Origin of the sequence: Bacillus sp. M6-12, assembly GCF_002860285.1 — a bacterium.
In the GTDB taxonomy this organism is placed as follows: domain Bacteria; phylum Bacillota; class Bacilli; order Bacillales; family DSM-1321; genus Peribacillus.
The window spans coordinates 157,514-265,525 of sequence record NZ_PGVF01000001.1 but is presented as its reverse complement, the minus strand read 5'-3'; the positions used below and the strand labels follow the sequence as shown (position 1 = coordinate 265,525).

Genomic DNA, 108,012 nt, shown 5'->3' with positions numbered 1-108,012 from the left:
AGATATTCTTCTTTTGCTAACCCTGTCGCCCCATGCTTTTGTTTTAACAAAATGTCTGTTGTTGTATCAATAATGACCCATTTACCAGTAGATGTTTGTACCTGGTTATAAAAATGGTCATCTGATTCAATCATTTTGACTGGAATACCACTTGCATGTGCCAATTCATAAAATAATCGTGAAAAGCCATTACAAGCCAATTTTCCATTATACGCATTTCCAATCATCATCTTTTTATAAGAAGATGCTCCATATTGAAATTGTTCGTAAATGTAGTTATATACCATATGAATCTTAACATCCTGCGGTAAATTCTTTATCCCTAAAGCAAAATCATTCGCAAATAATTGAATACCCTTTTCAATTTGTTTTGCTGAATATTTGTCATTAGAATTATCTTTTAATACATACGTATTTTTGATTCCTTTTTTTAAGGAATAAGAAGCTAACGTGTGTAAATTCGTCTGTTGAGATGGAGTTCCGATTAATTGATACTCGTCATACCATAGTTTCAATGTTTTTTCAGGAACACTTGATTCAAACGTAATTTGAGTTGGAAGTTCCTTATGCATCATATCTACCATTTTATTAAAAGTAGCTTGATTGCTTACTCCTTTGACCACACGATTATCTGCTTGTTTCTTTACTGTCTTCATGTAACTCTCCATTTTAGAGTATGGAGCTACATAAATCTCCTTTTGAACGTCTTTCACGTCATATTGAGTATTGTTTGTTAAGTCGTTATTGATAGCATTTGCACTAAGAGGTTGGAACAAACCTGTTAATAACCCCACTGATAATGCCATTCCTACTAATCTTCCTTTTTTCATAAAAAAATCTCTCCCTTTTTAAGATTAAAAACAATCGTAATCGTTATTTAGACTATAGTCAATTAATAAGTACAAAGAAAGCCTCTTATGGATAGAGGCATTTTCGTTATTTTCTTCTCCAGACATAAACATCTGCATGAGTTTTCAAAATAGGTACATATTCTCTCTTTAAATAAAATCCACGCCTTTTCAACATTCCTTGCAATATAGGACTTAATACATTTGGAAAGCGAATTTGAGCATATGCTTCTTTTAAACTGTCAATATACGCTCCTGCTGTACCATTTCCTTGTTTTTCAGAAAATAGTGTTGGGATATAAACTCCTTTATGACCAGTGTCAATCAAATGACCTTTAATTCCTGGTGCAAGTCGTTTCATTTCTCCAAATGAATAATATGGATTGTCCCAAGCTAACTTTGATACCATTGGCATAATTTTCTCTCCTTATCCTTCGATTAACTCTAATGCTTCTTTATTTGCTACTGAAAACAATTTGTACTTTTGACGAAACACAACAGAATGTGTAATCATAAAGGTACTGATTTCTTCATGCCAACCTTGTTCATTCACTCCTATTACAATCAATATGCCATCTTTATTTGGCTTTACATAAACACCTTTTGCAAAATCATCGCCACGAATAAATCCTTCCCCTTTCAAGCATTTTTCAATTGCTTCTTGAAATGTTAGTGTGTAGTTGTCCTTTTTCATCTTTCATCCTCCTAAATATAAAGAAAAATTCTTTTCCTCATTTATTCGATACCTTTTATTATATTGACTTTATTCAAACTAAATAATATCATCTACTATAAACGATATATAAAGAAGGGATAGATGTTTTTGAAAGACACTCAATATGTATTGGAAACCGCTCAAAATACTTTTATTCAAATGGATGTGACAGGAGAAAAAACATTATTGGTCTATGAAACAAACGAATATATTTATGGACAAATATTTGACTCCGAAAAAGAAGTCAATGATTATATCGAACTCTTTAATACAGGGAAATCGAGTAATCCACATCTGGCAAAAGGGTGGAATATTATCATTGAACAATATTTATTGCCTGTTAGAAGACGAACATTAATAACAGAACTTTTATAGTAAAGGAGGATTTATTTTGCTAACCTTTAAACAACGAATGTTGATATTTTTACCTATTTTCATTATCGCTCTTGCAGGGATATACCTACTTCCAACACCCTATAATCAATTTGTGAGTTTTGGTGCTCTTTGTACCTACTGGACAATCATTTTGATATTTGATAAACGATATGAAAAGAAGAAAAAAGAACAGAATCATGACCCGAAGAGATAGAGCAGGATACCATTCTTGCTCTTTTTTTCTTATAAAAAGAGGGAAACTATCTATGATGATAAAAGTAACAACAAATCAGGATAAAAATACTTTTACTTATTAAAGGAGAGATTTACATGAATCCAGCAGTAACAGATGGTGAAAAATCAATCATGGACAAAGTGTTACCGCTACAAGGTAAACACATTTTTACCAAGAATCTTGGTGATGGTGAAATCAATATGGTAACACGAAAAAATGATTTGTCAGGGATTTACGTTTACTTCCACTCCAATTTGGATGGCGAAATTAAACTTGATGGGGAAGAGTTTTTAGAAGAAATCGAAGAAGTAAAAGAAATTCAAGACTAAAGAAAAGGTGGAATCATTTATGAATATTATGACTGGTCAATACAAGGATGTAACAAAAGCATTTGGATTTATACCAAAAGAAAATTGTTCAATTGTTTTTGAGGGTGGAAGTGATAACGGAGAATCATTCAATGGTTCATTCTTGGTTAGAATTAAAAGAAAAGGTGTTTACCGCTTTGATGATGGAAAAATGATAAAGCGAGTAAAATAAGATATGGAAAATATCGTTTTAGATTTATATACTCAGGTTCTTCAAGTATTAGGGTCTGGTGAAGAATTAATCGATGAATGTGAAGCGACTACTTGCTATACCATTGCTTCTCTCTATAAGCAATATAGAGATAATCTCTATAAGGTAGAAGGAACTTTTAATGGTAACGGTCATTTCTGGTGTGAACTCAATGGAGAAATTATTGATTTGTCCGTTGAGCAATTCGATGTTGATTTTCAATATCTGCTTACGAAAGAACGAAAACATTTATATGTTTCAAACAATAAGAAACAAGTGAATCAAGAAATCATAGAAGATTCTATTCATATCGCTGAAATCAGTGGTTTTTATATAGAATGATTTATGTACGGAATAAGAGCTATCTACTATGGCTCTTATTCTTTTTTGTTTTACGCCCATTTTACAATGGAATCGCTCACGTTTAGATAAATGTCCTTTTTTAAATTATGAAATCATAGAGAACTATCTATAATCTATTAAGTGACAAAAAATAGGAATTTCTTTATGAAATATCAATAGGAGGCTAAGATATGTAGATTTGTGCAGTTCTTGTTTTTAGGTATATAGATTAACAGGTTTTTTGACATTTTTATTTAGGTGACAGGATTTTTTTTATTTAACAAACAGGTGAGAACTTATATTTAGGAGGATTTTATTTATGGAATGGATTTTAGTAATTGGACTTTTTGTAGCCTTTTTAATGACAACAAATGTAGGTACATGGATTCGTTTTACATTGCATTATGCAGTGAAGTTTAAAAAGTTAGAAGGTATTGATGTGGTTAATATGGATGGAAGTAAAGCACGTTTTATTATGCTTCTTGGTTCTTTAACACTTTTACCCGATAACGTATTAGAATTAATGAAGGAAAAGAAAGTTTTAATTCTTTACAGCAAAAGTAGAGAAGGCTTTATTGAAGGAAACTACTCAGGGTTATTTAACGGTGAAGAAAACTACATTTTTGTATGGGATGATGGTTTACGTGGCAATTGGGGTTGGCAAGTAACTACATTGATACATGAAGTAGGTCATTTTGTTGATTATTTCGTGGGTGGTCGCAATCGTTTCTTAAGTTGCATTGATGTTAGCCTTCACAATATTTATGATGGGGAGCATAAATATTATGAGCGTTACGCAAACGGAACGTATTACACAAGCAATATTCGTGAATATTTCGCACAAAGTTTTGCTGAATACTTTTTGGTAACTGGATTTAAACAACAATGTCCAGATACAGCTTCTTATATCGAAACGGTGTTAAACAAAATTTCATAACATATTTAAAAGAAGAAGATAGTTGAGGGAGCTGTCTTCTTTTTTTTCATAAATAAAAGCCAGAAATTATTTTCTGACTTTACGAAAGGTGTTGCTTCTATGTTGTATCTATATCTTTTCACTTATTTTCTAATTTCATTCAGTGGTTGTACATAAATTTTCTTTCTTTCTCATAATAGTGTAATAAGAATAAATAAAGGAGTTCTTGGTATTGAAACATTACAATTACATTTTATTTAATCAAGAAAAAATCCCTCTCTTTTCTAAACAAGCCATTTCTCAACCGTTAATTGAAAAAAGTATTGTCATGGGGATGAATGGAGTTGAAGATGAAGAGGTTATACAACGTATGCGTTAAATGAATGCAGTCTATGTAGAGACAGAAAAAGATATGTTTTATATTTTTATATATGATTCAAGCGGAAAATGCTGTCGTTTGCAAGTGTTTCCTTCTATTATCGGACATATTGTTCAACACATAAAAGAAAAAGAGGGATAAAATCATCACCCCCCTTTTTTTCGTTCTTATTTAATTTTTAACCATTTTACCAATAATGGAATCGTTGTTCCTTGAACTAATAAGGAAAACATGACATTGCTAAATGTTAAAGACAAAAGCAAGTCTCTTCCAGCAAAGTCAGGGGATATACTCAAAATTAAAGCAATAGATAAAGAACCTTTTAATCCACCCCAAGACATAATGGTTTTCCATGAATTAGGCACAGTTTTATCAAATAATAGACTGATAAATACTGCAACAAATCGGGATAACACAACAATAATGATACTTCCTGCGATAACTCCCCATTTCCCTTCAAATCCAATACGTGAAATCTCTAAACCAATCATTAAGAAAATAACCGCATTGGCGATAAATGCAATAGATTCCCAAAATGAATCTATTTTATCTAATGTGTTTTCGGACATTCCGATTTTCTTTCCATAGTTCCCTAAAATGAGACCAGCTACTACCACCGCAATTACACCTGATAAGTGATAGTGTTCTGCCGTTACATAAGCTCCATAAAAGACTACAATGGATAAGCCAATTTCAATTAAATGATGGTCAATTTTGCTGGTTAGTCGGGAAGAAAGGAATCCAAACACTACCCCAACAATTAAACCTCCTGCTACAACTTTTAAAAACTCTAATGCTCCATGAGATACACCAGAAAGAGTAACAACAGTGGTTACTAAAGCTATTTTATAGAGTACCACTGCAACTCCATCATTCGCCAAACTTTCTCCTTCAACAATAACCGATAATCGCTTATTTAATCCCATTGATTTGAAGATACTTAGAACTGATACAGGGTCAGTTGCAGACATTAATGCTCCAAAAATCAGTGCATGTTGCAATGGTAAATCAAGTACAAAATAAGTCAATGCGGAAACGAGAAGGAAAGTTAAAAATGTACCTATAAATGCTAAGAGTAGAATAGGTTTCTTGTTTTCCTTTAGTTCATGAAAAGGGAGTTTTAAGGAAGCATCACCTAATAATGCTGATAAAAATAACAAGATAATTGTATCTTTAAACACTTTATCGTTTGTGATAAACCCTTTCACTTCTTCCAATGATTCTATTGGAAGTAACCCTAACACTAATCCAGCAATAACCAATAATGTTGGGTATGGTTGCTTTACTTTTTCTGCTATAAAAGCCACTCCGACTGCTATTGCAAATAGAATAATACAAATATGAAGCATGGCTACACTCCTTTTATTTCTTTATGTTTTAATATTACCTGAATTTAATGTCTTTTTCAATTCTTTAAAGTCAATAAAATATATAATTTTGTATATTGTCAATTTAGATAAATAAAATAAGCCAGAATTTCTCCTGACTTACTTACTTTAATTATTTTTCACTTTCTTTTCCATTGTTCAATGGTAATCGTGTAATATACATATTGGACAAACTCTAATGGTTTTAACCCCATTAATTCCACTCTTAATGTTTTTTCAAGGCATGAATCCTTAAATCCTGGAAGAATCGGAGTGTGAATAAAGAAATACATTTCTTCTTTGAGTTTTTCGACTTGGGGAGAATACAATCCCTTTTGGAACAACTCGTTTACCGCTTCTTCTACTAAATGACTGGCATTATCCGCAAAAGGATTGTCCTCATAAGCATTTTCGTGAAAATATTGGTTTAAAAAATCAAACATCAATGGATATTGTTTAACGACTTGTTCCACTTTCATACCTCCTTTTATTTGGTTGCTGTATTCTATGCAAATAAAGAAAAACCACAACAAAACCAGTGTTGGAGGGGGTTTAACAACAAAAAAAGCCAGAGAGAAAAATCCCTCTGACTGAAATTTATAGTATGGCTTCATTCAAAAAATTAGGATATTTCTGTATATACGCTAAAATTATTTCCTTCACTTTATTTAACAAAAATTCATTTTGTACTTTGTTTTTAAAATCCTCTTCATGATTCCATTTCTCTTCTTCTTTTCTTACATTTCGATACAAATAATTGCAAGATATAATCTCATGTTCCTTTAATGTTGCTTGAATAATATCTTTATTTATGTAGACGTTAAAGGATAGTGTCTTTTGAAATGTATTTTTGTGCAAAAATTGAACTTGATTTTCCACAATCATCGAAACCCAATTTTGGTGACTTTCTTGATAAGAAGCAATTTTTTCATCGTACCAAGCATCAATATCGGGTTCATTTACTGTTTTATGATACCCTCTTTTCTTAACCACCTTATGTCCTTCTACTATCGAATGAAACTTTCTTTGAGGGTAATTCCATTCCGCAAACCAGTTCACTATTCCATAAGGTTTGTACCCTCTTGGAATCAGTATTTTTTTCACTAAATATTGTAACCACTCATGTCCTCTATAAGATTTTTCCTTTCTACTCCATATCAAACCCATTTTATCTTCAGTTACGACCCATATACCATATAAATCAGGCTGACCTCCTGGTGGAAAGTTAGGTTCTAATACATATTTATCTTCAAATTCATCACGTTCTTTTACATTGCTGAAAACAGGAAAGAAAAACTCCCCCTCAAAACCTATCTCTGATTTCTTTGCTACGCCATCTTTTTCTAATAATTGAGTGTTCCATATCATTCTTCTACTTTTAGCAAGGTTCATAATTAATTGATAGGTAGCATCATCAAAAGGTTTATCGACTTTCACAATTCCTTCATAAAAAATATTGTGTCCCAACTATACCTCTCCTTTTTGTTCAAATCTTTTCCTTTCTCTTGTTTTTATTTTATCATTATCTCTTCTATTAGGGCTGTCTAACACTTTAAATATATCAATTTTTGTTTTATAAAAAGACCTCTCTCTAATGCTTCAACGGTTAATCCATCCCAAAGAGAAATAAAAAAAGAATCTAACAAAAGATTCTTTTGACTTCTTATTCTTTATATAGCATTACCCTTTGTTTCTTTTTTATGTTCATACATACGCTTATCTGCTGTTTTATACAAAGATTCTATTGTTTTCCCATCGTAAGGATAAGTAGCCACTCCACCACTAACATCAATATTATGTAACTGTAGATAGTCATTTTTCAGGATAGATTGGCGACAACGATTTAAGACTAATTCAGCATCTATTTCGGTGGCATGATGTAAGAGAATAATAAATTCATCTCCACCATATCTTCCTACCTTATCTCCTACTCTAACACTTTTTTGAAGCGTTTTCGCAATTTCTTGTAATACTTCATTTGCTCCTTCGTGTCCCAACTGATTATTGACTTGTTTAAAATGATTAATGTCAATAAAGATAATCGAGAAGTGTTTATCTCTTTTACCCGAAGAATTTTTCTCTTCTATAAATAAACGGTCTATGTATCGTTTCGTAAAAGTTTGGGTTAAATGGTCAATATGGCTAAAATGCAACAGTCGTTTTATCATAAAATAAAAACCAAACAACAGAAACCCCATTCCTAAAGAATCTAATGTGGATATAATAGGATTTAAAGAGATAGAAGTAAAAAAGAAATACGAAATAATATTTAAGAGTAAACTTACAGCGTGAAAAGAAATGCCTACTCCAATTAATTTAAATTTATCTGTATAAAAATATTGATTAAAAAGGCGATAGAGAAAATAACTAACCACTACTTCTATGACCAGAAGGACACTATCTATCCATAGGCTGTACTGAAGAATTACGCTCACTAAAAACTCCTCCCGATTTCCATATTTTTCATCCTTATTATAAAGGAAAGATAAGGAAATCACAATAAAACCATTGACTTCATTCAATAGAAATAGGAGAAATTATTATTTTAAGATGATAACTAAGAACTGGATAATGGAATTATCATATAATTTTGATAAATATTATAAGTTAATTCTTCGATATGTTTCCCTCTTATTTCATCAAAAGATAAACACATTTTTTCTTGATTTTTATGACAGAAAATCCATTCTTTCTTATCTAAATCTAAAATAATCTCATAAACTTTTTCTTCTTCTGAAACTTCAGCTATATAATCACCAAAAGGCTCAAGGCAAAGAAAATCATTTAATTCTTGAATATGTTTTGGTTTGTCATGATAAAAGGCTTTTATCCATTCTCTTCCTTTTACATACTCTTTTATATGATGGTAAGCAATCCTTTCTATATCTTCAATGGCTACTTTTCGATTTTTCCCAATATAGTTTAAAACATAAATCGTTCCATCTGGAAAAGAGAACAATTCTAAGGCAAGTTCCAACTTTTCCTCTAATTCTATATCAGAATGAGTTTGTACAAATCGCAAAAGAATAGGAATATTATCAAAAAGCAATGAACTATTTTGGAGTTTGACATAATTTCCTTTTTTCACATTTCCTTTTTGAATAGAAAATTGAATCATATCCTACACACCTCTCTCTTATTCAGTATAAGACAAATAAAGAGATGATTAAACGACAAAAACAAAACCTTGCTTTTATAGCAAGGTCTGTTTGTGTTTAAGAAGCAAGTTCTGATAAAAACGTATTAAAATGTCTAAATTGACGATTTACCTCTACAGTTACTACTCGTTTTACCTCTGCCATGTTTTTAATGGTTTCTTGTGGGTGAGCAGATAAATACGTCATGTTTTTTTGAATTTGACTTGGGTGTAATCCTTTGTCTTTCAATAATTCATTTTCTAAATAACGAATTCCTTCACAAAAACTTTTAATAAACTTTTCAATCGCATAATCAGACTTACCTTTAAAATACATATCAATCAAAATTTGAACCTTCTCTTCTAAAAGAGCTTGTACTTCTTTGTCCTTTAGCATGTTTTGACACCATTGAATATGTTTCATTTAAACCTCTCCTTTTAAAAGCAGTTTGCTTTACCTTAATTATATGAAACCTTATATTCTATGCACTTATATAACTCAACACAAAACAGATGTTTTCTTTATTTAAATTATAGCCATAAAAAAATATTTTTTATCATTTTTTTATACTAAAAAGGTTTAATCTTTGAGAAAAACGGATAAAGACATATATGAATAATTTTAATATGAATATTTATAGATGAATATTCATATTTTGAATAAAAAGAAATATTCATAATATTATTCTTTATAGGTGAAGTTTGTACAAACCTTACAAAACCCTGCACAAATATTGAGCAAAGGAATGAGAATTGCAAATGATTAAAGTCTCTTTATAAAGAATATGTAAAAATTGCATAAAAATTTGTATAAAATTATTAAAAAACTCTTTTTATCTCAAAACATGTTTGATATACTTATTTTGAGACAGAATAAAATTTACCAATTATGGGAAAGTAAAAAATATCACTTTCACCGACACAAAAATCTGTTACAATATCGAATGATATGATACCTACCTTTTGTAACATATTAGTTTTACCGCAGGAAGAAATCAAGAATAAAGCAATTTTGTGAAGAGAATGACCCCCTCATTCTTTAAAAGGACACAAAAAAGAAAGGCTTGTCTGCCAACAAACCTTTCTCTGCTTATAACCTGTCTGCCAATAGGTTATTTATACTTGTATTACATTTCAAAAATGTCTTCAAGATTGTCAAATTTAAATGTTGCTTTCTTGATTTCTTCCAGTAAACTTTCCGCTAATGTATCCTTATCAGCTTGTTCGATAATGGATAGCAATGTAGAAACCGCTACAACGCCCTCTTCTATTTCTTCTCCCTGATAGAACACACAATTAATTTCCTTCTCAAATTCTTGCTCTGGTCGAACCTTTTTCATTTTCGGTGCATTTGCCCCTTTTGAATACTCCATTAAATCGTAAGGAACTTCATTTTCCACAAAAAAGGCTTCCAGTTTGTCCAAATCTGTTCTTGGCAAATCTGTATGGATTTCTCTCGTATCCATATTTGCAGGAGACGTAAAGACATTACCGTACTTTTTCACTTCGCTCAATACTTCGTTTGATTCAAAAGAAATTGGATAATAGATAGTTACTGTTGACATGGTTGTTTTCCCCCTAAAGTGTGTAATAGAGCTTCTCTCTTGTTTGTTATGTACTATTCTCTTAGCTCTATAAGTTTGATAGAATGTTATCCTTATAAAGTAATAACTCCATATCCTTATTATAGATAAGCCATAGATTAAAGTCAATAACTTTTTACAACTTTTTACGAACACTCATTCCCTCAATATCAGGAATTGCTTCCTTTTTTTGTAAAAAGATAGTTTTTAACAAACAAAAAAATAAACTCTATTTTCTTTTTCAATTTTAAATCCTGTTTTTCTTGAAGTTCTAATTCTTTGGTGATTTGTGAATATTTCACTCCTACTTTCAGACTATAATCATTTTCATTTTTTATCATATTCTTTAGCAACCTCAATAATGCCAAGGGTTAGTCTAAATTGCCCACTACCTCCAACTTCCTTATTTACTTTCCTCAAAATAGGACTTTTGAATCTGTTAATTTTCATTTATTCACCAAATTTCCCCTTTTTATTTCCTTTTTCTCCCTTTTTCACGCTCTAATTTTCTTTGACTATAGTCTATTGATTTAATTTGTTGTTTATAGTACAATATTGACAATAGTCTATAAGAGGAGAGATGTGTGTTGAAAGATTTTTGGGAAAAAGTTAAAGGGTGGTATGAAAAAAGAAAAAAAGTATTGCCTTTTATTTTGATATTGTTATTAGTTTCAGGTGTAACCTATTACGTACAGAAACCAGAAAAACCAAAGGATATTTCTTATAAAGAATTTACCCAAATGGTTGAAAAAGATAAAGTCAAGGAAGTTACAATCAATCTCAAATCTCCTACTTTTACTTTTGAAGGAAAAGACAAGGAAACCTATAAAACAGACAATCCAAAAGATGAAGAATTTAAGAAATATCTTTTGGAAAATGAAGTAAAGGTAGAAGAAGTTAGTACAGATAAACCAAATGTTTTATTGGATATGTTCCTTTTTGTATTCAGAATCATTATATTAGTAATAGTTTTTAAAATCATTATGGATATGATGTCCAACAGTAAAGGTGTTGGACATGAAGAAACAAAAGAAACCGTACCGAAAGTAAAGTTCAATGAAATTGCTGGTAATGAGGAAGCGAAAGAAGAGATGCAGTTTTTGGTAGAGTTCTTGAAGAATCCGAAAAAGTATTCGGATATGGGAGCGAAACTTCCTAAAGGTGTCGTTTTTTACGGACCACCTGGAACTGGTAAAACTCTAACTGCGAAAGCCATTGCTGGTGAAGCTGGTGTTCCCTTCTTCTCTATTAGTGGTTCTGACTTTGTAGAAATGTATGTAGGTCTTGGAGCAAAACGTGTAAGAGACCTGTTTAAGAAGGCACGTAAAAAAGCTCCTTGTATTATCTTTATTGATGAAATTGATGCAGTTGGTACAAAACGAGGAAATGATAGTAACTCTGAAAAAGACCAAACCATTAACGCCCTGTTAAACGAATTAGACGGTTTTAATGGAAGTGAAGGAGTTATCGTCATTACAGCAACTAACCGCATTGAAGACTTAGATAATGCCCTTATTCGCCCTGGTCGTTTTGATAAGCATATTGCTATTAATCTACCTGACCAACGTGATAGAGCCGAAATCTTAAAGGTTCATGCACGTAGCAAAAAGATTGCTGAAGATGTAGACTTCAATGAATTAGCCAAATTAACCATTGGCTTTGCAGGGGCAGGATTGGAAGCCCTAATCAATGAAGCAACCATTTTAGCTGTTACACGTAATCATACAGAAGTAACAAAAGAAGATGTTGACGATGCGTACTTTAAAATGGTCATGAAAGGTCATAAAAAGAAAAACCAAGAAGACCGTAAAGATGATGAATTAGAGTTAGTGGCTTGGCATGAAGCAGGACACGCCTTAGTTGCGAAATTACTCGCTCATAATGAAGTGCCAAAAGTGACGATTATTTCTTCTACAAGCGGTGCTGGTGGCGTGACCTTCATTACACCAAAGAAAATGGGTCTGTATTCTAAACAAGAAATTAAAAACAATATCAAGACGCTATATGCTGGTCGTATTGCTGAATATCTTCTACTTGGAGATGAAGAGAAAATTACTACTGGTGCTTCTAATGATATTGAACGTGCTACTGAACAAATCAAAGGGATGATTGACTACTATGGCATGAGTGAAACATTCGGAATGATTCAAGTTTCTGCTCTTGGAGGTCAAAAAGAGATTCTAAAAGAAGCCTCTTCTATATCAAAAACGCTATATGAAGAAACACTTGAATTTATGAAAAAACACCATTCTCTATTAGGGAAAATTGCTGTTGCCTTGCTTGAAAAAGAAACCCTATCAGAAGAAGAGTTAGATACGATTATTGCACAGTATCAAGAAGATTCCATGAGCTAATCATGGAATTTTCTTCTTTAAACAACACTATGATGATAAATATTTTATAGAAAAAGGAAGGGAATGAAAGGTGAATCCATTGTTATCGTATTTAATTGATATTAAATTTGCTCTACTTCAGCAGAAAGACAGTATCTTTATCTTTTTTCTGATTGTATTAGCCTCTTGGTTTATTCAGAGATTTATTGTTAAAACCATTTTTAAAAGAATGGCAACACTTTATACCAATCGTCAAATGGAGTTTAAAAAAGAAATTTGTGAAAACATAGCAAAACCAACACAGAATTTGGTTTTTGCTACGGGTTTCTTAATCGCTTGTGGTTATGCGTTAAATGTATCCATGTTTACCTATGAACCGTTATTTAAGATATTTAAAACTCTATTAATCTTCTTCTTTTTCCAAGGACTTTATTATGTGACAAATTACTTTGGACAACATCCAGATGCCTTCAAAACGAAGTTTAATCTACAAACAGGAAGTGTTCTCCTTCCATTCTTTGCACGTATTGTCAAAGTTTTTATCTTCGTATTTGGCTTTGTTATGATAACTTATGAATGGGGTTATGACATCAATGGATTTGTTGCTGGTCTTGGAATAGGAGGGTTGGCTCTCGCATTGGGAGCAAAGGATGCTCTCTCTCATATCTTTGCTGGTCTTTCAATGGCAATAGATAAACCTTTTGCCATTGGTGATTTAATTTCCACCGATAACAATTTAGAGGGTGTTGTGGAAGATATGAATTTTAGAAGCACCCGAATCCGAACATTAGACAAAGCTCTGGTTTCTGTCCCAAATGCGGTGATTGCCAATCAGTATATTTATAACTGGACAAGAAGACAAAACAGACGTGTTCGATTCGTGGTAGGCGTAACACATAAGACAACAGAGGAACAATTGAAGAAAATTACGGAGAGAATCAACGAGGTTGCCAAACAGCATGATGGTGTTTGTGATGACACTGTAACCGTTGCTTTTGATAACATTACTGCTAATAGCTTAGATGTTTTAGTTCTATATGAAACAACTACTTCTGAATTTGCGGAATTCATGAGAATTAAAGAAGAAATTAACTATGAAATTAGAAAAATTTTAGAAGAGGAAAATGTGTTAATTGCCTTCCCTTCTACCAGTATTTATTTTAAAAATAATTTATCGGTCAAACAAGAAAAAGAGAATGATTCACAAGAGTCATAAAAGAAGTAACTATACAGTTACTTCTTTTTTTCTTATGACAAAAGTCCGATATTATTAAATAGCAATGTATTATCAAAAACTTATTTTTTCCTCATTTTCCCTCTGCAACCATTGTAAAAACTGGATTTTTAACCTATTTAACTCAAAAATACTCAAAAAAATGAGTATAGGCATTTAGTTCCATTCGTTATATACTTTGTAATGTACTTACGAAAGACATTTGAAATGTACTTACGAAAGACTTTAAAACATCTTAGGGGGAAACATAGAATGAAATCATTATTTTTTTCAACAGAGGAACTAAATAAAGTTTTGGCAGAACTTTATGACACAAATACTGTGAAAGTTGGTTTTTGTGAAGATATGGGTATTGATGTAGTAGAATGGTACAACGACACATTGGCAGATGTGCAAGACGTAACATTCTTTGAAGACTTAATGGAATTATTAGGCGAACGCTATAATACAACAATTGAAAGCTATGATGTAGTAGAATTAGCCGAATTAGGCATTGGTTATCTGTTTAAATTAGCTTAATGAATGAAAATGAGCATTCTTAGAGATGATACTGGCAGGTAAACATCCCTAATAATAACAATAATATTGCAGTTAGTAAGAGCTTTAATGATATTCCTTACTTTCTGCAATTACTTCTTTTGAAGAAATAGGTAGTTGAATCGTAAAACGTGTCCAATCTTCGTCACTTGTTACCCTTATTTTCCCTTTATAACCTTCAATGATTTTTTTAGAACTGGATAATCCTAATCCATTCCCACCTCTGTCTTTTCTTGTAGTAAAACCATGAGAAAAAATCCTGTTTATATTATCAGTAGGAATAGGCTTTCCATTATTATAAATGGTAATGGTCATTAACCCTGATTGATAACGACCAGTAATCACAACTGTTCGATTCCCCTCTTCATTATCCATTACCGAATGAAAAGCATTGTCTAATATATTCCCTATAATCCGAACCAAATTGGTAACTTTCATCATATCTAATTGAAGAGATTCAAATTTTTCAAAATGATGTTGAAACGTAATTTGTTTTTCAATAGATTCTGCAATTTTAGCCTGTATCAACCCACTTAACGCTGGAATATTGATATTTACAATATCGTTCGTTTCTGTTTTCAACTCTAATAGATTATCAACATAGTCTTGTAATTCATCATACATATTCATATGAGCTAAACCTGAAATCGTAAACAAATGATGGGTAGAATCATGTTTATTCTCTCTTACCGTTCGATAAAGCGTATCAATTTGCTTAGAATAAACTTCTTGAATATTAAAAATGGTTCGCTCTTTTCTGTTTATACTCATGACTAAGTAATAAATTAAGACATATCCTAAAATCAAACAAATCAGACCTGTGAAAAAGATGTTTAAAATCTTTTTATTTAAGCTATCAAGTATTACTTTGTAGTCAGATGTCACAATTATTACCATATCATCCTTCAAATTATCAACATCTCTTCCTTTAAAGGATACTGGAATGTAGTGTCTTAACACCTTTTTATTATTGATGACCAATACTTTCCTAATTGGTTGATACTCCTCGATAGCCTTAACTGTATTTGCTTTGTCTTTATTATCTTTATAGTTATACGAACCATATACAAGCATACGGTCAGATAACCAAACTACATTCGTATCCCCATGCGTTTTTTCGCCCTCTTTGAAAACTCTACTGTTGAGAACGGAAACTTCCAATAAATAGGGATTATCTCTTAGATTTTTCTGAATGGTTCTTTCAACACCAGCAGATTTTTGAAATCCTTTAATCAATTCATCATCTACAAAGGGATTAATCATATAGTTGGTTGTTCCATCATAGTAATATCCCCATTTACTGATTAACTCAGGATTAGCGGAACTCGTGTCGATAGGTCCCGACCAGAAATTTGGCAATTTTTCCCCAAAGCCAGGTATATCTTTCACATTTTTTTCTTCCATTAGTTGAGTGAACATCATATACCATTCATTCCATGTATTTGTTGATAGACCTATTTCTTTAGGGCTACTCGACTTTTCCACTATAATATCATTGTCTTTTTTGACAAATAGTGAAATTCCTTCTAAATCTAATTCTTGTGCTAAATCAACCAATTGTTCATTTTTCACTTGGTTAATATCTGGTGGAAGAGAATTTTTTATTGCAATAGAAGATTTCTGTAATCCTCTTGCTAACAAGTAATTGAAATAGGTTTCTGCTTGATTCGTAGATTCGACAGAACTTTTAACATTATTGATAACAAGTGTTACCCTTTCTTCTTGATGATTAATCAATGTATTTTTCGTTGATACATAAAAAACAGAATTTACAACTATCAGAATCATTAGACTGACCACAATAAATGATATCTTGATTTTATTCATGTTTTATTTACCCAATTTCTATTTATATATTTTATTAAAATAACCCCATTACTTTTGCTCGTTTGGCTAACTCAACTGTAGTTAATTTTTTAAATCTCCACTTCCAACCTAAACATCTCTTAGCGATAGTTTGTTGGTGATTTCTTACTGATTGAACTTCTAATGTGAGAATGTCGGCTACCTGTTCTACACAATAACCCCTATAAAAGAGTTCCAATATTTTCAAATGTTGTGAAGTTAATTTATTCATCGTTGCTTTTAAACTTTCCTGATAATCTTTTAAAATAAAGTCAATGACTGTTCCTTCTATTGTATGGATTTCATTATAGGCATCACGAACGACTTGAGGTATTTTTTCATGGTTAGATTTAATTATATAATTACAAGCAACGCCAAGACCTATGGTGCTTCTAACAGTATCTTCATTTAACAAAGCACTTAACATAATGATTTTGATATTAGGCATAGAAATAGATAATTGAATAGCAATATCAATCCCATATTGGTCTTCTTTATTGGTTAAATTTATATCTAATAGCAGAACATCTGGATTTAATTCAGTGGCTAAATCAATCGCTTCCTCTTTCTTATCAGCATGTCCTACAACTTCTATATCCGTTTCTTTTTCAAGCATTTCCTTATGAAGTTTTAAAGTCATTGCATCATCTTCAACTATCATCACACGTATCTTTTTTGACATTTATTCCTTACACTCCTTAATTTCACCGTTAGCTCATTATTTTGACGGATACGATGTTCTTACATATTATCGACTACTAAAGTATTTATTTTAATACGTTTAAGGGTAAAAAAAAATAGGTAAATTTATGATTATTTATTCTGACATTTTCGCAACTTTTCATTTGTTCTATGAAATCCCTTTTATCTGCATATAATGTAAGAATCATATGACAATCAGGTTGTTTTTTAAACAATATTTGGAAGGTTTTTATATAAAAAGGAGAGATAAATATGTTAGATTTATTTGCAATGGAGTTTATCGTAAAAGACGCTGTATTGGTTTCTGATAAGAGCAATCAATATCACAAAGTAGAAATCAAAGAATCAACAGGAGTTTATCCTTATCAGGTATCTGTCGTAAGTGGTTCTGGTCAACAGATTCATGGCAGACAGTCCTACTCTTTCAATAAATTAGAAGAAGCAGAAGAGCGTTTTAATACCTTCCTTTCTTCTTATTGTGAAGACGGCTTCTCTGAAAAAATGGTTTCATAATAAAGAAGTCCCTTTTTAGGGGCTTTTTTTATTTTAAAATAAAGGTATATGGTTCATACTATAGAAAAACAGAGAAAGGAGAATGATACATTGTTACAGTTTCATAATTCTCTCTTTAATCCAGAATCCGTAGAACAGCGTGTGTTTTTAAATTTTGTATCCTTACAATCAAATGCTAATAAGTTTTATATTATTGAATTTCAAGAAGGGTCAGGAACTCAACCTTTCTGTATTTATACAGAATATGGTCGTATGGGAAGAACTCCACGTCAGGAATCTCGATATTTCTCTTCCAGAGAGACAGCCAATCAATTCTTCCACTCCCTTTTATCGTCTAAAAAAGCAAAGGGCTATGAATTGGTCGCTATTGAGGAAGACTTTGATGATTTATTTACACCACGCATTAATCAAATACACAATCGTTCTCTCCGAATAGAGCCTAATTCCTTATCATTACATACTCAGCTTGGTGAACTATCTGAAATCCAACTTCATAGAGGTCTGCAAATATTAGAAGAAATTGAAGAACGATTAATGAAAGATTCCTCTGACCTTCTATATTTGTCAAACAAATTTTACTCTCTTATCCCAATCGTGTTTGGTAACAAAATCAATATGAATGATTCTGTTTTGGATACACACGAAAAACTGTATCAACGAAAAGAATGGCTATTAAATAATTTAAATGCTTTAGATAATATTTCTGGTTAGTACATACATATTTGAAATCTCTCCCTTTTATTGGGGAGTTTTTTTATTGCCTTTTTCTTTTGCATATAATCTATAAAGCTGATAAATCAGGCGGTTTTTTCTTTAAAAACTATTTTTTTTGGTCAATACTTTATTTAACTAAAGGAGAGATTTTATATGGCAAAGGCAATTTCTATTAGTGCAGTAAGCAGTCCTTCTTTCTTGATTACAAATGTGGAACAACGAGCAGTTTTGAACTACGCCTCATTGGGTGAAAACTCAAATAAGTTTTATATTATTGAATTTCAAGAAGGAACAGGTGCATATCCTTTCCGTATTTACACAGAGTATGGTCGTATGGGAAAAGCACCACGACAAGAAGGTAGATATTTTAGTAGTCGTTGGAGTGCAAGAGAGGAATTTGAAAAAATCATTTCTTCTAAACGTGGGAAAGGCTATGAACATATTGAGGTGGATGATGGATTTAGCTTTGCTCCTTCTGTGACCAAAGTTCAGACCAAAACACGTAAAACTGACTTATCAAAAGTCAATGATAAAGTGTTGAAGTTGATTGGAAAACTCTATCAAGAAGCAACAAGCTATCTAATTTCTTCTATTGATACGCCACTTGGGAAACTATCTGCCACACAAGTAGCAAGAGGACTTCATGTGTTAAATGAGATTGAAGAAAAATTAAACAAAGGCTATAGAGATTTTGACTATTTATCGAATCAGTTCTATTCTATCATTCCTGTATCGTTTGGAAACAAAGTCGATTATCGAAAGTTTTTGATTGACGACTATTTTAAACTAAACGAAAAGAAAGACTTATTGGGCGTTATGAGTTCCGTTGTACAAGCCCAAGATACACTTGAAAAGACTTTGGAAGATAAGTACAAGTCTTTGAATATCCAGTTAAAAGCACTTTCTTCCAGAACGAAGGAATACAAAAGATTGGTTGATTATGTCACAAAATCTCAAAGTCGCAGTCATCATTTCAATATTGATGTTCAAGAAATTTATCAAGTGGAAGATATGGTAGGTCACAAAAACTTTAATCCCTACAAAGTCAGTACAATGGAACTCTTTCATGGTTCAAGAAATGAGAACTATTTAAGTATTTTCCAAAATGGATTAAAGATTAAACCTCAATCAGCACAGCACACTGGAAGCATGTTTGGTGCTGGTGTTTATTTTGCAGACCAGTCCAGTAAATCGGCTAATTATTGTTGGGGGTTTGGTAATGGTGCAAGCCATGATAGTTACTTCCTATTAGTATGTGATGTTGCTACTGGTAAAGTGAAGGAATATGCAGACGCACAAGGTCATCTTACTTCCGCTCCTTATGGCTATAACAGTGTTCTTGGAAAGAAAGGTCGTTCGCTTCTTCATAATGAGTACATTGTCTATAAAGAGAGCCAAGTTAAGATTAAATACATTGTGGAATTTAAAAAGGCTTAAACTATAAAAAAGGGAGAGATTCAGATGAAAAACGTGAAAAAACAAATGAAATGTATCGACAATTCTACGTATGAAGATTGCCTTACGGTTGGAAAGATATATGAAGTAGAACTTGAGCCAGTTGGCAAAGAGGATACCATGTATCACCTTATTGACGATAATGGGGATGCTTTACAAACCATGATTCACCGTTTTGTCGAAGTAACTGAATAAAAAGAAAGGCACAGGACAATAAAATCCTGTGCTTTTTCTTATGGATTATGATTTTCCATAAACTGATAAGTATTACTCTAAACCAAATTCAAATACATAGTTAGAAGTTAATATTTTCCCCATAGGGACAGCAGTACCAGCCTTTAAGGTTGGTCGGACTTCTACTTGAGATTTTGTTCGTAATACGCCAAGTTTTTTGACGTTATCAGGAGACGTACTCCATAGACCGTTGTTCTCGACACCTCTTAGCCAGTTACTTCCTTCTAATGCAGATACACCAAGAGCCACATTCGCTTCTGTTTGAACTTTGGTTAAGTTGTTCCATTGCTCTTCAGAATACGTTGTTGGAGCAGTTAAACTTGGCTTCCAAGTGGACTCATCTGCTACACCAATTGAAGATAATTTCATATAGATAGGGGCATTGGTATCGCTTGTTACAGCCATGTTTTGTGCTGTGAATTGACGGTTATTTGGATTGTATAAGAATGAGCTTGTAGCTGGTAAAGCAACATTTAACGTAGTTGCTTCAAACGTGCCAACAACTTTAGTTGTATGTTGATTAACATTTACAACAGTAAGCAACGTAATTTTTGCACTACCGTTTCCTAATTGACCTACTTGTGTACCGCCTGTTGGGGAAGGCATAGTGGAGTTACCAGCAATGGTTTGGGCGTTGGCTAATTTCCCTATAAAAGAAGAACCTCCGCCTCCCCCTTGTGTATCTGCTCCAACGGTAGTTGATGAAGTTGTACCACCACCGTAGTAACCGCCACCGCCTCCTCCACCGTCACCATTTCCAGTAGATGCACCTGCTCCTAATGTGCCATTCGTTCCAGCGGAAATTTGTGTGCCAGGATAATAATTATTTGTACCAATTATACCTCCTCCGTCACCGTATTGGTCTCCAGGGTCTTCACCAGCTCCTCCACCACCCCCTGCTACAATTAAACGACTTTGCAGGGAAGATGTGTTTAGTGGAGCATTATTAGGAACAGTACGAATGTCTGTCGCACCTCCACCACCGTTACCTGGTTCTCCTGCCTGAGATGCATAACCAGAACCGCCTCCGTTATATCCACCAGAAGCCACACCAGAATTTGAGCTTGAACCAGCACCACCCACATAAACATAGATGGTCTGTCCTGCTTGTAAAGTGATTTCTCCTGTTGCGTAACCACCTTTACCTCCTGTACCAGAGGCTGTGTTTCCACTTAGGCGAACACCTCCACCCTCTGCTCCCCAAGTTTCCAGCTTATATGTGCCAGTATAAGGAGCAGTAAAGGCTTTGTATCCTCCTGTATAATTAAATGACCATACTTGGTTTTCAATTGCATGAGCTTTATCTATATTTAAACCCAAAAAAGGTGTTGATAGAACAACTGCACTTAACATTACTTTTGTAAATTTCTTAGACTTCATATATATAGGTTCCTCCTTTTACATTTCTTCTTGTTTGCCTTTGATTCTTTCGTGTTTGCCACTATCCATATAATAGTATTATACTTTCCAAGATATTATTTTAGAATATTAATTCTGTTTGATATTGTTTGATTTAAAACTCGATTTAAAAGGCAAAAAAAAGCATAGGGTAAATTCCTATGCCTTTCTTTCCTTTTATACGACCAACGGTGCAGATACCAGAAGCAGGAAAAAGACCATGCACATTCCATTGAACCAACGTGGTTTCTTTTCAAACCAGACCAATCCAAAAATGGTAAATGCAATAAAAATTGGATACAATACCACAATAGAGACACCATTAAATCCTTTCCCTGTTTGTTGAGCGAATAGCAAAAAAGGAATGTATAGATAAATGAGTATCAAAGGAAGAGTAATGTTTGAGGTTTTGTTCATTCGGTTTGTCCTTTCGCCAACATGATAGATTCATTGATTCTTAATAACAAATCTCCATCAAGGTCTTTCTTATTAAAGGTATATTTTTCTCCATTTTTTAAATAGAGATTATACTGATAGGTTTTATCATCATTTATGCTTTCATGTTTTTTAATCTCATAAGTTTCAATTTCTTCAAACGAATAATAAATGGTTTTGCTAAATTCTTTTTCATAAAGACCTTTTTCTGTTAGACATGAACCACTATTAAAAACAAAAAAGCCTAAAGTGCCAAACACGACTATCAAAGATAGCCAATGTATTATTTTGCTATGTCCAAATTTGATAAATACCATTATCATCACAAATAATGAAGTATGATAACTCATTAATCCCAATAACCCGACTTGTTCTGAAGCTACAATTTTCTCTTGTATCCCCCAATAACTATACTTATCTGAACTTAATCCAATAACCATTCCCATTGTCATGAGAATAAATGAAAAAATCAAAGGTATTTTAATATCGACTTCTGGTTTTGTGTGCTTTATCTTGTTTTTTTCCATGTTGTCTTTCCCTTTCGTTTCCACTATCTATTAACTTTATAGTACCATTTACTTATGACTATAGTCAATGAGTTATTTTTTATTGCTTTCATTTCTTATTTTTATGACTTTTTAAACAAAAAAAAGAGAGAGTTACCTCTCTCTTTATAGCTTGAAAATCGAAGCTGATTCTTCTAATTTTTTGGATAGTTCATCGATGGTTTCAATCATACCACCTAATTGTTGAACCATAGCTGATTGTTCTTCGCTCGTTGCACTTACTTCCTCAACTGAAGCCGAAACCTCTTCACCAGATGCCGAAACATTTTGGATGAAAGCAATGACTTCATCTTTACGGACATTCATATCCTTTAGTTTATTTGTTACATCCTGAACCAAGTTGGTCATTTCGGAAACCTGACCAATCACTAATTCAAACAAGTCTTTTGTTTCTAAAATATATTGATTTTGTTCTTTTGATACGGTTTGAATAGCTTTTACACTTTCAGAGTTTTCAACTGTGAATCTTTGTGTTTCCTTGATTATCATATCAATTTGACGAACAGAATTGGAAGACTGTTCTGCTAATTTACGAATTTCTTCAGCCACGACAGAAAAACCTCTTCCTGCCTCACCCGCTCGTGCGGCCTCTATGCTGGCGTTTAACGCTAATAGATTTGTTTGTTCTGCAATTCCTTGAATCACTTTCGTAATATTACCAATATTAGAGGAGCTTTCTTCTAATAATTGAGTAGACTTGGATACTTTTCCTACTTCCATTTCATTTTTTTCGTTAATATCCATTAGATTGTTTACTACACTGATTTTTTCTTTGAACACGTTCGTTAATTGGTTCGCCTGTTGCTGTACATGTTCTGCATGTTCATTTGCTTCATTAATTTGAAAACCCAATCCAGTTATTTGATTAGCAACAGCTTCTGTATCTTGTGCCTGTGACTCCATTGCGATTGATATTTCTTGTGTTGTCGCACTCAATTCTTCAATAGATTCTGTAGTATTTTTAGAAGATTGGTCTAATTCAGTAGTGCTTTGACTTAGAATCTTTACAGAACTATTAATATCACCAATGACATACTTCATTTTTTCTGCCATTGTTGTAAAACTTTCTGCTAATGATTTGAATTCATCTTTATACGTTTCATCCATTTTCACATTCAAGTTTCCTTCTGACATTTCTTTCATACGGTTCATTAAACGTGAAAGAGGGACAGTTATCATTCTTGAGAAATACAAACCCAACAAAGTTGAAACAATAATACCAATGACAGCAATCAAAATGGTATTCATCAATATATGTTTAGATGGTGCTTGAATTTCTGAAAAGTTTTTTTCAAATCCTACTACCCAATTTGTTCCAGGGATATTCGCCATCATAACAATGGTTTTCTCATTTCCTGAACCCAATTGTTTCATTTTCACATTCACTTTGTTATCGCTTAATGGAACAGATTTAGCGAAATCATTTAATTCTGGTCTTGTTCCTGGTTTTCCTATCAATGATTTATCAGGGTGTGAAATAAGCATTCCATCAGTATCCCGAATCGTAACGCTTCCTTTTTCCCCTAATTTTATTCCTTCTAAATTACTTGTAAAAAATTCAGCATTAATGGAGTTGGCTAACACACCTTGCACTTGCCCTTTATCGTCTTTAATAGGTGTTCCAATCACGATAACTGGTTTACCGCTTGTTTTAGAGACAACCATTTTACCAATGGTCACTTTCCCTGCCATTGCTCCTTTAAAGTAATCTCTGTCTGCATACGTATTTGTTTGTTTTTCCAGTTCAGAGTCGCTATCCGCAATGTCTTTCCCCTTCTTATCTAAGACAAAAAGGTGTGCATGATTTGTGGTGTTTTCATAACTGTCTTTTAAAAACTTATCTACTGCTGATTCTAAAGAAAGTGCTTCCTTTTCGTTTCCGCTATTATTGAATGATACGAAATCCTTCACACGTTTGTTATTTGCCATAATCGAACCCATCATCAATTCACCATTTTGAAGGGAATCAATTAAATTGGCGGTTCGTTCCGCATTAGTATGTAATTCTTGTTCTGCACTTTCAAGAAGTGCTTTAGAACTTGCGTGATAGGAAATTATTCCTGTTGTGAGAAGGGAAGCTGTTACTAAACCGCTAATAAAAATAGGCAACTTTTTCTTAATCGACATGTCTATCTCCTCTGTTTCTATGAATTCGTTTACACTCTTAGAGTACCATCTTTCAAATACTATAGTCAATAATAATTTAGACCATTTTTATAGGCGATAGTTCTTTACGTTTTTTCTATTTTCCTGTACTATAATTATGGAACTTATAAATTAGATTTTGAATTAGTATGATAAAACAAACATAGAAAACAGGAATTTTACTAAATAGTTAAATAAAAAGGAGAGAAATTGGTATGGCAAAGAAAAACTTCTATGCAATTAAAAAAGGATTTAACACGCAAACAAATGAGGTAGTTGAAAATCTGATTTTAACTTCTTGGGCTGAAGCATCCCCACTTGTTCAAGGGATTAATGACAAAAAACATGGTGTTACTCCTGAATACAAAGGGTTTGTTACAAAAGAGGAAGCTGAAGAGTTCCTTGGAGCAGACGAACCATTCTTACGTAAAAGTGAAGGAACATATCCGCAAGACTGTCTTCACGTCTATGTGGATGGTAGTTACAGTAAAGATATTTTCAATTATTCTTTTGGCTTAGTATGTGTGCAAGATAACAAGGTCATTCACACTGACAGAGGCGTTGGGAAAAACCAGGAAGCCATTTCCATGCAACAAATTGGTGGAGAACTTCTTGGTTCAATGACCGCTATGTTGTTTGCTAAAAAACATGGTTTTAAGAAATTGGTTCTTTTCTTTGACTACAAAGGCGTTGCTTTACACGCTACTGGTTACTGGAAACGTGATAATAAGTTCTCCGAAGACTATTATCAGTGGATGCAAAAGTTCTTTGGTGCAAATCCTGATATCGAAATTATTTTCTGTAAAGTCGATGCTCATACAGGAGATGACTTTAACGAATTGGCTGATGGATATGCGAAATTAGCATTAGGCATTACACCTGATAATAAGTTTTACAAATTTGCAGAGAAATACGGAGTTCCTGCAGAATAATACAAAAAGAGAGGATGTTTTATCCTCTTTTTTTTATTGCTTGTTCATAATTGTGATAGATTTGTTCAGGGATATACTTTTCGCTAAACTCATGGATAGTGGCAATAAATTTAGTTGGCAATTTATTGATGGTTTTTTCGATAATTTCTGCTGGAATTTTTTTATAATAGGCTTCTGCTATACTTCCTGTAATACAAGCAAGTGTATCACTATCTCCTCCAAGAGCAATTGCATTTCTTATCGAATCTTCAAAATCAGTTGAATCTAAAAAACAGATAATGGCTTGTGGAACAGTTAAAGGACATGTTCCTCCCCCTTTATAACTTTTCTTTAGGTCATCATAAGACATGGATAAATCATATCCAAGTTTACTTTCTATAAAATACTTTATTTCTTCTTTTGAAGAGTTTTGTTTAGCCAAATAAATAGCAAGAGCAACCGCTTGAGCACCCTTTATCCCTTCTGGATGATTGTGTGTAGCAGATGCGGATTTTTCTGCAAAATAAAGGACTTCATCTACACTCTTTGCTATATATCCTATTGGACTAACCCTCATAGCACTTCCATTTCCCATGCTGTTATAAGGTTCTTTTCCATTAAATAACGCCCATAGATAAAATTTAGAACCATACCCCCTCATTTGATTAGAAATACAATATTTCCGATAATACTCCATAAAATTACCGTCATGAAGAATACAATCTGCAGTTGCAATTGTTAATACCGTATCATCTGTATATCTGCTTAAAGGTCTAAATAAGGTAAAATCTTTTCTTTTTGTATTTAATATTTCATAAGTTGAACCTAAAATGTCTCCTGCGATAGCTCCTATCAACTTTCATTCCTCCTTTATCTATTTATGTAAAAGAAAACCACCTATAAGGTGGTTTAAGCGATTGCTTCTTCAATTCCTAACTCAAGAAGTTTTGCGTTAATCTGATTCATGACAAACGCTTTATCTTCTGGATTGTTCTCAAAATCAAGATTGTCAACATTGATTGTAAGAACTGGTGAGAAGTTATATTGAGAGAAGTATTCACGATATTCTTTATTTAGATTAATCCAATATTCTGCCTCTACCACTTGTTCATAATCACGACCACGTTTTGCAATACGTCTCATTGCTTCTTCTGGAGACACTTCCAGATAAATCATTAAAGCAGGAGCTTTACAATGTTGAATCATATTATGGAACAAGTCTAAATAAATATTAAATTCTTCTTCTGACATTTCCCCATTATCTCTGAGCATTTTTGCAAAAATCAAATCGCCATATATCGAGCGGTCCAAAACTGCTTTTCCTTGTTGACTTGCTTTTTTAATATGCTTAAAACGCTCATTTAAGAAGAAAATTTGAAGAGGGAAAGAATATCTTTCTCTATCATAATAAAACTTATCTAAAATAGGGTTGTTTACAACAGGTTCTTCAAATGCCACATACCCTTTTTCCTTTGTAAAAATATCCATTAGTGTAGATTTCCCTACACCAACAACGCCATCAATTGTAATCATATCCCATACATCTCCTTTTGAATTATTTAGTCCTTTTAAATTTTCATAATAAAACAACTTAGCTCACCTTCTCACTGTAAAATTTTCTACCTCTTTCTAAGCTATTAGACAAAATCTAAACCCTATTGTATATAAAACTATTTTATTTTAGATTTTACAACAGGGTTTCATAACCAAAGTTTGGGGGATAGCACTCCCCAACTTTTAACAATTATTTATTGTTATTTTTATGGATTTGGTATTGTTCGTACATATATTTAAAACAGTCATAGAGTGTTTCTCCAAAATAATCAGGAGCACCAGCAGTATAAGAGTTCATGTAAATTGTTTGGTTCTCAACACCCTTTTGATTAGGGTTTGGCTCTGTCAAAGAACGAATATCATCTAAGATGGCTACGTTCGCATAATATTGGTCTGGATTCACTTTTTTCATGTAGGCAAATCGACCACACTCTGCACTCAATCCACTATCCTCTGGAATCGTAAAATGAGAAAACATCATATGACAAGTGGCTAATTCATCATTGTCTGCATCAAAAATCAGTTTGTTCGTAATGATTGTGTCTGCCCCTTTGTCATTGATAGACGTATTGTGCTGTGGAAGGTAATAATCTAAATGAATGGCTTCGCAAATATCCGCTAAAAGCTCTAATCCAAGTCTTCCAAATTCATTAAACATTTGACCACTGCCAAGATATACTTTAGCCTCATGTTTGAAATCAAACTCTGTTAGAATCCCCTCTACGTTATGGCGTTCTAAAAAGTCCACCATTGCTTTTTGAAAATGAAATAATCGTTTTGTATCATAAATTGGCATCTGTTTTCTCCTCTCTTTATCCTGCTATTTGAAAGTAATCAGGTAAGATAATTGTTTTTATCCCTAACACTTGTTCACTTAATAATTTTTTAGAAACCAGTTTCCCTTTGGTTTTATATCCATCAACACCTACGTCTGTTTTTAACTCGATTTCTCTAAAATCATATTTTTTATCATTTTCTAAAAACCATTGACGAGCACGTTGCAAAGGAATGATATTTAACTCTCTTGTATCTTTGAAAAAATAGAACCAAAAATCGGCTTCACTATATAGAAAACAACCAGGAGTGTCCTTTCCTTGATTGGACACTGTTTCAAAGAAGTAATTTCCAGTCGTTGAATAGCTGTCTGTCTTTACTTCTATCGTGACTATCTTCGTTTCATTATTCATTAAATACATCCAAATAAGGTCAATATCTAACTTTCGATAGCGTTTATCATTTTCCACATTTGTTACCGCTACGGTTTCAGGTTTTCTTTCCAACCAAGGAGTAATAAATTGAATACCAACATCACCAATTTCCAATCTGTCCTTCATGGTATAGTGATTCATCGTTTACCCCCTCCCTGTTTTTTGGTCAATTTTTTGATTGTTCAAGACTATAGTCAATATCTATTGTTGAACAAAAGCAGATTTAAGCATCGCACGTTGTTTAATTTCAGCAAACACATCATCATTTGTGATGACACCTTTGCTATTGGAATAAACGTACAATACATCTGCCTGATATTCTTCTTTGTATTTCTGATTCTTTGCTTCGTTGGCTTTTTTTGCCTTGATAATCTCTTTTGAAAATCCCTTTTTGTAGCTCATAGGTTTGATTTGAACTGCACAAACCAGTTCATCTTCTTCAAACAATTCATAATCAATTCCATATTGATAGTCCCTCTCTCCTTCGGTTTTCTTAAATGAGAAGGTTGGAAAGAATTGACCAATTGTTTTAATCGTATTTCTTTCTCTTGCTACGATTCCGTTCCATGTTTCTGCCATGACACGAAATTTTACGCTATATACACATTCGGCTAATGTGACCTTTTGCTTATTTCCTTGTTCTACAATTTTTTCATACATGTATTTGCCACGTTCTTCTAACTCTTCCTCTGTTCTTCCATAAGAAAAATTTAGCTCTTTTAATTCTTTAGGAAGAGATGGCGTAGCTTTCGTGAAGTCAAGAAGAGCTTCTTTTTGTTCAGGCGTACATAGTTCATCAATCTTACGTAACCGCTCTTCTCCCGAACGATAATAATGTTTCTTCCACTCTTCTTTTGTCATGAAATCCCTTGCTTCAATCAATGTCGATACATAACCAATCGACCAAGGGCTATTGAGCTTCAATTGATTCCATATATAATTTGTAGACCTAAACTTGACAGCATTAATTTGATTCTCAAAAATTTCCAAACTGAACCCCCCATGATGTATTTGTTGTTCCGATTTTAGTCAATTTATGTTAAATTGTAGCCTATAGTCAATATTTGTGTAAAAAAATAAAGACTTGCTCTTTTTTATCATTCTGCCTCATTATAACACGATATCTATTAAAAATCCATAGATTCCAGTCAATATCATGTGTTTCATTGACCATTGTCTATAAAACCCTTATAATAGTAGATATATCAATGTTTTTGAAAGGAGAAATGAATGTAAATGGAACAAAAACGAGTAAAATTAGAAGAGTTTATAGACGATTACCATAAATTAACAGAGCAAGAGCAGGATTTGCAGTTTATCCAAAAGGCTATTCAAGAAAAACAAGGGGTTGGATTAAAAGCAGAGCTTTTGATTCATGACCGAAAGATTCCTCTTCATGAGTTAGTAGAAGGTTCAACAAAGGAACTTTTTGAGTCATTTGAAGATGACCTTTCCTTATTTATTACGTATTTACTAAAAGTTAATCTAATGAAATTAGAAGAGCTTTTGTATTCGATTGAATTTAAAGGACAAGAACAAAAAACAAAAGTACCTATGGAAGAGGTAGCTGAAACAAAAGAAGAAAGAGAATCTACTCTAACGAGTGATTCAGTAAAGCAAGTTCTAAGTCAAAAGATAGAGCAGTACCAAACAGATGACGTGATTAATCCTTCGGAATTATATGATAGCCTTCCCCTTCCAGTACAAGAACAAATTTCGCTTTCGGATGTACATGAAATTTTGCGTGACGCTGTAGACGAAAACAAAATGAAACTTATTCATAACGCAACGTGTTTTAAATGTAATTCTGGTTATGAACAGGATTATGAGAAACTGCCAAGAGACGTGAAATGTGGTCATTGTGGACAAGACATTGTAAATATTGAAATCCGCTATAAAAAATTGGTATAGGAGAAATCAAATGGACTATACAATTGAAGTGTTTCAAGATTTTAAAGGGTTTGGTGGAAGATGTATCTATTATGGTTGTGATTCCATAGAGAAGGTAAAAGATATATTAAATCATTTGAAAGCAAACGAAAAAGTCCTTTCGATTGAAGAGCATCATTTGGTTTATCAACATCCTATCTATTTACCGATTTGTAATGAAACGACTATTTATTCCAGACGTGAAATTTATCGAGAATGGGTAAAAGTCCCGAAAGAACAGGTTCATACTGCCAAACAGAAGGATTATAAGCAGAACTTCCTTGAAAAAGAAGGATTTAACAATTACTGTATTAAATACGAAGTTTTAACGGAAGACAAATATGAAGAGTATATTTATAAGGTAGGAGCAACCTATGATTTACGCAATTCTGACCGACAAGCTATTATGAAGGCATTATATGACCATAGTAAAAGTAATCGAATGTTTAATCTAAGACTTTTTCAATATCGAAAGCTGTCATTAGAGGAATTTCTAAGGGAGAATAGGTAAATGGAGAAAGAACTTGATATAACCGTCTGCCCTAATTGCAGTCAGGATGAAAACACTATTAAATACGATGAATGGTTGGGAAAAGAATTATGGTATTGTGAGGATTGTGACAGCTTCTATGATGTCTTGTATGAAGTGACTGTCAAAGAAGTTAAACTACGACCAAAACAAAAAGGCAGAGGATAATTCCTCTGCCCTTTTCATTACTTATCTTTATTCCAGTAAGGAACAGACACTTCTTCTTTGATACTTTTTATCTTTTCATTTATATCCTTCTTTACGTAATCTACATCGTATCTTCCTTCTTGAGAATAATAGATTAAATCCGAAGAAAGATGGATTCTGTCATCGGGCTTTGCATTTACACGCAACCAACAATATAATTCATATCTTTTCCATTGCCATTTTGCATTATCTTCCAAGTCTAAACTATCAATACGCTCAACAGCTTGTTGTATCGTTGTTTCGGCTTGGAAAACACCCATTTCCTTTCCTAACACCCTCATTTCATCAAAGGTAAAGCAAAGAAGCCATTCAGGTAGCAAATTGTATTTACATTGTTGCATATTCTTCTCCAGTTCAAGAATATTCATTGGATACAAATTATAATAAACTTGATGATTGATTTCCTTAAAGTCAATTATCGGGAAATTCATCACATCTTCTCCGATAGAATTTAAATAATTTTCTATTGAACCACCTTCTTGCTTAATTTGATAAAGCTGGTGATACAATTCATTTTCTTCTTTATCTAATTTTCTCCAGATTGCAAATGATGCATATTCTCCCATGAATGAGCACAACCTTTCTAATTTTTCTTTCCTGTAAAAAATTAATAATAAATCACTCGTATCTCTAAATTGTGTTGAGTTGCTAAGTCAATCATGTTTTTTGTTCCACGACTTTTTCTATCCCAAAAAGCAACTAAGGCATCTGCATATTCAGCCATTTCTTGATTACGAACAACCCATGCAGTATCTCCGTATTTCTTCCAATTCGGAGGTTCAGATTGGAGTTTTAAGTGACGTTCTTTTGCATAACGCTCTCCTAACAAATCCGCTCCTTTTGCTTTTGCTGAAACAATTTCAACATCCTCTTTTTGAGATAGCAAAACATCTAACTTTTGTTTAAGCAGTTCATAATTATTGAAATTCATACTTCCTGCAACTATTACTTTAAACGTCAAAAAATCCACTCCTTTTATTACTTCGTCATTTTCCCTTTGTAAACCGCTCCGCTTTTCTTATTTACAAGTAGATATTCAATGAATTCAAACCATTTATATTGCTTATAAGAATTTGCATAGTTTTGTATCCAAGAAAGTATTTCTTTATCCGAAATACCAACTGTATATCTATTGTGATAAGGTCTAATTCCATCATTAAATACGATAGTCATACGATAAGTTTCCACGTTTAATTTCCCACCTTTTTATAAATTTGTTTCATATAAAATGTTCATTGCAATGACTTGTAGACATCGCATGATACCCTCCTAAATGTATATAAACCTATACACCTACTCTCTAAAATCTTTATATTATACATGTTCTGAAACCCTCTCATTCAACTCCATAAAGGGCAATAATAAAACCACAATGGAGAATTTCCACTGTGGCTATATTAAACATTATGATTTTCTTAAAAAACCAACTTCGGTTGCTATTTTTCTAATGGCTATCATATCTTCTTCTGGATAACCCCAATGTGAACAATATAATCCACCATATCCATTCTTTCCATTAGAATCATTTCCTGTTCGGATAAACTCACTAAAGTCCTGCAGTAAGCCCCATAGTGTACCACCATCTGAAAAGTGGTCATCTCTATGACTGTTAGAAGGGTAAGGGTTTACCTTTCCACCACGCTTATCCATAAACCATAGACGTTTTTGTTTATCTCCTGCAAGATAGAAGTGAGAAATCGTTCCACTACTATTACTACGGAAGAACTGACGACCTCTATTCGCAATCTCTACAATGATTTGATTAACTGCATCCATACGTTCTTGTTTGGTTTTTAACATGATTAGTTCCTCTTTCCCTGAAATTAATTTGAAAAACCTTCTGGCTCATTTCCTTTTATTTCAATGAGTTTTAATTCATACAATTCTTTTAGTGCATCTATCATTTCTTTCTGTAAGAATTTGCGATGATACCTTTTATAGAATTGCTCCATTTCTTCTTCAGATAATTTCCCGAAAAAGTACATATCAGAATGTTTCGTTCTTTCATAATCCTCTATTTGTGAGGTTTCTTGATTCAATACGACCAGATTGTATTCATTTGGTACAACAAAATCATGGTCAATTAAATATTGAAGGACTACATGACTTCTGCTGTAAAAATCAGCAATTTCCAACTCTTTTCCTTTTTTCCAAATCCAAAGTTCATCTTTGTGGTAGCAAATATAATTACTTGCATACAACTTGGAGAATTTGTATCCCATTGGAATTAACTTTTTAAAATCACCAGTAAATTGAATGTACATAAAGTCACTCCTACGCCAATTGTTGAACTGAACTATACCAATCTACTAATTCTTCGATACTTTTATCCATTTGGTTAATATCGAATCCAAATTGACCTGTAATTGTCCCTGAATCGTCTGTAACAGAGAAATCAATAATGCCACAAATCAGAGCATTGTAGATTCCACGCTCTTTATAAAATTGATTCTTGCAACGAATAAGTTCTAATCCTTCTTCTAATTGACGATTAGCCATTTCCCAATTTGTTGCTTTGCTCTCAAAATGAGGAATCCCTTGATGTTGATTGTGTCGAACCTGTACGATAATTTCCATATAAAAACGCCTCCTAAAATATATACAAAATGTACACCTATTTTTTAAAAATCCTTATATTATAGATTTTTTCTTCCATACCATTCTTTTATAAAAGGAAGTTTGATAGATTCTTTATTCTTAGAACACTTTACATAAAAAAAGCATAGGATACTACTCCTATGCCATTCTTTTTGCATTACTTATTAAAAGGGAACAATTTTTCCCGATGTTCGCCCAACCTTCACAATCTACAAAACGAACTTGACCAGTTTTCCACTCAACTTCTTTAATCGTTAAACGATTACTGTCCAATTGTTTCTTTTCAATAGAGTTCAAAAGGTCTTCATCGGTATGATTGTCAACGGTCAAGGAAACGGTTTTTCCTGCCTGATAAACACCTTGGATTTCCAGCAAATGTTTTACTTCTTGGGGTTCATAACCCATTTCAATAAATTGTTCCATACTCTGCATTTTATATGTCTCTCCTTTTCAGTCAAAAATAGTCGTTTGGATTTGGTCAGCTTTAATGATTTGAACCACTTTTCCTAATCCTTCAATCACTAACCCAACTTGTAGTTTAGTAGAAATATCAATGTGTAGTTCATCGTTAAACTCGAATGTTTCTAAATCTAAGAAATACCAGGCAATGCACGTATTTTCATATATCACCCAATACTTCTTCCCTGAATCCATGACAATAATATCGCCTTTTCCAAAAGAAAGGCTTCGGTTATCAATCAACTTCATACACAAATCCTCCTTCCTCACGCTTTAACTTCTTTCCTTCCGCTTCTAATCTCTTAATCGTATTTCGATAATTCCGCTCTAAGTTCAGCCAAAAGGTTCTTGATATACCCAATGCTTTTTCAAACTGAAACGCAATGTGTTCATTTATCTCTACGTCTGCAGACAAAACACCTTTTATTGTTTCTTCTGAAAGAAGTGACAGAATAGATAAGTCTTTTACAGTCCACTCTTTATCATCCATCATTTCTTTGATGGTTTCGGCTGGTGGAACAGCATAATTTGGTTTAAATTCATTATTCATAGTATCTCTAACATCCTTTCTAAGATAGAACCTATGATAAACATAGGCATTAGAATGGCATCACCATATCGACTTCTTCCCTTCAATTGAAATGATTTATACGGTTTCTAAGCATACCCCTATGTCTTGGAGAGCTTGTATTTGTTCTTCTGTAATATTTTCGTTGACCAGTATCCAACCCAATAGTGTTTTTCCGTAATACAAATCATTTAGTTCTACATTTTCATCATTCATGTCGCCCTTTAGTCGAATGATTCTTTCTTTAAATGTTTCTTCCCCAACAACATTGTATTCACTGTCATAAATCTCAAAGATTTCTCCTTCTTTTTCCGACAGTCCATAAGAATTGAAAATTTGTCTCCCATCTTTCAGTTCTTTTTCAGCCTTAATCCATTCATAAACAGCTTCATCAGATTCAGCTACCAAATACGTAAATATTCCAACTTCACTGTCATGTTGAGAGAAATGTTTCAACATCACTTGATATAAATTCATGTTGTTTTCTCCTCTCCCATTACCTTTTCTAACGCATTAAGCATATCCGTTGTAAAAGGCTCTTTAATAGGAATGGCTTTATCGGAATAGTACACGCCTCTTTTGCTAACTTCTTCTTGATACCAAGAGTTTTGGAACAACTCTGGAATTTCTTCTTTGTGTTTAACGTAATAACGGAAGTGAGAACGATAAATCTTCATGTTATTTTCTTCGTCATGGGTAATCAACAAGACTTCCAATCGGTCTTTGTATTCTTCATTAAGCCATACATCAATCTCATTTTCTGTACCATAATAAACGGAAGCTACCACCAATTTAAATGGTGTTCGATTTAATTTTTCTTCTAACGAACGTAATTCAAAAAAAGCGTATCCATGTGCTCGATAAAAATGTTGCAGTTTACATTCCAATTTCCCACAAAGATTCGTACCACAAACGAATTGCATGGTTTCTGCACAATTATGAGTAGCTTGTCCTCCACAAACAGAACATACCTCTTTTATGTGTTCTTCACAATATTCTTTTCCAGTTGCATTTTCTTCTTTACATGTTCCTATCCATGCTTTATCAAATTTACACATTATCATCTCTCCTGTTCCATGCTGGTTAAAAGTAAACCACTTTGACTACAACTGCTTTAGCATTGGCTTTTTAAGTGTTCCTTCGCATCATCAATATCTTTATCTTTTAAGCTATTATCATAAAGGTTGTAACGGATATAAAGTTCAATAGACTCTAAAATATCTTGTTCTATCCCTTTGCATTTTTCTTCCTTCTCTAAATGTCTCCATATATCTTTAAAATGTACACCTTTGTTTTTATATTGAGTAAATAGTTCTTCTGCTAATTGCATATAATTGATTATTTTTTTAGGTTGGCAGAATCCCATAAATTGTCCCTGTTGAGAGGCGTAAATACGCTCTATTTCACGAATACGCTCTTCATTGATTAATTGCTCTGCTCCAACAACAAACTCCTCTAAAGAGCCTTCTATGTCCACCATACGATAAGGAATTTCTAATAGCCCTTCTTCGACTTTTACAATTACAGTTCCTATATATTCCACATCTTCAAAAGGAACTTTGAAATACTCCAGACCTGTTTCAGCTTGAAGCTCCATTAATGTTCTTCCATTTCCACCACGTTCTAATAGAGATTTTCTCAATTCATCCTTCTTCATATTTAATTCCCCCCGACCTAATTTGTATAATTATTATATCATACTTTTACGAATTTGTAAATTATACTTTACAATAAAGGGCTTGATTTTCAACAAAAAAAGCCATACATTTCTGTATGACAGTTTGGTTATTTCTCTTTAATATTTAGAGCTATGGTCTTTCTTTAATACAGTAAAATATTGTTCAAATTCATCTTTTTCAAACATAAAGTTCTTACCATGAACAACTTTCACCTTTTCCTCTCCATATCTATTAGGAAAAGGAGATTCTACCTGAAAACGATACGTTTTTCCTTCCTCAAATGTCCATCCATCTCTTTCAAATGTTTTCTTACACTTTGCAGTTCCAAGGTTATTTATGTCACAATCACAATCGAGGCAATCCAATTCCCATAGCAAAAAAATCCCGAAGACTATTGCTGAAACCTTTTTAATGCCTGACCAGAGTTTTTTCGCTACTTTTTTCAGCATTAAACTATCCTAAACTCCTTTCTAAAACAAATTATTCTTCTTTCACTTGCAATAACCAAAGCAAACAAATAAACAAGGCATCTATCAATTCCTTATGTTTTGTTTCATATAAGGGCGTTTGACCATCCGTAGGAGACACCTTTCTTTCAAATAATTGAACATTACAATCAGTATGTATTGTGCAAATTTCAAGTTGTCCATAACCTCTAAGCACTTCGATTAGTTTTCCAACGGTTACTTTTTTATGGTGATAATTCGCCCAATCTTTTCTTGGAACAATTTCTTCAAACAAATCATAAAATTGTTGTTCCGTTAATTGTTTAGCTTGTTTCGGCACTATATGTTGCTTCAATCATTTTCCTCCGCTCTCTTTAAAAAAGGCTATAGTCGATAATGACTACAGCCTTTTATTGGTTATGATTTTATTGGTTATGCTTTTAGAGATTCTACAAGTAGAGCTTCTTTTTCTTGAAGAGCTTTAATTTCAAGAATCGTATCAAGTAATTGTCCAAGACCAGCTTCATCTACTGATTTTTCAGAACCAAGCACTTTTACCTGAATGTCCGTCTCACCAGGAACAACTTCCACTTTATTTTTCTTGCCTTCTGCGATAAGACCAAAAGCCATTGAAAGCGTAGCATCCTTTTGTTCTACCTTGTATTTAAATCCTTTTTCATTTAGTACGTTGATTGTGTTTGCTAATAGCATAATATAATTCCTCCTAAAATTTTGATTTCTGTTAATTGATTATATATCTATTATATAACCAAATATATTATATGTCAATTATTTTTTACTTAAAAAATATTCAAAGATTTAATTCACTAATATAAGATATACTCTTTTTATGTAAAAACGATAGTAATAAGCACAATATAATCATTCCTGCTTTGTTATTTGCACACTAATCAAAATATAATAACAAGAATAAGAATTCATTACTTTATTTAACTGATTCATTGAATATAGTCAATAATATATGGTAAAATGAGTGGTAAGTACGTTGTACGGATTTGAATAAAACGATGTTAATGTAAAGGAGAAGCGATAAATAAATGAAAGTTGCAGGAGTGATGGGAAAATTAGGGGACAAAATGATGGATTTTAAAACATTTAAAAGTACATTACAAGAAAGCAAAAAATCATTAAACAAAAGAAAAGGAAAAGCGGTAGTAAATGGCGTAGTAGGGTTAGCTTTATTCGTTGGTGTCGTAGCAGTTGTTACTCCGCTTGTGAAAGCACAACTACAACGTGGAGATGTTACTGAAATTGAAATGGTATCTGTTCAAAAAGAAACAGCAGACTTTGTTAAACTCAATACAATGGCTGTTAATTATGCAAACTCTACTTTAGCGGATATTTATGCTTTCGTTCAATCTGGATTCGCAGAAGAGCAACGTGAGGTCTTGTTAGCCAAGCAATATGGACTTACAGAATACAAGAATCAACTTTCCCCTTCTAATCCCTTATTCCTTGATTTAAGCGAAAATACATCGCATAAAATCAGTTTATTATTATCAGCTATTGATAATTTCTTAGACCAATCAACCAGCACTGATGAAGATATGGTGAAACTAAATCTTTACACAAATGAATATAAGGAAGCCTCTAATAAAGAACAACAATTGTTGGTATCTTTACTTGATTATGCTGGAATGACCTATGAAGTTCTTCCGAATGGACAAATTAAATATTCTTATTTGAAGGTAGAACAATAAGAGAAGGAGACCCCTTCTCTTTTTATTTGGATAACATTTTATGTATGGTTAGCAAACTTTCGCTTTTTTTCTTTAATTCTTCTAATTGAGGGATATTAGGAGACCCCATAACCTTCATAAAAGATTTTACTTCTTCACTTACTTCGGGTTTTCTTTTTAACTCCATTTCCTTTTCTATTCTGTCTATCCTTTCTTCCATTATGGGAAGACAAACGTCAATCGCATATAAAATATCTTTCACATATCGCTCTGGCAGATTTATTTCCCTTTGTTCCATTTTTTCCTCCTTGTTTACCATAATTTAATTATGTTTATATCTAAACTTTACTTACACTTACATGATTATCATAGATGATGTCATCATATTTTTACAATCCCTTTTTACACTGTTTTCTATCTATCTTTTCCATATATAAATCAGTACAAACTAATGTTGCTCGAATCACCTCAAAAAAAAGAGCCTATCTAAAAAGATAAGCCCTTTTTATAAAGATTAGTTTGCCATTTCCTCTACAATCTCTTCATCATTATCAACCGTTGTGATTTTGATTTTTGCTTTTGGAATTGCTACAACCTCTTTTTCTTTACCATTTTTCAGAATGGAAAGTTTTTTGTCTTTTACAACCTTTGTTTCAATGGTTTGAGAAGCAGTATCTTCATAAGAAGTAATAGATTCTCCATTATCCACAAAAACAGGATAGTCAAGACCAGATAGTTCACGAATCATGTGAGAAATTTCAAGTCCAGCTTTAATGGTTTCAGAAGTAGAACAAATTTTAAGCTCTTTGTCCATGTATAGAACTTCAAAACAATCTTTAATCTCTCCTGTTGATTGAACAGTTTTTTCCAATTTTAAGGAAATGTGATTTAAGTGTGTGGATAAAGTTCGGTTCATAATAACAATTTTTTGAGCATTAAAGATTTTCATGTAAGAGATTTGGTTATTGATAAGGACTTCTTTCTTATCATAGTTCGCCAACTCTACTTTTTTCTTCTCTAATTCCTTCGCATTTTCTTCTGCACGTTTCACCAAAGCTAATCGGCTTGTCTCACTTTTCACCACTGATTCTTTCTCTTTTCTTAATGTTGAAAGTGTTCCTTGTAAAGTGGCACGTTCTTTTCTTACTTCTTCATCGAAGGCTTTTTGAATTTGAGCATTTTCCTTTTCTAACTTATTTAGTTCAAGGGAATCAATTTGACGTTGCAATACACTGATTTTCGCTTTTTGTTCATTAACAAAGCGTTCCTCTTCTTTATTTAAGTTATTGAGCTTGAAGTTCACTTTATCCAATTGAGTTTGGAATGAAGCAATATTTGCTTTCTTTTGTTCTTCAAACTTTTTACGGTGTAACTCGTCTTCGTTTTTAGCTTTCGTGATTTGAGCTAACAAAGATTTGCCTTCTATTTCAAGGTCAGATAATGTCTTTTTGAATCCTTCTTGTTTTTCATGAATAACCGCTTTCGTTTCATTCACTTGCTTTTTAAGTTCCCCATTTAATACGGATACTGCTTGTGCAGTAATGGTTTGCTTACAAGAAGGGCATTGGTCTCCTTCATGGAAATGGATTTGTTTCTTATCTAAGGCTTGTCCCTCTTGCTCTAAGACCTTATGCTGAGTGGCTACACTCTTATAATCATTGCGAAGAACTGCAATGTCCGTTTCCAATTTAGAAGTATCCATAGGCTTATATTCTTTTGCCATTTCTGTTTTAATTTGTTGTTCAAGCAAGGATTTTTGGTTTAATAGTTCCAATTTCACCTTTTCACTTTCAAAGCGTGTTCCTTTAACTTCAGTGATTAACTTGTCCAACTCACTTTTCTTCATCAATAATTCTGAAAGGTTTTTCAGTTCAGGTTTACGCTGATTAAGAGCTTCTAATTGCTTTTCAACTACTTCAATTTTCTTGTCATCAAATGCAAGAGGAGCAGGAATATCAATTTTTTCTCCTAATTTCGCCATATACCCTTGAAGATGCTTTTTCTTATCTTCGATTTCTTTTAATTCTTTTCTACGGTTTTTGAGATAGTCATTTGTGTCTTTAAGCTCAAAATGCTCTCCTTCTAAAAATGCTCTTTCTTGTGCATTTAATTCCGCTAATATATCTTCCTTTTCCACCCCTGGAAGAAGAGAGTATATTGCATTTCGGGAGCTATCCATATCCAAAGACAAGAAATACATTGGATTAAAGATAAGTAAGAATAAATCGGTAGAAATTAATTCTTCTAACTGTTTTTGAGTGATACGTTTATGGTCGAATTTAAGGGTTGTTGTAGAACTTAGCTTTCGTTCTACTTCATGTGTTTCCCCATCTTCATCCATAAAGGAAATTGAGCCAACTGCAGTCGTAGAGTCTTTGTTTATAATATTTAAATCTTTTTGTTTACCAATCATGTTTTTTCCTGTTAGAATCCACACAATCAATTCACCAACACTACTCTTTCCTTTTCCGTTATCACCAATGAATGTATTCTTTCCTTCTTCAAGCACCATAACAGTCTTTTCTTGGAATCCTTTAAAACCTTCTGCCATTACTTCAGTTACTTGAACCTTTTCAAATTTAGCCATGTAAAATCTCTCCCTTTTTTAAGTAAAAAAATATTTTTCCATAAAATGTTTTTAAATAAAAAACCTGTTTTTTCAACTTTCTATATTTTAGTTTTTGAAAAGGTAATTATTCGGGAATCATGGCTATGAAGTGGAAAGTCTCTCTCCCTTCTTATGAACAGCGATAAATTTGAATAAAATATAAGGTTTAATACAAAATAGGTGTTATTTTAACACATTTAAAAAGGAGATTTTATTTATGAAACGAATTTCGATTGGCATGACAGAAGAGGAAGCAAAACAAGTAAGTGAAGAACTTGGTATGGATGTAGACCCTTTTGAAATTGTTATTGAAGAAGAGTAAATACTGTAAGGAATCAAACAGGAATAAAAAAACTTTTTAGAGGAGAGATTTTACATGGAATACGGAGCTATTATTTATGTGGACAAAAAAGAAGCAGAGGAAATGGAGCGAATTCTTTCTATTCAAGAAGGAGATTGCCCTGATTATGACCATGATGCCACTATCAAAACTTATACTGCTAAATTTGCTAATGGTTTTCAAGCAGACATAAAGGTTTGTAACGGTGACACACCATACATTGACAACGTATTGTTCGATGAACAAGGTTGTGAAGTCGATTGTCCAGAGATTTCAGAAAGTCTCCTCGGTGAATACGATTTTCAATTTGAAGGTGACAGCTATCGTGTGTTGGTAGAATCAGTAACGCTTTACGATAATCCACTAAAAGGAATTTCTATCTTTAGTGGTGAACCAGTAGAGGTCATTGGTGAAAGAACAGAAGAGAAAGATGGAAAAGTTCTTGAACAGTACCTTTATAACATTGTAAATTACACTGCAAAAAACGGTCAGCCTTTTGTATCTTTAAAAGCTAATATCTCTATAGGATAAGTTTTATAAAGGGTGCTTTTATTGGAAGCATCCTTTTCTTTTTAAAAAAGGATAACATACACTTTTACAACAAGGAAAGAGGTTTTATATATGAACGGATTAAGATACTTTAAACATATGACAGGGATAACAAATCGACAATTAGCAAAGGATATGGGGATTTCCCTTCTTCTTGCAAATTTCTGGACTTCTGGATATGAACCAATCTCTGATAATCACAAAGAGGAAATGGAACAAGTATATGGAATTCCTTTTTATTTCATGAAGAAAGAAATGAACTCCACTATTAAATTAAAAATGGATATTGCGATACTAAAATCTCTTGGTAAAATTGAATCAGAAAAAGATATGAAGCTAAATGAATCTATTTACTTTGATAAGTTTACTGCTCTTGGTTATGCTTTATTTGCAAAAGAAATGAGCCAAAAAGAGCTTTCTGAATCAATGGGTATTTCAACTTCAACAGTTCAATCTTTATTAAAGAATGATAAGAAGATTTCAAAGAAATATCGGGATTCTTTATCTCAAATAATGAATGTACCAATTGAATTATTGGAAGGAAAACTATTTATAGACACGAAATGGGCGATTGACTCACTTGTTATAAACACTACTGAACGAACAGTATTTGTTGAGAAAGTAGAAGAGTTGGAAAATCAATTGCTATTAGCGTAAATCAAGTTTAATACAAAACAGGAAAGAAATTTGGGGAGGAATTAAGATGCACGTAGATGGATATATTCGTTTTGCAGTAGACCCGACTGGTGAAAAAACATGGGTGGTTGATTACGAAACCAACGACATGACCTTGAAATGGTACTTTGATGAATTTGTTGGAGAAGATGCAAACGATTTAATTGATATGAGTGAAGTAGAGAAAATTAATTCGGATATTAAGAATTGTTTCTTGCTGGTGACATTTTCATATAGAAGTGTTCCCTCTTTCAATGGAGAAACAACTGATTATGACGATGAAACAACCGTTAGAGATGTGATTGTTTTAGACCATGATTATAAAGAAATATGGAGAAGAAATCTAACAACTATGTATGAACATAACAGTAAAGAAGAAATGGAGCATCATCGTTGTCAAGAGGATTTGGCAGAATGGGAAGAGTTTTACGATGAAGATTTTGAGTTTTTTAAACCAAAACCAGCTTCTCTTATCCAAATTGAATCTCTATTGAAATAAAAGAAAGCCCAATTTTATTTGGGCTTCTTTTTTTGTTTATTTTTGTTTATTCTCTTCTTCTTTAATTAGTTGAGTAAGGATAGTGGCAAGAGCTTTCATTTCCTGCAAATCCATTCCTTCCTTCAATCCTTTTCGATTATAAAACCATAACAATCCATCTTCATATTCAAAGCCTATATCACTGTCCTCATAGCCTTGTGCGTTGATATAAGGCAACTGATATTGGCAACCACCAATCGCTTCAAATTTAGGTTCTCCATTCGCATAATGCTTTTTCACTATCCCCACCCCCTTCTAATGTTGTTTGGTATGAATATTTATGAAACTCTTTCCTAAGAATTAGTTAGTTATTTCTACAGAAGTACCGTTTTTTTCAGGAATATTTCGGCTTGTATTCTCTTCTAAAGAAGTATCTGTTGCTAATGATTCAGGCTCATAAATGAAGTCTTGGAGTTGTTGTTTTGTATCTTCTACATCCACCTGCATATACCAACCGCTCTTTAGACTTAAAGGCTTCCAGTATCCGTCTCTTGGGAATCGGTCTTGTTCCATATCCTTCATCCCTTTTGTCAGGTATTCCATTCCCATGTCAATAATTGTGTTAGCTTCTAAACTTGTTTCAACATAAGGTAAAATCTTCATCACTAAGCCTGGTAGCTCTGCCTTATTAATTCCTTGTAGTTTTTCAAGCATTTGAGTTAAAACCTTACGTTGTCTTTCAGTTCGTTCAAAGTCACCATTTCCTACATAGCGAATACGAGCATAGGCAACCGCCTGTCTTCCGTTTAAAGTTTGAACACCACCATGCGTTAATTCCACTATGCTATCTTTTTTAATGTTAGCAACTTCCGTCATGTATTGGTTGACTAATGGATATTCCTCTTCTTTTACATCTATCTCTACCCCACCGATTTCATCAATGATTTTTTCTAATGTAAAGAAGTCTACCGTTACATAATCTCGAATATCCGTTCCGAAGGTTTGGTTAATGGTTTTAATCGTTAATGGTGCTCCACCATACGCATAGGAATGATTAAATTTCGTTTTCCCATGCCCTTCTATATCTAAATACATATCACGCATAAGAGAGGATAATTTGAGTTTTTTATGCTTAAAATCCACCGTTAATATCATCGTAGAATCTGCTCTTCCTCTATCGTTGGAATCTCGTCTATCTACACCAAATAAAGCAATATTAATGATGTCATTATTGTATTTGTTATACACAACCTCTTCTTGTTTATCTGTTTCAGGATGTGCTTCAGACTGACGTGTAATCCCTAATGCTTCATCGCTTTTATCTATTTTGACATGATTGATTTGATTGTACATATACCCTATACATCCACCGACAAGGACAACTACACCCAATATCGAACAGAGGATAATTTGCTTTTTTCTCTTTTGACTTAATTTCTTTTCTCTCATATTTACTCTTTTTTTACCCCTCTCATATTTTTTAGTCTAATTATCCCATATTTTGACTATAGTCATTTTATCACAATTTACGTTCTCTGTCTGCTTGTTTTTACATCTATACGAGTTAATAGTTGGAAGACATAAAAAAAGCCTAAAAAGGCTTTTTCAATCTTCATCAAAAACTTCTTCATCCAGTGAATTTAAGACATCTTCAATCGAACAATACTCTGTTTTATTCATTTGTCGTCTCTTCTTTTCTTCTGCATGAAATTTTGATTCTTCCTCTTCGGAATATTGGTTATATAAATATTCCCATAAAACATGAGCCATATACTCTTCTTTGCTTGTTACTTCTTCTTCCCTAACAGAAGCGTTCGCAATTTGCTCAATGTTAGCAAATTCTAAGGAGTATTTTCGTTTGTATCGTCTATATAAAGAATACGTAGCACTCCATATACATTCATTACTTCCGCAGTCCTCTGTAAACTCCACATGCAACGTCATATGGTTTTTCAAAGGTGTAAGCGGAACATTTTTTAATTGTTCTAACAATTCTTTGTAAGATTGTTGATGAAAGTCGTTCTGATGAAAATAGAACTTTCTTAGTGCGTTCTCTACACCCTCTATATTTACATCTGCTAAAATTTCTTTTAGAATCACGAGTTCTCCTCCTTTTATCTTTAGTCTTTAGTCTTTAGTCTTTATTCTTTATTTTAGTTTGAAATGAATCCGTACATAACAAAATCAAGATTTCCTTATTGACGATTAACGGTTTACAAATAAACTTTATGACGGACATTATTGATTTTTAGGAACAACAAAAAAGAGAAGAATGTTCTTCTCTTAGTCTACACGCTTTGTTAAAAAGTAAAATCTATCATTAACTGCTGTTAAGTTATATCCTTTTTTATTAAAATCATCAATAATGTCCAAAACATCCTCTGGATATTTCGTCTTTTCTTTGGTGTCTAAATCAAAAAGAATCGTTTCATTCTTCCCTGCAGTCAATCGGATAGTGTGATACATAACCATGTTCTTTCTCCTTACCTGAAACGCATTTTCTTATTTCGGTCTTTTAAGATTTCTTGTTGTAAGGCTTTTGAAACTTTCATAGATAATTTGAAATATTTTGGGTCACGATTAATCGACATGTTTTGAACTTGGAATAATTCATATCCATATTTGTTTAGTTCTGCTTTGACGACTTTGATAACTTTTTTTCCAGCCTTTACTTCTTTTCCAATGTTATCGTAATCATGTTCTTCCAAAATAAGTAATCCGTCTTGAATCATCATATTTTTTGTATCTCCTTCCTATTGCTTACGCTTCTAATGCTACTGGTTCTGGTTCTTCTTCTTCTTCAGAAGGAGTCAGAACATCTTTTAGACGTAGAACGGAAATGATACGACTATCTGCTTCTACTAAATATTCAATAAATCCTACTGCTTTCAGAGCTTCTAAGCCTTCAATTCCTTTTTTGTCAGCTTCTTCTACTGTTAAAATTTCGGATACTTGGTCTACAACCACACCAATTCTTGCTCCATCCAACACGATGATTTTCTGTTCTGTTTCAATCGCTTTTTTATCTAATCCCAAAAGGATTCTTCCGTTAATCACAGAGCAAATTTTTCCACGAAGATTGATAATCCCCTCTACATGATGTTGACTATTCGGAAGACTTGTAATCTCCTGCATACGAATAATTTCATTTACCTCTTTAATATCTACGCCATAGAATTGACCTTCTAATTCAAATACAACAATCTGACTTGTCATAGCTGTTAGCCTCCTTTATGTATATGTCTATTGTCTATTATATTACTATTATTGATTATAGTCAATGGATTTTATCAATCAAATAACCGTTTACTAAAAAAAGAATATGAAAGATTACTCCTTCATACTCTTTGTATCCATTATCCCTGATTCAGTTATTTCAATCACATGCTTCCTATCTTGTATAGGAAATTCTTCATCGTCTGTTAAGCTCACTAACTCCATCTTTCCGACTTTAACCATTTCAGCCTGATAGGTTTCTTTGATTGCGGTCAAATGAGGTTCACTACATATCTCCAATAGCTTCTTTAGGTCTCCTGCATAATGATAATGAATATCTGGATGTCCTTGACTATCAGGATAAAACACTTCTATCTCTATACAAGTTGTATAATTCCTGGTTTTATTCATTCATTTCCCCTCCTTTCTTTCATTATAGAAAATGCCCTCTTCCTTATTCAGTTAGCAGGGTATAGGGCTTAGTGAACGGTAAGAGTCTGAAAAAAGGAAGCCTTTTACAGCTTCCTTGGTTCATTATGTCAATCGTTTTTGTTCATATGCCTTTTTAAACTCTTCTAATTTCAGAGTTTCCTCTTTACGTTTACGTTGTCCCTCAACAGTAATTTGTTTTGTTTCTTCAATTCCTTGCATAATGGTTTCCCATGTCTTTTGAAGTGTTTCAATTTGAACAAAGCTACCTGTTGCTAATTGAGCAGTCATTTTGCTTTGAAGAGCAGTATTTTGAGCATTTTTCAACAACAATTCATTGGTTGTATCATCTAATGCTTTTAGAGCTTTCGCTTGTACAGCCTGACGCTTTAACATAATAGCTTGTGCTAAACTTTGTTTGAAAACTGGTAGCGTAATGACGAAAGCAGAGTTGATTTTACGTACTAAGTTGTAGTTACCAAATTGAATAGATTTAATCATTGGCATACTTTGAAGTGCAATGTTTTCTGCTAATCGCAAGTCATATACACGTTGGTCAATCATATCTTTGGCTTGGTGTAAATTTTGAACGGTTACTCTATCGTATTGGTCTCCTGTTTGATTCGCACGTTGCTCCCACTCTGGAATTAAAGAGGTAGCCAATTCTTCTGAAGCCATTTCCCCTGCCACAATATATTTTTGCAATTCTTCATAATAAGTCAAGTTTCTATCAAACATTTCATCCAAGCTATCATTTGCTTTATTAATTTCAGCTTCATATTGACGAAGTTGGATATGCACTTTATCCACATCATCACCCATTGAATGGTATTTTTTGAAAATCTCTTCAATCGTATTTTTAGCACGATTAAATAGCTTTTCTAAGAAACCAGGGTTTTGTTTTTCAAAATCTTTAATATCAAACGTATCCATAATTTTCTTCAATTGAAGAATCATTTGCCCTGCATCTTCTGTTTTTGTTCGTTCCATTGTACGAAGGATAGAATCCGCAAAACTTGCTACTTCTTCAGAAGCATTTTTACCAAAAGCCATAAGAGATTGTGTGTTGCTTATATCAATTTGGCGTACCAGAGCTTGTACTTCTGGTGAGTTTTTCACTTTTTCTACTACTGCAGTTGTTTGAGTATTAATATCAATTGGAACTAACTCTTGTTTTACTTCCAATGGTTCTGCAAAAGCAGTTTTTGTTAGAGTTTGAGATTGATTTTGTGGTCTATCGAATTGTAACATAGATGTTCCTCCCTTTATTTTGTGCCTGATTTGTTCAGGCTTTTTGTTTTTGTATGGTATGTTCTTGAATGGTTTCTCTTATATGAAAAATTATAAGAAGAATTGAAGGACAAGTCCTCCAATAGAAATGACTGTGCCGACAACAACAATTAATTTTGTTGAAACTGGTTTACCATTAGAACTTGCTCGAACTTTAAGAGATAAGTTCATCCCTTGAAATTCCATATCAAATTGAACGGATGGCAATTGGTGAACTGCAAAATAGACAGGCTTAATCCATTGTTCAATATTGCTATAATTCGTTGGAGTAAAGATAACAATGTCTGCCCCTACCAAATGGAAAAAGGCTAAAAGAATACTATCTTCTTCACTAAACATGTTTCTTGTTCCGTCATAAATCACGATTTTTGGAATTTTACCTGTATAATCAAAGGATTCAATCAACCTCAATAATTCACTATCCATTGTGATAATGGTCATTAAGATTTTTAATCGCAATTTTTCATCCATGTCTTTCACGAACATTTTGGATTCAAGTAATTCATTAATCTTAGAAACCATGAAGTCCTGAATAGACTGTTTAAGGTATTGAAGAGTATAAACAGGGCTTTGATAAAGAGCCTCTTTATCTACAAATCCTTGTTGATTAAACAAAAAGGCTGTAGAAAACAACTCTTGTTTTGTGTAACGAACAGAGCTAAATGGAAGTTGTTTGTAAAGAACTGCATTTTCCGAATTGGCTAATTCATTCACATCTTTCCAGTAATCAGAAAGCTCTTGCTTTGTTCCATTTACCTTTGCAAAGATATTCGGAACATACACTCTTTCGTCTCTGACTTCAAATTCAGGTCTGATTCTTGCTTCTTCATTCCAAAGAATTTTCAATTCATCATAGGTTGTTTTTAACATAACTGATTTTGTTGTACCTGTTTCATACTGCCATGCTTTAAACATGCCTACATCTGTTCCATATATAACACTTTGAATTTCTTTTGATGCATTATACGCAACGGTAGTCTTTTGAATCGCACGTTCACTTAATGGAAATTTTTCTAAAGCACAACTTTCTGCAAATTCAACTTTCTTAGTGAATTGTCCGTATCTATCCACTTCCTCAAACACCACATCTTTCTCTTTATCCGTTTGAAGATATAACACGTCACAACCGATTAAAGATAATAATGTTAGAAAGTAAACTTCATGTTGTTTAACATCTCCATAGAACAGAACTTTTGGTACATCATTTAGGATAGTTTCTTTATAGAAATGACTTTGGTATCTCTTTAACCAAACCAATAACTTTAAAGCGAAATTCTCTGCTTTTGATTCATTCACATTCCGTTCTGTCTTCATATACAAAGCCATAACTTGTTCAAAAGCCATAACGACATTTTGGTTAATAACAGGAGATTGGAAGACTGCTAATGCTCCTGAACGAACGATTTGAGAAACCATCATATCTTTCCATGATGTCGTTGATTGAGGTCTCCCTTTTTTGATTTGCTCAACTACACGTTCAATTTCCTCATGGTTTGGCATATCAATAGGGCTTTCAAATTTCATATATCCTGCTGAATGTTTTAGTAATTTATGATGTAATTGAAAAACTTGATTATAATAGTTATCTTGATACATAGAATCCAATCCAGCTATCCCTACATAACGGTAAAAGTAGATAGGAACAACAGAATTTTCTCCTTCCATGTATCCTTTTCTACGTTTCGCTGGAATGAGGATGTCCTCTAAAGGGTTGTTGCTTTCTAATAGTTGAACAGAAAATCCATTTCTCATACTTCTTTCCCTCTCATTCCCTTATTTAGTCAAAAAATATGTAACCTTTGACTATTGTCTATATTTATTATACAGGTTAGCACGATTTATTTCAACGAAAAAACAAAAAAAGCAGAAGAAATATATCTTCCGCTTCTTAATAGTATTACCATTTACGAATCATATCGTTTAAATACACTCTTGTACCATACGCATTAAAGTATAAACCTTTGCTTGTTTCGTACACTTTCAAATGCTTTAACTTGTTGACTGCTCTATCATAAAAACTTACATTGATAGCTTCAATTTTTTCTCCTTCAGAATAGCCATTACTTTTTAAATCTATCAGAATTGAAAATTGTTTATGATAAAAAGTAGTGCTAAAGAATTTGTCGATACTTTCACGAAAGATTTTGTCACCATTTAATAAAGTTTCTACTACGTTCATGTTTAATTCCTCCATTTATGTTTACTATTAAACGAACTATTATGCGATTTCTAAAAAAGAAGATACCTTAAAATCTTTTAACCCCAATACGATTCTTCCGATATCAACCATGCGTGGATTCCAAAACTTATCATCAATATGCTTCTTCAAATCTTCCACACTGACACACTTCATGTATTTTTTATAATGTGGTTTACTGACATAGTTGGTACGTTCAATCAGTTCCAAAGTTTTTTCTTTGTCTCCTAATTTAAACGTGATAGTTTTCTTTTCTTCATCCAACTTGATAAATACTTTGTAATACGGATTGTATTGACTGATATACTCCATAAAGCCTTCCGTATTTTCAGTAGGATAATCAATGTTTTCAGAGAAAGATTTAGTCCAAAGACCCATATTGCCATTTACCAATATGACATCATCATAATTTTCATGTGGTTGGATGTCCGTTGCATCTTGAATAAGGGAAAGCACATAAGGCTTTTCTTTAAATACGCTTTTAAATGTTCCGTCTTCGTTGTACTCATAAATAAAAAATCTTGCATCCTCTTGAATTTGTCCAATAATGGTAAGTAAATGTTGTTTCATTTCACTCTCTCCTTTAAAATGAGTTTAAAAAACACCTTTTTTATCAAAACCTTTTATATTATAGTTTTTTACCAAGACAACATAACTTATCATCCCAAAAGAAAAAGACTATGCCCTGATAGTCTCTACATTCCATGAAATCCATTTGTATAATCAAAGAATAAATGAGCAAAAAACTCTTGTTCTTCTCTTGTCAATTTTTCATTTCCGCTTATTTTAACCATGTATTCGGCTGTTTTATCAATTAATGTACCGAATATTTCTTCATGCACTTTTACTTCAATTGTTACATATTCTCCGTCATTGTTTTTTTCTTTTACATCAGAAAACATCATCATAGCAAATTGTAAATCAGTCCATTGTCTTCCTTCATGTTTATCAGATAGGAAATATAACAAATTTGGTGTATTGTACATTAATCCCATGTACCAACCCTTTATTACTTTATTCATAAATAAAGGTTCACCTTTTTCTGCTTCTAATTCAGGAAAACGAATCACCAATGTCCCTTTGTTTTCCTCTGGATTTTGTTCTAAGAAAGTAATAAACCCCTTTATTTCATCATATCCAAAAGATTCTATCGCTTTTTCATTAATTTCAATCACATTCATTTCTATACACTCCTCTTTCATTTAATATTTCAGTTCATTTAATCGTATTATTATCATATGGGAGTTGGAGTGCTAATTTTCCAAAGTAGAGTGTTGAGTGTGACCAATAAAAGAGAGGAGGCAACACATTGAAAGTGCAAGATGTGATAAATCAATTAGAACAGTTGGATAAAGAAGCGGATATATATGTCGCATTGCGGAATGGCTATCGACCATTTGGCACAATGAAGGAGATTGAGGAGATTACACCTGTTTTTGACCAGGATACGAATAAAAAAGTATATGTATTAGATGTAGACCTTCAAAAAGAAATACAGCAAAAATAACAAAAATGGTGCATGAGAGGAGTTCATTCTTCCATACACCATTCTTTTTTATTGTATTAATTTTTAAAGATAGAGATTAGACGTAATACATCTAAAAAGATATTAATGAAGTCTAATAACAAATCTAACACTGCCATTGGAACGTCTTCTTCTGTGAAGTCTGCACGTTTCATGCAAGAAATATCATACAGAATATATCCACTAAAAATCACTACACCAGCAATAGATAAGACAATGTGGAAAAGAGTAGCTTGGATAAAGAATCCTGCAATACTTAACAGAATTAATGCTAAGAGTGATACAAATAAAAATGCACCCATATTACTGAAATCTTCTTTTGTTTTATACGCATATAACGCTAACCCACCAAAGATAACAGTCGTAACACCAAGACCAAGCAATACATACGTTGCTCCTATATCAGAAAGATAGTGAGCAATAGCTGGATACATTCCAATACCAAGAATAAAAGCAAGGAAATACACAAATGGCATCCCCAAAGTCATTCGACTGGAAGCATAATCATATTTCTTTGTTTTACTTCTCTTTCCTTTTGCAAAAAAGGCAAAGATAAGAAGTACAATTGCGAAGATAGGCATGAATATGGCGATTGCTGGTGGAATGAACATTGCTCCAATGACCATTCCTGCAAACGTAATCAGCAAGGATAAAAAGAATTTTGGCATTACTTTTTTTGTAATTAAATAATTTGATTGACTCAAAGTTAAAGTGATTCCTCCTTATTTATTTTATTCATTTATTATATGCTGGTAGATATTCTTTATAAAAATTACCAGTCGGTAGTTTGTCTGTCTATTCTTCTTTTAGGTGAAAAAAGTATTTTCCATCATTGGACATATCAATACCATCTTTGATTTTATTTCCAATTTCTTTCATGATTTCAGAGATTTCCTCTTTATCTTTTGTTCTTAACTCGACTTCTAACTTTAACATGTTATTTCACCCTTTTTTCTTATTTTTCATGTTGCATAGTACCAGTCCATGCAGGAATGTCTTGAATCTTTACTTCACGAATGCTTTGAGCATTTTGCAGAAATTCTACCGCTTTTTTACGTGCAGAAAATAAGTCTTTTTCTCCCTTGCACTCTAAATCGTATAATGTTTCAGTAGAACCATCAGGAATGAAATAAGCATCGAAGCCAAAACCTTTGGGTTCTTCTTTATATTTATCCGTTATCACCCCATGAATAAGCCCCTGGTAGGTGGTAATCGTTTCTCCATTATGAACGCCTAACAATACCTCCCATGTAGCTTTCTTTCCGCTAAAATTAGAGATGAAATCTAATAGCCAACGAATATTCACGCCTACTTTCTCTCCTTCAATATGTAGAGAAGTATCTTCAACAATTCGTTGTTCCCCTGCCTCTAAGGATTTATACAAAATAACAGTGAAAGGGTCAGCTTCTACTTCGGGCAAATCTCTTCCTTTTTCAATTTGGATATTTTGCAAACCAAATCGTTGAAATTCCTTTAATTTGTTTTCATTGGATGTGACTAAGTGAAATGGTTTCATCTTCCTATCCTTTCTGTTTGTCGATATTTTTATTATAGTTTATATTTATATTTTTGTAAATTATTTTTTCCATAAAATATATTTATCGTTGTGGCAATAAAAAAACCTAATAGAAATATTTCTATTAGGCAATCTTTATCTCATATTTTTAAAGTAATTTTCCCATTCTATCATTCGTTCAAAGGAAATTTTCCGCTCCTTATTAATCCGAAAATAATTAATCTCCAATGTTTTGAAGTTGTCTACAATAGGTTTCTTTCTATTGATTTCACGAATGGAATAATCCTTACTTTCAAACTTTGTTCCGCTTACAAAGTCTTTTGCTTGTTGTTCGGAATCAAACAAGAATGCAGTTTTCTCTATCTTACCTGACGGAGAAGTGTGTTGTAGAACCATGTATTTACGTTCTACTTGATTCCAGATAGAATAGATTTTTGGTAAGAAGAAAAACTTATTATAGAACTTGAAGTTTTCCAACTTAACATCATCTTTACTTGGTACGTATTGTACCTTTCCAGAAACGCCACTGGTAAGCTCCACTTTTATTCCCTTTTTATTATTCTCTTTTGATAGAATCGTAGCAATATAGCCCCTTGTAATCTTTCCAGTCTTTGCGTCTTCGTCTGCAATAATATCAACCATCATGCCTTTCATAAAGTTCTTTTTAATTGTTACATCAATATCCATACCCCTTCTCCTTTCTCTCTTATGATTTTTATATTATAAAGAATATCCACAATCTTTATATCTTTTGGTTTGTTCTATCTATGTACTGGTAGAAATATAAATATCATTCCTTATTAAACGCAATTCATGAAAAAACTTTATATAAAAATAGTAAAATAGTTAGATGAATAGAGATTAAAACTTTTCGATTTATCTATGATGGAGAGAGTTTTATTTGATTTTGAAAGGAGGTTTTTACATGCGAAAGGAAAAACAATTAAAAAGGAAACTGATTCCCCTTATAAGTCTATTATCTATTGGAACAGTGACCATGACAGCAACGATTTCCTCTTATGGAGTTAATTCTCAAACCACAAAGTTAATTGGGACATTTGAGGCAACGATATTAGATGTAAAAGTTCCAGCTATGACCACTTTTATATATAATCCAAATACAGAAAGTATGACATCGGAAGAAATAGATGTTCATAGTGAAACAAACGCCCCCATTTACATGAAAATGAACAGCATTGGTGTTGCAGAAGAATCAGATTGGAAACCTTCATTAGTATCTCCTACCCTATACAGTGATGAAGGATGGAGAAACTTGACACAAGCTAAAACAGCCGAAAAGGTAGCTCTTGGAGTAGCTGGTTTACCAAGTGACCAATGGTTATATGAGCTAAATGATGGGATTGTTTGGAGTGTCGATAAAGAAGAAGAACGAAAAGTAGGTACAATCAAAAATCATGGGTCAATTAAAGCCAAGCCTACATTAAAAGCTGGTACTTCTGTTCCGACTGAAGACCTTTTGACTGCTAACTATGTATTTGAATTTGGGTTAGAAGAAGGAAAGAAAGAAATCCCGAAAGAATTGGCAAATGTTCAAGAAAGCGGAAAGAATATTCTTATGGTAGATACGCAAGGGATTCAAGGAACTACGGTTACACAAACCAAAGCAACCGATATGTTTACCAAAGCGATTGAGTTAGCCAAACCAGGAGATGGGATATATCTTCAAAACGGAACATATAACATTCAATCGAATGATGTCTTCTGGACTTCTCCAAATAAAAAATACTCAAACATGGTATTACGTAAAAGTTTAACCATTATTGGAGAAGACCCAAGCCAAACCACATTGGTTATTGACGATACTAACTCCAAGTATTTCTCTGATGGTCAGCATTTTGCCATTACCTTTAATGCTCCGAACATTACGTTAAAGAATATGACAATCAAAGTGAAACAAGAAAACATCAAATCCCTTTGGTCAATCTTTAATGTGTGGGGTCGTTGGGATGGTAGTACAGCACGAAATACAACCATTGAAAATGTAAGAATAGAAGTCGATTCTGCAGTTCCTTATCTTTTCTATATGAACGATTATGATTTAAATATTAAAAACGTGACTGTAGTTGGTAAAGGAAACATTAAAAATATGTTCTACTGGAATTATGGTAGTGCTCATTTTTATGATTCTAAGTTTGATATGCCAAGGTCGAATGGTTATGGAAGCGGTTCTGTTACAACAAGTAATACTCAATTCAACCTTCCTACTTCATCTTTACAATAAAAGAACAGTACCCCTAAAAAGGTACTGTTCTTTATTTTTATCAAGCTACATCATAATTTCTATGGGCTATAAATGAAAATTCACGACTTAAATTTTGATTAAAAAATTCTACTCCTTTTAAGAATCCTTTTATCATAAGTTTTGTGTCCTTTTCATCCCAACGTAAACCTTTTGTTTTTGCAAGGTTTAATGTTTTCAACATACTATCAAGTTCTTGTCTTAAATCCGTTTCACTACGTTGCATTTCAAGAAACCACGAGAAGCTATCTGATGGATGTTTAACTTCATCCCATGTAATTCCGAAAGTCTGCATAATAACAGCATATTCCGCTCGTCTTATTGTAAGAGCATCACCAAAGAGACCTTTATCGTGAATTAACTCTCTAACCTTTTTTATCACTTTACTTTTTTCCATATTTTGATTCCTCCGATTACCTGATTTATAAATGTTCTTCTATTTTCTTATGCTTTTTTAAGTTCTTTTACATCGACTATCTTAATGATGTCATTGGTCAATGCAATGTAAATACGCTGTCCATTTCCCCATTCTCCATCTACTACAATACTGTCATACCCTAACAGTTGATAAAGTAAGGTAAGGCTTGTTTCCATGTCTCCACAAGCGTTAGCAATTCCAGCGATAATATCTACATCGTTATCACTTTGTTCATATTCTCCACGAACTGCTTCATTCAACACCTTTTCTAAACCATCATAAGCTGTATCTCCCCAATTTGATAAGTAATCGGTTTTTTTATCAAGCTCTTTTAGGTATTTTTTTAGTTGCTGACGAGTAATGGTTTTCTTATCGCTATGAAGTGATTTCTTCCCATTAAATTCAACGGTATAAAGATAACCATCTTGACCATAACCTTCTGCAATCAACTTCTTATCTGTAAAATAAAAGCCTTTTCCTTCCATTGTTCCGTTCGTTCCAATTTTACTGTAATCAAATGCCTCAAATAATTGTTTTGACCCATGATACACTAACATATTCATCCCTATCCTTTCGTCTTCCCTATATAAAATATTTCCCTTTAAAAAAGATTCTAATGAAAACCTGTTTTTTGTTAAATCCTTATATCATATACGATTATACAAGAAATCAGTCCGATATGAACTTCTCCTATAATAAAGAAAAGCTACTCTATACTCTTTTACTTCCCTCCTTTTATAACCCTATTGCGATTCACATATAATCTAATATGTTTTGATAGAAAACAGGTTTTGATTTTCAAATACTTTTAACAGGACTTTACTTATTTAAGGGAGGAATTATTTATGGCAAGAACAGTACGAAAATCTATTTATGGTGAAGAAATCAAGAACATTAATGTTTCAGACATTCTTTGGAATCTGTTAGACGAATCTTTTGACCCTGACTGGACTTTTGACCTTCGTCAAGATTGGGTTAAATTACTAAAAGGAAAATTTGAACAACTTGATTTTAATGATTATGGCTATATAAGTGGTTCGGCTACTTATTGGTCTGGCGTTTTAACTTTAGAGCCTTTTCACGTCTTAGGTGGATTTGGAGATGAAGGTGATATTCTAACCCTTATCAAAAATGAAAACTTACAAATGGTTGAGAAAGAGCAAAATGAAGTCATTATTAGCTTTAGAAACCCAACAAAATCTCCTCTTTATCGTTTCTTCAATCAACACAAAGAAGATGGCTGTGGGGGCAATGTTACTTATTCTGTAAATGTGTTGCTTTCGAGAATTGAAAAGTTCTTGGAAGATGAATTGCGAAACAATCTTTCTTCTTATGGACAATGGATTCCTTATGAAGAAGAAGATATTGCATAAAGATTGAACAAACATTTTGGAAAGGTGGAAGCAATCATGACACATTATGCTGGTATTCAATATCTATTACAACGCAAGTGTAAACGGACTGGTTTCAATGAAACTGTAGTTTATGAAGGAAACCTTCGTAATAAACCGAAGGGCTGGACAGTTGTTAAACGTATTGGCTAATCAACTATATTAGGAGCGTGTGAATGATGATAAAAGGACTAAAAGAACAAACTTTTGAATTGAATGACTTTATGTTTGAACCTGAAATGGAATTGTATCTATTGAAAAATGGATATGATTTAGGAGAAGGCATTTGTGAACCAGGCAAAGAACATCTATATTCTGTTGATAGCACATTAGTATCTGAACATGCAATTGAAATGGGATATGAAGTAGAAACGAATGTTTATGGAATTAATGAATTTAGAAAAGTTCAAGTTGCATAAGCAAAAAGACCTCATTTTTTTGAGGTCTTTTTTAATGGATTCCAACATGGAATTGTTTGAGGGTTTTCTCTAATTCAGTTACCTCTCTTGACAAATCATTCATCGTTGACCAGGTAGGCAATCCCATATAGAAGTTTGAAACTTTATCAAATTCAGGGGTTTGTGTGATGTAGTTGTTGTTTGGAATATCTTCATTCAATAATTTATGTAGTTCCCCATTCAGTTTATCTAATGGCTCTTTTATATGCTCGATTAAGGCTAATATGAGTTCCACTCGCTTTTCCCTTGTGTTCTCTCCCATTTTATCTCTCCTTTTATCGTAAAGACCTTATGTTTAATTATATCACCCTTTTTTAACAATCTACAAACAAAAAAGCATGGATTTTAGTCCACGCTTTCTTCCGTATTTTTCTTCACTAATTGAATCATTTGTAAAACACCTTCAAAAGTCAATCGTGCATCATCCAAAGCAGTGTGACGTGCTTCTACTTGCAATCCAAACTTTTCAATGACTGCATCTAAACCAATTCCTTTGGTGTCTATTACCTCTGCAAGATTTAGGAATGCAGTAATGCTCATTAAGTCAATGTAACGATGACCTATGATTTTTTGATATAGCTCGAAACGAGTTGTATCTTTCAAACTTTGTAAAAATGCCTCTAAGAAATTCTTGTCAAAAATAGTGTTTTGACCAACAAATATACCTTTGTTCTTTTTCGTGCAGTATTTAGAAAGGAACTCCATGATTTCTTTTCCTACTTGCTCTTTATCCATTGCTTCTTTATCAAATTCTAAAATATTGATTCCATTCACTTCTAATGATTTACCTGTTACGTGATATGTCGAGTGTTTAATTTTCCATTCTTTTTGTTCTACCACTTGAAGGTTCTGAACAACAATAAGACCTACAGTTAGAAGACTATGTTCTTTTGGATGTAATCCACCTGTTTCTGTATCAATGACAATCAAAGTTTCATTTAACATGCTGTACCTTCTCTCTTTTTTTCTCCTTTTAGGTTACAATAATCAACGACTATAGTCAATGTATATGGAGTAAATATGTATAAATTTTTGCACAGAAAAAGCAGTAGTCATAAAACCACTGCTTCTCTTTTCTGTTTATTATTCTTCTGTTAATTCAGCAACACTTACTGCCTTTTCTTCCTTTTGAATAATCGTTCTTATCTTTTCAGAAGGATAAGCGATAGTGAAGTTAATTTTTGCCTCATGCTCTGTTGAACCTATGGAAATAAACTTTCCATTTCTGGTCAAAATCTCAAAAAGATACATTTCGTTTCCCCCAATACGGTTTAAAATCAAACATCTTTTCGGTCTTTTGCTTTTGCAACCAGCGTGACATCCTTTACTTCCATAAAGCCACCTTCTGATTCTTCATCTTCTACAAAGAAGCATTTATCCATTCCGTCATCAAAAATGACCTTTTCAACGGTTTCATAGACTTTTACTTTTGTGTTGACATCTCGATAATAAACTAAATCTCCTGCTTCAATCATGTCGTCTTCTTCTTCATCATCTGAAGCCTCCTCATAAAACACAAGGTACTCTTCACGAACAGAATCGTCATTTTTGTCACTTGAAATCAAGGAAATGGAAATGATTTTCTTATCATCAAAATCACTCATTGCCTCTTCATATCGTTGGTCAAAGTTATAATAACTTGAGTTTACAACTACTTTTTCTCTTTGAACTTTTGCCATAAAAAATCTCTCCCTTTTCATAAGTAAATAAGAATTTTCCTTTTTTATCAAATACCTTTTATTATAGTTTTAATTACGCAAAAATAAAAGTCTTTCAAATAAAAGCCAAACATCGTTGATTTTCTTCTGTACTTCCATCTTCTTCTTATGAGTTGCCTTTCTTTCACATATAATATAAGAATTTTTATAAATAAGGTGTTTATATAATAAACAAATTTTACTTAGGAGTGATTTTTAATGGAACAAGCAACAAAAATGGTAGAAGTAGGTTTTGAAAGTCAAATCGCAGAAAACAATATGGAAACAGGAGAAAATATTCGTATTATCGTTCCTACACCAGACATGAAATGGGGATTTTTCACTGTTGATGTGAGTAGAGATGAAATGTCTGTTGCTCAATTTATGAGCCGATTGGAAGTTTTTAAGTTTAATGACCCAATCCAACGTAATTGTGTATGGCCAATCGAGAAAAAATCTCTATTAATTGTATCTGTTTTGGAAGAAGTCTCTATTGGCGAAATCAAAACGGAAGTGATTCGTCAAAACAAGAAAAAATTCCGAAATGTTTTAGATGGTAAACAACGCTTAACAACAATTCGTGACTATGTACGTAACCGTTACGCTTTGAAAGATGCGTTTGTTCGTTGCTTTGATGAAGATGGAGAGCAAGTATTAATTAATGTTTCTGGTATGTACTTTAACGACTTACCACAACAATATCAAGACCGCATTATGGCATTAATCTTAGATATTAAGAGCTATGATGACCTTGACGAAAAAATGAAAGCTGAACTATTCCAACGATGGAATAATGGCGAAGCTCTAAAACCTTCTCAACTACGAAAATCTAAAATGTCATATGATTTACTTTTTGCTATTTCAGAACTAAAGCAATTGGAAGTCTTTACAGCAGGATTCAGTAATAGTGCAGTTAATAACGATACACATTCTGATATGTTGCTTAAAGCACTATCTGTTTTAAAAACAGACAATAATACAGCGTTAGATAGCAAGTCGATTAATAAATTCCTTGATGAAGATGCATTTAAAACTGCAGATATTGAAGAATTAAAAGAACTTGGAAACTATCTAAATGACGTTTACACATTGTTAGATGAAAAGTCGGTCAAAAAGTCATTTGGGGCATCTAAGAGTGTAACTCTTTTATATGTATCAAAACAAGCAATGAAAGAAAATCGTTCACCTGAAGAATTTGCTTCTTGGGTTCAAACTTTCTTTGTAAAAGATTACAACAAGAGTGGTTACTCAACTTCTTCTGGTACTACTAAGTTAGATTCAGTTAAACGAAGAAACAATCTTGGATTGGAACACTATCAGACACATTTTTCTAACTAATGACATCCAATAAAAAAGACATCCATTTTTAGGATGTCTTTTTTGTATTATCGAATAATGGAAAGACCACTATCTTCTAATTGTATTTTCTTAATCGGTTTATTGTTCTCTGGTGGATACTCTACTTCTAAAGCCTGATTCCCTTTTTTAAAATGAGAATGTTCAAGCATGATTAGTTCCCATAAATCTGAATGACCTATTCCTAATCCACTAAACCAATTACTTGCATCTGCTCCATATTGTCCTTCCAGCAAATAGTTTTTATATTCGGCATTGCCAAGAATAACAATTTCATTAATATATTCAGGAGAAATGGTCTGCAGGGAAGCAATTGTTCCTTGCTCTAAACACATATCCACTGTTATATCTGCAGGAGACGTAATTGTTCCGTCACGAAATCCCTTACGAATTTTTCTTTGATATACGACATCTTCATCTAAAGTTAGAAATTCAACTGGAACTTCACATGTCACATACATAGGAAAGTCACCTGTTTCATTCCATAGCGTTTCAATATCTTCCTCTTCAAACCGCTTTTCCCCGACTTGTTTGATTAAAGATTCTTGATTCGCATTGTACGCATACCAATAATGCCATCTTGTTGTTAAATAAACCAACTCCTCATTAGAAGGAACGTCTGAAAAGTTATTGACCTTATTTTCTTTTCTTGGTGTTAGACCATTTTTTAAAATATCATTTAAATATTTAGTCGTAGTCCCATGATAAAGTGTAATCGTATTCCAAGAATCGTCTGTTTCTTGAAATGATTCCTTTTGTTTTTTGGTATATACCTTAATTTCTTCTTTCATTTCTTCTAATGTTTTCATATTCTCACCTTTTCCGTTCATTTTCCTTAAAAGCCCACATCAGGGTCTTCTTCTTCGTCTACATCCACTCCAAATCCAAAAGTTGAAGTATTGTTTCGACCAAAATCTGCACCAACATCACAATCTTCACCAGGTTCGTCATTCCAGTCTGCTTTTTCATTACAAGCTCCACATAGTCCACCAGGAGCGTGTTGTCCAGTTGGAACGAATGTACCGCACCACGCACACTTGTTAGCACGTTCTCTTCGGATTTGGTCTACGTCAATCCGTTTGGCAAATAAATGAATGTTCGTTTCATCAATCATAAGACCTTTTCTTCGTTTTTCCTCATAATCTTTGTCATACATCATAGTGATTCTCTCCTTTTAAAGAAAACTCCCTGTTTATGCTATTCTTCTGAATTACGAAATGCTTTCAATTCTAATAAGAACTCAACCTTTGTATCATAATCCTTAAATTGTTCTTCACTCATATGAACGAACTTTGAATGTTGAAACCATCTTAATATTTCAATCATTTTATCAATAGATTCGTTGAATACCTCTAATGGTACATCCCATTCATTTCTCCAACCTCTATCTTCCTTCATGTGTATTCTTAAAAACACATCATCTTCATGTACACAAACAACTTCTAATACGTCATGAATTAACGATAACTCTTGAAGTTGAGAATCTAACTCCATTAGCTTTTCTTTTCTTACTTCCTCTGTCATTTTGTCATTATCAAGAACAAGTAATCGACCTAATCCATCTTCATCTACACTATCCAATTTTATATTAAGTGTCGTAATAATACCGCTTAACATGATTTTTCTTTTTACTGTCATTCTAAATAATTTTTTCTTCCCTGTCTTTGTAACTGACATAAACCTCTCTCCTCTTTCTTTAAGTAAAGAACCTGTTTTTTTAAACCTCTTATATTATAAATAACAAACATGGCTTTATTAGTAGACGTTTTCCTTTACATACAAAAAAGACTACCAAAGTAGCCTTTATTTATCTCTATCTCTATACCATTTCTTTTCACGATTGTTCCATTCCGTTTTCAACTCTTCTAAAAAGGTTTCTAATACAGTCTTTTTCATAGGAATACGAGCACCGACATCTGTTGAACCATAAATCCCTTCCCAATTTCCACTGTTCAACCAAATATGAAACGTAAAACTTGGATTTTCAGGATTTCCCTGATTTGGTTTTAATTCAAAAGAAAAATTAGGTTCTAAAAACTCAATTTCTTGATATTCCCCTGTATTTAATCCGTCTTCTATCATTTGAATCAAAGATACTATATTTCCAGAACAAAGCTCAAAAGATGTCCCTATTTGAGAATCTACTACAGACGTTCCAATAATTTGAGATAGGATATTTTCTTCGTTTACGGTAAAAGTGAAGTCAAAACATTCATACGTACCAAAGTCTTCTTGGTCATGAATATCATCTTCTTCGCAATAATAACTTGTAATATTAGATAGTCCAATAATAACTCCGTCTTTTTGAATTACTGCCATTATTAGTGTATCTCCTCTTCTCTTTTTCTACTTATATCATACCATAGAAATAATAAATCGTAAAATTTAATTTACGTAAAAATCATCCAAAAATAGTTTCATTTTGTCAGAAATATGTTATAATTACATACAAGGAGTGGATAGGTTATGTTTAATCACACACAAGATATAGTATGCTCCATTCAAGGAGCGGAAGAATTGCTACATAAATCAGAAGAGGTATTCCACAACAAAGAAAAATCAGTGACGTTTATTCAAAATGGATTTGAGGTTCATGTCGAAGGGCTTCCATATTTTTTTACCGTAAGTTGTTTTGAGGAAATTGGTTGGAATGTCTTTTTAACTTCTATAAGCGGAAGCATTGATGACGATGAAGAAACCGACCTGTATTATGAACAATTAGAAGATGCTGTTGATATTGTTAATGCTCATTACTATCAGGATGACAATAACGATGATGCTACGTCTTATAATTTTTTCAAATTAAAGACCGTTACAACAGACAAATTAAGCGTATTACCAGAAGTGGATGAAATTCAGGATACAGGAAAATATGTATTAAAAGTATCCTTTAAAGAGTTCCATGAAATGCGGTTAGAACTTGGCTATTCAAAGATATTTAAACGCTGGTACTACGAATTTTTTAATCACGCATCTGATTCTAAAGAATCTTTGTTAAAGCAGGATTCCATGCGTCAATATTTAGAAGAAGTCGATTATTTAATTGGCAATTTCAATCATAGTATGTAAGGTGAGAGAGATATTGTATCCTCTTACCTTTTTTTATTCATTTTTCTTTTTCTTCATTTACTTCGATTTCTTCTCTATCAGATATGTCTTCTTCTACTATTTCATCAAGAGTTTCATTTGGTTCATATCCAGTCTTTTTATCCTTCACCATAACAAAAACACCATAAAGGAAAACCATACCAGACATAATCCATATAGGTACATTTATAAAAATAAATACAAATGCAGTCAACATTCCAGTATCACTGCCAATAGGGTCAATGATATACATTCCTTTCATCAATAAAAAAGAAAGAATGGCTACTACAACACTACAGATTAGAGCTTTTTTCCCTCTACTCACCCTGACACCTCCTCTCTTATTTCTCTAATACGAGGGCAAAAAGACAGTTAGAAGGTTAAATTGAAAATCGGTATTTTGACAAAAATTCTCTTAACGGTTCATTGTCAGATAGGTCTACTTTTTCGTAGGTTACATTCCATGTTTTATGAAATCTCTCAATCGAGCCATCCTCTTTCAAAATCGGAAGTTCCACATCGTAATGCCTCGCTTGATATAATTCCGTTGACAGCTTTTCAGGATAAATCTGATTAAAGTTTACTTCTTCAATAACCGCAAACTCATAACCAGCATTGTCGTGGATATTATATATGTTCTTACTTAAAATATCTTCACAACGCTCCTTATCAGGAAAAATTCCTACGGTTTCTTTATTACCAAACAAATAGGCATCAAAATATTGTTCGACTTTGTTTTCTGATGGGTTTTTTTCTACTTTATTAAAGACCGTAATCATAAAGACAGTTTCTCTCTCTGCCAATTATATCCCTCCAGTTCAACACTATATGTTTATTCTACCCCACTTATTGCTTATAGTCAATGACTATGACCGTATTAGAACAAGAAAAAACAACCTTCCGAAGAAAGTTGTCCCTTTGATTATGTATGTTCATTCTCCATATTTATTGAATATAAGCTAATGCTGATTGGTTCACAGAAATATGTATGTGTTGAGTGATTTGACTCCATTTTTCAAGAAGTAATTCACTTACTTTTTCCTGGTTATCATCAAAGGATTCTTTATCTTGAATTGCTACGTTATGGTTGATGTATCCTTTACAAAAATCCAAAACAGTTTTTTCAAATTGGTTTACTTCTTCCTTTTTTTCTTCCCCTTCTGCCATATCTTTTATAATCGAACAGCTTTCTGAAATAGAATGTGCAATCAATTGTAGATACATGATTCGTTTAAAAGTATCTGATACTCGTTGATTCATTATTGTAGGATTTTCCTTTTTTAAAACATCCATCATCCCTTCGTAATTCGCTTTAACAGATGGATTAATACGCTTAATCATTTCTTCTACCTTTAATTGTTCAATAATGAAGTTGTTCATATTTAATTCCCCCACAAATTTTTATTCGTTCCTCTTCTGATGGTGTTACTCGTCACATTTTAGTTGCATGTACAACTAATGGTATAAATTGGTGTGTATTAACTTTATGTATAAAATATAACATTTTTGTTGTTTATGGTCAATTATTTTTTACGTTTTTTCTATAAAATTTTCCAAAAAAGATTTACAACCATTGACTATATGTGATAGAATTGAGTAAATTAGACTTTAGTCAATAATACATACCATATGAGAGGGGCAAATAACATTGTTTAACTTAAAGGAACTTGCTTATACAAAGAGAAAGAGCATCAAACGTGCCATTGCTCGTTTCTTTTATCTAAAAAACCTACCTGTTACAGAAGAAGAATTTGACACGCTGGTTCGGAGAACACAGGATTCGGGCTATAATAGTGCAATTAAATTTTTGGCAATTTATCTTGAAAAGAGAAGCACTCCTCTACAAGAAAAAAGACAGCTTTTGCTTCAATTTACGATTGAGTACAATACGGAAATGTACTGCAGACAATTCCCACAGGGAAATAAATCTATCGAACGTATTATGGAAGGATATAAAACACCTGAAGACGAACGATTCTTCAAAGAATATCTGTACGATATTGTAAAAGCCAACAAACTTCAATTAGAAGTCGTTGATAGATATTTGTAAAAAATAGCCCATTTAAGGAGTCTTTCTAAAAAGAAAGGCTCTTTTTTTCATGTAATTCTTTCCTATTTTAATAACTTCCTTTATAATATTGTTTATAAATAAACTTTATTTATTTTTGTGATTTTTTGCCAAAAGTGTATATATTTGTTCACAATGGCAATATACTTTATAGTAAATAAAAGTTAAAGGAGCGGTTAAAAAATGAAAACATCCAAAGTGAGTTGGAAAGTTGAAAAATTATCCAAAATGCACGAAACCAAACGAGTTAATTTTGATTTGGTAATTCAGCGAAAAGACAACATTTGGGACAACAAAAGACAATCGACTCTGATTCACAGTATTTTATCTGGTTATCCAATTCCTTCTCTTTTTGCTACAAAAGAGGAATCTGTCTACCACTTCTTAGATGGGAAACAGCGTTTAAGCAGTATATTTGATTATTTACAAGATGCGTACTCCATTCATCCTACTGTCCCTGTTGTTAATGGTGAAGCAATTGCAGGTTTAAAATTCTCTGAACTTTCAGTGGATATGCAGAATACCATTAAGAATTATGAAGTTGATTTTGTTAGAATTGAAGAAATCAATCAACAAGAAATGGAAGAGCTTTTCTACCGATTAAATAACGGTGTGCCTCTTCGTCAAATTGAAACAACCAGAGCAATTCTTGGAACAAAAGTATTACGTTTTGTAGAAAGCATTGCGGAGCTTGATTTCTTTGCAGAGAAAGCCAATCTTTCAAAGAGTGCAAGAAAAAGATTTGTAGACCAAGAGTTGGTACTCCAAATTTTAGCCCTTGTTCACAACAATGAAACTGGTTTTAGTGGAAAAGAACTACAAGCCTTTGTACAAGAGCTTCGTAATATTGAAATTCAAGACAACTTACGTGCCAAAATGCAAAATGCGTGTTTCTATCTGAACGAATCCTTCCCTAAAAAGGAAAAGTTCTTAAAGAAACTTCATGTCCCTATGCTGTTCAAATTGGTATTAGACATGATTGAAAAAGGTGAATTAGCCAATGTCACACCAAAAGAATTTGGTGCATGGGCGAGTGATTTCTTCAGTGAGCTTCCAGAAAACTACGCAAGTGCCTGTCAATCTGGTAGTGCTCGTAAAGAAAATGTACAAAAGCGATTATCGGTTATGTCATCTGTCTTTGCTCAATTTGTAGAAGGTAAATCGGTACAAGAAGAGCAAAACGAAGCTATCAGTCACTTGAAGCAATTAGCTGACCAGGAAGAGTTAGCGGAAAATAAAGCAGTTTAATTTTATATACCCCCTTTTATATAGAAAGACACCTACAATTATCTGTAGGTGTCTTTTTTAAATCATTAATACTTCTTAAACGCCAAAACACTCTCTAAAGATTTCATCTTCTCTTTTTTCTCTTTCACGAAAGTAATCTGTCTCTCTCCCCTTTTCTGTTAAAAGATAACCCCAATAAGGAGGATATAGTTCTTCTTCTGTTGAAAGATTGAAGCATTTTAGTTCTACCATACCTTTTTTCTTTAAGTTATCCATATGCTTTTTGACTTGATATCGGCTCGTTTTCATAAGAGAGGCTAAATTTACTAATGTAATAGCTCCCCCTATTGGATTCATAACATCCAGTGCCAATCCAGTTAAACGCTGATAGACTTCTTCTTCTGTTACTTTTTGATAATTCATAGAAATCCCCTCCTTATATCCAACCTTTTTGAGTAGCCATTTCCATTGCCTCTGACTTGCCAATAGAATTCGGATATGCCTTTACTACTTCTTCTTCCGTTTCATAATAGCCACTCTGTCTGTCATAAGTTTGAGGAAAGCCTTCTTCAAAGTCTATTGCACCTAAAAAGTATCCTGCACGAGAGTTCATACGAACATTGCTGATAACATAATCGCTTTCAACTGTATGAGGTACAAATTCAGGAACTTCTACTTCTCCTCTTTGCATAGGAACTAATGCTGGTAGCAATGTTTCACGTAAAAATGTTTGATTGCTAACAAATGAAAGGAAGCCCATAGACGTTTCAATTTCCATTTGGTCTAATATGCTTATGATTTGAACATCATTGAGCCGATATTTCATAATAAATGCACAAATTTGTTCAACCGTATTAGAAACCATATAGCGGTCTCCATTCACATATCCATAAAGAAAATCACCAAAACCAATAACTGTTTTTTCCATAAATACATTCTCTCCTTTAATCAAGTAAGATAAAATCTTTCCTTTTTTTATTGAAACTCTTATATTTTATTTATTTCCAACATTTTTTATAAGCAGGAAAAATGTTCAAAAATAGTCCCGAAAACGAAGGAATGACAAGGGTTTAACCCGATAAACAACTTTCGGAAAACATAAACCTATATATGCACCACAAAAATTCGAGAGACTCTTTATAAAAGTCGCACTATTAGACTTTTAATCACAGCCAAGCTGTTCTTTTTTAAAGCATTGCTAAAAACGTCAAATGAGCTATATTTCGTGCAATAAAGAAAAAACCGATTAAAGTTATTCTTGGAAAGGCAGACCTCATTCCTTTTACATATGTATGGACAGGTAGTAAAAACATCGCTCCAATAATAGTTGGTACATAAGGCTCTCGGATAAGATTTTTGAAAATGATTCCTAAAAATTGCGGAACATCTTCTGCTAAAAACCAATTTAGCAACAGTTCAAAGGAAAACATCAAATACCCTATTAACGATAGATAGAATGGATAATAATACGTGTCATTCCAATGTCGTTTTTTCTTTTTAGTTGATTTTTTAGTAGATTTTCCAGAACGACTGGTTACTTTTTTCTTTTTGGAAGGCTCTTTTATTGTTGCAACTCTTATGGCGTTATCTTTGGGTTTAATACTTTTGGGTTTTTCTTTTTGAACAGTGGTAACAGAACCTTTTCTATTAGAAGAAGGTTTAGTTTTCTTCTCTGTTATTTTCTTTTTGGCAGGAGATTTCATTGTTTTAGAAGAAGTCTTTTTGGTTTCTTTTCTTCCTTTTTGAATCGGCTTCTCGATGATTATCTCCCCCTTTCTCTCTTTTCTTTTATTTTCTCATGCTCCTTTTGAAAAGGGAAACTTCTTATACGAATAAATGTTCTTTTTAGATATTCTAAAGGAGGCATTTTCTGTTTAGTAGAGAGTGATTGGTCTTTACGAATTGGTATAAAATGTGATAGAAACAAATAAAAAAGGCAATCTTATTAAGATTAAACCATGAAAGGAAGGTTAGATAATATGATATACATTCAGGCATTAGAGTTACTAAATGTAGCAGTAAAACATGATTTAGTAGGAGAGAGAGATGGGAAAGTTATCGTTTATCGAAAAGGAACGTCTCAAAGTAACGAAGGTTTTTATTTAGAAGAAAAAGATACAGTGGCAAAAGAATTAATGAAGGATGAAAAAGGACAGACAACACTTATCCAAGCACTAAAAGAAAAAGGTGTTGATTTTGTGCCTACTGATTATTCAACAAGTTTGGGAATCATTCAAGATATGATTAAGTAATCTCTTTTTAGATATTTTCATCATACACTTTGGAGGTTGATTTGTAATGGAGCGAATCACAAAGAAAACGATTGGTAATTTTGAATATGATTTAAAGGACTATGAACATAAACCGAAGGAATTTAATGATTACGATGCTTTTTTTGCTTATAACATGGCAGTAAAAAGACTTGGAGAGTTAGAAGATTCTTTAGTAGCCAAACCGATTGATGAATGGACTGAAGATGACGGAGATTGCTTATGGTGGACATTCCCTATTCAAGAACCACCGCACTGCGGAAGTCCTTTGGATAGCGATTTTCCAGATTATCTCACACATTTTACAAGACTTATCCTTCCTATAAATAAGGACTTGTAATTTCAATAGTTTGATATAAATTAGAAAAGACAGGACATTCCGTATCGGAATTATTCCTGCCTTTTTTCTTTTTTATTTATTAGGAGATTCTTTAAGATTCTCAGTCGCCATTTGAACCAGCCATTCCAGTTCGTCTGCCTCTATGTTTGTATGAGAATAATAGGTTCTCCCTGACCCTTTCATTTGCTCTAAAAACAACTGAAGGTCTTTCGATTTTTCAGACATAAGGAAGAGTTTTTCTTCATTTGTCATATCTGTAAAACGGACAGGTCGGAACAAATATTTTTCTCCTGTTTCGGCTGATAACTTCAAGGATTTCTCCATTGCTTCTTTTCCATCATCAAAGGATTCTATTAATTGATTATTTAGAAATAGACCCCATTTTTTCATCTCTTATTCGTTCCCCTCTTCTTTTTTATTCATGTCTTTCAATAACTGTACATACCAAACATTATCAATGTCTTGATTCGTGATTTCTTTCAGTTGTTCTTCATTTTCAATCACGCCCCACCAGCTTTCACAGCCATAAATAATTTCTTTTAGTTCAGGGACAAAGATAGCAGGGTTAAAATGACGGTAAATTTCCATTCGATTAGTAGATTCATTGTGACTAATCATAAGTCCTAAATCTACATCTCCTAACAGTAGTCCAAGATAGGTTTTGTTGCCATACTTTTCTGTACAAGGTCTAATTTTAACAAGCGTTCCTATCTCTTTGCCAAAGTAAGGTTCGATTCCTTTATTTTTCGGCTTATCAATACCTTCAATGGTTAAAGGATATTCAATATATTTTGATTTAAAAGCATCACACTCAATCTCATAGTCTTCCATATTCTCCACTTCTTTGAGATTCTGTTTCTCTTTTTTACATTTATAAGATGGATGAAAGAAGTCTTCAAAATCAAATCCACAATGTCTGCAGTTTTTACATTTTACCAACGTAGATACTTCTTTTAAGACTTCAACCGTAATTTGTTTAATTTCTGCATCATACAAAAAGTGAGGGCAACGGTCACTCTGATATAATCCTTCCAGATAACCATAGATATAATGCTTTCCGTTATGTGATTCTATCTCTTCCCCCTCAAAAACTCCTGAACGGAAAAAGGATGTTGCGTGTTCCTCTCCCCGTACCTCTTTCATTTCTTCGTAATAATCAGTGACAGTATCAACTTCCCAAAAGCCAACCTCTCCTGCATCAATGGTTATTTTTAATTTCAACCCTTACTCTCCCTTCTTATACAGCCCAATTGTTCGTTTGATATTTTGGTGAAATTCATCCGTTTGTTTCTCAATCATAGCAAGACTATGTGCCAAATTACTTGCCATATCCTGCTCCCCGACTTCAACTTTCATCGTTGTTACTTGATTTTCAGGGTCAAAGTGGGTAATGACTTGATTATCTTCATCTTTGCTAATAACAACCATACTGGACACAAACACTTCATCTGCATCAAAATCTTCTTTAAGCTCTTCTAATTTAGTATTGGATACAGCGTCTAACAGCTCTTTCAAAGAATGTGCGGTTACATATTCACAATTTTTCTCCGCTACACTTGGGGCGACATAATGGCATAGTGTATATTCAATTTGGATTTTGACTGGTTCAATTATTTTTGCAATTTGTAGGCTCATTTTTGTAATCTCCTTTAATATCGTTTGTTAGATAACTTGTTTTGCTTCAAATGGTTCAAATCGGTATGTTTGACCAGTTACATTCTCTGGTTGCTTGTCTTCTGGTACTTCCTCAATGAACATGTCATATGGTCTGAAATGCAGTTTATTATCACCATAAAGGGCTTTGTAGCAAACTTGAAGTTCATGTGTCTCTGTGTGTTCTCCAATGCCTATAACGTAATACAACATGCCTTTAAAGTGCCGATAACAACGACCCACTTCAAAATCTATTCCATTTTCTTTATACATAATTTTTCACACTTCCTTTACACTCGTAGAACACCAAATGCAACCTTCGTAAGAATCTGCAATAGGGTATCTTTGGTTTCTTCTTTTTCTTTATCCGACATGTGGTAAAAAGGTTTTCTTTTACTCACCTTAATAATAGCTCTTTCTGCTTCTTCTGGATGTTCTTTTGCGTATGCCTTTACCTTTTCACAATAGGAATATTCTGATTCATGTTCCAATTTTTCAATCTGTAACTCTTTTCCTAATTCATTCATTAATTCATTCAATACTTAACCCTCCTTTATACTAACATAAATTTAGTATTTTGTAAATTATAATTTACAAGTTATTCTTTTTATGCTATAATATATTATAGATGATAACCTATAACATTAAATAAGGAGATGGTATTCATGACTATCAAATTCAGTAAAGTAGAACTTAAAGCATTTCCAAAGTTGGAACTTATTACAGCAGGGACAAAAGCTATTGCGTTAAAAGGTTCTGATTATGAAGGACTTGAAGGTGTTGTAACAGAAGTTAAATATGGTACTGATAAGGAAACAGAAAATGAAACCATTTTGGACATTTATGTAGACTTTGAAGAAATGCCTTATGCTTCTATTGAGAGCACTCACCCTCATTTGAATGGAACAGGTATTTCTGAAGTCATTTGTGGCGAAGACGAGCTTGGTTTTAAGTTTGAAGAGGAAGCTCCTTTCTATACAACAGCCGATGGAAAAGCAGTATGCCCTCATTGTTATGTTGCTATGGAAAGAGTAACGGAAACACAAGAAGATGACATTTCGTGGAACTATGTTGATGGTCAATATGTAAAGGAAAACGGTATGGGTTCTTCTAATGGGAAGCGTTGCGACCAATGTGACGGTGTGTTAGACGACCCAAATGAAGAAGTCTTTGCTTATTAAGGAATGTTTTATTATAGAATACAGGAAGTCTTTTCTTCCTGTATTTCTGTTACATAAATAAATTTATTTCAAGGAGGATACAAAAAAATGGATTATGGCTATCAAATCGAATTTAAAGAGGTACTTATGCCGAATTGGGAAGCATGGGATGGTAACGGAATTTCCGATATACCTGGAAAAACCGTTACATTAAAAGACGGTACAGAAGGAAGTATTCTACTTAATTCTGAAGGAGTTAGTGTTTATCGTACCAATCTGGACAATTTGCATAAAGTGGATATGGGAGTGGTCTTTGTTGAGCATATCGAAACAATAGCTGACAAACACCTTCTTGAAGTTCATTTGATAGATTCAGACGTGGAAGAATCTATTATTGTTTATGAAAAGTTTCTTAAACGTGAAGAATCTTATGTGCCACGACAAAAATAGAGAAAGCTCTTGCAGATAATTAAAATAAGAAGATGAATCCCTTGCTAAGAAATAAAAGCAAGGGTTTTTTTATTGGTATTGGAGGAAGTAAAACCCTGTACATATTGACTATAGTCTACGGATATTGTAAAGTTTAATAGAGGAGTACACTATAATAATAGAAAAAATGAAAAGGATGTGTGATATAATGCAAGTCAATACTCAAAACAATCAAGTAGCTCATGCTCAATATCAAAAGATTTCTCAAACGGAAAGTGTAAAGTCACAACAAGAGACACAGAAAACGGATTCCAAACAGGCTCAACAAGCCCAAACCCAAACTCAAAAAACAGATAGCGTAAAAGCTACTCATGTAGAAAATAGCACTTCTGCTCAAGCACAAACAAAAGCTCCAAAGGTGGACAAAGTAGAAATTTCCGATGAAGCAAGAAAACTGTATGCTGAATCTGTTAAACAAAAAGAAGCAGAAACCGTAAAAGCGGAAACAGTTAAACAGGCTGAAATGAAACAAACAGAAAAACCGAAAGAAGAAGTAAGTGAAGCGACTCAAAATTTGGTAGCCTCTCTTAATGCTTCTCAAACTGCACCTGTTGCACGACCTGATGCACAAGCACCTGTTCAAAAAGATAAAGAAGCTGGAAATGTGAAGAAAGTAGATTCGGTCACTCAAACTTCAACAGCAAAATAAACCACCATCTTCTAATAAATGATTTTTCAAATAGATTAGGAGGGTGATTTAATGGGTTTCTTTAAAAATCTTTTTCAAGATAATAGCCCTAATCCATATAAGGCTATGACTGACGAACAATACCAGAAATGGAAAAAAATCAAAAAAGGCTCTTATGAAGAACTATCCTATTTAGAAAAGATATACGGTTCAAACATTAGAGAATACAGTCATCAATGGGTTAAATATTCTTATTCTAAGCGTGATGCTCTAATCAAAGAAGCAGATGGAAAGGCTTATGCCTTACAACAGAAAAAGAATAAATATGAAGAAGCAAAAAAAGAAATGATGAACAAATTCTCTTATTTTAACGGAAGAATTTATAGTTATCATACTTTTTGTGAGGAGTATAAAGAAAAAATTAGGGAATTTAGGAATCTAACGGTCATAGAAGATGATATTGAACGAGAAAAGGTGGATACAGATTTTTCAGGAATCCTCCATTCAATTTATATAAGTTTCACTACACCTGATTATGCAACGATTACTGGTCATGCAAATGCTGGTACATTCCATCAACCTAATTCGACTAAAGAAGTGTTAAGTGTTTATCCTAATGTCATTAGAGATATAAAGGTTTCTGATGATACGATTATGATTGTGACGTATTTTACTTATAATCATCAAGTTCGTAGAACGCTTTATATCTTAAAGAAATAATAAAGAGGAGTAGAGCCATAATGGTCTTACTCCTCTTTTCTTCATATATAACTCCTCTTCTATTTATCATATTTCATTTTATATAATAAAAAAGAAGGGTTTCCCCTTCTTTACATCGCAAATGATTGTGGATATTTGTTCATCATGATAGGTTGAGAACCTTCCAACAAGAATCGTTCTTTCATTTCAGAAACAAAGATTATCCATTCATCAATGGTGAAATTCGCATCAGGTGTTTCGATACTAACACATTGTTCTCCATAATAGTTGGAAACACTTAGACCACCAATGATTTCTCCATTTTTTAAAATATAGAACTCTCCAGTAAGGGCTTCTCTCCCTTTCACTCCACTTTTCTTTCCTTGCTCTTCAATTAATTGAAAATCGAATACCATAGTAGATGTGAGTTTCATGATTGACACTCTCCTTGTTGTTTTATATAAACCTATTAGATTATAGTCATTTTTGTGATGCTTTATTGTTTTGAATCGTCTTTATTTCGCATGAATAGAAATATCAAATTCAACTTCTATGTTTTCATGTTTAAAGGTAATAGATAGAAGCGGTAATTGGGAAAAGGTAAGTTGGATATTATCCCCTGTTAGAAGAGAAGGTGGTGTTATATCAATGAAAGTTCCTTTTGTGGAAAAGGCAGTACAAACTCGACCCATAATCATGTTTCCAAGTTCTGAAATTGCACTTTTTGTCATTTCATCTAATTCTACAACAGGCATTCCTCCCATCATTTGAGACGCAATATACTTTACTCCTTCTTCGTCAATATTAATGGCTACGTTTCCACGCAAGTCTCCTGTTACCCCAAGCATAATGACAACATTCTTGTTCGAGGTTGGTGATTGTTTCAGGGTTGTTCCTGCTACTTTCAAAGGAATACCAGCTACTTCTTGAAACATAGACTGACATTCTGTAATAAAGGGATTGATGTGTTCGGCTTTCATCAGTCTTATTTCCTCCTTTTGTTTTTCTCTATTTCTATCATACTATTTTCATAGACAATAGTCAATGTATTAAGTCATTTAGGTAACATAAAACCATTCCTTTTAATCCTCATTCTTCATTTCGACTATAATAAAAGGGACATGAAAAAAGAAAGGAGAAGACTATGAAAAAACTAACTATTGGTGTTTGTTTCCTGTCTTTATTAACACTATTCTTTTCTGGTTGTGAAAAGCCAAGTCAGGATATGGAAATGAAGAAAGAAACAGAGCAAACAGCACCATCCGTAGAAGAAGTCATTCAAACTGCTTCTGCTGATAAAGACACCCCTTCGCCTTATCTGTATCGTGGAGCTTGGATTGGAAAGTCAGGAAATAATTTAACACGATTAGAATTTCGTATAGAGAATAACAGTGTGGTAAATGGATTTGTGTTGACGCAAAATGGAGAAACATCAACGTATCACCATGCTCCTTTTACTGGAATGATTCAAGGAGATACCATTGAGGGTGTATTTAAAGAAGCATCAGGTAAAAATGGCACAGTCTCCATTGAAGATAAAGGAGAGCAATTGGTTTTAAAAGTTTCTCTTACAAACGATACCGAAGAAAAGAAGGGAATCAGTGAAGGAGAATATGAATTGAAAAAAGACGTAGAAAACAATAAATAAATCAATATGTAAAAAAGAAAAGGCTAATATAGCCTTTTTCTTATTGGTGTAAAGCACTATCCACGATAGCATCTAAGAAACCTTGAAACAAACCTTTTATCCATTCGCCAAGGAATCCAAATAGGACTTCCATAAATAGCTTTCCTACATAGCCATCGTTAAAGATGAAAAAGACATAGACCAATGCAATAATCGTTACCCAAAATTGTAATTTAAACCACAATTTCATCATAAACCTCTCCTCTTTTTCAGTAATGTGTGAATACATTTCCTTTCTTCTGTTTCTATGTTCTACTATAGTTTTTTTGTAGAAAGATTATCATAAAAAAAGAAAAACCACCCTTTCGGATGGTTCATCTTTATACTTTAAATTGTTGTGACATTCTGGATAGCTTTTCAGCCATTTCCGCTTGACTTTGAATAGCGTTTGCTACTTCTCTAACAGAATCAGATGCCAATGAAATATTTTGAAGAACTGTTTCTGAACCAGAAGATGTTTGCTCTGTCGTTGCAGATACATTTAACAGTGAAGCACTTACTTCTGAAATAGAATCAGAGATGGCTTTAGAAGCAACTGCAATTTCATTCGACATATCCATTACAAACTCTGCATCTTTTTGATATGTGTCTCCAACCTCTACTAACAATTCATAGTCAGGTTTAACTTGCGTGTTGATAAACTCCATGACTTCCATTGAAATATTAGTCATATCATCAAAAGCACGTTGAACTTCAGTAATTACTTGTCTAATATTAGAAGCAGAAGCATTTGATTGTTCCGCTAAGTTTCGCACTTCGTTTGCCACTACCGCAAATCCACGACCTGATTCACCAGCACGAGCGGCCTCGATACTTGCGTTTAAAGACAATAGGTTTGTCTGATTTGCAATTTCACCAATTGTATCAGCTAAAAGACCGATTTGGGAAACAACTTTCGCTTGTTCAATTGCTTGATTAATTTTACTTTGCTTTTCTTCATACAGATTAATCGCTGATGTTGCAGAGGCAACCGCTTGTGATTTTACGTTATCTGCACGAATTTTAATTTCTTCTGATTTTTTACCGCCCTCATTGGATTTTACAGATAATTCATTTGAAGAATGTTCAATTTCTTCACTGGAAGCACTAATCTCTTCTGTTGAAGCACTTAGTTCTTCAATTCCTCTTGTTGTTTCTTGCGTAGTTTCTGTTACACTTTCCATGCTAACTGAAATCTCTTCCATTGTTGCCGACAACTCTTCTGTTGTTGCTGACATTTCTTGTGAACCAGAAATAATTTCTGAAACAAGATTTCGCATATTTTCAACAGCCTTGTTTAAAGAATTAGACATCTTACCGATTTCATCATTTGATGAAAATGGAATCGTTTGAGTTAAATCACCTTTACCTAAACCATCAGCAAAGTCAACAACACCATTAATTCGTCTGGAAATGTTTCGTGAGAGATAAAGACCAAGTGCTATGGATAAAAGCAATCCTACCCCAATAATAGAAAGCATGATAGTAAAAGAAGATTCATATAGTGCTTCGTTTTTATCTTTAATTTCTTCTGATTCCTTCATAGACTTTTCTATGATGAAATTGATTTCGTTAATGACTTTATCTCTTTTCCCTTTGTAATCTGTCTCACTAAGCTCAATCGCTTTCTCATAATTCCCTTGTCTTACCAGCTCAAGAAGTTGACCTCTGGCTTCTCGATATTCTTTAAGGGATATTTTAAACTGTTCAAATTCCTTTTTTTCAGCATCAGTCAATTCAAGTTGTTCATATTTTGAAACATTCCCATTTGACTGTTTAGCGAGATTGTCAATTTCTGTTGCGATTTTTTCTATCTGGTTTTTATTCGCAATGTTAATTAATTCGTTTGTGCTTGATTTGGTTTCTGTTACAGTGTAATTAACCGCAGACATTGCTTGAATTTCCAGTAAATTACTTTCTGAAATGGTTTTAGCGTTCTCATTAATTTGAGACATATTTGTAATGCCGATTCCTCCCACAACACCAACAAAAAGCGATGTCGCCAAGAAACCTCCTATTAATTTGTGAGAAATTTTAATATCGTTTAATCCTTTCATACTATGTATGACCCTCCCTGATGTAATTTAAATTAATTCGTATTAAACACGATATTTACTTTCTTATTATATAGTCATTTTTGACTATAGTCAATATACTTATGAAAAAAATTTATTGTTTTTAAATTTTCATGCTTTTTTACATAAAAAAGAGCCACCGAAGTAGCTCTTAGAATCTTTTGTTCTGTCTTTTTGCCATCTGATAACCCACACTTTTTAAGTATGGGTATATGTCTTTTTGATTTCTTTCAATATCTCTAATTTCTAATTCTATCATTTGCAATTGTTCTTTGCTTTCTTGTGAAAGAAGAAACTCAATGATAGATTCTGTTCCTATATGAGAAGAAATATTATCAAATTCATAAAAAAACACTTTTCTTGGAATATCATGTGTTTGAAAGTATTCTTTTAAATATTTGCTCTTACTTTCAAAGTTTTCTTTTTTGTCTAATACCGTTTTCACTTTTTTTATTTGTTCTTTTGTTAAAGAAGCTGACCAGCCATTAACTAATCCTGCAACTAAAAATGTCCCATAAAAGCCTCTGTGCTGTGGAAGATTTATCAACATTCCTTCTTCATTACAGATTAAAACCAAATCTTCACTTAGCGTTACATACTCTGGATGTCCGTTCACTATATCTGAAAAGGATTTTCGAGTATATGGAACTTCTTTTTCATATGCTGGTTTATTGGGTTCAAATATTAACACCGTTATAGGCAAACCAATTTCATGTATAGTTTCCCCTTCGTGATAAATAGATACATTCGTTACTTTTTGGTTCGGTAAAAGTGGTTCAATTATGTATTTCTCACAAAAAGAAGGAATTGTTTCACTCTCAAATGAAAAATTCATTTCAGATTCGTTTAATTCATATAAATCATGTATATCCTTCTCAATAAATTCATTTATCGTTTCTTTTTTACTAACAATCACATATCCTTTTATTTTCCTCTTTATATCTGCTTCTATTTCAAGTGAAAACTTATCGTCATTTGATAGAATATATTTCATATGCTTCCCCCTATTCTTACACTGCCATGTCTTTATTATAGCCTAAATAGAATGTTTTTCGTCAATTTTATAAAGTTATTTTCAAGAAAAAAGACCTTCCTTTTAGGAAAGCCTCTTTATTATTACCTATCCCTTTTTTCTCTCCATTTTTCAAAGTTTTTATCCGCAAAGAAACAAGAATGAAGTCGTGTTGGAAAAGAGGTAAGCGTTACTTTTTCTTTTATATGCAAAACTCTTTCCTCTTTATTTATATATTCGATGTTTCGATTTTTTCCAATAAGAGGAACATCTTCTACAAACGTAGCCAATCTAATTGAAGGTAAGCAATTGCTTCTGCTTAATGATTGTTCTGTTGAAAATAGATTTCCTCTATCTATCTCAAATTCAATGTGAATATCATGAATCATTTCTTTCCCATTCCCTAATTTCCAGTGGTAACGAATATCTTTGTTTGCAGGAAACTTATCTTTCGGGGCAATAATCGGATAAAATCCTGTTGTTATTTTTTCCTTTCCTATTTTTGTTCCAGCAACTATATACCGTTGATTCGGATAGGGTCTATCAAGGAACATAGGAAACTGTGGTAGTTCTATCCCCTCTATAATAAGGTCTACATCTTCCCACATATCCTCAACAGGTAAAAATAGTTTGGGTGTTAGATGTAACAAGAAATCATCAGTGTTTGGTTTTAAACCGTATTTTTCAAACATATATTCATGATATTTTTGTGTTTCATCTTGTACGGACTTATCAGTGAAATAGGTCTCTTCAATTTTATCTATACTTCTGTTGTAAAAGTACATTCCAGCAACATGTACAGGGTCGAAATCAGTTTCATTTTTTCGTTGAGTTAAAGCATTTACTTCTTTTTGAAAAGCCAAAAATGAATCGGATAAATTGTCTGTATATAAATCCAACAGTGTATTTATCCCTTTCGGACTTAACCGTACCTCGATTTCTTCTTTTTCAACCGTTTCTATATAGTTGTCTTTAATTAGACTATCCAATAATGAATCAATTTGTATTCCTGATTTTGGATAGATATTTAAGCCTTTCTCAATTATTTCTTCTTTCGTAAGACCTTTTCTTTTATATTTTGCATTATCAAGAATTTGTTTCTTCACTCTATCCAATGGAATGAAAAGGTTAAAGTGACTCACATATTCCAACACTTGAATCATAGCGTATTTATTCATATATTCTCCTTTCGCTGTCTGTTTTTATTGTTATAACAAAAAAGCAAGGAGAAATTACTTCTCCCTGCTTTAAATTAACTAATTAATACCGTTTGCTTTTCGGCTCAAATTCAATGATATAACGAAGTTCTTGTTGGTTTTCACGATAGACAATGTATTCATCGTGTAATAGTGAACGACCTTGCACTCCACGAACACTATCATATCCTGCTGGTGCTTCATGGAAGTAGTGAGCATTTTCTACTTCTTTTACTTTACCTAAAGCAACTCCTGCAACGAACATGAACGCTGATGGGTATTTGTTTGCTGTTCCACCAAATCGGCTACAAGAATATTGACTTGATTTAGTCGATTGTGAAGCGAAATAAATACCAGGTCCAAACATTGCTCCTGTAATTACAACACCACTTCCAAGTGATTTTGGAAGTCGAAGATTCGTTGATAGAATACCAGGAAGATTCGCTGAACGACTACCATGAAACAGTTCTTTTACATTTCCGTAACTATCATCAAAGGCAGGAGCGTTCTTTTGTCTAACCGTAAAGATACGTTTTACTTGAAGGTTTACGCCATGATGACGACTTTCTGTGCTGTTCACATAATGAACCAGTTCACGATACTTGTCACTCATTGGGTCAAGAATACCGATTTCAGAGTTCAATGATTTGTACTGTTTGTCGATGTTTTCAACGTCATAAAGTACGCCACCCATACGAAGAGCATCTTCATAGAACTTTAGGATTTCCATTTCATCACTAATGCGTTGAATAGATTTAATCGCAATTTGTTCTGGTGAGATTTTGCTTCCAAACACTTTTGGAATATTACGGTAATATTCATTTGTATAAGTAAGAACATCTTGAGTGGTTAGGTTAGGTCGTAGGTTGACCAAATCTGCAATTTCTGTAAGAATGGAACGACCTTTGTCAATTTGTTTAGAACTTAGTTTTCCAAGCGGAGAAGCCCCATCAGAGTTCATATCCCCTTTAACCAAGTGACTTAATTTTCTTCCAGCTTCATCAAAGATTTGTTTAACAAATTGCTGAATCTGTGGGTCAAGTTCACTTTTCTTTTTACGTGCAGTTTTCTTGGGTTTGATTTCAGTCGCATCAATGAGTTCTTTCGCTTTTTGACTGCCAGTAGAACTTTGTGCTAATTCAATTTCTGCATACCCTTTTTTAACTTTACTTTTTGCAATGCTTTCAAACTCTCTTTGAGCCATTGAAAGACTATCTGTTTCACGTACTTGTTTAGTAGATGTTCCACCTAAACGACCATAATCAGTGAATACTCGATAGTTTGATTTATCCTCTGACTGATGAAGTTCAATCGTATAAAACTTATTCGAGTTATTCATTGCATCCAAGAAATTCAGTGTCTTCTTTTCAATTACCTCATAGTTTTCAAAACCTGCATCCCCTGTATATTTAACCGCTTTTAATCCCATGTCAATGCCTCCTGTATGTTTACCGTTTTCTCTTTGTTTATAATCTTATTATACAGGATTTATAGACAATAGGCAACAACTTCTGACGTATTTAAGGTAAATATTTCTTACTGTTTGGTTAATATGGTTACATATAAAACAGCATTCATCTCCTTTTATTTATAGAAAGGAATTCTTTTCTATACAATACAATAAGACTTTTATTTAGTAAGAGAAGGAGGTGATTATGTGATTCAAGAACATTTGAAAAAACTATCCTTTTGGGGTAAATTCGTTGGCTGGACACTTTTAATTTCTGGTGGGTTATCTACGCTTATTGGTGCTTTTGCTTTCCTTGTAGGAGCTATACCTGGATTGGTGACGATATATATGGGTTGGAAGTTAATAAAAGCCTCTGAAAATGCAGACAGACTATATCATGAAGCAAACAATGAAGAAGCATTCCAGTCTTTATTGAAGAACTATCTATCCTTCTTTAAAACACAAGGGATTTTATTAATCGTTATGTTTGTGATATATGGATTGATGTTTCTACTTATGGCATTAGGTGTTTTCGGTAGCCTTGCAAGTATGAGTAGTTTATAAAAAAGTTTTTTGAGACAGATAAAAGAGAAAAGGTATTTACTTTCTTTAAATATCTTTTTTCTTCTTTAAATTTAGAGAAAGGTTGAGGTGAAAAAATGAAAAAGCATTTGAAAGCATTGGCTAAATGGAGTAAGTTTATAGGGTTGTTTGGTCTTATAATGGGTGCGTTAATTGCGTTAATTGGATTTCCGTTTTTTTATGTAGGAGCAATTCCAGGTTTATTTATTGTCATTTTGAGCATTCGTTTGTTACGTGCTTCCAGAAGTGCTAAACGATTAAATTATAATCTACGATTAATACAAAATGAACAAGATGTCTATGACGAAACCATGAATCTATTCGCCTCTTATTTTAGACTTCAAGCCATTATCATTCTCCTTATTTTTATCATGATTTTAGCTGTTGGTGTGGTCATGTATTTCTTCCCAATAGATTATATTTCTCTTATTCAACAACAATTTGCACAATTTATTCCATTCCTATAAAAAAGGCTCTCTTTTTAAAAATAAGAGAGTCCTTTTTATTAGATTAAACATATTCATGGTAACATTTTTTAGAGCATATTAGCCCTTCATAAACGACTTGTTCCTTTTCAATAAGGGATTCTACTCCAGAATGGTCAACTCTCTCAAATAAGGCTTCAAATTCGTCTAATAGGTTACTATGGTCTACCACTTCCTCACATACTATACATGTTCTCATAAAATGCTCCTATCTATGATTCATTATGACCATTACCTTTCTCTTGACCGTTACCTTTACCGTTGCCATTCCCTTTCCCTCCTCCGTTATTTCCCTGTTCTTTCTCTTTAGAGGGTTGAGGATTTGTTTCAGCTTTTGGCATTTGTGCCTTTACTTCTGCTTCTTCTTCTACTTTCGGAACTGTTACCTGAGAAGGAGCAGTTACTTTTGATTCTATTTTTTTCGGTTCTTCTTTCTTTTCATGTTTTACTTCTTGATTGTGTGGTTTGTTTACCGCTTTTTCTTCTACTTTTTTATTCGCATTTGATTGTTTTTCTTGTTTCTTTTCTTCTGACTTTCCTTTTGATTTTTCTTCATGAGTAACAGAATGTTGTTTTGATTCTGGTTGTTTAGAAGGTTTTACTTTTACCTCTTCTTTTTTCTGTACTGGTGTTTGTACTGGCGTTTGAACTGGTTCTTCAACCGTTTCTTGAATCATTGACTTATCTGAATCTACGATACTTTCTTGTTCAACTGATTCTTTTTGAACTGCTGGAGACCCTTTTTTTGTTTCTTTAAATTGCTTTTGAATTTGTTTTTTCGCTTCTTTAAAATCATGATTCACAGTTTTCATAACTTCATTTGGTTTTAAACCAAGGTCTTTCGTTGTTGAACCAATACCCTTCTCATTTTTAAGAAATACAGTTAATACTTCATCAAATGATTTGCCTGACTTATCAGCAATAGATTGGATTGCTAAAATTTGTCGTTCGTTTAATTGATTTTCTTGTGATTGTTTTAGTGCTTCTTCTCCAATTTTGGCTACTAAAACAGAAGTCGCTACTTGTTTTTTCAGTGAATCACCTTCTGCTTCATCAGTTACTTCTACAATATCAACGGTTTCAGTCGTTTCATCTAACTGTTCTTCCATTTCCTTTATCACTTCACTTATAGATTCTTGTTCGGATTCAGGCAATGTTTCAATCGCTTCTTCTATCAATGCTTCTTCGATTTCTGATTTTTCTTCCATCGCTACAATGACTTCCGTTACATCCTCCCCATTTTCAATGGCTGTATCTAACTCATTGTTTAATTCATCTAATGTTGCTTGATAGTCCTCTAAGGTTGGTGCTACTAATTCTGTATTTCCTTGTTCTATCATTTCAGCGACTTCCGACACTCTTTCTTCTGCTATAACATCTAATGTTGTTGCTTTTTCAACACCTTCATCAGCCAATTGAAGTCCGATAGATTCCCCTAATTGGTCAATGGGATACATAAAATCATCGGGTGTAAGTCCAGCTTCTACTATTTCTGTTTTGGGTTCTTGATTGCTCTCTACCTCACTTGCAAACGCTTGTACTGGTAAAGCAAAACTTAATGCTAATGTTGGGATTAATACTTTTTTATTCATGTTATTTTCTCCTTTATGGTCTATAATTTTCGTGTAAAACTACCTTTAGTACGCCACTCTTTTACATATTTACGTTCTGATATTTTGGTGTGTAATTCTTTTGGCAAAAAATAAATGCAACCAACAATAACGATAAGCCATAAAACATATCGTTGAAACCAAAAGAACTCCCACCCATCTGATAATCCAAAATCAAAGGATTGACTAAAAGCATCGTATGCCATTAAGAAAATAGTAAGAATTCCGATAAGGATATATCCTCCTACTAAATACCAAATCATTCACTTTCTCTCCTTAATCAATAGAATAATAGAGTATCTATCCCATAGAAGATAAATACTCCATATATAGTTACTTTATAGTTTGATAATGAACAGGTAGTAATTCTTGAAGGAACATTGACGGATACATAGGTTTGTAAGACATGCTTTGCCATTCAATGTAGCTCATATGCAAGTGCTTTCTTGCCCTTGTGACTGCCACATAGAATAAACGTCTTTCCTCTTCAATTCCCTCTGGTTGATTCATGCTTCTTCCAGAAGGGAAAATGGCATCGTTTAGATAAGGAAGGAATACACAATCCCATTCTAATCCCTTTGATTTATGAACGGTTGTAATCGTTACAACATTATCTCCTTGTTCTTCTTGCACTACTTCATCCAATATCATTTCACTAAGGAAATCCGTTAATTTGTCGTATCCGTTTGCTGTTTCATACAAATACTCCAAATCATTTTTTCTTTCGTTATAATCGTCTTCAGTACGCTTTAAATAAGCATCATAGTATTCTTTTACAATATGACTTATCATGCCCTCAATGGTCATAAAAGGGTTCATAATGCCTTCTAAAATAGCAATCATAGTGTCCAGACCCTCTTTGGCTCTCTTTGTTACTTTGAGCTTTTTAAGTCCTTCTACCTCATACCCTGCTCCTTTAAAACCTGCAAAGAGCTTTTCTACTGTTTTTTCACCTAATCCATCAAATAGTCCAGCCATTCGGATAAACGCTGTTTCATCTTTTGGATTTTCTACAAATCGCAAGAAAGCTAAAATATCTTTCACATGTTTTCGTTCAAAGAAAGAGAAACCAGCTAATAACTTATAAGGAATCCCATGTTGACGCAACACCTTTTCTAATACTCTGGTTAAGAAATTGGTACGCAACAGGATTGCCATATCTTCATAGGCAACACCTTTTCTTGTATAGCGATGAATTTGTTCAGCAATATATTCTGCTTGTTTAAAGTCATCTTGTGTTTTGAAAAGCGTTGGTTTGTTTTCAGAAGGAAGAAAAGCATTGATTTTTGTCTTTTTCGATTTCCCTTCATAATTATGGTTAATCGAATGTTCCGCTAACTTTAGAATTTCTCCATCAGAACGATAGTTGTGTGTAATATACAATGTTTCTGCATTGAGATATTGACGATGGAATCCTTCAATATAGCTCACATCAGAACCACGCCAAGAGTAAATCGCCTGGTTCGCATCTCCCACTACAAATAGATTGTTGTTCCCCTTATTCAGACCTTTAATAATCTTGTTCTGAATATGGTTAATATCTTGATACTCGTCAACTAATATATATTTATATTGAGAACTGATTTCTTTTCGCACGTCTGGAATGTCCAGTAACTTTCCAAAGTTGACAATCATATCATCAAAGTCCATTGCATTTGCTTCTTTTTTACGCTTTTCATATTCCCGAAGAATTTCTTCAATCCCCCATAAAATATGTGGAGCAAAGCGGTTTTCTTCTGCATTAATCCAATCTAAAGACATATTTTTGTTTATTGCACTTGAACCATAATGGTAAATGATTTTCTTTTCAGGAAACTCACTTTTCTTTAATCCATGTTCTTTCAAGTAGGGTTTTCGGATTTCTTCAATTAAACTTTTTGCGTCATCCACATCTAAAATCGTAAAATTACTCTTATATCCAAGCGAATCTGCATACTTACGAAGGAAAATCCCCCCTATTTTATGGAATGTTCCTCCTGAAATACGAATCTTTCTACCACCAAGCATAGCTTGAACCCGTTCTAACATTTCACGACTGGCTTTATTCGTAAAGGTCAATAGCATAATTTCGTGTTGTGGAATACCAGAAGCTAACAAATAGGCTACTCTGGATGTCAAAACCCTTGTTTTCCCTGCTCCTGCATTGGCTTTAACCAATGTATTTCGATATTCCATCATAACCGCTTCAATTTGTTCATCATCTAAGGTTAATCCTAATTTATGAAGACTAATCTTACCGTCATCCCCAATAAGACTGTGTATGTTTTTTTGCTCACTCATAGTTTTTTCACCCTCTTTTCTTCGTGCTAACATCGAATCCTATAATCAATCATATCAAAAACATTGACTTTAGGCAATAAGAAGGTTATTTTTGACTATGAATAATGAACACAAATAAAAAAAGTCTGATTTCTCTTCTTAATGAGTAACCAGACTTCTTATTCCTTTATGATGTTTTTTCCTGTTGTCATATTTTATCCACCTTTTCTATGTTGTTTTAGATAACCTGTTGATTTCTTGGAGGGATAGGAATAGGTTTCCGTTTTAGTTGGTTTATTTCTCTGTCCCTAACTCTTATTTGTTCACGTAGCAAGAGTAGATTTTTCTCCTTCTCCCTTACGGATTCTTTTGCTTCTTTCAAGTTCTTCTCCTGTTTTTCAATATATTTATCCTTCTCCTTTATTACATCTTCTAATTTTCCATTGATGCGAAGTAAATAAATAGAGTACCCACACATGGTTATCCCTAAAAGACCCAATGCGATACAACAGGCGATTAAGAGTTTTAGCATACACGACCTCCTTTGATGATTGGTATTTAGTTTATAATTATTCTTATCTAAATTAGTGTAAATGATTTAAATTTACCTATCAATGCTTGTCAAGCTCTATTTGGTTTGATATTATAAATTTTTCCAACAAAAAAAGCCTTGTGGGAAACAAGACTTCTTTCGACACTTATACATTTATTCATGAGTGGCTTTATAAAGTTTGGTAGCAAACTCTTTTAGCCCTTCTTCTGTTCCAAATATTTCAACCAGTAATCCTTCTGTTGTCCGAATGACAATTTCAGGCTCAATTTCTTTGCCCTCAAGCTCAACTTGAGTCTTATGGTCAACACTAAAACAAACTTTCATTCGACATCCTCCTGTTTAACAAATATCCACATAATCACTAAAGATATTTAGTGCTTCACCATATGAATTACAAGCCCATACACGTTCTTGCATTTCTTCCCCTTTATCTGTCATACCTTCCTTTTTTAATGTTCGGTAGACAATTGCCATTAAATTGAACACATTCCCATCTTCTCCAATTAACTTGCAATCAGGTTTAAATTTTTGATTACTTTTCGTATGGACATTAACAGCTTTTTCAATATCCACTTCTTCTTCATCTAAACGATTAATAAACTCCTCAAAAGAGTGGATTCTTTCCTTTTCGTTTAATGTTTGGTATGTTTCATTAAACATATTTAATACATTGCTGTATTGTTCTTCACCTTCCCCTACAATAGTTACTTCTTCTGGAATACGACCTTTTCCGTCACATACAGTACATTTTCCAGATACATACGTGCCTCCAGTCCCTTCACATTGCGTACATTCTTCTTTTACCCATTCAGAATAAGAGAACTTTTCAGGACTTCCTAAATCACGAATAGAGGTAAATAGAGATAGCAAGTCATCAAATCCTTTGATTTCTTGAGCATATCCTTTTTCCACATATTCAAATATAATTTCAAAATCTTCTTTCATGAATCCATTTTTTCGCCATTGAGACAATCCACCAGCCATAACTTCCTCATGAAATCGGTTTAGTCGAATAGCAACTTCATGTTTTTCAGAAAAAAACTTCTCAATAACATCTAATTCTGTCATTTCAGGAAATCTCTTTGACTGTTTTCTTACATCCTCAATTAAAGTGATAAATAAACCTTTTGTTTCTAATGCCATAAAAATATCTCTCCCTATAAATAAAATTTTTCCTGTTGGAAACCTGTTTTATCAACATTTCTATATTATAGATGAAGTTCAATCGCTTAATCGACCAGCATACAACATCGCCTTTCGTTACCTAAATTATAATTGCTGGATATATCTACTAAAATATCCATTGAAGAATATAAACAGACAGACGAATTATAGGAGGGGTAAATAATTGAGTAGAAAAACGAAACGAGGATACCTTGCTTTAATGGCGGTAACTGGTGTAAGTATCGCATTAGTAGGGTGCAGTTCTAATGAGACAACCACTGAAAGGAAAGAAACGGATAAAAAGAAAGAAGAGGTAAAAAAAGAGAAAGAGTTGGCTACTTACACAAGTGAAAACTATGGTGTTCAATTCAAATATCCATCAGAATGGGTTGAAGATAAAGATGCAGTCTTACAATATGGAACGCCTGGTTATTTTACCGTTTCTAAAGCAGACCAAGCGGATTTCTATTATGTCGTCAATATGTCTTTCGGAGAAAAATATGAATTTACCACTGAAAATGTAAAAAAATCTCTAACGGATGCTGGTGCAACTGGTGAAATTGAGTTCATTCAAGAACCAACTGAATTTACCGTTGACGGAAAAACTGCACATGAGTTCACGATTAAAATGGGAGATGTATATATGTATCAAGGTTCTATTGAACAAAGTGATACAAGAACCGTTGCGTTTAATCACCGTTCTTTATCAGAAGATTATATCGATGATGTAAAAGAAGCAGTTAGAAGCTCTGTATTATTAGATAGAGGAACTGGTGGAGAAGAAGAGACTTTTGAAGATTCCTCTTCAACAGAAACTACGTCTGAATCTGATAGCACTGTAATGGACAGTTCTAAAATGAGTGAAGAAGACGCTAAAAAATTAGAGGAAGTTGATAACGCATTAGCAGAACAAGCAGAAGCTATGTTCGGAAATTAATCAGCATAGGAAGGCGTGGGTCATGCCCTAATCCAAATATTCCATTTGTGCGAAGAGGAGAGCTATAGCTCCCCTCTTTTTTATATCTGGTTTTAATTATTTATCTTTTCTTTCTTTAAGAAAGGTTTTCTTCGCCTCTTCTAATAGAATTTCTTTTTCTGTTGGAACTTTTATTAGTTCTTTATTGTTTATCTTCAAATTCCATGCTCTCGGATGTTCACCTTTTAAGTATCCTGAAACATACCCTTTTTCTAATTGTTCGGAAATATCATTTTGTTCCGCACGATTAAGTGGATATAGTTGTTTTTGGGGAACATCTAATTCCCAAGCTGGAACAAGCCCACTGGTAAATCCGATTTTTACCAAAGAAGCAATATATTTTAAGTCTTTATCAGGCTTTATTTGATTGAGTTTTTCATTGCTCATATAACTGCTTTTCAACTCGTTCAAATCTAAGTCTAAAGCGATTGCCATTCGGACTAATTCTTCTCCTGTAAATGAATTAATTTTAAATTTACTAATCAACGTTTTGTATTTTATATCAATCTTATCAGCAAGTTCAGACTTTGATATTCCCTTTTCATTGAGTTTTTCTTCCAAAAATTGAGCTAATATCCATTCAGAATGTTGAGACTCTTCTTCCGAGTACCTATTGTCTAACTCATTTAACGCTTCCGTTACTTTTGAGAAAGAATCCCCCGTATTGTCCCAATTATCTGTTTCATCATTTCTCTCAAATATGTAATATTTTATAGTTGGTGATAATGTCTCCCAATAGAAGAAAATTAATGGCTTAGTAAGTTGGTCATCTATTTTTTCTATCGTATTCATATTCATCCAAATGACTTCTTCCGTATCCCCTGTTATGACATATCTGAATCGAAAGATTTTATCTAAGTCCATTTCTATGTATATATAATCACCATCCATTGCTGGTCGATGACACGTTTCTTTGAAAAATTTAATAAGAGCACCATCCAGTTTTACTCCCTGTTGATTCACTTCGATAGGTAAATCCTGAATCGTCTTGAATTGTTCGTTGATATTTTCTCCGAGTTTTTTCAACTCTACTAATTTATCTAACATTTCATTTAAGTATTGAACCATAACTAAAATATCCTCCTCTGATGGTGTTTCTATATACAGAATACCATTCTAATAGACCTGTTTCAACAAAAAATACATTAATTATTCCAATATTTTAGATATTATCCAAATGAAAGTCTAAAATAATAGACTTTTTCTGTAAGGATATAGGTTTTTTTGATAGATAAGGGAATACACAAGAAAAACACAGGCGTAATACCTGTGTTTTTCCTATAAAGAAATTATTTATTTTATATGCGTTTCCGCATATTTTACTCCTGCAACAAGAGCTTCCTCTATTTCATCGAAGGATTCTGCATATAGCGTTTCTCCATCACTCATTCGATTGACGTAGACGGTATAAGTCACTGGTGGCATATGACCTTTGTTGACTTGTTCAGCATATCCATTTTCAATTTGGTCAATAATGGCGTATTCAATAGCAATTCCTTTTCTGCTCCAATTTTCAATTTCTTTAAAAAGATTCATCTGTTATTTACTTCTTTCCTTTAATGTTTTCATATCTTTTTTGATTTTATAGAGAATATATAATCCTACTGAAAAGTTCAAGATACTAAAGATTCCCACCGTAATCATGCCTGTAAAGGAAGTATTGTACGTATTTCCCATAAAACTATACAGCAAGACTGTCGGAACATTTACAATCGTGATAGTGATTAAATATCGGACATAGGAAATGCCAGTAAATGTAGATAATAAACAAACCACATCTGTATTTGCAACAGGAGCTAAAATTCCTACCGCTAAGAACTTCTGATTGTACCGTTCAATAATCGGAAATAGTTTCTGGTGTTTGTTTTTTATTTTTTGTACTCTATCGGATTCTGAAAAAACAGTAGCAATGAAGTACACAAAGGTTAAACTAATCGTTAAACCTATCAAGGATAAGATAAAACCTTTCCATCCACCGAATAGTAATCCACCCATTATCATAAAAGGAAGACTTGGAAGTAAGAGAAATATCCGAATGGCGAATAATAAAACAAATAATACCATTCCGTATGGTTGACTTTCTTCCAGTACCCCTTGAATTTGCTCTATATCAAAGGTTAATAAGTCATTGATATATAAGAGACCAAGAATCAATACCCATATTAAAAGTATGATATATTTTTTCTTTTTCTTCACTTCCTTCCCTCCTCCCTTTGTTTTTGTTTCTATTATTTTAGTATCAAAAAAAGGAAATAACGACTATTGGGAAGGAGGAGATGGAGTAATCTAATAGACTATGCCATCTTCTAATGCTTCTCTCATTGGGCTTGATTCTGACTCTCTTTTCTCTATTTTTTTCAGCATTTCCTGAATAGTTAAAGAGAATTCTTTTATTGGTTTTTTAGCCTTTCGTACTTGATAATATTTTCGCTCCAACGTCTCTTCATAGGTATCTAAAATAGCAATCCATTTATCCCCTGCAGTCATATCTTCATTCCAATATAGCCAAAGACTTGAATTGTATTGAAGAACCAAGTCAAAAAAATGGCTAAGTCCTATCTCACGTATCATCTGTTCTTGTTTTTCCCATTCGTTATGTATCGAATGACAGCTTTCTAATCTTTCTCCAATATCGTTGTGATAATAACCACATTGAACAAAGAGATAATCAGTAGAGGAGGCATGAGTGCAATGATAACAAGAGATAGCTTGTTTTCTGTTTTTTTCCTCTGGTCTCTCAATCATTGCTTCCTCTATTTTTTGTTCATATAAATCTATGGTTAAGAGAATTTGATTCGTCACGCTTATCTCTTCCTGAAGTCTATCTATCTCTTCTTTTGATAAACTCTTTGCTTGTGAGGTCAAAATGAGAGATAACATGGTTTTCATTCCATATGTCTTTCCGATATAATTATCTTCTTTTTTTCCCTTTTTGCACTGTTCTGGATGGGAAAGCTCCCCTATATGAATAGGTAGACCATGTTGACAATGCAAAGAGCCTTTGTTCAAAGAGATAAAGGAACAATCTAAACAACTCAAACGCCCACTCACCTCTCTCAATCCTGATAAGTAAATCTTCCTACAAATAGTATATCGTAAATATTTTCTTTTGTTAATTATTTTTTACATGTTTTCACAAGTTAGGTTTGTAGATACCAAATTCAAATGAATAATAAGCACTAAGAACTTGTTTAACAGGAAAACTTCCCGACTGAAAAACAGGTTGAACTTCCACTGATTTCTTTAATTTCACAATACCTAATCTCCTCAATTCTTTTTCAGTGGTACTCCATACTACCTGATTCTCAATTCCATGTAACCAATTTTTGCTATTTATTGCTTTGATTCCAAGAGCTAAATTTTTCTCGGATTCAACGCTTGTTAAGTTGTTCCACTGCTCTGAGGTGTATGAAGTGGAGTCTATCAGTGTAGGCTTCCATTGGGAATCATTTGCAATAGATATATTGGCTACTTTTACATAGATATGATTATTGGTTCGATTTTCAATAACTATCGGTTTTATATCGGAAATAGGCTTATTAGGGTTGTAAGAAAACTCATAATATAACGGAATAGCCACATCTAATGTAGTTCTTTTTATGGTTTCAGAATTATCGGCAAGTACATTTTTGGCAGAAAACTGTAAAAAAAATAATAGGAAAATACCCCTTCTAATATTTCGGATAATTCTCCTCATTGTTATTCATACCCTTTCATAAAAAATAAATAAGCACAAGAATCATTCGTTCTTGTGCTTAAGTAAAGTGCTTATTATTTATTTAGTTCATGAGATTTATAGACGTTCAGATTCAAGTGTAAATCCTTCAATCTCTACATCTTCGTCTACTTCAATCAAAATACATTTTTTGCCACGATGATTAATAATTTGTTTGATATTTTTCATATCTTTTGTGTTGATATTAACCGAAGCGGTTTTTGTGTTAATTTTTACTGTTTTTCCTGGAAGAAGACTACTTGCTTTAAATTCATAGTTTTCATCATCCACTACGTCTTTAAAGATATGCTCCAATTTGTCCGTATCTACGTTATCTACTCCGCTCACTTCTAAAATTCTTGTCATATCATGATAATCAAGCATTGGAACTTCACTTTCTTCATCTTCCATTTTCTCAACAATCACTTTCTCAATTTCCTCGTAAATATTAGAAAGAATTTCAGTAGATTCGATTTTTTCTCCCAAGACACTTCTCAATACTTGGTCAAACATCCCTTTATCCTCAACTGCAGTAACGATTTCATGACAATCCAATACTTCTTCAATGAAATGTCCGTCAGGTTGATTTTTCTTCCCTGCACTGTAAAGAATATGGTTTACGTCAGCTACGTTGTTATTAAACGCTGGAAAGAAGAATCCTTGTAGTGGTGTGTTCAAATTAATAATCGCATCCAGAACAGAATTAGCTTTAAATTCCTTCTCTACATAATCAAACAAAATGGCACGTTTTGGCTTGTCTGTTTTATTAATTGTGCAAAGGATAAACGGATGAACGAATACTTCATCATCTTTCCCTGCGTCTTCCTCTTCTTTTTTCTTTTTCGTTGGTTTCAAGTATTCACCACGAACAAATGAAACAACGGTATCAAATTCGTAAGCAACGTCAGTGTACATTTTCTCAACAATTTTGAGCATTTCTTCTTTCCAATGGTCAACATCCGTAGTATTCAGCGTATCAAACAATAATGTCTGAGTGCTATTATCTACACCGTTTTTGAATTTCAATTCAAATACCTTTTCATCCAAGTTTCCTGTTAGGATTTTCTTGAAGTTCCCCATGAAAAGCTCTTGTTCTTCGAGTTCCATCATGTTGAAATATTGACTTTCTGAATGAACAATATTTGAAGTTTCCTTTTGTACATATACATGGAAAACCTCTTTCAGTTTCAACATAATGTTGTCCACCTTAAATTCTTTACGGATATTAGCAATGTCTTTTTTATTCATATTGAATGTCACTCCCTATTGACTTTAGTCTACAAACATAGGATAACACTTTATAATCAAGTTGTAAACGATAATTACAAAGTTTTTTTAGATATTTCATCAGTTATAAGTTTTTTCATCTTATCTATGATGATGAATATACAACATTAAAAAAGGAGTAAGTTTTTACTTACAAGCTGTTGAAAGGGGTGATTCTGTTGTAGAATTGCTTTTTTTGTTTTTAAGAGATAGGCGTAACAAATGTTACAGGTTGAAAAAAGGAAAGAAATCAAAAGGAGAGATTTATTGAATGGAATTAACTTTGCGTGGAATGATGAAAAAATCAAGATTTTACTTATTTTTAACGGTTTTATGTGTTTTGCCTTTGATTTTTCATCATGGTGGGTATATTGTGAAAAATGTTTTATCCGCGGTGATTTTAAGCATTGTGTTTTTAACTCTTTTATCTCGTTATAATAAAACCTTGAATAAATTCTTCCGTAAAATTTATCACAATACACTTTTTACAGACGTTAAAACGTCAGTTTATATATCAAAAGCTATGTTTATCATTGCTAAAATTAGTGCAATTTTGCATAGCGGTGAAATCCTTTTGATTTTTATTATTCTAACAGTGACAAGCATTGTATTTAGGGTTTTAAGCAAACTTCTATCACCTTTTCGCTTTCGAGCTACTTTTGTATTCGTTGCTGGTTTAACGATTATTGGGCTAATACCTGGGGATATTGTTCAAATGTTTCACACTCTTTATGACAAAGAGTACAAAGACCACAAAGGACAGAAGAAAGAAAAGAAATTGGAAGCAAAATAATGTATGTAAAGGGCTATTCTACGGAATGGCTCTTTCTTTTTGCTTTATTTATCATTATCATAAAAGAAAAAAGCCACTCTCTCCCCTTCTTTCTCTCAATTATGAAATAGAAAAATTTGCATAGAATACATCAGTTACAAAAAATGATGGTGGCTTATTGCTAATTTCATTACAGGAAAGATATATCTTTGAGGGAAAGAATTTAAAATGGAGAGAACACATATCATAGGGAAGAATCTATTTAATAGGGAGGATTTCAAAAATGGAGTTAAATATCATAACAATCGTCACAATCTTAGCGGATTTAATTTTTCTTTTTGGTATCATGAAAATTGATACTGTATTGAAAAAAGCAGATGTGGAAGAAAAAATCAGATTACAGGTAAACTATATGTTGGTATTATTCGGACTTATAGTTGGCTCTCTCTCAGGATATATCATTTTCTTTACGAACTAAGGCAAGAAGTTGTCATCTCCTTTGTAAACTATCATTTTAATTTTTTTGACAGCAATTAAAGGAGGCTGATAAATATGTCTATAAGACATGAATTAGAAAGTTTAAAATTGGAGGTTAGCCAAAAAACTAACCAAATTGTACAGAAGATTGACAATGGTAATCAGAAAGTTTCAGGCGTGGAGCAGAAATTGGAAGATACTAAGCAAGAAATGAAACAAGAATTACAAACTGCCAAACAAGAAATCCTATTGGACAATCAACAAAAGTTTGACCAATTAGAACAAAAGTTTGAGCAAAAAATTGATGATTTAAAACAAGAAATGAATCAGCAAATGACTCAAGGTTTTAATGAAATCAAGCAATTAATTCAACAAGCGAACCAACCAAAACCAGTAAGTGAAATGACTTTATTGGAACAAGGTCGAACTTCATTAAACAAGTTTCGTGTGAATTTTGCTAACAAGATTAGAAGTGTTGTTTCAAACAACATTATCATCCCTGTTGTCATTGCGGTTATCGTTGGTGCAGGGGCTTTGGCTGGTATTCATTCTATTTGGGAATATCGTGGCACTGCACAAGATATTAACAAAACAGTTATTGAACAACCAGTAGCAAAAGAACAAAAGCAAGAAAGTAAAAAGGAAGTTACTTCTAAACAAGAGAAGAAAACTCCTGTAAAAGAAGAAAAAAAGCAAGTACAAGTTCCGAAAGAACAAGTACAAGGTGAAACACAAAAATAATCGACATTCTATTGAATGTGTGAGTGGTCGCAGTCAACAATTTTTACTGCAATTTAAATAGGTGGCAAATATCAAAAATACAGATAGCAATATCTGACGGAAGGATATTTTAAATGAATAAGTGGAGAGTAACAACAATCAACAGTCGTTGGGGGACTGAATAGTAGCACGTTTTGGATTCGATAAGAAAACAAACGTGCTATTATTATGCCCTTTTTTACATATAACTTGTCAAAACGATATACCATTTCCTATTCAAACGTAGTAAAACCAGTAAGAGAAAAAAATATCAAACAAATCATTTATAATAGAAACATGTTTGAATAAGGAGGGAATTATTTGTTAAGCAATGACAATCAACAAGAAAAAATAGAAGAGAGTTATTCCTCTAATAAGAACAAAAAAGGACTCGTTTCTAACCTCTTTAAATATGCCTTTATTATTTTTTTTGTTATCGGTTGGGGTTTCGCTTTCATAGGGCAAACACCTATGGATTTATGGAAAACCAAAACAGTTTCTTCTACATTTGAAAAGCAAGAAATCAAACGAGAACTAATTAAAACTCAGGATGAAATCATTCAGAATAACAATGAAGTGATTGAACTTGGGGAGAAAATCATTGAGAACAATGAAAAAATCATTAAAAACACTGAAACAATTATTGAGAATAACAATAAAATCATTAAACAGCAGACATCAGTAATGGAAAAATAACTTAGAATCCCCTTCTTTAGTCGAATGACATGAATGGGATTTTTTAGATTCTCAACATTTTTGTTAAAGGTCTCTTTTCTTTGACCAAATTCTTCTAATTTTAGAGAAAATCGTTTATACTGGTCATATAAATAATAATGGAGGTGCTTCTTTCATGGGAACATCTACTATGAAGACCATTAGCGAAGTGGAGATTGGAGAAAAGGCTGATTTATTTGCGGTTATAAAGCTGTCCAAAGACAAGAAGACGCAAAACGGAAATGGAAAGCCCTACATAGATTTTGTCTTTGAAGATTTAACAGGTTCAATTGACGGTAAGTTTTGGGATGCCTCCTTAGAAAGTATTGCAGGATATGGAGACCTCTCCCCTGGTATTGTCGTGAAATTAAGAGGATTAATTGGAGAATGGAATGGAAAAAAACAAATTACGGTAGAACGAATACGACAAATCAATGAAACAGACGGTGTTTCAAAAGATGATTTTATTAAAAAAGCACCTCTTTCTTATGAAGATATGTACCAATCTATATTAAATGTCGTAGAGCAGTATCAGAATAAAGATTTAAAACGAATTGCCATAGCGGTATTAGAAAAATATCAGAACGAATTAAAGTTCTACCCTGCTTCATTAGTGGTTCATCACAACATAAAAGCTGGTTTATTATATCACACGTACTGTATGCTTCAAATAGCCATAAAGCTATCTGAACTATATCCAATGAACAAAGAACTTCTCTTTACAGGCTGTATCATTCATGATTTAGGAAAAATTGAAGAGATTGATTCTAATGATGACGGTGTAGCAGTGGATTATACCAGAGAAGGAAAACTATTAGGGCATATGATTCAGGGAATTAAAGCTATCCATGATTTATCGAGAGAACTGCAGATTGATAAAGAAGTCACTCTCCTTTTGGAACATATGATAGCCTCTCACCATTCTAAGCCTGAATTTGGAGCAGTAAAAGTCCCAATGTTTTTTGAAGCAGAGCTTCTGCACTATATTGATATGATTGATTCCAGAACGTATATGTATCAAAGTGCCACTGAAAATATCGAACCAAACACCTTTACAGAAAGAATGTTTTTCTTAGATAATAAACAAGTATATAAACATAATTTAAAATAAAAAATCTTCAATGCAGGGTATTCATCTTTCCCCTGCTTTTTTTGTTGCTTCGTTATAGTGAAAATATTTACTACATATATGGTTGCGTGATTCCTCAAACTCTTTCGGAAGATGTTTTTCCAATTGTTCTTATTACTGGAAGAAATTATTCGTTTATTTAAGACGATAATAGGGGTAAAGTAATTTTGTTCTAATTAAAAAGAAAGAAGGCAACCATGTTTTATCCAACCGTATTCAATAATAAAACAAAAAGTATTCACATTGTAAAAGACCAACATTTTTGTGAATGCGGTCTTAAATACCATGCTTTTCACACAATTTCCCCAAAAGACATGAGAAACATTAAATTTAAATCGTACAAAGATATAGATTGTTCTGAATGTTTATCTAAATTTGGAAAATAGTGTAATGTCATACCCCTTATATAAGCAAACTATAAAAAGAGGAGAATTACTCCTCTTTTTAGTTTATTCCGCTTTTTTCTTCCGCTTAACTCTAACCCCATGTTGTTTTAACAATAATTCAATCGCTTCATCCATAAGTTTTGATTGCGGAATACGTGTTTTATTTGATAATTCTTTTAAGTTTTCTACTAAATCTGTATCCACTGTTGCAGTATAACGTGTTCTATTTTTTAATTTATTTTCCACTCGCTTCTCCTCCTCACCATGATTCATTTCTCTTACATCTTAGTGATTTGGATAAACTTTATAACTGAATACTTACCTTACTTCTTAGAACATGAAACTTTCATACCTTTTATCAATCTTGTTATTTATTAAACTTTATAAACACCACCTTTTTCTCGTATAATATAGGGATTTTATATAAAAAGGTGAATCTTGTATTTACTTATCACAGGGAGGAATTTACAATGGGTAAATTTAAACAAATCGAGACAGAAATTTGGGTAGCAAATCTTGAAAAACCAGGGTATCTTAAGATGGAACGAAAGAAAACGGTTCAGGAAGTATTTGACGAATTGGTTACTGTATTAAAAGAACAAGAAGTATATGGCGAAATGGATTATTTCCAAATCAGTGTGGGGAATGATAAAAAAGGAGATTTTCCTGTTTTTCGTTGGATAGCTTGTTTTGCAGTTGAAGGCGGTTCTGAAGGTCACTACATTCATATTGAAGTGATTACACCTACTGGTGAAACTGAAACCATTTTCTTAGGAAAGACTTTCTTGGGTATTGAACATGCTTTGAAAGTTTCCAACATTTGTACTCAATCGTTTTACAGATAACACCCCTTAAAGAGAGTAGATTTTTTTCTACTCTCTTTTTGTGCGTGTTTTTACAGCTCTAAAGGTACATAGAAGTAGCTTGGAAGCTACTTTAAAGCTCTAATAGGGGTCAAAAGGTGCTTGAAGGTATGTATAAGAGGGGTAAAGGTAGGAAAAGGTAGGAGAAAGGCATAAAAAAGCAGGAGGGTTTCCTTCTTTCCTCTCCTGCTCTTTATCCTAAAAATTAAAGAAATTATCTTGTGATTGTGCAATTTGTTCAGCCATTCCATTTCCCATGTGTTGCAAGAAATGATTTACATCTCCATTAAGAAAGTCAATTTTACGAAGCATTTCTTCCACTTGACTTAAAAAATTTTTATCTGATGAAGCTAATAATGATTCAATCACATCGTAATTACTTAACGTGATAAAATGAATACCTTTTTCATATTGAAAAGTTGTAACAGGCACATTTTTTTCTTCAAAGAAGGTCTTTAAAAAGGTATTTTTGGACTCGTAATTCCCCTTTTTGTCCAATACTTTCTTAATAGCTTTCGCTTCTTCTTGTGAAAAAGAATCATATCCTTCGCTTTCATCACTTTCTGGTTCTTTTACGATAATAAATGTTCCATGATAGCCTCTGTTACGTGGAAGCTCCATTAGGACACCTTCTTCATTTACGATAACTGTTGTATCGGATTTCCCATGTTTGTTATAAGTCCGTTCATATGAACCACCTACAATAGTTGAAAAATCAGAAGTAGTCATTTTTTTGATTTCTCCCTCTTTACCTGGTTCAAATACAATCGCCTGAAATTCCATAAAAGCATCTCTCCTTTTTAATTCCTGTTAAATTAAACACCTGTTTTATTTCTTGTTTCTTTTATTATACAAGAAAATTCTCAAAAAATCGTATAGTATAGGAAAAAAATAGCAAACTATGTTTTACAGTCAATGAAATCTGTACTATAATAATACTTATAAAGTATATGCTGGATATAAACGTGTGAGGTGCAACCTATAATGAGTAATAAAATGATTTTGCGTAAAGTAGATGCAGTAGGAAGAATTTCCCTCCCACCTAAACTTCTTGACCAATTACATCTGGAAGTAGGAAGCTCTGTGCTTCTTTATATGGATGGAGAAAAAGTAATTTTGAAAAAAGATGAAAAAACATGTGTTTTTTGTGGAAGCGAAGATGTAGTTGTTGACCCAACAGAAATTGAAATATGTACAACTTGTCGCCAAGACCAAGGAAAAAGAACAACGATTATTGATAAACGATATGAAAAGCAAATGATTCCAAATGGAAGAAGAATAGTCATCCCATTTAAAATCCGTCATCAATTAAAAATTGGAGAAGGTGACAAGTTAGAAGTTTGGTCATATGACGACCATTTAGAGATTATTAATTTAATGGATATATATAAAAAGTAGGTGAGATATTCACCTACTTTTTTTTATTAATATATAGGACTAAACGAACCATCTTGATTCATTTCGATTAAAAATCCTTTATCTATGTTCTTGTTTTTAGGCTCATAAAAAATGCCTTCATCTATTTTTTTATCTTCTATATCAACATAAAATCGGTCATTAGAGTTGTATTTTGTATGAGAAACATTGGTTATATTGTCAGCATGAGCAATCAAAACATCTTTGTTTTCTTGCCCTGGAAGAATGTCGTAATATTTATTATCTTCATTACTAAGGTTATACATAATAAGTGCTGTTAAAGCGACTACTGCAATAATTAAGAAAAACGTCAAAAATTTCCCTTTTGATTCTTTTTCGTTCACACTTCTCTCTCCTTTCTCTCTTCGATTGGCTTCATTATCTCAAATCCCATTTTTCTTACATAGATAAAAACGGTTCTATCTTGTTCTATACAGAAAAGGATTGGTTTATAAAGGATTTTCTTATGTAAAAAAGAAAAAGCCTCTGTTATCCCCAAATAACAAAAGGCTTTCTTTAATTTGATTCTACTTAAAATAAAGTCCGTAGAAATCATGACGCTTTTCTTCTAATTGACGCTGTACACGTTTCAAATCCAGAATCGCACACCAATCGTCTTGCTTTACTCTTTCCTCTAATTCTTGTTCTTGAACTTCTAAAGCATTAATATCCTGCTCCAGTTGTAAAAACATAAATCCCATTTCTTGTTCCCTCTTTAACATTGCGTTTGTCATAAAAATCTCTCCCCTTTTCAATATCCTTCAATAAGTAAAAGTTAGTATGAACTATCCAAATTTATAAAAATTACTATATTATAGTCGAAGGTATTTAGCTTTATCAATTAGGTTCAGAGATTACATGAAAGCGATTTCTTTTTTAAACAAAAAAAGTGCGTAGCTTATGCTACACACCTTCTATACTGCTTCTTCAAAATAAGAGTCTGGAATCCAATTATTATCTGGACATTCTTCTTCTTTTTTCAATTTTCCTGCTTCTATTTTCACTCTAAAGCTATCTTCTGTTTCAAAAGGCATTTCATATGTACATATTTCAAGGGTCATGTTTCCATCTCCTCCTTATATGCCCCTCATTATATCATTTTTTTATCCTATTTTTAAAGGTTTTTCTTTAAATATCACATTCATGTTTGTTTTTCAACAATATTCTACTGGTAATCTTGGAAACTATTTATCATTGAAAATGCTATCAAAAAACCGATATTATATTAATTGTCAATAGTCAACGGAACATGATTTTTTGACCATAAAAAATAATTTAGGAGGCATTAAAATGAATAAACATTTCAAGACATTACTTCTTGCTTCAGTGATGACAGCAACCTTATCTACACCAGCGTTCGCAAATGAGGCTTCTACGCATACGGTAAAAAGCGGTGATACCTTATATCTAATTTCTAAAGCCTATAACACAACGATTAGTTCATTAAAGGAAACTAACGGTTTACAAAGTGATTTAATTAAAGTAGGTCAAGTTTTACGTATTCCATCTGCTAACACATTCTCTTATACAGTTAAGTCAGGTGACAGCCTAAGTGCAATCGCTAAAAACAATCAGACAACAGTTGGACATATTGTATCTATTAACAACTTACCAAACACTGCTATTAAAGTAGGACAAGTTTTAAAAATTGAAAAAAACAGCAATCAATATACGGTTCAATCGGGTGATACGTTATATAAAATTTCTGTTAAGTTTGGTACTTCAGTTAATGAGATTAAAGCAACAAACCATTTAACAACTGACATTATTCATATTGGTCAAAAGTTAGAAATCCCATATCGTGCTTTATTAAATGGTGGTGTATCTGCACCAGTCGTTACAAATCCAGCACCAACTCCTGCCCCTGCCCCAACCGTAGAAGTACCCACAACTTCTAATTGGGAATCCACAGCAAATGCCATCATTGCTGAAGGAGCTAAAAAAATGAGCACTCCATATGAATATGGGGCTACACGTATCCTTTATTGGAACAAAACAGACAATCCAAACTTTACAGGAAATACATTTGATTGTTCCAGCTTCGTTCAATATGCGTTCTATAAAGGAGCAAACTTTAAATTGAGTGGAGATTCACGTTCTCAAAGTCTTGAAGGGACAACGATTTCTTTATCCCAAATCCGTAAAGGAGACCTATTATTCTACTCTACTTCAGATAGAGTGAACAACACAGGTGTCGAACGTATTGGACATGTTGGTATTTATGTAGGTGATGGCAAAATGCTTCATGCAAGTACCTCTAAAGGAGTAATGTATTCTGACATCAACACAACCTATTGGAATAATATGTTTGTAAAAGTTCAACGAGTGCTTAACTAATAACAAAAACTTTTTTTAACTATGTAGATAGTTCAGGAATTCTTCATTCCGTTTGGTATGAAAATATAAACTCGACATTGTGAACCAAAAGGGATTAAGAGGTATTGGTATTTGGCGTTTAGGCTTAGAAGATGAATCCTTTTGGAGTGTCATTGAAGAAAAGTATAGGAATAATTCTTTAATATATAGAAGCATGGTTTTAGTAATTGACCATGCTTCTAAGTTGTTTTATCTTCGTTATCCAATCGCTTTTATTATAAATTCACTATCCGTTTCTCACATTCTTGCAGGATAAAATTCAAAATTGCTTTTGGAATAGGAATTTTCTTATTGCTATCAGAAGGATAATGATAAGTTTGTCTTTTGGAGTTTTCTATGAGTAGAGTGTTGTCTTTTTGATAAGAGAATTCATATGAAGGGGAATGATTTACTCCGTAATAATTTTTTTCAATATTTCCCTTCCATAAAAATAGATTTGATGTTTCAAAAGAATAGGGTTTTCTTATAGAAATGTTCCAATCTGTATAAGAATTATCCATATCTTTACTTAAAACGAATTCATTTTCATTTTTTTGATATACTCGCACTTAATCACCCTTTTTCCTGTATATCTTTATAATTATTATAAGATACTGTATGTAAGGAAAGAAACTAAATAATCGTTCGATTATCGAGTTTAGAATCAAAATCCATTAGCTTATCTATTTTTAACTGCAGAGTATCCTCGATATTTATTTCAATCAATCTTACCAATTCTTCTATGACTTCTTTTCCATTCTTTGCTTGAATGTCAATATAATAACCTAAATGAATGTAATCTCCATCGTCATCCCAATCATCCTGGTAAATAGAGATACCTTCTTCTTGCATTTCTTGAATTCGTTTTTTCTTCCAATTCATATATACGTCTAAACCAACAGGAGCATCCCAAAATTTACGTCTTTCCATTTGAGTGAGCTGGACTTGGTAAGTGTCATTATCTTTCTTTAAGACGTGACAATCTGATTCAAAAGAAGGGGTAATTACCTGGTCTTCTATCTTGTCACATAGAAAGAAAATTTTATTAACTGGTATGTCTTTTGATGATAACGCTTCAAAGTCACTCTTTTTTATGTAATGAATTTCGGATTCCTCAAAATCAATCATTAATCTCACATTTTCCTCCCCTTTAACTCACTTATATCTATAAGTATAGACAAAAAAAAAGAGTGATAAACAAAAGTTATCCTCCTTTTCTCTTGACCTATTTCTTTAGCTTTGGCACACGCTGTAAGATTAAATCTTCTACTTTACATAAAGTATTTCTTGAGGCTTTCCCAACACCTGAATCACCAATAATGACTTTATGAAGTTGACGCTTGGGAGTGTCACTTACCTTTTTATCGCCTTTTACGTTCTTATGTTTCACATTCCATCCTCCTTTTACACAAACAAACGGAACTAATGAATAAAAAGTTCCGAATGTTGGCTTGTTTATATAAATGATTTATTCTTCTCCTACTGCTCTGCCATAACGATTTTCATATTGTTCCGTAGTTAGCATTCCAAAATCGACTTCATTATCTACATGATAAACTTCCACAACATACTCTTTTTGACGAATTTTCACTTGAATATCAGTGCTTCCGTATTCCATATTATCAAGAACTTTTTCTAATTCTTTCTTTGACAATCGTTCAAGTTCTGAATTGTAACCACCCATAGAAAGACCTAATTCATTTAGTTTCTCTTCTATCTTCGCTTTGTTTGTCATGGCACATGCTCCCTTTTTCTCTTATTTTTTATCTTCAAAAACCTCACATTCAACCTTTTTCAGTTGAACACTTCCGTCTTTTTCTTCATATATCCAATTAAATGTCCCTGCATATACGTCATAACCTTCTTTTCGCAAATAATCACGTATGGCATAGGCAATGTCATCTTTCGTTAAAACTGCAGTCTTTCTAATCTCCACATAAGCCCCTCCTTCTATTTTTTATTATGATAGTAAGAAGGGACTTCAATTATTGGTATTAAGAGAGGTAATCAGTGACTTCATCTTTGGACAGATTCATTTACTCTTTATCCTCTTATTTTGGGATATAAAGTCCCTTTTCTGTTCGTTCGACTAATCCTTCCGACACTGCTTTCTTTAGCGTAGTAGAACAATAAGAGGAAGATGAATTATAATCTTTCCCTAATGCTAATCCGATTTTTGATGGACTAACCGCCTCACCAGTTTCTTTATATAATTTTTTCAGCATATCTAATATTTCTTGTTGTTTTGGTGTCATATGATGTTATTTCTCCTTATATTCGATTAGAATTTTCACTTCTTCATTTTGTCCAACCACTCTTGAATAGTAATCCAATAGGTTTCCTTGACGAATGTTCCAATCATGAATTCGGTCTTCTAAGAAAATACCTTCATGGTGCTTAAGCTCTACTTCTTCTAATGAAGAAGGTCTCTCCAATCGTTCGCCTGTTTGTGTGTCAAACTTTTTCCAAGTCCACATTCGCTCTTCATCATAAACTGTCCAAAGCCGAACAATTTCATGTTTATCCAAATCTATACCAGATGGCAATAAATCAATTTTTTGACCAGAAATAATTTCAATGATTTTTCTCATAGTTTTTTTCATTCCTTATATTAGATTTCAAAAGGCTTTAATTCAAACAACCTACCTTTGATACGAATACAATCTATTAGCCGAACTTTATACATCTTATTTAATCCATAAAGCTCTTCTTTAGTTTCCAAATAAAATTCTGAACTGCTTGGATATTGTTCCGAAAAAGAATTAAAATGAATATCTTCTTTTAAATTCAAATCCCAAGCTATTTTTTGGCAAACATGGTCGATGTCTTCCTTTGATTGAATCTCTATATCTCCTAAATCCACTCGTTTAATTGTATCTTCATAATCGCCTGGTTGACGGTAACTAACCTTCGCCATTAAAACATACTCCATTTTCGCTCCTCCTTCGTTTGTTTTTCCGATATCTATTTACATATATTATATCACATATTTTTGTTTTTGTCAATTATTTTTTACAATGAGAAATGGTTCATACGTTTGAATATCCCTTTGTTCTAAATCTAAGATAAAGAAGGTTCTTAAATAAAAGGTGTTTGTTATCAAACATTTACTCAGGAGGATGAAATCATGAAAACACTGGAACAGATTATTGCTGAATTTTCTAATGAAGAGCTGAAGAAAGGCTTTGAAGAAATCGTAGAATGGAGAAAGACTGGTATTTTGAAAGTGGATGGTGTTGTTCGTGAAGCTCATAAACAATTTACAGTAGGAGCAAATGTAATGTATCCTATTCATGCAATGGATACCCCTTTTCTATTTGAAATCTCTAAACGTCATTATGCTGAAAAGGAACAGAACTAAATATGTCTGTTTATCAAAAGTGTTCCTGTACTAAGTGCCACAAGGAATTTGAAGCACATTTACCTAATGCCAACGATGTGTGGTTGAAGGACATTATGTGTGATGACTGCTTTGATAAATGGATGATATTTCGTTTTAAAAGAAAAGGTAAAAAAGAATAAATGTAACTAAGGGGAAGATGGCCTTGTTTAAATTGGAAATGTATCTTTTTATAGACAACAAATGGCAAAATATTGGCTACAGCATTAGAGATAGAGTACCTGAAACAGACGATAAGTTTTATAATAAAGGGAAAGAGTATCGTGTTGTAGACATTAAAGGTGAAGAATACGATATTTACTTTGATGTATTCCTTGAATTTATTTCATAAAATTGAGTAAATAAAAATAGACCTCCTTTTTAGGGGGTCTATCTTCTTATTATTCCCACATATCCTTCATGATTTCGTTCATTTTTTCTTTCCGTTCTTTAGTTGCCACTTTATCCAAGTTAATAACATTATCTTTTACACTTAATACGTCTCCTGCTTTTACCCCAAAAGGAAGTTCATCCAGTGGAATATCTACAAAAGAACCGTCTTCTTTTTCACAAACCGCTAATCTTCCTTCAATTCTATCTACGATATATGTCATAAGCTAACCTCCTTTTCTTTATTGTGCGGTAAATGATGTTTGAGTCTGAACGTCATTGCCATTTATATTTGCAGTTATATCAATCACAACTTCAAAGCCTGAAGAAGAGCGACCTATACGAATAGGAAGTGGTGTTCCCACTGACCCTGTATAAGTGGTATCTTTACTTTTAAAGTGCAAAACTGCTGTATAAGGTGCTCCTGTTGCCCCTGCTACGCTAAGTGTAATCGTTTCATTTTGACCAGGATTAGGATTATCTACACTCGCCTGTATGGAAGCGTCAGAGCCTTTAGATGGCGTTCCTGTTGTATTTGTTTTGGGTGCTGGTGTATTCACTGATTTAGAAGGAGCAACCGCTACTTGTGAGCTTGTTCCCCCCTTAATAAGAGAAGGTTCATTTTTAAACGTAATCTCTTTTCCATCACTAATCGCTAACACTGTTCCTTGTTTATCTGTTCGGTGTACCGTTACTCCATGTTGCTTCATTTTTTGAAGGGTTTCATCCGTAGGGTGTCCATAACGATTAGCCTCTCCTACTGAAATGACAGCATATTGTGGGTTGACCTTAGAAAGAAATGCTTCGCTGGTAGATGTATTCGCTCCATGATGACCTAACTTCAAGACATCGGCTTGTAAATCCTCACCAGATTTTATCATATCTTCTTCTGATTCAATGGTTGCATCGCCTGTAAATAAGAAACTATTTTCTCCATATTTTATTTTCAAGACTGCACTCGAAGTATTTAAATCATCTCCATAGGA

162 protein-coding genes and 1 pseudogene (2 of these 163 only partly in view) are annotated in these 108,012 nt (G+C 33.0%); 51 read left to right on the top strand and 112 right to left on the bottom strand.

Annotation, left to right across the window (positions count from 1 at the left end):
• From CVD28_RS01965 to CVD28_RS01955, 3 genes are all read right to left on the bottom strand, one after another.
• On the bottom strand, positions 1–830 hold the 5' portion of the coding sequence (locus tag CVD28_RS01965; protein ID WP_101590653.1) for a transglutaminase domain-containing protein. It extends 139 nt beyond the left edge of the window; only the first 830 of its 969 coding nucleotides appear in the window; the start codon lies at positions 828–830; its stop codon lies beyond the left edge, outside the window.
• Positions 831–936: 106 nt separating this feature from the next.
• Positions 937–1,263, bottom strand: coding sequence for a hypothetical protein (locus CVD28_RS01960; protein ID WP_101590651.1), 327 nt, complete (start codon positions 1,261–1,263; stop codon positions 937–939).
• Between the two features lie 12 nt (positions 1,264–1,275).
• The gene (locus CVD28_RS01955) at positions 1,276–1,542 is read right to left on the bottom strand and encodes a hypothetical protein (protein ID WP_101590649.1); all 267 of its coding nucleotides are present in this window, start codon (positions 1,540–1,542) and stop codon (positions 1,276–1,278) included.
• A 123-nt stretch (positions 1,543–1,665) separates the two neighbouring features.
• On the opposite strand from CVD28_RS01955, the gene CVD28_RS01950 reads away from it, so the two are divergent.
• The 7 genes from CVD28_RS01950 (at position 1,666) to CVD28_RS27735 (ending at position 4,368) form a co-directional block, all read left to right on the top strand.
• Positions 1,666–1,938, top strand: a complete 273-nt coding sequence (locus CVD28_RS01950) for a hypothetical protein (RefSeq protein WP_101590647.1) — start codon at positions 1,666–1,668, stop codon at positions 1,936–1,938.
• Positions 1,939–1,954: 16 nt separating this feature from the next.
• Positions 1,955–2,152 (top strand): hypothetical protein, encoded by a 198-nt coding sequence (locus CVD28_RS01945; protein ID WP_101590645.1) that lies wholly within the window; start codon positions 1,955–1,957, stop codon positions 2,150–2,152.
• A 116-nt stretch (positions 2,153–2,268) separates the two neighbouring features.
• Complete coding sequence (locus CVD28_RS01940; protein ID WP_101590643.1) at positions 2,269–2,502, top strand: hypothetical protein; 234 nt, start codon at positions 2,269–2,271, stop codon at positions 2,500–2,502.
• Between the two features lie 19 nt (positions 2,503–2,521).
• Entirely contained in the window at positions 2,522–2,713 is a 192-nt protein-coding gene (locus tag CVD28_RS01935; protein WP_101590641.1) for a hypothetical protein, read from the top strand.
• A 3-nt stretch (positions 2,714–2,716) separates the two neighbouring features.
• Positions 2,717–3,073 (top strand): hypothetical protein, encoded by a 357-nt coding sequence (locus CVD28_RS01930; protein ID WP_101590638.1) that lies wholly within the window; start codon positions 2,717–2,719, stop codon positions 3,071–3,073.
• A gap of 319 nt (positions 3,074–3,392) precedes the next feature.
• Positions 3,393–4,010, top strand: coding sequence for an anthrax toxin lethal factor-related metalloendopeptidase (locus tag CVD28_RS01925; protein WP_101590637.1), 618 nt, complete (start codon positions 3,393–3,395; stop codon positions 4,008–4,010).
• A gap of 211 nt (positions 4,011–4,221) precedes the next feature.
• Positions 4,222–4,368, top strand: coding sequence for a hypothetical protein (locus tag CVD28_RS27735; RefSeq protein ID WP_180953847.1), 147 nt, complete (start codon positions 4,222–4,224; stop codon positions 4,366–4,368).
• Between the two features lie 167 nt (positions 4,369–4,535).
• On the opposite strand, the gene CVD28_RS01920 is transcribed toward CVD28_RS27735, so the two are convergent.
• The 8 genes from CVD28_RS01920 to CVD28_RS27730 all read right to left on the bottom strand — a co-directional run bounded on the left by CVD28_RS01920 (position 4,536) and on the right by CVD28_RS27730 (position 10,795).
• Positions 4,536–5,717, bottom strand: a complete 1,182-nt coding sequence (locus CVD28_RS01920; RefSeq protein ID WP_101590636.1) for a cation:proton antiporter — start codon at positions 5,715–5,717, stop codon at positions 4,536–4,538.
• A 158-nt stretch (positions 5,718–5,875) separates the two neighbouring features.
• Positions 5,876–6,208: a hypothetical protein gene (locus CVD28_RS01915; RefSeq protein ID WP_101590633.1), complete on the bottom strand. Its 333-nt coding sequence runs from the start codon at positions 6,206–6,208 to the stop codon at positions 5,876–5,878.
• Between the two features lie 124 nt (positions 6,209–6,332).
• The gene (locus tag CVD28_RS01910) at positions 6,333–7,202 is read right to left on the bottom strand and encodes a hypothetical protein (RefSeq protein WP_101590631.1); all 870 of its coding nucleotides are present in this window, start codon (positions 7,200–7,202) and stop codon (positions 6,333–6,335) included.
• A gap of 203 nt (positions 7,203–7,405) precedes the next feature.
• Positions 7,406–8,170 (bottom strand): GGDEF domain-containing protein, encoded by a 765-nt coding sequence (locus CVD28_RS01905; RefSeq protein ID WP_101590629.1) that lies wholly within the window; start codon positions 8,168–8,170, stop codon positions 7,406–7,408.
• Positions 8,171–8,292: 122 nt separating this feature from the next.
• Entirely contained in the window at positions 8,293–8,853 is a 561-nt protein-coding gene (locus tag CVD28_RS01900; protein WP_101590628.1) for a hypothetical protein, read from the bottom strand.
• A 97-nt stretch (positions 8,854–8,950) separates the two neighbouring features.
• The gene (locus CVD28_RS01895) at positions 8,951–9,295 is read right to left on the bottom strand and encodes a hypothetical protein (RefSeq protein ID WP_101590626.1); all 345 of its coding nucleotides are present in this window, start codon (positions 9,293–9,295) and stop codon (positions 8,951–8,953) included.
• Between the two features lie 703 nt (positions 9,296–9,998).
• Positions 9,999–10,436 carry a hypothetical protein gene (locus CVD28_RS01890; RefSeq protein WP_101590625.1) on the bottom strand — a complete coding sequence of 146 codons (438 nt, stop codon included), beginning with the start codon at positions 10,434–10,436 and terminating at the stop codon, positions 9,999–10,001.
• A 188-nt stretch (positions 10,437–10,624) separates the two neighbouring features.
• Positions 10,625–10,795, bottom strand: a complete 171-nt coding sequence (locus CVD28_RS27730) for a hypothetical protein (RefSeq protein ID WP_180953845.1) — start codon at positions 10,793–10,795, stop codon at positions 10,625–10,627.
• Between the two features lie 246 nt (positions 10,796–11,041).
• On the opposite strand from CVD28_RS27730, the gene CVD28_RS01885 reads away from it, so the two are divergent.
• From CVD28_RS01885 to CVD28_RS01875, 3 genes are all read left to right on the top strand, one after another.
• The gene (locus CVD28_RS01885) at positions 11,042–12,808 is read left to right on the top strand and encodes an ATP-dependent metallopeptidase FtsH/Yme1/Tma family protein (protein WP_101590623.1); all 1,767 of its coding nucleotides are present in this window, start codon (positions 11,042–11,044) and stop codon (positions 12,806–12,808) included.
• Between the two features lie 70 nt (positions 12,809–12,878).
• A complete protein-coding gene (locus CVD28_RS01880) occupies positions 12,879–14,003 on the top strand; it encodes a mechanosensitive ion channel family protein (protein WP_101590622.1) in 1,125 nt (374 codons plus the stop codon).
• 270 nt (positions 14,004–14,273) lie between these two features.
• A complete protein-coding gene (locus CVD28_RS01875) occupies positions 14,274–14,540 on the top strand; it encodes a hypothetical protein (protein WP_101590621.1) in 267 nt (88 codons plus the stop codon).
• Positions 14,541–14,624: 84 nt separating this feature from the next.
• On the opposite strand, the gene CVD28_RS01870 is transcribed toward CVD28_RS01875, so the two are convergent.
• Together CVD28_RS01870 and CVD28_RS01865 are read right to left on the bottom strand one after the other, a co-directional pair.
• Positions 14,625–16,385 (bottom strand): sensor histidine kinase, encoded by a 1,761-nt coding sequence (locus CVD28_RS01870; RefSeq protein ID WP_101590619.1) that lies wholly within the window; start codon positions 16,383–16,385, stop codon positions 14,625–14,627.
• Positions 16,386–16,419: 34 nt separating this feature from the next.
• Positions 16,420–17,085: a response regulator transcription factor gene (locus tag CVD28_RS01865; protein WP_101590617.1), complete on the bottom strand. Its 666-nt coding sequence runs from the start codon at positions 17,083–17,085 to the stop codon at positions 16,420–16,422.
• Positions 17,086–17,357: 272 nt separating this feature from the next.
• On the opposite strand from CVD28_RS01865, the gene CVD28_RS01860 reads away from it, so the two are divergent.
• The 4 genes from CVD28_RS01860 to CVD28_RS01845 all read left to right on the top strand — a co-directional run bounded on the left by CVD28_RS01860 (position 17,358) and on the right by CVD28_RS01845 (position 19,982).
• Positions 17,358–17,618: a hypothetical protein gene (locus tag CVD28_RS01860; RefSeq protein WP_101590615.1), complete on the top strand. Its 261-nt coding sequence runs from the start codon at positions 17,358–17,360 to the stop codon at positions 17,616–17,618.
• A gap of 90 nt (positions 17,619–17,708) precedes the next feature.
• On the top strand, positions 17,709–18,329 hold the full coding sequence (locus tag CVD28_RS01855; RefSeq protein WP_180953843.1) for a WGR domain-containing protein: 621 nt from the start codon (positions 17,709–17,711) through the stop codon (positions 18,327–18,329).
• 156 nt (positions 18,330–18,485) lie between these two features.
• Entirely contained in the window at positions 18,486–19,769 is a 1,284-nt protein-coding gene (locus CVD28_RS01850; RefSeq protein ID WP_101590611.1) for a WGR domain-containing protein, read from the top strand.
• A 24-nt stretch (positions 19,770–19,793) separates the two neighbouring features.
• Entirely contained in the window at positions 19,794–19,982 is a 189-nt protein-coding gene (locus CVD28_RS01845) for a hypothetical protein (protein WP_101590609.1), read from the top strand.
• A gap of 72 nt (positions 19,983–20,054) precedes the next feature.
• Here the strand turns inward: CVD28_RS01845 and CVD28_RS01840 are convergent, their stop codons facing one another.
• The 5 genes and pseudogenes from CVD28_RS01840 to CVD28_RS29425 all read right to left on the bottom strand — a co-directional run.
• A complete protein-coding gene (locus tag CVD28_RS01840; protein WP_101590607.1) occupies positions 20,055–21,401 on the bottom strand; it encodes a glycine rich domain-containing protein in 1,347 nt (448 codons plus the stop codon).
• A 195-nt stretch (positions 21,402–21,596) separates the two neighbouring features.
• A complete protein-coding gene (locus CVD28_RS01835; protein WP_101590606.1) occupies positions 21,597–21,836 on the bottom strand; it encodes a hypothetical protein in 240 nt (79 codons plus the stop codon).
• On the bottom strand, positions 21,833–22,381 hold the full coding sequence (locus CVD28_RS01830) for a hypothetical protein (protein ID WP_101590603.1): 549 nt from the start codon (positions 22,379–22,381) through the stop codon (positions 21,833–21,835). Before CVD28_RS01830 ends, CVD28_RS01835 begins: the two co-directional genes overlap by 4 nt.
• A 144-nt stretch (positions 22,382–22,525) precedes the next feature.
• A complete protein-coding gene (locus CVD28_RS29430) occupies positions 22,526–23,323 on the bottom strand; it encodes a methyl-accepting chemotaxis protein (RefSeq protein ID WP_441296799.1) in 798 nt (265 codons plus the stop codon).
• A 150-nt stretch (positions 23,324–23,473) separates the two neighbouring features.
• A pseudogene (locus CVD28_RS29425) lies at positions 23,474–24,547 on the bottom strand (HAMP domain-containing protein); the annotation flags it as partial.
• 233 nt (positions 24,548–24,780) lie between these two features.
• Here CVD28_RS29425 and CVD28_RS01820 point away from each other — a divergent pair.
• The gene (locus CVD28_RS01820) at positions 24,781–25,497 is read left to right on the top strand and encodes a ribonuclease H family protein (protein WP_101590600.1); all 717 of its coding nucleotides are present in this window, start codon (positions 24,781–24,783) and stop codon (positions 25,495–25,497) included.
• A 19-nt stretch (positions 25,498–25,516) separates the two neighbouring features.
• Here the strand turns inward: CVD28_RS01820 and CVD28_RS01815 are convergent, their stop codons facing one another.
• The 5 genes from CVD28_RS01815 to CVD28_RS01795 form a co-directional block, all read right to left on the bottom strand.
• Positions 25,517–26,332 carry an ADP-ribosylglycohydrolase family protein gene (locus CVD28_RS01815; protein ID WP_101590597.1) on the bottom strand — a complete coding sequence of 272 codons (816 nt, stop codon included), beginning with the start codon at positions 26,330–26,332 and terminating at the stop codon, positions 25,517–25,519.
• 53 nt (positions 26,333–26,385) lie between these two features.
• Positions 26,386–27,009, bottom strand: coding sequence for a deoxynucleoside kinase (locus tag CVD28_RS01810; protein ID WP_101591234.1), 624 nt, complete (start codon positions 27,007–27,009; stop codon positions 26,386–26,388).
• A 211-nt stretch (positions 27,010–27,220) separates the two neighbouring features.
• The gene (locus CVD28_RS01805; RefSeq protein ID WP_101590595.1) at positions 27,221–27,826 is read right to left on the bottom strand and encodes a nucleoside 2-deoxyribosyltransferase; all 606 of its coding nucleotides are present in this window, start codon (positions 27,824–27,826) and stop codon (positions 27,221–27,223) included.
• Between the two features lie 16 nt (positions 27,827–27,842).
• Positions 27,843–28,379 carry a hypothetical protein gene (locus CVD28_RS01800; RefSeq protein ID WP_101590594.1) on the bottom strand — a complete coding sequence of 179 codons (537 nt, stop codon included), beginning with the start codon at positions 28,377–28,379 and terminating at the stop codon, positions 27,843–27,845.
• A gap of 60 nt (positions 28,380–28,439) precedes the next feature.
• The gene (locus CVD28_RS01795; protein WP_101590593.1) at positions 28,440–29,228 is read right to left on the bottom strand and encodes an MjaI family restriction endonuclease; all 789 of its coding nucleotides are present in this window, start codon (positions 29,226–29,228) and stop codon (positions 28,440–28,442) included.
• 246 nt (positions 29,229–29,474) lie between these two features.
• On the opposite strand from CVD28_RS01795, the gene CVD28_RS01790 reads away from it, so the two are divergent.
• The 3 genes from CVD28_RS01790 to CVD28_RS01780 are packed head-to-tail and all read left to right on the top strand — an operon-like array spanning position 29,475 to position 30,864.
• Positions 29,475–30,149 (top strand): hypothetical protein, encoded by a 675-nt coding sequence (locus tag CVD28_RS01790; protein ID WP_101590591.1) that lies wholly within the window; start codon positions 29,475–29,477, stop codon positions 30,147–30,149.
• 10 nt (positions 30,150–30,159) lie between these two features.
• Entirely contained in the window at positions 30,160–30,678 is a 519-nt protein-coding gene (locus CVD28_RS01785) for a hypothetical protein (protein WP_101590589.1), read from the top strand.
• On the top strand, positions 30,679–30,864 hold the full coding sequence (locus CVD28_RS01780; RefSeq protein WP_101590587.1) for a hypothetical protein: 186 nt from the start codon (positions 30,679–30,681) through the stop codon (positions 30,862–30,864).
• Between the two features lie 17 nt (positions 30,865–30,881).
• On the opposite strand, the gene CVD28_RS01775 is transcribed toward CVD28_RS01780, so the two are convergent.
• The 15 genes from CVD28_RS01775 to CVD28_RS01705 form a co-directional block, all read right to left on the bottom strand.
• Complete coding sequence (locus tag CVD28_RS01775) at positions 30,882–31,469, bottom strand: hypothetical protein (protein ID WP_101590584.1); 588 nt, start codon at positions 31,467–31,469, stop codon at positions 30,882–30,884.
• Between the two features lie 41 nt (positions 31,470–31,510).
• Entirely contained in the window at positions 31,511–31,864 is a 354-nt protein-coding gene (locus CVD28_RS01770) for a DUF2493 domain-containing protein (RefSeq protein ID WP_257985725.1), read from the bottom strand.
• A gap of 17 nt (positions 31,865–31,881) precedes the next feature.
• On the bottom strand, positions 31,882–32,091 hold the full coding sequence (locus CVD28_RS01765; RefSeq protein ID WP_101590582.1) for a hypothetical protein: 210 nt from the start codon (positions 32,089–32,091) through the stop codon (positions 31,882–31,884).
• Positions 32,092–32,307: 216 nt separating this feature from the next.
• The gene (locus CVD28_RS27725; RefSeq protein WP_180953841.1) at positions 32,308–32,703 is read right to left on the bottom strand and encodes a hypothetical protein; all 396 of its coding nucleotides are present in this window, start codon (positions 32,701–32,703) and stop codon (positions 32,308–32,310) included.
• Positions 32,704–32,726: 23 nt separating this feature from the next.
• Positions 32,727–33,167 carry a hypothetical protein gene (locus CVD28_RS01755; RefSeq protein ID WP_101590580.1) on the bottom strand — a complete coding sequence of 147 codons (441 nt, stop codon included), beginning with the start codon at positions 33,165–33,167 and terminating at the stop codon, positions 32,727–32,729.
• Positions 33,168–33,177: 10 nt separating this feature from the next.
• The gene (locus tag CVD28_RS01750; protein WP_101590579.1) at positions 33,178–33,480 is read right to left on the bottom strand and encodes a hypothetical protein; all 303 of its coding nucleotides are present in this window, start codon (positions 33,478–33,480) and stop codon (positions 33,178–33,180) included.
• A 159-nt stretch (positions 33,481–33,639) separates the two neighbouring features.
• Positions 33,640–33,933 carry a hypothetical protein gene (locus tag CVD28_RS01745; protein WP_101590577.1) on the bottom strand — a complete coding sequence of 98 codons (294 nt, stop codon included), beginning with the start codon at positions 33,931–33,933 and terminating at the stop codon, positions 33,640–33,642.
• 18 nt (positions 33,934–33,951) lie between these two features.
• Positions 33,952–34,209: a hypothetical protein gene (locus tag CVD28_RS01740; RefSeq protein ID WP_101590575.1), complete on the bottom strand. Its 258-nt coding sequence runs from the start codon at positions 34,207–34,209 to the stop codon at positions 33,952–33,954.
• Positions 34,196–34,510 carry a helix-turn-helix transcriptional regulator gene (locus CVD28_RS01735; RefSeq protein WP_101590573.1) on the bottom strand — a complete coding sequence of 105 codons (315 nt, stop codon included), beginning with the start codon at positions 34,508–34,510 and terminating at the stop codon, positions 34,196–34,198. The genes CVD28_RS01740 and CVD28_RS01735 overlap by 14 nt, the downstream gene beginning before the upstream one ends.
• Before the next feature lie 96 nt (positions 34,511–34,606).
• Positions 34,607–35,005, bottom strand: coding sequence for a hypothetical protein (locus CVD28_RS01730; protein WP_101590571.1), 399 nt, complete (start codon positions 35,003–35,005; stop codon positions 34,607–34,609).
• A complete protein-coding gene (locus CVD28_RS01725) occupies positions 35,002–35,586 on the bottom strand; it encodes a hypothetical protein (protein ID WP_101590570.1) in 585 nt (194 codons plus the stop codon). The genes CVD28_RS01730 and CVD28_RS01725 overlap by 4 nt, the downstream gene beginning before the upstream one ends.
• 56 nt (positions 35,587–35,642) lie before the next feature.
• On the bottom strand, positions 35,643–36,185 hold the full coding sequence (locus CVD28_RS01720; protein ID WP_101590568.1) for a hypothetical protein: 543 nt from the start codon (positions 36,183–36,185) through the stop codon (positions 35,643–35,645).
• A gap of 138 nt (positions 36,186–36,323) precedes the next feature.
• The gene (locus CVD28_RS01715) at positions 36,324–36,656 is read right to left on the bottom strand and encodes a hypothetical protein (RefSeq protein WP_101590566.1); all 333 of its coding nucleotides are present in this window, start codon (positions 36,654–36,656) and stop codon (positions 36,324–36,326) included.
• Positions 36,657–36,687: 31 nt separating this feature from the next.
• Positions 36,688–37,008: a hypothetical protein gene (locus CVD28_RS01710; RefSeq protein WP_101590565.1), complete on the bottom strand. Its 321-nt coding sequence runs from the start codon at positions 37,006–37,008 to the stop codon at positions 36,688–36,690.
• Between the two features lie 77 nt (positions 37,009–37,085).
• Positions 37,086–37,364 (bottom strand): hypothetical protein, encoded by a 279-nt coding sequence (locus CVD28_RS01705; protein WP_101590563.1) that lies wholly within the window; start codon positions 37,362–37,364, stop codon positions 37,086–37,088.
• Between the two features lie 347 nt (positions 37,365–37,711).
• Between CVD28_RS01705 and CVD28_RS01700 the strand changes: the two genes are divergently transcribed.
• Positions 37,712–38,374 (top strand): hypothetical protein, encoded by a 663-nt coding sequence (locus CVD28_RS01700; protein WP_101590560.1) that lies wholly within the window; start codon positions 37,712–37,714, stop codon positions 38,372–38,374.
• A gap of 22 nt (positions 38,375–38,396) precedes the next feature.
• Here CVD28_RS01700 and CVD28_RS01695 read toward each other — a convergent pair whose 3' ends face one another.
• Together CVD28_RS01695 and CVD28_RS01690 are read right to left on the bottom strand one after the other, a co-directional pair.
• The gene (locus CVD28_RS01695; protein ID WP_101590558.1) at positions 38,397–38,651 is read right to left on the bottom strand and encodes a hypothetical protein; all 255 of its coding nucleotides are present in this window, start codon (positions 38,649–38,651) and stop codon (positions 38,397–38,399) included.
• A gap of 216 nt (positions 38,652–38,867) precedes the next feature.
• Positions 38,868–40,940 carry an AAA family ATPase gene (locus CVD28_RS01690; protein ID WP_101590557.1) on the bottom strand — a complete coding sequence of 691 codons (2,073 nt, stop codon included), beginning with the start codon at positions 40,938–40,940 and terminating at the stop codon, positions 38,868–38,870.
• A gap of 397 nt (positions 40,941–41,337) precedes the next feature.
• On the opposite strand from CVD28_RS01690, the gene CVD28_RS01685 reads away from it, so the two are divergent.
• The 3 genes from CVD28_RS01685 to CVD28_RS01675 all read left to right on the top strand — a co-directional run bounded on the left by CVD28_RS01685 (position 41,338) and on the right by CVD28_RS01675 (position 43,024).
• Positions 41,338–41,832 (top strand): hypothetical protein, encoded by a 495-nt coding sequence (locus CVD28_RS01685; protein ID WP_101590554.1) that lies wholly within the window; start codon positions 41,338–41,340, stop codon positions 41,830–41,832.
• Positions 41,833–41,922: 90 nt separating this feature from the next.
• Positions 41,923–42,507 carry a helix-turn-helix domain-containing protein gene (locus CVD28_RS01680; protein ID WP_101590553.1) on the top strand — a complete coding sequence of 195 codons (585 nt, stop codon included), beginning with the start codon at positions 41,923–41,925 and terminating at the stop codon, positions 42,505–42,507.
• A 46-nt stretch (positions 42,508–42,553) separates the two neighbouring features.
• Positions 42,554–43,024, top strand: coding sequence for a hypothetical protein (locus CVD28_RS01675; RefSeq protein ID WP_101590552.1), 471 nt, complete (start codon positions 42,554–42,556; stop codon positions 43,022–43,024).
• A gap of 36 nt (positions 43,025–43,060) precedes the next feature.
• On the opposite strand, the gene CVD28_RS01670 is transcribed toward CVD28_RS01675, so the two are convergent.
• The 12 genes from CVD28_RS01670 to CVD28_RS01615 form a co-directional block, all read right to left on the bottom strand.
• On the bottom strand, positions 43,061–43,303 hold the full coding sequence (locus CVD28_RS01670; RefSeq protein ID WP_101590550.1) for a hypothetical protein: 243 nt from the start codon (positions 43,301–43,303) through the stop codon (positions 43,061–43,063).
• A 60-nt stretch (positions 43,304–43,363) separates the two neighbouring features.
• Positions 43,364–44,452 (bottom strand): LCP family protein, encoded by a 1,089-nt coding sequence (locus CVD28_RS01665; RefSeq protein WP_101590548.1) that lies wholly within the window; start codon positions 44,450–44,452, stop codon positions 43,364–43,366.
• Between the two features lie 156 nt (positions 44,453–44,608).
• Positions 44,609–45,103 (bottom strand): DUF6557 family protein, encoded by a 495-nt coding sequence (locus CVD28_RS01660; RefSeq protein WP_101590546.1) that lies wholly within the window; start codon positions 45,101–45,103, stop codon positions 44,609–44,611.
• A gap of 183 nt (positions 45,104–45,286) precedes the next feature.
• Positions 45,287–45,475, bottom strand: coding sequence for a hypothetical protein (locus CVD28_RS01655; protein WP_101590544.1), 189 nt, complete (start codon positions 45,473–45,475; stop codon positions 45,287–45,289).
• 11 nt (positions 45,476–45,486) lie between these two features.
• Positions 45,487–45,738, bottom strand: coding sequence for a hypothetical protein (locus CVD28_RS01650; RefSeq protein WP_101590542.1), 252 nt, complete (start codon positions 45,736–45,738; stop codon positions 45,487–45,489).
• Between the two features lie 25 nt (positions 45,739–45,763).
• Entirely contained in the window at positions 45,764–46,219 is a 456-nt protein-coding gene (locus CVD28_RS01645) for a chemotaxis protein CheW (protein WP_101590540.1), read from the bottom strand.
• A gap of 114 nt (positions 46,220–46,333) precedes the next feature.
• Positions 46,334–46,630, bottom strand: coding sequence for a hypothetical protein (locus CVD28_RS01640; RefSeq protein WP_101590538.1), 297 nt, complete (start codon positions 46,628–46,630; stop codon positions 46,334–46,336).
• 123 nt (positions 46,631–46,753) lie between these two features.
• Positions 46,754–47,899, bottom strand: coding sequence for a toxic anion resistance protein (locus CVD28_RS01635; protein ID WP_101590536.1), 1,146 nt, complete (start codon positions 47,897–47,899; stop codon positions 46,754–46,756).
• 90 nt (positions 47,900–47,989) lie between these two features.
• The gene (locus CVD28_RS01630) at positions 47,990–49,690 is read right to left on the bottom strand and encodes a YceG family protein (protein WP_101590534.1); all 1,701 of its coding nucleotides are present in this window, start codon (positions 49,688–49,690) and stop codon (positions 47,990–47,992) included.
• A gap of 145 nt (positions 49,691–49,835) precedes the next feature.
• Positions 49,836–50,117, bottom strand: coding sequence for a hypothetical protein (locus tag CVD28_RS01625; RefSeq protein WP_101590532.1), 282 nt, complete (start codon positions 50,115–50,117; stop codon positions 49,836–49,838).
• 39 nt (positions 50,118–50,156) lie between these two features.
• On the bottom strand, positions 50,157–50,705 hold the full coding sequence (locus CVD28_RS01620) for a hypothetical protein (protein WP_101590530.1): 549 nt from the start codon (positions 50,703–50,705) through the stop codon (positions 50,157–50,159).
• Between the two features lie 125 nt (positions 50,706–50,830).
• Positions 50,831–51,316, bottom strand: a complete 486-nt coding sequence (locus CVD28_RS01615; protein ID WP_101590529.1) for a hypothetical protein — start codon at positions 51,314–51,316, stop codon at positions 50,831–50,833.
• Between the two features lie 128 nt (positions 51,317–51,444).
• Here CVD28_RS01615 and CVD28_RS01610 point away from each other — a divergent pair, with 128 nt between their 5' ends.
• Positions 51,445–51,642 (top strand): hypothetical protein, encoded by a 198-nt coding sequence (locus tag CVD28_RS01610; protein ID WP_101590528.1) that lies wholly within the window; start codon positions 51,445–51,447, stop codon positions 51,640–51,642.
• Between the two features lie 56 nt (positions 51,643–51,698).
• On the opposite strand, the gene CVD28_RS01605 is transcribed toward CVD28_RS01610, so the two are convergent.
• From CVD28_RS01605 to CVD28_RS01595, 4 genes are all read right to left on the bottom strand, one after another.
• Positions 51,699–52,364 carry a Bax inhibitor-1/YccA family protein gene (locus CVD28_RS01605; protein WP_101590527.1) on the bottom strand — a complete coding sequence of 222 codons (666 nt, stop codon included), beginning with the start codon at positions 52,362–52,364 and terminating at the stop codon, positions 51,699–51,701.
• A 91-nt stretch (positions 52,365–52,455) separates the two neighbouring features.
• On the bottom strand, positions 52,456–52,596 hold the full coding sequence (locus CVD28_RS27720) for a hypothetical protein (protein WP_180953839.1): 141 nt from the start codon (positions 52,594–52,596) through the stop codon (positions 52,456–52,458).
• 19 nt (positions 52,597–52,615) lie between these two features.
• Entirely contained in the window at positions 52,616–53,176 is a 561-nt protein-coding gene (locus CVD28_RS01600; RefSeq protein WP_101590525.1) for a non-canonical purine NTP pyrophosphatase, read from the bottom strand.
• Between the two features lie 135 nt (positions 53,177–53,311).
• Positions 53,312–53,863: a DUF2196 domain-containing protein gene (locus CVD28_RS01595; protein ID WP_101590523.1), complete on the bottom strand. Its 552-nt coding sequence runs from the start codon at positions 53,861–53,863 to the stop codon at positions 53,312–53,314.
• Between the two features lie 238 nt (positions 53,864–54,101).
• Between CVD28_RS01595 and CVD28_RS01590 the strand changes: the two genes are divergently transcribed.
• The gene (locus tag CVD28_RS01590; protein ID WP_101590521.1) at positions 54,102–55,418 is read left to right on the top strand and encodes a hypothetical protein; all 1,317 of its coding nucleotides are present in this window, start codon (positions 54,102–54,104) and stop codon (positions 55,416–55,418) included.
• A gap of 40 nt (positions 55,419–55,458) precedes the next feature.
• Here CVD28_RS01590 and CVD28_RS01585 read toward each other — a convergent pair whose 3' ends face one another.
• Both CVD28_RS01585 and CVD28_RS01580 read right to left on the bottom strand, forming a co-directional pair.
• Positions 55,459–55,833: a hypothetical protein gene (locus tag CVD28_RS01585; RefSeq protein WP_101590520.1), complete on the bottom strand. Its 375-nt coding sequence runs from the start codon at positions 55,831–55,833 to the stop codon at positions 55,459–55,461.
• A gap of 47 nt (positions 55,834–55,880) precedes the next feature.
• Positions 55,881–56,411 (bottom strand): ADP-ribosyltransferase-containing protein, encoded by a 531-nt coding sequence (locus CVD28_RS01580; RefSeq protein WP_101590518.1) that lies wholly within the window; start codon positions 56,409–56,411, stop codon positions 55,881–55,883.
• 288 nt (positions 56,412–56,699) lie between these two features.
• On the opposite strand from CVD28_RS01580, the gene CVD28_RS01575 reads away from it, so the two are divergent.
• From CVD28_RS01575 to CVD28_RS01570, 3 genes are read left to right on the top strand one after another with little or no spacing between them, the layout of a single operon-like run.
• A complete protein-coding gene (locus tag CVD28_RS01575; RefSeq protein WP_101590516.1) occupies positions 56,700–57,227 on the top strand; it encodes a hypothetical protein in 528 nt (175 codons plus the stop codon).
• Positions 57,228–57,263: 36 nt separating this feature from the next.
• Complete coding sequence (locus tag CVD28_RS28530) at positions 57,264–57,398, top strand: hypothetical protein (protein ID WP_257985724.1); 135 nt, start codon at positions 57,264–57,266, stop codon at positions 57,396–57,398.
• Positions 57,399–57,421: 23 nt separating this feature from the next.
• Positions 57,422–57,664 carry a hypothetical protein gene (locus CVD28_RS01570; protein WP_101590515.1) on the top strand — a complete coding sequence of 81 codons (243 nt, stop codon included), beginning with the start codon at positions 57,422–57,424 and terminating at the stop codon, positions 57,662–57,664.
• A gap of 31 nt (positions 57,665–57,695) precedes the next feature.
• Here CVD28_RS01570 and CVD28_RS01565 read toward each other — a convergent pair whose 3' ends face one another.
• The 4 genes from CVD28_RS01565 to CVD28_RS01555 all read right to left on the bottom strand — a co-directional run bounded on the left by CVD28_RS01565 (position 57,696) and on the right by CVD28_RS01555 (position 59,382).
• On the bottom strand, positions 57,696–57,965 hold the full coding sequence (locus CVD28_RS01565) for a hypothetical protein (protein WP_101590513.1): 270 nt from the start codon (positions 57,963–57,965) through the stop codon (positions 57,696–57,698).
• A gap of 83 nt (positions 57,966–58,048) precedes the next feature.
• Positions 58,049–58,648: a 3'-5' exonuclease gene (locus CVD28_RS01560; protein ID WP_101590511.1), complete on the bottom strand. Its 600-nt coding sequence runs from the start codon at positions 58,646–58,648 to the stop codon at positions 58,049–58,051.
• Between the two features lie 138 nt (positions 58,649–58,786).
• Complete coding sequence (locus tag CVD28_RS27715) at positions 58,787–58,954, bottom strand: hypothetical protein (protein ID WP_180953838.1); 168 nt, start codon at positions 58,952–58,954, stop codon at positions 58,787–58,789.
• Positions 58,955–58,980: 26 nt separating this feature from the next.
• Positions 58,981–59,382, bottom strand: a complete 402-nt coding sequence (locus CVD28_RS01555) for a hypothetical protein (RefSeq protein WP_101590510.1) — start codon at positions 59,380–59,382, stop codon at positions 58,981–58,983.
• Between the two features lie 237 nt (positions 59,383–59,619).
• Here CVD28_RS01555 and CVD28_RS01550 point away from each other — a divergent pair, with 237 nt between their 5' ends.
• Entirely contained in the window at positions 59,620–60,738 is a 1,119-nt protein-coding gene (locus CVD28_RS01550; protein WP_257985723.1) for a DUF262 domain-containing protein, read from the top strand.
• Between the two features lie 47 nt (positions 60,739–60,785).
• Here CVD28_RS01550 and CVD28_RS01545 read toward each other — a convergent pair whose 3' ends face one another.
• The 4 genes from CVD28_RS01545 to CVD28_RS01530 all read right to left on the bottom strand — a co-directional run bounded on the left by CVD28_RS01545 (position 60,786) and on the right by CVD28_RS01530 (position 63,075).
• Positions 60,786–61,565, bottom strand: coding sequence for a hypothetical protein (locus CVD28_RS01545; RefSeq protein WP_101591230.1), 780 nt, complete (start codon positions 61,563–61,565; stop codon positions 60,786–60,788).
• Between the two features lie 26 nt (positions 61,566–61,591).
• The gene (locus CVD28_RS01540) at positions 61,592–61,915 is read right to left on the bottom strand and encodes a hypothetical protein (protein ID WP_101590509.1); all 324 of its coding nucleotides are present in this window, start codon (positions 61,913–61,915) and stop codon (positions 61,592–61,594) included.
• 38 nt (positions 61,916–61,953) lie between these two features.
• The gene (locus tag CVD28_RS01535; RefSeq protein ID WP_101590508.1) at positions 61,954–62,433 is read right to left on the bottom strand and encodes a hypothetical protein; all 480 of its coding nucleotides are present in this window, start codon (positions 62,431–62,433) and stop codon (positions 61,954–61,956) included.
• 126 nt (positions 62,434–62,559) lie between these two features.
• Positions 62,560–63,075, bottom strand: a complete 516-nt coding sequence (locus CVD28_RS01530; protein WP_101590506.1) for a hypothetical protein — start codon at positions 63,073–63,075, stop codon at positions 62,560–62,562.
• A gap of 147 nt (positions 63,076–63,222) precedes the next feature.
• Between CVD28_RS01530 and CVD28_RS01525 the strand changes: the two genes are divergently transcribed.
• A complete protein-coding gene (locus CVD28_RS01525) occupies positions 63,223–63,825 on the top strand; it encodes a hypothetical protein (protein ID WP_101590504.1) in 603 nt (200 codons plus the stop codon).
• Positions 63,826–63,862: 37 nt separating this feature from the next.
• Here CVD28_RS01525 and CVD28_RS27710 read toward each other — a convergent pair whose 3' ends face one another.
• The 3 genes from CVD28_RS27710 to CVD28_RS01510 form a co-directional block, all read right to left on the bottom strand.
• Complete coding sequence (locus tag CVD28_RS27710; RefSeq protein WP_101590503.1) at positions 63,863–64,168, bottom strand: hypothetical protein; 306 nt, start codon at positions 64,166–64,168, stop codon at positions 63,863–63,865.
• Positions 64,169–64,223: 55 nt separating this feature from the next.
• Positions 64,224–64,646 carry a hypothetical protein gene (locus tag CVD28_RS01515; protein WP_101590501.1) on the bottom strand — a complete coding sequence of 141 codons (423 nt, stop codon included), beginning with the start codon at positions 64,644–64,646 and terminating at the stop codon, positions 64,224–64,226.
• A gap of 142 nt (positions 64,647–64,788) precedes the next feature.
• Positions 64,789–65,223: a hypothetical protein gene (locus CVD28_RS01510; RefSeq protein ID WP_101590498.1), complete on the bottom strand. Its 435-nt coding sequence runs from the start codon at positions 65,221–65,223 to the stop codon at positions 64,789–64,791.
• 268 nt (positions 65,224–65,491) lie between these two features.
• On the opposite strand from CVD28_RS01510, the gene CVD28_RS01505 reads away from it, so the two are divergent.
• Both CVD28_RS01505 and CVD28_RS01500 read left to right on the top strand, forming a co-directional pair.
• A complete protein-coding gene (locus CVD28_RS01505; RefSeq protein ID WP_101590496.1) occupies positions 65,492–65,893 on the top strand; it encodes a hypothetical protein in 402 nt (133 codons plus the stop codon).
• A 201-nt stretch (positions 65,894–66,094) separates the two neighbouring features.
• On the top strand, positions 66,095–67,159 hold the full coding sequence (locus tag CVD28_RS01500; protein WP_101590494.1) for a DUF262 domain-containing protein: 1,065 nt from the start codon (positions 66,095–66,097) through the stop codon (positions 67,157–67,159).
• Between the two features lie 75 nt (positions 67,160–67,234).
• Here CVD28_RS01500 and CVD28_RS01495 read toward each other — a convergent pair whose 3' ends face one another.
• From CVD28_RS01495 to CVD28_RS01485, 3 genes are all read right to left on the bottom strand, one after another.
• A complete protein-coding gene (locus tag CVD28_RS01495; RefSeq protein WP_101590492.1) occupies positions 67,235–67,561 on the bottom strand; it encodes a hypothetical protein in 327 nt (108 codons plus the stop codon).
• Between the two features lie 13 nt (positions 67,562–67,574).
• Positions 67,575–68,066 (bottom strand): hypothetical protein, encoded by a 492-nt coding sequence (locus CVD28_RS01490; RefSeq protein WP_101590490.1) that lies wholly within the window; start codon positions 68,064–68,066, stop codon positions 67,575–67,577.
• Positions 68,067–68,325: 259 nt separating this feature from the next.
• Positions 68,326–68,841 carry a hypothetical protein gene (locus CVD28_RS01485; protein ID WP_101590489.1) on the bottom strand — a complete coding sequence of 172 codons (516 nt, stop codon included), beginning with the start codon at positions 68,839–68,841 and terminating at the stop codon, positions 68,326–68,328.
• 276 nt (positions 68,842–69,117) lie between these two features.
• On the opposite strand from CVD28_RS01485, the gene CVD28_RS01480 reads away from it, so the two are divergent.
• On the top strand, positions 69,118–69,390 hold the full coding sequence (locus CVD28_RS01480; RefSeq protein ID WP_101590488.1) for a hypothetical protein: 273 nt from the start codon (positions 69,118–69,120) through the stop codon (positions 69,388–69,390).
• A gap of 46 nt (positions 69,391–69,436) precedes the next feature.
• Positions 69,437–69,748: a hypothetical protein gene (locus CVD28_RS01475; protein WP_101590487.1), complete on the top strand. Its 312-nt coding sequence runs from the start codon at positions 69,437–69,439 to the stop codon at positions 69,746–69,748.
• A gap of 72 nt (positions 69,749–69,820) precedes the next feature.
• On the opposite strand, the gene CVD28_RS01470 is transcribed toward CVD28_RS01475, so the two are convergent.
• From CVD28_RS01470 to CVD28_RS01450, 5 genes are read right to left on the bottom strand one after another with little or no spacing between them, the layout of a single operon-like run.
• Positions 69,821–70,138, bottom strand: coding sequence for a hypothetical protein (locus CVD28_RS01470; protein WP_101590486.1), 318 nt, complete (start codon positions 70,136–70,138; stop codon positions 69,821–69,823).
• 3 nt (positions 70,139–70,141) lie between these two features.
• Positions 70,142–70,969: a hypothetical protein gene (locus tag CVD28_RS01465; protein ID WP_101590485.1), complete on the bottom strand. Its 828-nt coding sequence runs from the start codon at positions 70,967–70,969 to the stop codon at positions 70,142–70,144.
• Positions 70,970–70,972: 3 nt separating this feature from the next.
• On the bottom strand, positions 70,973–71,383 hold the full coding sequence (locus CVD28_RS01460) for a hypothetical protein (protein ID WP_101590484.1): 411 nt from the start codon (positions 71,381–71,383) through the stop codon (positions 70,973–70,975).
• Between the two features lie 27 nt (positions 71,384–71,410).
• Positions 71,411–71,674, bottom strand: a complete 264-nt coding sequence (locus CVD28_RS01455) for a DUF1653 domain-containing protein (RefSeq protein WP_101590483.1) — start codon at positions 71,672–71,674, stop codon at positions 71,411–71,413.
• 17 nt (positions 71,675–71,691) lie between these two features.
• Positions 71,692–71,940: a hypothetical protein gene (locus CVD28_RS01450; RefSeq protein ID WP_101590482.1), complete on the bottom strand. Its 249-nt coding sequence runs from the start codon at positions 71,938–71,940 to the stop codon at positions 71,692–71,694.
• 126 nt (positions 71,941–72,066) lie between these two features.
• On the opposite strand from CVD28_RS01450, the gene CVD28_RS01445 reads away from it, so the two are divergent.
• From CVD28_RS01445 to CVD28_RS01430, 4 genes are all read left to right on the top strand, one after another.
• Positions 72,067–72,582 (top strand): hypothetical protein, encoded by a 516-nt coding sequence (locus tag CVD28_RS01445; RefSeq protein ID WP_101590481.1) that lies wholly within the window; start codon positions 72,067–72,069, stop codon positions 72,580–72,582.
• An 87-nt stretch (positions 72,583–72,669) separates the two neighbouring features.
• Positions 72,670–73,011: a hypothetical protein gene (locus CVD28_RS01440; protein WP_101590480.1), complete on the top strand. Its 342-nt coding sequence runs from the start codon at positions 72,670–72,672 to the stop codon at positions 73,009–73,011.
• 187 nt (positions 73,012–73,198) lie between these two features.
• On the top strand, positions 73,199–73,699 hold the full coding sequence (locus CVD28_RS01435) for a hypothetical protein (RefSeq protein WP_101590479.1): 501 nt from the start codon (positions 73,199–73,201) through the stop codon (positions 73,697–73,699).
• A 51-nt stretch (positions 73,700–73,750) separates the two neighbouring features.
• A complete protein-coding gene (locus CVD28_RS01430) occupies positions 73,751–74,398 on the top strand; it encodes a hypothetical protein (protein ID WP_101590478.1) in 648 nt (215 codons plus the stop codon).
• Between the two features lie 110 nt (positions 74,399–74,508).
• Here the strand turns inward: CVD28_RS01430 and CVD28_RS01425 are convergent, their stop codons facing one another.
• Complete coding sequence (locus tag CVD28_RS01425; RefSeq protein WP_101590477.1) at positions 74,509–74,811, bottom strand: hypothetical protein; 303 nt, start codon at positions 74,809–74,811, stop codon at positions 74,509–74,511.
• Between the two features lie 81 nt (positions 74,812–74,892).
• On the bottom strand, positions 74,893–75,357 hold the full coding sequence (locus CVD28_RS01420; protein ID WP_101590476.1) for a chemotaxis protein CheX: 465 nt from the start codon (positions 75,355–75,357) through the stop codon (positions 74,893–74,895).
• Positions 75,358–75,521: 164 nt separating this feature from the next.
• On the opposite strand from CVD28_RS01420, the gene CVD28_RS01415 reads away from it, so the two are divergent.
• Positions 75,522–76,025 carry a hypothetical protein gene (locus tag CVD28_RS01415; protein WP_101590475.1) on the top strand — a complete coding sequence of 168 codons (504 nt, stop codon included), beginning with the start codon at positions 75,522–75,524 and terminating at the stop codon, positions 76,023–76,025.
• Between the two features lie 40 nt (positions 76,026–76,065).
• On the opposite strand, the gene CVD28_RS01410 is transcribed toward CVD28_RS01415, so the two are convergent.
• The 5 genes from CVD28_RS01410 to CVD28_RS01390 form a co-directional block, all read right to left on the bottom strand.
• Positions 76,066–76,254 (bottom strand): hypothetical protein, encoded by a 189-nt coding sequence (locus tag CVD28_RS01410; protein WP_101590474.1) that lies wholly within the window; start codon positions 76,252–76,254, stop codon positions 76,066–76,068.
• Between the two features lie 130 nt (positions 76,255–76,384).
• Positions 76,385–78,100, bottom strand: a complete 1,716-nt coding sequence (locus CVD28_RS01405) for a methyl-accepting chemotaxis protein (RefSeq protein WP_101590473.1) — start codon at positions 78,098–78,100, stop codon at positions 76,385–76,387.
• 169 nt (positions 78,101–78,269) lie between these two features.
• Positions 78,270–79,112: a DUF3846 domain-containing protein gene (locus CVD28_RS01400; RefSeq protein ID WP_101590472.1), complete on the bottom strand. Its 843-nt coding sequence runs from the start codon at positions 79,110–79,112 to the stop codon at positions 78,270–78,272.
• 122 nt (positions 79,113–79,234) lie between these two features.
• Complete coding sequence (locus CVD28_RS01395) at positions 79,235–80,236, bottom strand: hypothetical protein (RefSeq protein ID WP_142384710.1); 1,002 nt, start codon at positions 80,234–80,236, stop codon at positions 79,235–79,237.
• A 154-nt stretch (positions 80,237–80,390) separates the two neighbouring features.
• On the bottom strand, positions 80,391–81,755 hold the full coding sequence (locus CVD28_RS01390; RefSeq protein ID WP_101590470.1) for a WGR domain-containing protein: 1,365 nt from the start codon (positions 81,753–81,755) through the stop codon (positions 80,391–80,393).
• A gap of 228 nt (positions 81,756–81,983) precedes the next feature.
• Between CVD28_RS01390 and CVD28_RS01385 the strand changes: the two genes are divergently transcribed.
• Positions 81,984–82,340 carry a DUF5362 family protein gene (locus tag CVD28_RS01385; RefSeq protein WP_101590469.1) on the top strand — a complete coding sequence of 119 codons (357 nt, stop codon included), beginning with the start codon at positions 81,984–81,986 and terminating at the stop codon, positions 82,338–82,340.
• Positions 82,341–82,435: 95 nt separating this feature from the next.
• Positions 82,436–82,825, top strand: a complete 390-nt coding sequence (locus CVD28_RS01380) for a DUF5362 family protein (RefSeq protein ID WP_101590468.1) — start codon at positions 82,436–82,438, stop codon at positions 82,823–82,825.
• A 43-nt stretch (positions 82,826–82,868) separates the two neighbouring features.
• Here CVD28_RS01380 and CVD28_RS27705 read toward each other — a convergent pair whose 3' ends face one another.
• From CVD28_RS27705 to CVD28_RS01355, 7 genes are all read right to left on the bottom strand, one after another.
• On the bottom strand, positions 82,869–83,042 hold the full coding sequence (locus CVD28_RS27705; RefSeq protein WP_180953836.1) for a hypothetical protein: 174 nt from the start codon (positions 83,040–83,042) through the stop codon (positions 82,869–82,871).
• Between the two features lie 13 nt (positions 83,043–83,055).
• A complete protein-coding gene (locus tag CVD28_RS01375) occupies positions 83,056–84,435 on the bottom strand; it encodes a DUF5667 domain-containing protein (protein WP_101590467.1) in 1,380 nt (459 codons plus the stop codon).
• Positions 84,436–84,455: 20 nt separating this feature from the next.
• Positions 84,456–84,716 carry a hypothetical protein gene (locus CVD28_RS01370; RefSeq protein WP_101590466.1) on the bottom strand — a complete coding sequence of 87 codons (261 nt, stop codon included), beginning with the start codon at positions 84,714–84,716 and terminating at the stop codon, positions 84,456–84,458.
• Between the two features lie 70 nt (positions 84,717–84,786).
• The gene (locus tag CVD28_RS01365) at positions 84,787–86,733 is read right to left on the bottom strand and encodes an ATP-dependent helicase (RefSeq protein WP_180953835.1); all 1,947 of its coding nucleotides are present in this window, start codon (positions 86,731–86,733) and stop codon (positions 84,787–84,789) included.
• 217 nt (positions 86,734–86,950) lie between these two features.
• Positions 86,951–87,244: a hypothetical protein gene (locus CVD28_RS01360; RefSeq protein ID WP_101590464.1), complete on the bottom strand. Its 294-nt coding sequence runs from the start codon at positions 87,242–87,244 to the stop codon at positions 86,951–86,953.
• 174 nt (positions 87,245–87,418) lie between these two features.
• Positions 87,419–87,589, bottom strand: coding sequence for a hypothetical protein (locus CVD28_RS27700; RefSeq protein WP_180953834.1), 171 nt, complete (start codon positions 87,587–87,589; stop codon positions 87,419–87,421).
• A gap of 15 nt (positions 87,590–87,604) precedes the next feature.
• The gene (locus CVD28_RS01355; protein ID WP_101590463.1) at positions 87,605–88,408 is read right to left on the bottom strand and encodes a hypothetical protein; all 804 of its coding nucleotides are present in this window, start codon (positions 88,406–88,408) and stop codon (positions 87,605–87,607) included.
• Between the two features lie 205 nt (positions 88,409–88,613).
• Here CVD28_RS01355 and CVD28_RS27440 point away from each other — a divergent pair, with 205 nt between their 5' ends.
• Complete coding sequence (locus CVD28_RS27440; protein ID WP_142384709.1) at positions 88,614–89,366, top strand: PsbP-related protein; 753 nt, start codon at positions 88,614–88,616, stop codon at positions 89,364–89,366.
• Positions 89,367–89,462: 96 nt separating this feature from the next.
• Here CVD28_RS27440 and CVD28_RS01345 read toward each other — a convergent pair whose 3' ends face one another.
• From CVD28_RS01345 to CVD28_RS01320, 6 genes are all read right to left on the bottom strand, one after another.
• On the bottom strand, positions 89,463–90,473 hold the full coding sequence (locus tag CVD28_RS01345; RefSeq protein WP_101590461.1) for a helix-turn-helix domain-containing protein: 1,011 nt from the start codon (positions 90,471–90,473) through the stop codon (positions 89,463–89,465).
• A 225-nt stretch (positions 90,474–90,698) separates the two neighbouring features.
• Positions 90,699–90,941, bottom strand: a complete 243-nt coding sequence (locus tag CVD28_RS01340; protein ID WP_101590460.1) for a hypothetical protein — start codon at positions 90,939–90,941, stop codon at positions 90,699–90,701.
• A 3-nt stretch (positions 90,942–90,944) separates the two neighbouring features.
• Positions 90,945–91,601: a TVP38/TMEM64 family protein gene (locus CVD28_RS01335; protein ID WP_101590459.1), complete on the bottom strand. Its 657-nt coding sequence runs from the start codon at positions 91,599–91,601 to the stop codon at positions 90,945–90,947.
• Positions 91,602–91,691: 90 nt separating this feature from the next.
• Positions 91,692–92,456, bottom strand: a complete 765-nt coding sequence (locus tag CVD28_RS01330; RefSeq protein ID WP_142384708.1) for a hypothetical protein — start codon at positions 92,454–92,456, stop codon at positions 91,692–91,694.
• A gap of 82 nt (positions 92,457–92,538) precedes the next feature.
• Entirely contained in the window at positions 92,539–93,102 is a 564-nt protein-coding gene (locus CVD28_RS01325) for a hypothetical protein (RefSeq protein WP_101590457.1), read from the bottom strand.
• 96 nt (positions 93,103–93,198) lie between these two features.
• The gene (locus tag CVD28_RS01320) at positions 93,199–94,368 is read right to left on the bottom strand and encodes a DUF4317 family protein (protein ID WP_101590456.1); all 1,170 of its coding nucleotides are present in this window, start codon (positions 94,366–94,368) and stop codon (positions 93,199–93,201) included.
• A gap of 289 nt (positions 94,369–94,657) precedes the next feature.
• On the opposite strand from CVD28_RS01320, the gene CVD28_RS01315 reads away from it, so the two are divergent.
• The 5 genes from CVD28_RS01315 to CVD28_RS01295 all read left to right on the top strand — a co-directional run bounded on the left by CVD28_RS01315 (position 94,658) and on the right by CVD28_RS01295 (position 98,219).
• A complete protein-coding gene (locus CVD28_RS01315) occupies positions 94,658–95,179 on the top strand; it encodes a hypothetical protein (RefSeq protein WP_101590455.1) in 522 nt (173 codons plus the stop codon).
• 262 nt (positions 95,180–95,441) lie between these two features.
• A complete protein-coding gene (locus CVD28_RS01310; protein WP_101590454.1) occupies positions 95,442–95,636 on the top strand; it encodes a hypothetical protein in 195 nt (64 codons plus the stop codon).
• A 74-nt stretch (positions 95,637–95,710) separates the two neighbouring features.
• A complete protein-coding gene (locus CVD28_RS01305; RefSeq protein WP_101590453.1) occupies positions 95,711–96,376 on the top strand; it encodes a hypothetical protein in 666 nt (221 codons plus the stop codon).
• A gap of 339 nt (positions 96,377–96,715) precedes the next feature.
• The gene (locus tag CVD28_RS01300; RefSeq protein ID WP_101590452.1) at positions 96,716–97,090 is read left to right on the top strand and encodes a hypothetical protein; all 375 of its coding nucleotides are present in this window, start codon (positions 96,716–96,718) and stop codon (positions 97,088–97,090) included.
• A gap of 154 nt (positions 97,091–97,244) precedes the next feature.
• The gene (locus tag CVD28_RS01295; protein WP_101590451.1) at positions 97,245–98,219 is read left to right on the top strand and encodes a 3'-5' exoribonuclease YhaM family protein; all 975 of its coding nucleotides are present in this window, start codon (positions 97,245–97,247) and stop codon (positions 98,217–98,219) included.
• Positions 98,220–98,686: 467 nt separating this feature from the next.
• On the opposite strand, the gene CVD28_RS01290 is transcribed toward CVD28_RS01295, so the two are convergent.
• Positions 98,687–98,869, bottom strand: a complete 183-nt coding sequence (locus tag CVD28_RS01290; RefSeq protein ID WP_257985722.1) for a ribbon-helix-helix domain-containing protein — start codon at positions 98,867–98,869, stop codon at positions 98,687–98,689.
• 224 nt (positions 98,870–99,093) lie between these two features.
• On the opposite strand from CVD28_RS01290, the gene CVD28_RS01285 reads away from it, so the two are divergent.
• Complete coding sequence (locus tag CVD28_RS01285) at positions 99,094–99,468, top strand: hypothetical protein (RefSeq protein ID WP_101590449.1); 375 nt, start codon at positions 99,094–99,096, stop codon at positions 99,466–99,468.
• Positions 99,469–99,684: 216 nt separating this feature from the next.
• On the opposite strand, the gene CVD28_RS01280 is transcribed toward CVD28_RS01285, so the two are convergent.
• Positions 99,685–100,269 (bottom strand): DUF3846 domain-containing protein, encoded by a 585-nt coding sequence (locus tag CVD28_RS01280; protein WP_101590448.1) that lies wholly within the window; start codon positions 100,267–100,269, stop codon positions 99,685–99,687.
• Positions 100,270–100,470: 201 nt separating this feature from the next.
• On the opposite strand from CVD28_RS01280, the gene CVD28_RS01275 reads away from it, so the two are divergent.
• The gene (locus CVD28_RS01275; protein WP_101590447.1) at positions 100,471–100,884 is read left to right on the top strand and encodes an AbrB/MazE/SpoVT family DNA-binding domain-containing protein; all 414 of its coding nucleotides are present in this window, start codon (positions 100,471–100,473) and stop codon (positions 100,882–100,884) included.
• 26 nt (positions 100,885–100,910) lie between these two features.
• On the opposite strand, the gene CVD28_RS01270 is transcribed toward CVD28_RS01275, so the two are convergent.
• From CVD28_RS01270 to CVD28_RS27695, 3 genes are all read right to left on the bottom strand, one after another.
• Positions 100,911–101,246, bottom strand: a complete 336-nt coding sequence (locus CVD28_RS01270) for a hypothetical protein (protein WP_101590446.1) — start codon at positions 101,244–101,246, stop codon at positions 100,911–100,913.
• Between the two features lie 183 nt (positions 101,247–101,429).
• Positions 101,430–101,636 (bottom strand): hypothetical protein, encoded by a 207-nt coding sequence (locus CVD28_RS01260; RefSeq protein WP_101590444.1) that lies wholly within the window; start codon positions 101,634–101,636, stop codon positions 101,430–101,432.
• Positions 101,637–101,816: 180 nt separating this feature from the next.
• Positions 101,817–101,963, bottom strand: a complete 147-nt coding sequence (locus tag CVD28_RS27695; RefSeq protein WP_180953833.1) for a hypothetical protein — start codon at positions 101,961–101,963, stop codon at positions 101,817–101,819.
• Positions 101,964–102,192: 229 nt separating this feature from the next.
• On the opposite strand from CVD28_RS27695, the gene CVD28_RS01255 reads away from it, so the two are divergent.
• Positions 102,193–103,239: a C40 family peptidase gene (locus tag CVD28_RS01255; protein WP_101590443.1), complete on the top strand. Its 1,047-nt coding sequence runs from the start codon at positions 102,193–102,195 to the stop codon at positions 103,237–103,239.
• Positions 103,240–103,493: 254 nt separating this feature from the next.
• Here CVD28_RS01255 and CVD28_RS01250 read toward each other — a convergent pair whose 3' ends face one another.
• The 8 genes from CVD28_RS01250 to CVD28_RS01220 form a co-directional block, all read right to left on the bottom strand.
• A complete protein-coding gene (locus CVD28_RS01250; RefSeq protein ID WP_101590442.1) occupies positions 103,494–103,826 on the bottom strand; it encodes a hypothetical protein in 333 nt (110 codons plus the stop codon).
• 64 nt (positions 103,827–103,890) lie between these two features.
• Positions 103,891–104,394: a hypothetical protein gene (locus CVD28_RS01245; RefSeq protein WP_101590441.1), complete on the bottom strand. Its 504-nt coding sequence runs from the start codon at positions 104,392–104,394 to the stop codon at positions 103,891–103,893.
• Between the two features lie 88 nt (positions 104,395–104,482).
• On the bottom strand, positions 104,483–104,647 hold the full coding sequence (locus tag CVD28_RS27690; protein WP_180953832.1) for a hypothetical protein: 165 nt from the start codon (positions 104,645–104,647) through the stop codon (positions 104,483–104,485).
• 78 nt (positions 104,648–104,725) lie between these two features.
• Positions 104,726–104,992: a hypothetical protein gene (locus CVD28_RS01240; RefSeq protein ID WP_101590440.1), complete on the bottom strand. Its 267-nt coding sequence runs from the start codon at positions 104,990–104,992 to the stop codon at positions 104,726–104,728.
• 21 nt (positions 104,993–105,013) lie between these two features.
• Positions 105,014–105,193, bottom strand: coding sequence for a hypothetical protein (locus CVD28_RS01235; protein ID WP_101590439.1), 180 nt, complete (start codon positions 105,191–105,193; stop codon positions 105,014–105,016).
• Between the two features lie 115 nt (positions 105,194–105,308).
• On the bottom strand, positions 105,309–105,512 hold the full coding sequence (locus CVD28_RS01230; RefSeq protein WP_101590438.1) for a hypothetical protein: 204 nt from the start codon (positions 105,510–105,512) through the stop codon (positions 105,309–105,311).
• 6 nt (positions 105,513–105,518) lie between these two features.
• Complete coding sequence (locus CVD28_RS01225) at positions 105,519–105,848, bottom strand: hypothetical protein (protein WP_101590437.1); 330 nt, start codon at positions 105,846–105,848, stop codon at positions 105,519–105,521.
• Between the two features lie 20 nt (positions 105,849–105,868).
• Positions 105,869–106,189, bottom strand: coding sequence for a hypothetical protein (locus CVD28_RS01220; RefSeq protein ID WP_101590436.1), 321 nt, complete (start codon positions 106,187–106,189; stop codon positions 105,869–105,871).
• 195 nt (positions 106,190–106,384) lie between these two features.
• On the opposite strand from CVD28_RS01220, the gene CVD28_RS01215 reads away from it, so the two are divergent.
• On the top strand, positions 106,385–106,618 hold the full coding sequence (locus tag CVD28_RS01215) for a hypothetical protein (RefSeq protein WP_101590435.1): 234 nt from the start codon (positions 106,385–106,387) through the stop codon (positions 106,616–106,618).
• Positions 106,619–106,796: 178 nt separating this feature from the next.
• Positions 106,797–106,988 (top strand): hypothetical protein, encoded by a 192-nt coding sequence (locus tag CVD28_RS01210; protein ID WP_142384707.1) that lies wholly within the window; start codon positions 106,797–106,799, stop codon positions 106,986–106,988.
• Between the two features lie 49 nt (positions 106,989–107,037).
• On the opposite strand, the gene CVD28_RS01205 is transcribed toward CVD28_RS01210, so the two are convergent.
• A complete protein-coding gene (locus CVD28_RS01205; protein ID WP_101590433.1) occupies positions 107,038–107,250 on the bottom strand; it encodes a DUF3006 domain-containing protein in 213 nt (70 codons plus the stop codon).
• 18 nt (positions 107,251–107,268) lie between these two features.
• Positions 107,269–108,012 carry the 3' portion of a ComEC/Rec2 family competence protein gene (locus tag CVD28_RS01200; RefSeq protein ID WP_101590432.1) on the bottom strand. Its footprint extends 579 nt past the window's final position, so 744 of the gene's 1,323 nt are visible here — the last part of the coding sequence; its start codon lies off the right edge, out of view; it ends in the stop codon at positions 107,269–107,271.

Coding starts and splice junctions, on each gene's coding strand:
- CVD28_RS01960 (WP_101590651.1), bottom strand. CDS start 1,263: ATGCCAATGGTATCAAAGTTAGCTTGGGACAATCCATATTATTCATTT.
- CVD28_RS01955 (WP_101590649.1), bottom strand. CDS start 1,542: ATGAAAAAGGACAACTACACACTAACATTTCAAGAAGCAATTGAAAAA.
- CVD28_RS01950 (WP_101590647.1), top strand. CDS start 1,666: ATGTTTTTGAAAGACACTCAATATGTATTGGAAACCGCTCAAAATACT.
- CVD28_RS01940 (WP_101590643.1), top strand. CDS start 2,269: ATGAATCCAGCAGTAACAGATGGTGAAAAATCAATCATGGACAAAGTG.
- CVD28_RS01935 (WP_101590641.1), top strand. CDS start 2,522: ATGAATATTATGACTGGTCAATACAAGGATGTAACAAAAGCATTTGGA.
- CVD28_RS01930 (WP_101590638.1), top strand. CDS start 2,717: ATGGAAAATATCGTTTTAGATTTATATACTCAGGTTCTTCAAGTATTA.
- CVD28_RS01925 (WP_101590637.1), top strand. CDS start 3,393: ATGGAATGGATTTTAGTAATTGGACTTTTTGTAGCCTTTTTAATGACA.
- CVD28_RS01920 (WP_101590636.1), bottom strand. CDS start 5,717: ATGCTTCATATTTGTATTATTCTATTTGCAATAGCAGTCGGAGTGGCT.
- CVD28_RS01900 (WP_101590628.1), bottom strand. CDS start 8,853: ATGATTCAATTTTCTATTCAAAAAGGAAATGTGAAAAAAGGAAATTAT.
- CVD28_RS01895 (WP_101590626.1), bottom strand. CDS start 9,295: ATGAAACATATTCAATGGTGTCAAAACATGCTAAAGGACAAAGAAGTA.
- CVD28_RS01890 (WP_101590625.1), bottom strand. CDS start 10,436: ATGTCAACAGTAACTATCTATTATCCAATTTCTTTTGAATCAAACGAA.
- CVD28_RS27730 (WP_180953845.1), bottom strand. CDS start 10,795: ATGATAAAAAATGAAAATGATTATAGTCTGAAAGTAGGAGTGAAATAT.
- CVD28_RS01875 (WP_101590621.1), top strand. CDS start 14,274: ATGAAATCATTATTTTTTTCAACAGAGGAACTAAATAAAGTTTTGGCA.
- CVD28_RS01870 (WP_101590619.1), bottom strand. CDS start 16,385: ATGAATAAAATCAAGATATCATTTATTGTGGTCAGTCTAATGATTCTG.
- CVD28_RS01865 (WP_101590617.1), bottom strand. CDS start 17,085: ATGTCAAAAAAGATACGTGTGATGATAGTTGAAGATGATGCAATGACT.
- CVD28_RS01860 (WP_101590615.1), top strand. CDS start 17,358: ATGTTAGATTTATTTGCAATGGAGTTTATCGTAAAAGACGCTGTATTG.
- CVD28_RS01850 (WP_101590611.1), top strand. CDS start 18,486: ATGGCAAAGGCAATTTCTATTAGTGCAGTAAGCAGTCCTTCTTTCTTG.
- CVD28_RS01845 (WP_101590609.1), top strand. CDS start 19,794: ATGAAAAACGTGAAAAAACAAATGAAATGTATCGACAATTCTACGTAT.
- CVD28_RS01840 (WP_101590607.1), bottom strand. CDS start 21,401: ATGAAGTCTAAGAAATTTACAAAAGTAATGTTAAGTGCAGTTGTTCTA.
- CVD28_RS01835 (WP_101590606.1), bottom strand. CDS start 21,836: ATGAACAAAACCTCAAACATTACTCTTCCTTTGATACTCATTTATCTA.
- CVD28_RS01830 (WP_101590603.1), bottom strand. CDS start 22,381: ATGGAAAAAAACAAGATAAAGCACACAAAACCAGAAGTCGATATTAAA.
- CVD28_RS29430 (WP_441296799.1), bottom strand. CDS start 23,323: ATGGAGTCACAGGCACAAGATACAGAAGCTGTTGCTAATCAAATAACT.
- CVD28_RS01820 (WP_101590600.1), top strand. CDS start 24,781: ATGGCAAAGAAAAACTTCTATGCAATTAAAAAAGGATTTAACACGCAA.
- CVD28_RS01810 (WP_101591234.1), bottom strand. CDS start 27,009: ATGATTACAATTGATGGCGTTGTTGGTGTAGGGAAATCTACACTAATG.
- CVD28_RS01805 (WP_101590595.1), bottom strand. CDS start 27,826: ATGCCAATTTATGATACAAAACGATTATTTCATTTTCAAAAAGCAATG.
- CVD28_RS01800 (WP_101590594.1), bottom strand. CDS start 28,379: ATGAATCACTATACCATGAAGGACAGATTGGAAATTGGTGATGTTGGT.
- CVD28_RS01790 (WP_101590591.1), top strand. CDS start 29,475: ATGGAACAAAAACGAGTAAAATTAGAAGAGTTTATAGACGATTACCAT.
- CVD28_RS01785 (WP_101590589.1), top strand. CDS start 30,160: ATGGACTATACAATTGAAGTGTTTCAAGATTTTAAAGGGTTTGGTGGA.
- CVD28_RS01780 (WP_101590587.1), top strand. CDS start 30,679: ATGGAGAAAGAACTTGATATAACCGTCTGCCCTAATTGCAGTCAGGAT.
- CVD28_RS01775 (WP_101590584.1), bottom strand. CDS start 31,469: ATGGGAGAATATGCATCATTTGCAATCTGGAGAAAATTAGATAAAGAA.
- CVD28_RS27725 (WP_180953841.1), bottom strand. CDS start 32,703: ATGTTAAAAACCAAACAAGAACGTATGGATGCAGTTAATCAAATCATT.
- CVD28_RS01755 (WP_101590580.1), bottom strand. CDS start 33,167: ATGTACATTCAATTTACTGGTGATTTTAAAAAGTTAATTCCAATGGGA.
- CVD28_RS01750 (WP_101590579.1), bottom strand. CDS start 33,480: ATGGAAATTATCGTACAGGTTCGACACAATCAACATCAAGGGATTCCT.
- CVD28_RS01745 (WP_101590577.1), bottom strand. CDS start 33,933: ATGCAGAGTATGGAACAATTTATTGAAATGGGTTATGAACCCCAAGAA.
- CVD28_RS01740 (WP_101590575.1), bottom strand. CDS start 34,209: ATGAAGTTGATTGATAACCGAAGCCTTTCTTTTGGAAAAGGCGATATT.
- CVD28_RS01735 (WP_101590573.1), bottom strand. CDS start 34,510: ATGAATAATGAATTTAAACCAAATTATGCTGTTCCACCAGCCGAAACC.
- CVD28_RS01730 (WP_101590571.1), bottom strand. CDS start 35,005: ATGAATTTATATCAAGTGATGTTGAAACATTTCTCTCAACATGACAGT.
- CVD28_RS01725 (WP_101590570.1), bottom strand. CDS start 35,586: ATGTGTAAATTTGATAAAGCATGGATAGGAACATGTAAAGAAGAAAAT.
- CVD28_RS01720 (WP_101590568.1), bottom strand. CDS start 36,185: ATGAAGAAGGATGAATTGAGAAAATCTCTATTAGAACGTGGTGGAAAT.
- CVD28_RS01715 (WP_101590566.1), bottom strand. CDS start 36,656: ATGCTGAAAAAAGTAGCGAAAAAACTCTGGTCAGGCATTAAAAAGGTT.
- CVD28_RS01705 (WP_101590563.1), bottom strand. CDS start 37,364: ATGCTATTAGCAAACACAATCAACGTACTAAATGAAAAAGGATTTAAA.
- CVD28_RS01700 (WP_101590560.1), top strand. CDS start 37,712: ATGAAAGTTGCAGGAGTGATGGGAAAATTAGGGGACAAAATGATGGAT.
- CVD28_RS01695 (WP_101590558.1), bottom strand. CDS start 38,651: ATGGAACAAAGGGAAATAAATCTGCCAGAGCGATATGTGAAAGATATT.
- CVD28_RS01690 (WP_101590557.1), bottom strand. CDS start 40,940: ATGGCTAAATTTGAAAAGGTTCAAGTAACTGAAGTAATGGCAGAAGGT.
- CVD28_RS01685 (WP_101590554.1), top strand. CDS start 41,338: ATGGAATACGGAGCTATTATTTATGTGGACAAAAAAGAAGCAGAGGAA.
- CVD28_RS01680 (WP_101590553.1), top strand. CDS start 41,923: ATGAACGGATTAAGATACTTTAAACATATGACAGGGATAACAAATCGA.
- CVD28_RS01675 (WP_101590552.1), top strand. CDS start 42,554: ATGCACGTAGATGGATATATTCGTTTTGCAGTAGACCCGACTGGTGAA.
- CVD28_RS01665 (WP_101590548.1), bottom strand. CDS start 44,452: ATGAGAGAAAAGAAATTAAGTCAAAAGAGAAAAAAGCAAATTATCCTC.
- CVD28_RS01655 (WP_101590544.1), bottom strand. CDS start 45,475: ATGGTTATGTATCACACTATCCGATTGACTGCAGGGAAGAATGAAACG.
- CVD28_RS01650 (WP_101590542.1), bottom strand. CDS start 45,738: ATGATGATTCAAGACGGATTACTTATTTTGGAAGAACATGATTACGAT.
- CVD28_RS01645 (WP_101590540.1), bottom strand. CDS start 46,219: ATGACAAGTCAGATTGTTGTATTTGAATTAGAAGGTCAATTCTATGGC.
- CVD28_RS01640 (WP_101590538.1), bottom strand. CDS start 46,630: ATGAATAAAACCAGGAATTATACAACTTGTATAGAGATAGAAGTGTTT.
- CVD28_RS01635 (WP_101590536.1), bottom strand. CDS start 47,899: ATGTTACAATTCGATAGACCACAAAATCAATCTCAAACTCTAACAAAA.
- CVD28_RS01630 (WP_101590534.1), bottom strand. CDS start 49,690: ATGAGAAATGGATTTTCTGTTCAACTATTAGAAAGCAACAACCCTTTA.
- CVD28_RS01625 (WP_101590532.1), bottom strand. CDS start 50,117: ATGAACGTAGTAGAAACTTTATTAAATGGTGACAAAATCTTTCGTGAA.
- CVD28_RS01620 (WP_101590530.1), bottom strand. CDS start 50,705: ATGAAACAACATTTACTTACCATTATTGGACAAATTCAAGAGGATGCA.
- CVD28_RS01615 (WP_101590529.1), bottom strand. CDS start 51,316: ATGAATGTGATTGAAATTAATGAAAAAGCGATAGAATCTTTTGGATAT.
- CVD28_RS27720 (WP_180953839.1), bottom strand. CDS start 52,596: ATGTTAAAGTTAGAAGTCGAGTTAAGAACAAAAGATAAAGAGGAAATC.
- CVD28_RS01600 (WP_101590525.1), bottom strand. CDS start 53,176: ATGAAACCATTTCACTTAGTCACATCCAATGAAAACAAATTAAAGGAA.
- CVD28_RS01595 (WP_101590523.1), bottom strand. CDS start 53,863: ATGGATATTGATGTAACAATTAAAAAGAACTTTATGAAAGGCATGATG.
- CVD28_RS01590 (WP_101590521.1), top strand. CDS start 54,102: ATGCGAAAGGAAAAACAATTAAAAAGGAAACTGATTCCCCTTATAAGT.
- CVD28_RS01585 (WP_101590520.1), bottom strand. CDS start 55,833: ATGGAAAAAAGTAAAGTGATAAAAAAGGTTAGAGAGTTAATTCACGAT.
- CVD28_RS01580 (WP_101590518.1), bottom strand. CDS start 56,411: ATGTTAGTGTATCATGGGTCAAAACAATTATTTGAGGCATTTGATTAC.
- CVD28_RS01575 (WP_101590516.1), top strand. CDS start 56,700: ATGGCAAGAACAGTACGAAAATCTATTTATGGTGAAGAAATCAAGAAC.
- CVD28_RS28530 (WP_257985724.1), top strand. CDS start 57,264: ATGACACATTATGCTGGTATTCAATATCTATTACAACGCAAGTGTAAA.
- CVD28_RS01570 (WP_101590515.1), top strand. CDS start 57,422: ATGATGATAAAAGGACTAAAAGAACAAACTTTTGAATTGAATGACTTT.
- CVD28_RS01565 (WP_101590513.1), bottom strand. CDS start 57,965: ATGGGAGAGAACACAAGGGAAAAGCGAGTGGAACTCATATTAGCCTTA.
- CVD28_RS01560 (WP_101590511.1), bottom strand. CDS start 58,648: ATGTTAAATGAAACTTTGATTGTCATTGATACAGAAACAGGTGGATTA.
- CVD28_RS27715 (WP_180953838.1), bottom strand. CDS start 58,954: ATGTATCTTTTTGAGATTTTGACCAGAAATGGAAAGTTTATTTCCATA.
- CVD28_RS01555 (WP_101590510.1), bottom strand. CDS start 59,382: ATGGCAAAAGTTCAAAGAGAAAAAGTAGTTGTAAACTCAAGTTATTAT.
- CVD28_RS01550 (WP_257985723.1), top strand. CDS start 59,620: ATGGAACAAGCAACAAAAATGGTAGAAGTAGGTTTTGAAAGTCAAATC.
- CVD28_RS01545 (WP_101591230.1), bottom strand. CDS start 61,565: ATGAAAACATTAGAAGAAATGAAAGAAGAAATTAAGGTATATACCAAA.
- CVD28_RS01540 (WP_101590509.1), bottom strand. CDS start 61,915: ATGATGTATGACAAAGATTATGAGGAAAAACGAAGAAAAGGTCTTATG.
- CVD28_RS01535 (WP_101590508.1), bottom strand. CDS start 62,433: ATGTCAGTTACAAAGACAGGGAAGAAAAAATTATTTAGAATGACAGTA.
- CVD28_RS01530 (WP_101590506.1), bottom strand. CDS start 63,075: ATGGCAGTAATTCAAAAAGACGGAGTTATTATTGGACTATCTAATATT.
- CVD28_RS01525 (WP_101590504.1), top strand. CDS start 63,223: ATGTTTAATCACACACAAGATATAGTATGCTCCATTCAAGGAGCGGAA.
- CVD28_RS01510 (WP_101590498.1), bottom strand. CDS start 65,223: ATGAACAACTTCATTATTGAACAATTAAAGGTAGAAGAAATGATTAAG.
- CVD28_RS01500 (WP_101590494.1), top strand. CDS start 66,095: ATGAAAACATCCAAAGTGAGTTGGAAAGTTGAAAAATTATCCAAAATG.
- CVD28_RS01495 (WP_101590492.1), bottom strand. CDS start 67,561: ATGAATTATCAAAAAGTAACAGAAGAAGAAGTCTATCAGCGTTTAACT.
- CVD28_RS01490 (WP_101590490.1), bottom strand. CDS start 68,066: ATGGAAAAAACAGTTATTGGTTTTGGTGATTTTCTTTATGGATATGTG.
- CVD28_RS01485 (WP_101590489.1), bottom strand. CDS start 68,841: ATGAAATCTCCTGCCAAAAAGAAAATAACAGAGAAGAAAACTAAACCT.
- CVD28_RS01480 (WP_101590488.1), top strand. CDS start 69,118: ATGATATACATTCAGGCATTAGAGTTACTAAATGTAGCAGTAAAACAT.
- CVD28_RS01475 (WP_101590487.1), top strand. CDS start 69,437: ATGGAGCGAATCACAAAGAAAACGATTGGTAATTTTGAATATGATTTA.
- CVD28_RS01470 (WP_101590486.1), bottom strand. CDS start 70,138: ATGAAAAAATGGGGTCTATTTCTAAATAATCAATTAATAGAATCCTTT.
- CVD28_RS01460 (WP_101590484.1), bottom strand. CDS start 71,383: ATGAGCCTACAAATTGCAAAAATAATTGAACCAGTCAAAATCCAAATT.
- CVD28_RS01455 (WP_101590483.1), bottom strand. CDS start 71,674: ATGTATAAAGAAAATGGAATAGATTTTGAAGTGGGTCGTTGTTATCGG.
- CVD28_RS01445 (WP_101590481.1), top strand. CDS start 72,067: ATGACTATCAAATTCAGTAAAGTAGAACTTAAAGCATTTCCAAAGTTG.
- CVD28_RS01440 (WP_101590480.1), top strand. CDS start 72,670: ATGGATTATGGCTATCAAATCGAATTTAAAGAGGTACTTATGCCGAAT.
- CVD28_RS01435 (WP_101590479.1), top strand. CDS start 73,199: ATGCAAGTCAATACTCAAAACAATCAAGTAGCTCATGCTCAATATCAA.
- CVD28_RS01430 (WP_101590478.1), top strand. CDS start 73,751: ATGGGTTTCTTTAAAAATCTTTTTCAAGATAATAGCCCTAATCCATAT.
- CVD28_RS01425 (WP_101590477.1), bottom strand. CDS start 74,811: ATGAAACTCACATCTACTATGGTATTCGATTTTCAATTAATTGAAGAG.
- CVD28_RS01420 (WP_101590476.1), bottom strand. CDS start 75,357: ATGAAAGCCGAACACATCAATCCCTTTATTACAGAATGTCAGTCTATG.
- CVD28_RS01415 (WP_101590475.1), top strand. CDS start 75,522: ATGAAAAAACTAACTATTGGTGTTTGTTTCCTGTCTTTATTAACACTA.
- CVD28_RS01410 (WP_101590474.1), bottom strand. CDS start 76,254: ATGAAATTGTGGTTTAAATTACAATTTTGGGTAACGATTATTGCATTG.
- CVD28_RS01405 (WP_101590473.1), bottom strand. CDS start 78,100: ATGAAAGGATTAAACGATATTAAAATTTCTCACAAATTAATAGGAGGT.
- CVD28_RS01400 (WP_101590472.1), bottom strand. CDS start 79,112: ATGAAATATATTCTATCAAATGACGATAAGTTTTCACTTGAAATAGAA.
- CVD28_RS01390 (WP_101590470.1), bottom strand. CDS start 81,755: ATGGGATTAAAAGCGGTTAAATATACAGGGGATGCAGGTTTTGAAAAC.
- CVD28_RS01380 (WP_101590468.1), top strand. CDS start 82,436: ATGAAAAAGCATTTGAAAGCATTGGCTAAATGGAGTAAGTTTATAGGG.
- CVD28_RS27705 (WP_180953836.1), bottom strand. CDS start 83,042: ATGAGAACATGTATAGTATGTGAGGAAGTGGTAGACCATAGTAACCTA.
- CVD28_RS01375 (WP_101590467.1), bottom strand. CDS start 84,435: ATGAATAAAAAAGTATTAATCCCAACATTAGCATTAAGTTTTGCTTTA.
- CVD28_RS01370 (WP_101590466.1), bottom strand. CDS start 84,716: ATGATTTGGTATTTAGTAGGAGGATATATCCTTATCGGAATTCTTACT.
- CVD28_RS01365 (WP_180953835.1), bottom strand. CDS start 86,733: ATGAGTGAGCAAAAAAACATACACAGTCTTATTGGGGATGACGGTAAG.
- CVD28_RS01360 (WP_101590464.1), bottom strand. CDS start 87,244: ATGCTAAAACTCTTAATCGCCTGTTGTATCGCATTGGGTCTTTTAGGG.
- CVD28_RS27700 (WP_180953834.1), bottom strand. CDS start 87,589: ATGAAAGTTTGTTTTAGTGTTGACCATAAGACTCAAGTTGAGCTTGAG.
- CVD28_RS01355 (WP_101590463.1), bottom strand. CDS start 88,408: ATGGCATTAGAAACAAAAGGTTTATTTATCACTTTAATTGAGGATGTA.
- CVD28_RS01345 (WP_101590461.1), bottom strand. CDS start 90,473: ATGGTTCAATACTTAAATGAAATGTTAGATAAATTAGTAGAGTTGAAA.
- CVD28_RS01340 (WP_101590460.1), bottom strand. CDS start 90,941: ATGAATCTTTTTAAAGAAATTGAAAATTGGAGCAGAAAAGGAATTGCT.
- CVD28_RS01325 (WP_101590457.1), bottom strand. CDS start 93,102: ATGAGGAGAATTATCCGAAATATTAGAAGGGGTATTTTCCTATTATTT.
- CVD28_RS01320 (WP_101590456.1), bottom strand. CDS start 94,368: ATGAATAAAAAAGACATTGCTAATATCCGTAAAGAATTTAAGGTGGAC.
- CVD28_RS01315 (WP_101590455.1), top strand. CDS start 94,658: ATGGAATTAACTTTGCGTGGAATGATGAAAAAATCAAGATTTTACTTA.
- CVD28_RS01310 (WP_101590454.1), top strand. CDS start 95,442: ATGGAGTTAAATATCATAACAATCGTCACAATCTTAGCGGATTTAATT.
- CVD28_RS01305 (WP_101590453.1), top strand. CDS start 95,711: ATGTCTATAAGACATGAATTAGAAAGTTTAAAATTGGAGGTTAGCCAA.
- CVD28_RS01295 (WP_101590451.1), top strand. CDS start 97,245: ATGGGAACATCTACTATGAAGACCATTAGCGAAGTGGAGATTGGAGAA.
- CVD28_RS01285 (WP_101590449.1), top strand. CDS start 99,094: ATGGGTAAATTTAAACAAATCGAGACAGAAATTTGGGTAGCAAATCTT.
- CVD28_RS01280 (WP_101590448.1), bottom strand. CDS start 100,269: ATGGAATTTCAGGCGATTGTATTTGAACCAGGTAAAGAGGGAGAAATC.
- CVD28_RS01275 (WP_101590447.1), top strand. CDS start 100,471: ATGAGTAATAAAATGATTTTGCGTAAAGTAGATGCAGTAGGAAGAATT.
- CVD28_RS01260 (WP_101590444.1), bottom strand. CDS start 101,636: ATGACAAACGCAATGTTAAAGAGGGAACAAGAAATGGGATTTATGTTT.
- CVD28_RS27695 (WP_180953833.1), bottom strand. CDS start 101,963: ATGACCCTTGAAATATGTACATATGAAATGCCTTTTGAAACAGAAGAT.
- CVD28_RS01255 (WP_101590443.1), top strand. CDS start 102,193: ATGAATAAACATTTCAAGACATTACTTCTTGCTTCAGTGATGACAGCA.
- CVD28_RS01240 (WP_101590440.1), bottom strand. CDS start 104,992: ATGACAAACAAAGCGAAGATAGAAGAGAAACTAAATGAATTAGGTCTT.
- CVD28_RS01230 (WP_101590438.1), bottom strand. CDS start 105,512: ATGACACCAAAACAACAAGAAATATTAGATATGCTGAAAAAATTATAT.
- CVD28_RS01225 (WP_101590437.1), bottom strand. CDS start 105,848: ATGAGAAAAATCATTGAAATTATTTCTGGTCAAAAAATTGATTTATTG.
- CVD28_RS01220 (WP_101590436.1), bottom strand. CDS start 106,189: ATGGAGTATGTTTTAATGGCGAAGGTTAGTTACCGTCAACCAGGCGAT.
- CVD28_RS01215 (WP_101590435.1), top strand. CDS start 106,385: ATGAAAACACTGGAACAGATTATTGCTGAATTTTCTAATGAAGAGCTG.
- CVD28_RS01210 (WP_142384707.1), top strand. CDS start 106,797: ATGGCCTTGTTTAAATTGGAAATGTATCTTTTTATAGACAACAAATGG.
- CVD28_RS01205 (WP_101590433.1), bottom strand. CDS start 107,250: ATGACATATATCGTAGATAGAATTGAAGGAAGATTAGCGGTTTGTGAA.